This window comes from Enterobacter sp. Tr-810, assembly GCF_011752765.1.
GTDB lineage: Bacteria > Pseudomonadota > Gammaproteobacteria > Enterobacterales > Enterobacteriaceae > Enterobacter > Enterobacter soli.
This window is the reverse complement of the sequence record NZ_VWWW01000001.1, coordinates 687408-802750: the sequence shown is the minus strand read 5'-3', so window position 1 is coordinate 802750 and position 115343 is coordinate 687408. Positions and strand designations below refer to the sequence as shown.

General features: G+C 52.6%; 106 protein-coding genes, 3 tRNA genes and 1 pseudogene (2 of these 110 cut by a window edge). 74 read left to right on the top strand and 36 right to left on the bottom strand.

The features are described 5' to 3' along the window. A protein-coding gene (locus F3J30_RS03860) for an acyltransferase family protein (RefSeq protein WP_166715982.1) crosses the window boundary here: on the bottom strand, positions 1–729 show its start. The gene continues 1101 nt to the left of window position 1, outside the view; only the first 729 of its 1830 coding nucleotides appear in the window; its start codon is at positions 727–729; the stop codon falls past the left edge of the window. A gap of 305 nt (positions 730–1034) precedes the next feature. Here F3J30_RS03860 and yedD point away from each other — a divergent pair, with 305 nt between their 5' ends. After that, on the top strand, positions 1035–1448 hold the full coding sequence (yedD, locus tag F3J30_RS03855; RefSeq protein WP_166715980.1) for a lipoprotein YedD: 414 nt from the start codon (positions 1035–1037) through the stop codon (positions 1446–1448). A gap of 55 nt (positions 1449–1503) precedes the next feature. On the opposite strand, the gene amyA is transcribed toward yedD, so the two are convergent. The 4 genes from amyA to fliD form a co-directional block, all read right to left on the bottom strand. After that, positions 1504–2991, bottom strand: coding sequence for an alpha-amylase (gene amyA, locus F3J30_RS03850; RefSeq protein ID WP_166715977.1), 1488 nt, complete (start codon positions 2989–2991; stop codon positions 1504–1506). Between the two features lie 66 nt (positions 2992–3057). Continuing rightward, positions 3058–3420: a flagella biosynthesis regulatory protein FliT gene (gene fliT / locus F3J30_RS03845; RefSeq protein WP_166715975.1), complete on the bottom strand. Its 363-nt coding sequence runs from the start codon at positions 3418–3420 to the stop codon at positions 3058–3060. Next, complete coding sequence (gene fliS / locus F3J30_RS03840; protein WP_166715973.1) at positions 3420–3830, bottom strand: flagellar export chaperone FliS; 411 nt, start codon at positions 3828–3830, stop codon at positions 3420–3422. The genes fliT and fliS overlap by 1 nt, the downstream gene beginning before the upstream one ends. 9 nt (positions 3831–3839) lie before the next feature. Beyond that, positions 3840–5276 carry a flagellar filament capping protein FliD gene (gene fliD, locus F3J30_RS03835; protein ID WP_166715970.1) on the bottom strand — a complete coding sequence of 479 codons (1437 nt, stop codon included), beginning with the start codon at positions 5274–5276 and terminating at the stop codon, positions 3840–3842. A gap of 336 nt (positions 5277–5612) precedes the next feature. On the opposite strand from fliD, the gene F3J30_RS03830 reads away from it, so the two are divergent. The 7 genes from F3J30_RS03830 (at position 5613) to F3J30_RS03800 (ending at position 14855) form a co-directional block, all read left to right on the top strand. Further along, positions 5613–6485, top strand: a complete 873-nt coding sequence (locus F3J30_RS03830; RefSeq protein WP_014070765.1) for a flagellin — start codon at positions 5613–5615, stop codon at positions 6483–6485. 199 nt (positions 6486–6684) lie between these two features. Next, a complete protein-coding gene (locus F3J30_RS03825) occupies positions 6685–7389 on the top strand; it encodes a WbqC family protein (protein ID WP_166715968.1) in 705 nt (234 codons plus the stop codon). Positions 7390–7565: 176 nt separating this feature from the next. After that, positions 7566–8384, top strand: coding sequence for a hypothetical protein (locus F3J30_RS03820; protein ID WP_211053080.1), 819 nt, complete (start codon positions 7566–7568; stop codon positions 8382–8384). Further along, positions 8372–9658 carry an ATP-grasp domain-containing protein gene (locus F3J30_RS03815; protein WP_166715963.1) on the top strand — a complete coding sequence of 429 codons (1287 nt, stop codon included), beginning with the start codon at positions 8372–8374 and terminating at the stop codon, positions 9656–9658. Before F3J30_RS03820 ends, F3J30_RS03815 begins: the two co-directional genes overlap by 13 nt. Positions 9659–9851: 193 nt before the next feature. After that, positions 9852–13283 (top strand): methyltransferase domain-containing protein, encoded by a 3432-nt coding sequence (locus F3J30_RS03810; RefSeq protein WP_166715961.1) that lies wholly within the window; start codon positions 9852–9854, stop codon positions 13281–13283. Positions 13284–13294: 11 nt separating this feature from the next. Then, positions 13295–14449 carry a DegT/DnrJ/EryC1/StrS family aminotransferase gene (locus tag F3J30_RS03805; protein WP_166715958.1) on the top strand — a complete coding sequence of 385 codons (1155 nt, stop codon included), beginning with the start codon at positions 13295–13297 and terminating at the stop codon, positions 14447–14449. Between the two features lie 13 nt (positions 14450–14462). After that, positions 14463–14855, top strand: coding sequence for an adenylyltransferase/cytidyltransferase family protein (locus F3J30_RS03800; protein ID WP_014070759.1), 393 nt, complete (start codon positions 14463–14465; stop codon positions 14853–14855). Between the two features lie 34 nt (positions 14856–14889). On the opposite strand, the gene F3J30_RS03795 is transcribed toward F3J30_RS03800, so the two are convergent. After that, positions 14890–16086 (bottom strand): sulfatase-like hydrolase/transferase, encoded by a 1197-nt coding sequence (locus F3J30_RS03795; RefSeq protein WP_166715956.1) that lies wholly within the window; start codon positions 16084–16086, stop codon positions 14890–14892. A gap of 268 nt (positions 16087–16354) precedes the next feature. Here F3J30_RS03795 and F3J30_RS03790 point away from each other — a divergent pair, with 268 nt between their 5' ends. The 7 genes from F3J30_RS03790 (at position 16355) to sdiA (ending at position 22045) form a co-directional block, all read left to right on the top strand. Beyond that, positions 16355–17074, top strand: coding sequence for an RNA polymerase sigma factor FliA (locus tag F3J30_RS03790; protein ID WP_014070758.1), 720 nt, complete (start codon positions 16355–16357; stop codon positions 17072–17074). Between the two features lie 54 nt (positions 17075–17128). After that, on the top strand, positions 17129–17680 hold the full coding sequence (fliZ, locus tag F3J30_RS03785) for a flagella biosynthesis regulatory protein FliZ (RefSeq protein ID WP_166715954.1): 552 nt from the start codon (positions 17129–17131) through the stop codon (positions 17678–17680). An 86-nt stretch (positions 17681–17766) separates the two neighbouring features. Beyond that, positions 17767–18567 carry a cystine ABC transporter substrate-binding protein gene (gene tcyJ / locus F3J30_RS03780; RefSeq protein ID WP_014884382.1) on the top strand — a complete coding sequence of 267 codons (801 nt, stop codon included), beginning with the start codon at positions 17767–17769 and terminating at the stop codon, positions 18565–18567. A 107-nt stretch (positions 18568–18674) separates the two neighbouring features. Beyond that, on the top strand, positions 18675–19661 hold the full coding sequence (gene dcyD / locus F3J30_RS03775; RefSeq protein WP_166715951.1) for a D-cysteine desulfhydrase: 987 nt from the start codon (positions 18675–18677) through the stop codon (positions 19659–19661). 21 nt (positions 19662–19682) lie between these two features. Beyond that, positions 19683–20351 carry a cystine ABC transporter permease gene (gene tcyL, locus F3J30_RS03770; protein WP_166715949.1) on the top strand — a complete coding sequence of 223 codons (669 nt, stop codon included), beginning with the start codon at positions 19683–19685 and terminating at the stop codon, positions 20349–20351. Beyond that, complete coding sequence (tcyN, locus tag F3J30_RS03765) at positions 20348–21100, top strand: L-cystine ABC transporter ATP-binding protein TcyN (protein WP_014070753.1); 753 nt, start codon at positions 20348–20350, stop codon at positions 21098–21100. Before tcyL ends, tcyN begins: the two co-directional genes overlap by 4 nt. A 222-nt stretch (positions 21101–21322) precedes the next feature. Continuing rightward, on the top strand, positions 21323–22045 hold the full coding sequence (gene sdiA / locus F3J30_RS03760) for a transcriptional regulator SdiA (RefSeq protein WP_166715946.1): 723 nt from the start codon (positions 21323–21325) through the stop codon (positions 22043–22045). A 66-nt stretch (positions 22046–22111) separates the two neighbouring features. Here the strand turns inward: sdiA and F3J30_RS03755 are convergent, their stop codons facing one another. Continuing rightward, positions 22112–22336 carry a DUF2594 family protein gene (locus F3J30_RS03755; RefSeq protein WP_014070751.1) on the bottom strand — a complete coding sequence of 75 codons (225 nt, stop codon included), beginning with the start codon at positions 22334–22336 and terminating at the stop codon, positions 22112–22114. Positions 22337–22803: 467 nt separating this feature from the next. Here F3J30_RS03755 and uvrY point away from each other — a divergent pair, with 467 nt between their 5' ends. From uvrY to F3J30_RS03725, 6 genes are all read left to right on the top strand, one after another. After that, a complete protein-coding gene (gene uvrY / locus F3J30_RS03750) occupies positions 22804–23460 on the top strand; it encodes a UvrY/SirA/GacA family response regulator transcription factor (RefSeq protein ID WP_014070750.1) in 657 nt (218 codons plus the stop codon). Next, positions 23457–25289 carry an excinuclease ABC subunit UvrC gene (gene uvrC / locus F3J30_RS03745; RefSeq protein WP_166715944.1) on the top strand — a complete coding sequence of 611 codons (1833 nt, stop codon included), beginning with the start codon at positions 23457–23459 and terminating at the stop codon, positions 25287–25289. Before uvrY ends, uvrC begins: the two co-directional genes overlap by 4 nt. 56 nt (positions 25290–25345) lie before the next feature. Beyond that, the gene (pgsA, locus tag F3J30_RS03740; protein ID WP_014070748.1) at positions 25346–25894 is read left to right on the top strand and encodes a CDP-diacylglycerol--glycerol-3-phosphate 3-phosphatidyltransferase; all 549 of its coding nucleotides are present in this window, start codon (positions 25346–25348) and stop codon (positions 25892–25894) included. A 152-nt stretch (positions 25895–26046) separates the two neighbouring features. Continuing rightward, positions 26047–26122: transfer RNA gene (locus F3J30_RS03735), tRNA-Gly, on the top strand. A gap of 51 nt (positions 26123–26173) precedes the next feature. Next, a tRNA-Cys gene (locus F3J30_RS03730) sits at positions 26174–26247 on the top strand. 11 nt (positions 26248–26258) lie between these two features. Further along, a tRNA-Leu gene (locus F3J30_RS03725) sits at positions 26259–26345 on the top strand. Positions 26346–26478: 133 nt separating this feature from the next. On the opposite strand, the pseudogene F3J30_RS03720 reads toward F3J30_RS03725, so the two are convergent. Next, positions 26479–26583: pseudogene (locus tag F3J30_RS03720) on the bottom strand (integrase); the annotation flags it as partial. Between the two features lie 178 nt (positions 26584–26761). Here F3J30_RS03720 and mzaA point away from each other — a divergent pair. The 5 genes from mzaA to mzaE are packed head-to-tail and all read left to right on the top strand — an operon-like array spanning position 26762 to position 35962. Continuing rightward, entirely contained in the window at positions 26762–28813 is a 2052-nt protein-coding gene (mzaA, locus tag F3J30_RS03715; RefSeq protein ID WP_166715942.1) for an MZA anti-phage system associated sigma-70 family RNA polymerase sigma factor MzaA, read from the top strand. Then, a complete protein-coding gene (gene mzaB, locus F3J30_RS03710; RefSeq protein WP_166715940.1) occupies positions 28810–30312 on the top strand; it encodes an MZA anti-phage system associated ATPase MzaB in 1503 nt (500 codons plus the stop codon). The genes mzaA and mzaB overlap by 4 nt, the downstream gene beginning before the upstream one ends. After that, positions 30309–33167: an MZA anti-phage system associated Z1 domain-containing protein MzaC gene (gene mzaC, locus F3J30_RS03705; protein WP_166715938.1), complete on the top strand. Its 2859-nt coding sequence runs from the start codon at positions 30309–30311 to the stop codon at positions 33165–33167. The genes mzaB and mzaC overlap by 4 nt, the downstream gene beginning before the upstream one ends. Continuing rightward, complete coding sequence (mzaD, locus tag F3J30_RS03700; protein WP_166715936.1) at positions 33151–34179, top strand: MZA anti-phage system associated PD-(D/E)XK motif protein MzaD; 1029 nt, start codon at positions 33151–33153, stop codon at positions 34177–34179. The genes mzaC and mzaD overlap by 17 nt, the downstream gene beginning before the upstream one ends. Further along, positions 34166–35962 (top strand): MZA anti-phage system associated AIPR family protein MzaE, encoded by a 1797-nt coding sequence (mzaE, locus tag F3J30_RS03695; protein ID WP_166715934.1) that lies wholly within the window; start codon positions 34166–34168, stop codon positions 35960–35962. Before mzaD ends, mzaE begins: the two co-directional genes overlap by 14 nt. Positions 35963–36427: 465 nt before the next feature. Here mzaE and F3J30_RS03690 read toward each other — a convergent pair whose 3' ends face one another. Beyond that, on the bottom strand, positions 36428–36829 hold the full coding sequence (locus F3J30_RS03690; protein ID WP_166715932.1) for a hypothetical protein: 402 nt from the start codon (positions 36827–36829) through the stop codon (positions 36428–36430). Between the two features lie 75 nt (positions 36830–36904). Between F3J30_RS03690 and F3J30_RS03685 the strand changes: the two genes are divergently transcribed. Beyond that, entirely contained in the window at positions 36905–37372 is a 468-nt protein-coding gene (locus F3J30_RS03685) for a hypothetical protein (protein ID WP_166715929.1), read from the top strand. A gap of 356 nt (positions 37373–37728) precedes the next feature. Here F3J30_RS03685 and F3J30_RS03680 read toward each other — a convergent pair whose 3' ends face one another. The 5 genes from F3J30_RS03680 to F3J30_RS03660 all read right to left on the bottom strand — a co-directional run bounded on the left by F3J30_RS03680 (position 37729) and on the right by F3J30_RS03660 (position 42749). After that, entirely contained in the window at positions 37729–38445 is a 717-nt protein-coding gene (locus F3J30_RS03680; protein WP_166715926.1) for an ABC transporter ATP-binding protein, read from the bottom strand. Continuing rightward, complete coding sequence (locus F3J30_RS03675) at positions 38442–39317, bottom strand: ATP-binding cassette domain-containing protein (RefSeq protein WP_166715924.1); 876 nt, start codon at positions 39315–39317, stop codon at positions 38442–38444. The genes F3J30_RS03680 and F3J30_RS03675 overlap by 4 nt, the downstream gene beginning before the upstream one ends. Further along, a complete protein-coding gene (gene livM, locus F3J30_RS03670) occupies positions 39314–40603 on the bottom strand; it encodes a high-affinity branched-chain amino acid ABC transporter permease LivM (protein ID WP_166715921.1) in 1290 nt (429 codons plus the stop codon). The genes F3J30_RS03675 and livM overlap by 4 nt, the downstream gene beginning before the upstream one ends. 11 nt (positions 40604–40614) lie before the next feature. Continuing rightward, the gene (locus F3J30_RS03665) at positions 40615–41529 is read right to left on the bottom strand and encodes a branched-chain amino acid ABC transporter permease (protein WP_014070742.1); all 915 of its coding nucleotides are present in this window, start codon (positions 41527–41529) and stop codon (positions 40615–40617) included. A gap of 98 nt (positions 41530–41627) precedes the next feature. Beyond that, complete coding sequence (locus F3J30_RS03660; RefSeq protein WP_014070741.1) at positions 41628–42749, bottom strand: branched-chain amino acid ABC transporter substrate-binding protein; 1122 nt, start codon at positions 42747–42749, stop codon at positions 41628–41630. A gap of 418 nt (positions 42750–43167) precedes the next feature. Between F3J30_RS03660 and F3J30_RS03655 the strand changes: the two genes are divergently transcribed. Continuing rightward, positions 43168–43836 (top strand): YecA family protein, encoded by a 669-nt coding sequence (locus F3J30_RS03655; protein ID WP_166715919.1) that lies wholly within the window; start codon positions 43168–43170, stop codon positions 43834–43836. Positions 43837–44231: 395 nt separating this feature from the next. Here the strand turns inward: F3J30_RS03655 and tyrP are convergent, their stop codons facing one another. Continuing rightward, the gene (gene tyrP, locus F3J30_RS03650) at positions 44232–45443 is read right to left on the bottom strand and encodes a tyrosine transporter TyrP (protein ID WP_166715916.1); all 1212 of its coding nucleotides are present in this window, start codon (positions 45441–45443) and stop codon (positions 44232–44234) included. Between the two features lie 248 nt (positions 45444–45691). Here tyrP and F3J30_RS03645 point away from each other — a divergent pair, with 248 nt between their 5' ends. Next, positions 45692–46033: a hypothetical protein gene (locus tag F3J30_RS03645; RefSeq protein ID WP_166715913.1), complete on the top strand. Its 342-nt coding sequence runs from the start codon at positions 45692–45694 to the stop codon at positions 46031–46033. Between the two features lie 71 nt (positions 46034–46104). Beyond that, entirely contained in the window at positions 46105–46341 is a 237-nt protein-coding gene (locus F3J30_RS03640) for a YecH family metal-binding protein (protein WP_166715910.1), read from the top strand. A 37-nt stretch (positions 46342–46378) separates the two neighbouring features. Here F3J30_RS03640 and ftnA read toward each other — a convergent pair whose 3' ends face one another. Together ftnA and yecR are read right to left on the bottom strand one after the other, a co-directional pair. After that, a complete protein-coding gene (gene ftnA / locus F3J30_RS03635; RefSeq protein WP_014070736.1) occupies positions 46379–46876 on the bottom strand; it encodes a non-heme ferritin in 498 nt (165 codons plus the stop codon). A gap of 203 nt (positions 46877–47079) precedes the next feature. Next, positions 47080–47418, bottom strand: a complete 339-nt coding sequence (yecR, locus tag F3J30_RS03630) for a YecR family lipoprotein (protein ID WP_166715907.1) — start codon at positions 47416–47418, stop codon at positions 47080–47082. A 276-nt stretch (positions 47419–47694) separates the two neighbouring features. Between yecR and F3J30_RS03625 the strand changes: the two genes are divergently transcribed. Beyond that, positions 47695–48333 carry an RpiB/LacA/LacB family sugar-phosphate isomerase gene (locus F3J30_RS03625; RefSeq protein WP_014070734.1) on the top strand — a complete coding sequence of 213 codons (639 nt, stop codon included), beginning with the start codon at positions 47695–47697 and terminating at the stop codon, positions 48331–48333. A 72-nt stretch (positions 48334–48405) separates the two neighbouring features. Here F3J30_RS03625 and F3J30_RS03620 read toward each other — a convergent pair whose 3' ends face one another. Continuing rightward, the gene (locus tag F3J30_RS03620; protein WP_166715904.1) at positions 48406–49824 is read right to left on the bottom strand and encodes an MFS transporter; all 1419 of its coding nucleotides are present in this window, start codon (positions 49822–49824) and stop codon (positions 48406–48408) included. 214 nt (positions 49825–50038) lie between these two features. On the opposite strand from F3J30_RS03620, the gene azuC reads away from it, so the two are divergent. Together azuC and F3J30_RS03610 are read left to right on the top strand one after the other, a co-directional pair. After that, positions 50039–50122, top strand: a complete 84-nt coding sequence (gene azuC, locus F3J30_RS03615) for a stress response protein AzuC (RefSeq protein WP_014832437.1) — start codon at positions 50039–50041, stop codon at positions 50120–50122. A 106-nt stretch (positions 50123–50228) separates the two neighbouring features. Next, positions 50229–50480, top strand: a complete 252-nt coding sequence (locus F3J30_RS03610; RefSeq protein ID WP_014070732.1) for a DUF2766 family protein — start codon at positions 50229–50231, stop codon at positions 50478–50480. A 79-nt stretch (positions 50481–50559) separates the two neighbouring features. Here F3J30_RS03610 and F3J30_RS03605 read toward each other — a convergent pair whose 3' ends face one another. Next, a complete protein-coding gene (locus F3J30_RS03605; RefSeq protein ID WP_166715901.1) occupies positions 50560–51903 on the bottom strand; it encodes an anaerobic C4-dicarboxylate transporter in 1344 nt (447 codons plus the stop codon). A gap of 157 nt (positions 51904–52060) precedes the next feature. Next, the gene (locus F3J30_RS03600) at positions 52061–52564 is read right to left on the bottom strand and encodes a non-heme ferritin-like protein (RefSeq protein ID WP_014070730.1); all 504 of its coding nucleotides are present in this window, start codon (positions 52562–52564) and stop codon (positions 52061–52063) included. A gap of 550 nt (positions 52565–53114) precedes the next feature. Here F3J30_RS03600 and F3J30_RS03595 point away from each other — a divergent pair. The 6 genes from F3J30_RS03595 (at position 53115) to otsA (ending at position 59937) form a co-directional block, all read left to right on the top strand. Then, the gene (locus F3J30_RS03595; RefSeq protein ID WP_014070729.1) at positions 53115–53672 is read left to right on the top strand and encodes a DJ-1 family glyoxalase III; all 558 of its coding nucleotides are present in this window, start codon (positions 53115–53117) and stop codon (positions 53670–53672) included. Between the two features lie 316 nt (positions 53673–53988). After that, positions 53989–54981, top strand: coding sequence for an arabinose ABC transporter substrate-binding protein AraF (gene araF, locus F3J30_RS03590; protein WP_166715898.1), 993 nt, complete (start codon positions 53989–53991; stop codon positions 54979–54981). 76 nt (positions 54982–55057) lie between these two features. Continuing rightward, positions 55058–56572 (top strand): L-arabinose ABC transporter ATP-binding protein AraG, encoded by a 1515-nt coding sequence (gene araG, locus F3J30_RS03585; RefSeq protein WP_014070727.1) that lies wholly within the window; start codon positions 55058–55060, stop codon positions 56570–56572. Between the two features lie 14 nt (positions 56573–56586). Continuing rightward, a complete protein-coding gene (araH, locus tag F3J30_RS03580) occupies positions 56587–57567 on the top strand; it encodes an arabinose ABC transporter permease AraH (RefSeq protein ID WP_014070726.1) in 981 nt (326 codons plus the stop codon). A 176-nt stretch (positions 57568–57743) separates the two neighbouring features. Beyond that, a complete protein-coding gene (otsB, locus tag F3J30_RS03575; RefSeq protein WP_166715896.1) occupies positions 57744–58538 on the top strand; it encodes a trehalose-phosphatase in 795 nt (264 codons plus the stop codon). Then, entirely contained in the window at positions 58513–59937 is a 1425-nt protein-coding gene (gene otsA, locus F3J30_RS03570; RefSeq protein WP_166715894.1) for an alpha,alpha-trehalose-phosphate synthase, read from the top strand. Before otsB ends, otsA begins: the two co-directional genes overlap by 26 nt. A gap of 15 nt (positions 59938–59952) precedes the next feature. On the opposite strand, the gene uspC is transcribed toward otsA, so the two are convergent. Then, entirely contained in the window at positions 59953–60381 is a 429-nt protein-coding gene (uspC, locus tag F3J30_RS03565) for a universal stress protein UspC (RefSeq protein WP_014070723.1), read from the bottom strand. Between the two features lie 798 nt (positions 60382–61179). Between uspC and flhD the strand changes: the two genes are divergently transcribed. From flhD to cheW, 6 genes are all read left to right on the top strand, one after another. Continuing rightward, positions 61180–61530, top strand: coding sequence for a flagellar transcriptional regulator FlhD (flhD, locus tag F3J30_RS03560; RefSeq protein ID WP_211053068.1), 351 nt, complete (start codon positions 61180–61182; stop codon positions 61528–61530). A 2-nt stretch (positions 61531–61532) separates the two neighbouring features. Beyond that, a complete protein-coding gene (gene flhC, locus F3J30_RS03555) occupies positions 61533–62114 on the top strand; it encodes a flagellar transcriptional regulator FlhC (protein WP_014070721.1) in 582 nt (193 codons plus the stop codon). 123 nt (positions 62115–62237) lie between these two features. Continuing rightward, entirely contained in the window at positions 62238–63125 is an 888-nt protein-coding gene (motA, locus tag F3J30_RS03550; RefSeq protein WP_094935636.1) for a flagellar motor stator protein MotA, read from the top strand. Beyond that, positions 63122–64051, top strand: a complete 930-nt coding sequence (motB, locus tag F3J30_RS03545) for a flagellar motor protein MotB (protein WP_014070720.1) — start codon at positions 63122–63124, stop codon at positions 64049–64051. The genes motA and motB overlap by 4 nt, the downstream gene beginning before the upstream one ends. Positions 64052–64055: 4 nt before the next feature. Further along, positions 64056–66077, top strand: a complete 2022-nt coding sequence (gene cheA, locus F3J30_RS03540; RefSeq protein ID WP_014070719.1) for a chemotaxis protein CheA — start codon at positions 64056–64058, stop codon at positions 66075–66077. A 19-nt stretch (positions 66078–66096) separates the two neighbouring features. Next, positions 66097–66600 (top strand): chemotaxis protein CheW, encoded by a 504-nt coding sequence (gene cheW / locus F3J30_RS03535; RefSeq protein WP_008500420.1) that lies wholly within the window; start codon positions 66097–66099, stop codon positions 66598–66600. 103 nt (positions 66601–66703) lie between these two features. On the opposite strand, the gene F3J30_RS03530 is transcribed toward cheW, so the two are convergent. Then, a complete protein-coding gene (locus tag F3J30_RS03530; RefSeq protein ID WP_166715889.1) occupies positions 66704–67963 on the bottom strand; it encodes a dicarboxylate/amino acid:cation symporter in 1260 nt (419 codons plus the stop codon). Between the two features lie 430 nt (positions 67964–68393). On the opposite strand from F3J30_RS03530, the gene F3J30_RS03525 reads away from it, so the two are divergent. From F3J30_RS03525 to cheZ, 11 genes are all read left to right on the top strand, one after another. Continuing rightward, positions 68394–68966, top strand: coding sequence for a spore coat protein U domain-containing protein (locus F3J30_RS03525; RefSeq protein ID WP_166715887.1), 573 nt, complete (start codon positions 68394–68396; stop codon positions 68964–68966). Between the two features lie 8 nt (positions 68967–68974). After that, the gene (locus F3J30_RS03520; RefSeq protein ID WP_166715885.1) at positions 68975–69523 is read left to right on the top strand and encodes a spore coat U domain-containing protein; all 549 of its coding nucleotides are present in this window, start codon (positions 68975–68977) and stop codon (positions 69521–69523) included. Positions 69524–69539: 16 nt separating this feature from the next. Next, complete coding sequence (locus F3J30_RS03515; RefSeq protein ID WP_166715882.1) at positions 69540–70301, top strand: molecular chaperone; 762 nt, start codon at positions 69540–69542, stop codon at positions 70299–70301. Next, complete coding sequence (locus F3J30_RS03510; protein ID WP_166715880.1) at positions 70277–72661, top strand: fimbria/pilus outer membrane usher protein; 2385 nt, start codon at positions 70277–70279, stop codon at positions 72659–72661. The genes F3J30_RS03515 and F3J30_RS03510 overlap by 25 nt, the downstream gene beginning before the upstream one ends. After that, positions 72658–73620 (top strand): spore coat U domain-containing protein, encoded by a 963-nt coding sequence (locus F3J30_RS03505; protein WP_014070713.1) that lies wholly within the window; start codon positions 72658–72660, stop codon positions 73618–73620. Before F3J30_RS03510 ends, F3J30_RS03505 begins: the two co-directional genes overlap by 4 nt. 82 nt (positions 73621–73702) lie before the next feature. Continuing rightward, entirely contained in the window at positions 73703–75370 is a 1668-nt protein-coding gene (gene tar / locus F3J30_RS03500; RefSeq protein ID WP_166715878.1) for a methyl-accepting chemotaxis protein II, read from the top strand. 44 nt (positions 75371–75414) lie between these two features. Continuing rightward, positions 75415–77016: a methyl-accepting chemotaxis protein IV gene (tap, locus tag F3J30_RS03495; RefSeq protein WP_166715876.1), complete on the top strand. Its 1602-nt coding sequence runs from the start codon at positions 75415–75417 to the stop codon at positions 77014–77016. A gap of 19 nt (positions 77017–77035) precedes the next feature. Beyond that, entirely contained in the window at positions 77036–77902 is an 867-nt protein-coding gene (gene cheR, locus F3J30_RS03490) for a protein-glutamate O-methyltransferase CheR (RefSeq protein ID WP_166715874.1), read from the top strand. Then, positions 77899–78948 carry a chemotaxis response regulator protein-glutamate methylesterase gene (locus F3J30_RS03485; RefSeq protein ID WP_003859716.1) on the top strand — a complete coding sequence of 350 codons (1050 nt, stop codon included), beginning with the start codon at positions 77899–77901 and terminating at the stop codon, positions 78946–78948. Before cheR ends, F3J30_RS03485 begins: the two co-directional genes overlap by 4 nt. 17 nt (positions 78949–78965) lie before the next feature. Continuing rightward, positions 78966–79355, top strand: a complete 390-nt coding sequence (gene cheY, locus F3J30_RS03480) for a chemotaxis response regulator CheY (protein WP_000763862.1) — start codon at positions 78966–78968, stop codon at positions 79353–79355. Between the two features lie 10 nt (positions 79356–79365). Continuing rightward, on the top strand, positions 79366–80010 hold the full coding sequence (gene cheZ, locus F3J30_RS03475) for a protein phosphatase CheZ (protein WP_014070709.1): 645 nt from the start codon (positions 79366–79368) through the stop codon (positions 80008–80010). A 47-nt stretch (positions 80011–80057) separates the two neighbouring features. Here cheZ and F3J30_RS03470 read toward each other — a convergent pair whose 3' ends face one another. From F3J30_RS03470 to F3J30_RS03455, 4 genes are all read right to left on the bottom strand, one after another. After that, the gene (locus F3J30_RS03470; RefSeq protein WP_166715872.1) at positions 80058–81215 is read right to left on the bottom strand and encodes a fimbrial protein; all 1158 of its coding nucleotides are present in this window, start codon (positions 81213–81215) and stop codon (positions 80058–80060) included. Beyond that, the gene (locus F3J30_RS03465; protein ID WP_247650488.1) at positions 81205–83676 is read right to left on the bottom strand and encodes a fimbria/pilus outer membrane usher protein; all 2472 of its coding nucleotides are present in this window, start codon (positions 83674–83676) and stop codon (positions 81205–81207) included. Before F3J30_RS03465 ends, F3J30_RS03470 begins: the two co-directional genes overlap by 11 nt. Positions 83677–83769: 93 nt before the next feature. Then, positions 83770–84462, bottom strand: coding sequence for a molecular chaperone (locus F3J30_RS03460; RefSeq protein ID WP_166715868.1), 693 nt, complete (start codon positions 84460–84462; stop codon positions 83770–83772). A 129-nt stretch (positions 84463–84591) separates the two neighbouring features. Then, the gene (locus tag F3J30_RS03455) at positions 84592–85167 is read right to left on the bottom strand and encodes a fimbrial protein (protein WP_166715865.1); all 576 of its coding nucleotides are present in this window, start codon (positions 85165–85167) and stop codon (positions 84592–84594) included. Between the two features lie 498 nt (positions 85168–85665). Between F3J30_RS03455 and flhB the strand changes: the two genes are divergently transcribed. From flhB to F3J30_RS03430, 5 genes are all read left to right on the top strand, one after another. Continuing rightward, positions 85666–86814: a flagellar biosynthesis protein FlhB gene (flhB, locus tag F3J30_RS03450; RefSeq protein WP_014070708.1), complete on the top strand. Its 1149-nt coding sequence runs from the start codon at positions 85666–85668 to the stop codon at positions 86812–86814. Next, positions 86807–88885: a flagellar biosynthesis protein FlhA gene (flhA, locus tag F3J30_RS03445; protein ID WP_166715863.1), complete on the top strand. Its 2079-nt coding sequence runs from the start codon at positions 86807–86809 to the stop codon at positions 88883–88885. The genes flhB and flhA overlap by 8 nt, the downstream gene beginning before the upstream one ends. Continuing rightward, entirely contained in the window at positions 88885–89277 is a 393-nt protein-coding gene (locus F3J30_RS03440; protein WP_166715861.1) for a flagellar protein FlhE, read from the top strand. The genes flhA and F3J30_RS03440 overlap by 1 nt, the downstream gene beginning before the upstream one ends. 261 nt (positions 89278–89538) lie before the next feature. Continuing rightward, the gene (locus F3J30_RS03435; RefSeq protein ID WP_014070705.1) at positions 89539–91122 is read left to right on the top strand and encodes an MFS transporter; all 1584 of its coding nucleotides are present in this window, start codon (positions 89539–89541) and stop codon (positions 91120–91122) included. A gap of 4 nt (positions 91123–91126) precedes the next feature. Beyond that, positions 91127–92266: a glycoside hydrolase family 105 protein gene (locus F3J30_RS03430; protein ID WP_166715858.1), complete on the top strand. Its 1140-nt coding sequence runs from the start codon at positions 91127–91129 to the stop codon at positions 92264–92266. Between the two features lie 34 nt (positions 92267–92300). Here the strand turns inward: F3J30_RS03430 and argS are convergent, their stop codons facing one another. Further along, entirely contained in the window at positions 92301–94034 is a 1734-nt protein-coding gene (gene argS / locus F3J30_RS03425; protein WP_166715856.1) for an arginine--tRNA ligase, read from the bottom strand. A gap of 238 nt (positions 94035–94272) precedes the next feature. On the opposite strand from argS, the gene F3J30_RS03420 reads away from it, so the two are divergent. Next, positions 94273–94833, top strand: a complete 561-nt coding sequence (locus F3J30_RS03420) for a VOC family protein (protein WP_166715854.1) — start codon at positions 94273–94275, stop codon at positions 94831–94833. Positions 94834–94918: 85 nt separating this feature from the next. Further along, positions 94919–95662: a copper homeostasis protein CutC gene (gene cutC / locus F3J30_RS03415; RefSeq protein ID WP_166715852.1), complete on the top strand. Its 744-nt coding sequence runs from the start codon at positions 94919–94921 to the stop codon at positions 95660–95662. A 262-nt stretch (positions 95663–95924) separates the two neighbouring features. Here the strand turns inward: cutC and cmoB are convergent, their stop codons facing one another. Genes cmoB through F3J30_RS03390 form a run of 5 tightly spaced genes read right to left on the bottom strand, consistent with a single transcriptional unit; the run spans position 95925 to position 99505 of the window. Further along, positions 95925–96896: a tRNA 5-methoxyuridine(34)/uridine 5-oxyacetic acid(34) synthase CmoB gene (cmoB, locus tag F3J30_RS03410; protein WP_014070700.1), complete on the bottom strand. Its 972-nt coding sequence runs from the start codon at positions 96894–96896 to the stop codon at positions 95925–95927. After that, positions 96893–97636, bottom strand: a complete 744-nt coding sequence (cmoA, locus tag F3J30_RS03405; RefSeq protein WP_014070699.1) for a carboxy-S-adenosyl-L-methionine synthase CmoA — start codon at positions 97634–97636, stop codon at positions 96893–96895. The genes cmoB and cmoA overlap by 4 nt, the downstream gene beginning before the upstream one ends. Positions 97637–97676: 40 nt before the next feature. Further along, a complete protein-coding gene (locus F3J30_RS03400) occupies positions 97677–98072 on the bottom strand; it encodes an MAPEG family protein (protein WP_166715850.1) in 396 nt (131 codons plus the stop codon). Between the two features lie 51 nt (positions 98073–98123). Then, positions 98124–98942: a DUF72 domain-containing protein gene (locus F3J30_RS03395; protein ID WP_166715848.1), complete on the bottom strand. Its 819-nt coding sequence runs from the start codon at positions 98940–98942 to the stop codon at positions 98124–98126. Beyond that, the gene (locus F3J30_RS03390; RefSeq protein ID WP_166715846.1) at positions 98939–99505 is read right to left on the bottom strand and encodes a hydrolase; all 567 of its coding nucleotides are present in this window, start codon (positions 99503–99505) and stop codon (positions 98939–98941) included. Before F3J30_RS03390 ends, F3J30_RS03395 begins: the two co-directional genes overlap by 4 nt. Before the next feature lie 266 nt (positions 99506–99771). Here F3J30_RS03390 and aspS point away from each other — a divergent pair, with 266 nt between their 5' ends. The 6 genes from aspS to ruvB all read left to right on the top strand — a co-directional run bounded on the left by aspS (position 99772) and on the right by ruvB (position 105023). Continuing rightward, a complete protein-coding gene (aspS, locus tag F3J30_RS03385; RefSeq protein WP_166715844.1) occupies positions 99772–101544 on the top strand; it encodes an aspartate--tRNA ligase in 1773 nt (590 codons plus the stop codon). A 1-nt stretch (position 101545) separates the two neighbouring features. Continuing rightward, on the top strand, positions 101546–101989 hold the full coding sequence (gene nudB / locus F3J30_RS03380) for a dihydroneopterin triphosphate diphosphatase (RefSeq protein ID WP_014070694.1): 444 nt from the start codon (positions 101546–101548) through the stop codon (positions 101987–101989). Positions 101990–102016: 27 nt separating this feature from the next. Next, positions 102017–102757, top strand: a complete 741-nt coding sequence (locus tag F3J30_RS03375) for a YebC/PmpR family DNA-binding transcriptional regulator (RefSeq protein WP_014070693.1) — start codon at positions 102017–102019, stop codon at positions 102755–102757. A gap of 34 nt (positions 102758–102791) precedes the next feature. After that, positions 102792–103313, top strand: coding sequence for a crossover junction endodeoxyribonuclease RuvC (gene ruvC, locus F3J30_RS03370; RefSeq protein WP_166715842.1), 522 nt, complete (start codon positions 102792–102794; stop codon positions 103311–103313). A gap of 79 nt (positions 103314–103392) precedes the next feature. Further along, entirely contained in the window at positions 103393–104004 is a 612-nt protein-coding gene (ruvA, locus tag F3J30_RS03365) for a Holliday junction branch migration protein RuvA (protein WP_014070691.1), read from the top strand. A gap of 8 nt (positions 104005–104012) precedes the next feature. After that, positions 104013–105023 carry a Holliday junction branch migration DNA helicase RuvB gene (gene ruvB / locus F3J30_RS03360; protein WP_014070690.1) on the top strand — a complete coding sequence of 337 codons (1011 nt, stop codon included), beginning with the start codon at positions 104013–104015 and terminating at the stop codon, positions 105021–105023. A gap of 75 nt (positions 105024–105098) precedes the next feature. Here the strand turns inward: ruvB and znuB are convergent, their stop codons facing one another. Both znuB and znuC read right to left on the bottom strand, forming a co-directional pair. Next, complete coding sequence (gene znuB / locus F3J30_RS03355) at positions 105099–105884, bottom strand: zinc ABC transporter permease subunit ZnuB (protein WP_166715839.1); 786 nt, start codon at positions 105882–105884, stop codon at positions 105099–105101. Beyond that, positions 105881–106636, bottom strand: coding sequence for a zinc ABC transporter ATP-binding protein ZnuC (gene znuC / locus F3J30_RS03350; RefSeq protein WP_166715837.1), 756 nt, complete (start codon positions 106634–106636; stop codon positions 105881–105883). The genes znuB and znuC overlap by 4 nt, the downstream gene beginning before the upstream one ends. 77 nt (positions 106637–106713) lie before the next feature. Between znuC and znuA the strand changes: the two genes are divergently transcribed. The 3 genes from znuA to lpxM all read left to right on the top strand — a co-directional run bounded on the left by znuA (position 106714) and on the right by lpxM (position 110084). Continuing rightward, positions 106714–107658 carry a zinc ABC transporter substrate-binding protein ZnuA gene (gene znuA / locus F3J30_RS03345; protein WP_041162081.1) on the top strand — a complete coding sequence of 315 codons (945 nt, stop codon included), beginning with the start codon at positions 106714–106716 and terminating at the stop codon, positions 107656–107658. A 15-nt stretch (positions 107659–107673) separates the two neighbouring features. Continuing rightward, a complete protein-coding gene (mepM, locus tag F3J30_RS03340) occupies positions 107674–108993 on the top strand; it encodes a murein DD-endopeptidase MepM (RefSeq protein WP_166715835.1) in 1320 nt (439 codons plus the stop codon). Between the two features lie 119 nt (positions 108994–109112). Beyond that, positions 109113–110084, top strand: coding sequence for a lauroyl-Kdo(2)-lipid IV(A) myristoyltransferase (lpxM, locus tag F3J30_RS03335; RefSeq protein WP_166715833.1), 972 nt, complete (start codon positions 109113–109115; stop codon positions 110082–110084). A gap of 45 nt (positions 110085–110129) precedes the next feature. Here the strand turns inward: lpxM and pyk are convergent, their stop codons facing one another. Continuing rightward, positions 110130–111572, bottom strand: a complete 1443-nt coding sequence (gene pyk / locus F3J30_RS03330) for a pyruvate kinase (protein WP_014070684.1) — start codon at positions 111570–111572, stop codon at positions 110130–110132. A gap of 123 nt (positions 111573–111695) precedes the next feature. Further along, entirely contained in the window at positions 111696–112565 is an 870-nt protein-coding gene (locus tag F3J30_RS03325; RefSeq protein WP_041162241.1) for a MurR/RpiR family transcriptional regulator, read from the bottom strand. A gap of 356 nt (positions 112566–112921) precedes the next feature. Between F3J30_RS03325 and zwf the strand changes: the two genes are divergently transcribed. Both zwf and edd read left to right on the top strand, forming a co-directional pair. Next, the gene (gene zwf / locus F3J30_RS03320) at positions 112922–114397 is read left to right on the top strand and encodes a glucose-6-phosphate dehydrogenase (RefSeq protein WP_014070682.1); all 1476 of its coding nucleotides are present in this window, start codon (positions 112922–112924) and stop codon (positions 114395–114397) included. Between the two features lie 234 nt (positions 114398–114631). Next, positions 114632–115343: the 5' portion of a phosphogluconate dehydratase gene (edd, locus tag F3J30_RS03315; RefSeq protein WP_166715830.1), read on the top strand. The gene runs 1100 nt beyond the window's last position; the window shows 712 of its 1812 coding nt (coding positions 1–712); its start codon is at positions 114632–114634; its stop codon lies off the right edge, out of view.

Here is a 115343-nt window from a genome sequence, read left to right as displayed (position 1 = left end):
CGCCTGCGATCCCTCGGCTGTAAAGAGCGAAAACAGAATAAGTAGCAGGCCGGGAATATTGAGCTTAGACAGGTGCTTGAAGTTCGTAAGTGCACCACGGCTGCTGATGATATATACCAACGCACCCGCCAACATTTCCCAGGCTCGGGTTGGCAGCAGGTAGAAAAGATCCTCTTTCGTCCCTGATAACCCCAGGGCCACATACACGAGAGACAAACAAAATAGTGCCAGAATGGAGAGTGATACCGGAAGCCGGCATTTCTTGATGGCTAAAACAATCAGCGGATAGATCAAATAAAACTGCCATTCAACAGACAATGACCAGGTATGCAACAAGAAATTGAGGTCTGAAGAAGGGTCGAAGTAACTTGAATGAGCAGCGTAATAGTTATTCGAATAGAAGAGCAATGATGCGGTAGCATTTCTGGCGAGCAGCTCGAATTCGCTGGTGCTTAACGAGAAATAGCCAAATATCAGCAACGCTAATATGGTTGCGACCAGTGCAGGAACTATGCGTAAAAAACGAGCAGCGTAGAAATCGAAGATCCCTTTATGGTCAACTTTCTCAAGTACGATACCCGTCATCAGGAAACCGGATATTACGAAAAATACATCAACTCCTGTGAATCCTCCGGAAACGTAGGGAACACCAAAGTGATATAGCACGACACTCAGGACAGCAAATGCGCGCAGCCCATTGATATCGAGCCTGAATTTTTTGTAGCTCATTTTGTAACCATCATTCCGAAAAGCCAAACCTGGCAAAAAATAAGATAAGGATGATAGACGCTTTATCCCGGCCAGTCATCCAACTAATCAATGTTATTAGCAGCATAGCGATTTAGCTCACTGTAATTATCAGACTGTTTGCGATGACGCCAATTTTTGATTAATAGATGGACTGTGGTTCCATACAGTGCCCTGTTGGTTTTTTATCAAAAAAACAATCTTAAGCATGGCGGGAAATTATCTTCCACTGGCAGCCTCAACGCTTTAATGCCACAATCTTTTTTTCTTCGCACGCAGGAAAGATGATGAAAAAAATAGCAATTGCTGGCGCGCTGCTGGCATTGACCGGGTGTGTTCAGGTTGATAACTATCAGGATGTCATTAAGCATCCGGTTCCGCAGCATCTGGCGGGGTACTGGCAGTCGAAAGGGCCGCAAAGCAAAATGGTGAGCCCGGAGGCGATTGCCACGCTGGTGGTCACGGAAGAGGGCGATACGCTGGATTGCCGTCAGTGGCAGCGCGTTTTGGCTGTGCCGGGGAAAATCATGTTGCGTTCAGACAGTTATTACAACGTGACCAGCAAGCTGGATATCTATCCGCTTGAACGCGAAGGTTCAACGCTGGAGTATGATGGCATGGAACTGCAAAAGGTTGACCGTCCTACCGTGGAATGCGCAGATTACCTGAGCAAAAATCCGCTGGCGAGCAAGCTGCCCTAAGCGTTGTTGCCGGGTAGGGGCTTTGCCTACCCGGCCTACACATCACTGCTGAACTTTACAGAACATCTTCCATCACCCACACGCTGACGCTTCCGCCGTTGCAGGTGAAGACCCCTTCGCCGTCCGCTGCCGTTGTGACGGTTTCTTCGCGATTACCCAAAAAATCACGCCAGCTTTTATTCCCGTAGTTCTCGCCCAGACACAGGGTTTTCTCCCCGTCATCACCGTTAGATAACACCACCACACAGCCTGGGTATTCTTCCGTCCCGCTACGGCTAAACGCAATACAGTTTGGATGATCAAAAAACAGCGTCTGAATCCCGTGGGCAAAACGCTGACGCGCCAGAATAAGTTCGTGAAGCTGTTCGATAACCGGCATATCAATATGATAAGTCTCGCCATCACCGCCCACGTCGTCATAGCTTGCGCCGAATAAATCCGGGTAAAACACGCTCGGTACGCCGTTTTCACGCAGCAATATCAGGGCGTAGGCCAGCGGTTTAAACCAGGACTCCACTGGCGCTTCCAGCGCCTGCAAGGGCTGGGTGTCGTGGTTTGCCACCAGGGTGACGGCGTGGAAAGGGTCAGATTCGACCAGCGTGTCGGTAAAAATCTGGCTCATGTCGTAATCACGCCCCTGGCGCGAAGCCTCGTGGAATTTCATTTGCAAAGGCGCATCAAACAGCATGGTTTTGCCGTCAACCTGATTGATGTAGTTCTGCAATTTATCCACTTCATGCGACCAGTATTCCGCCACGATAAAGAGGGGCTGGGTGGCAACCTCCTGAACGTGCTCAATCCACTCTTTGTAAAACCAGGCCGGAATATGTTTTACCGCATCCAGACGAAAACCATTGCACTGGGTTTGTTCCATGACCCAGCGTGCCCAGTATTTTATCTCTTCGGTCACGGCATGATTACGAAAGTCGATGTTCTCGCCCATCAGGTAATCAAAATTCCCCATCTCATCATCAACCTGGTCATTCCAGCCTTCACCGCTGTAGTCATTAACGATCTTAAAGATGCCGTCCAGCTCGGGATTTTCAATATGGTCGATGCCACTGAAACATTTAAAATCCCAGACAAATTGCGAATACTGACCCGCGCGGGCGGGGAAGGTGTAGCGGGTCCAGGCTTCGCAGCTAATGACTTCATCGTCAATTTGCGTGCGGTCCTGCTCGTTTACACGCTGGACATGAATAGATTCTTTCTCATCTGCCCCCATTTTATGATTCACCACCACGTCCAGCAGCACGGCGATATCGTTGCTTTTTAACGCGGCAATGGCTGCCAGAAGTTGGGCCTTATCACCGTATTTGGTGGCGACGCTGCCTTTCTGATCAAACTCACCGAGATCGAACAGGTCGTAAGAGTCATATCCAACGGAATAGCCGCCCGATGCGCCTTTATACGCGGGAGGGAGCCAGACCATATTGATGCCAATTTCATTAAGATTGGGGGCAAGAGCTGTAACTTCTCGCCACAATTCACCGCCAGAAGGGTAATACCAGTGAAAGCATTGCAACAGGGTGGGGTTTTTCATCGTCCGTGCTCCAGAAGCCGTTTGGCTGACTTCTGGAGTATGGATTAAAAACGACGGAGTGGGGGGCTATTGGGTCAGATTGTCCGGGAAGAGCACTTTGCCGGACATGCTGCCGTACGCGGTGGTGACGGAGTGCTGTTTACCGGTGGTATCGATAAGACCACGCAACTCTTCCATTCGTACCTGTAGCAATCCTTTTAATTCCGCTTCGTTGGCGAGTACGCGCTTCAGTAAATCTTTGGCCTGCTCGGTCTGTAGCGTGTTGTTCGGACTAATAGGATTTTGTGCAATGCGTTCGACAAGCTGCACATAATTCACTTCTTGTTCAATCAATTCATCCCATTTGCCTGAATGGGCGAGGTTTAGCATGGAAACGCTGAGAGCATGTAACGCATGCCAGTCAGTCAGTGATGGGATGAAATTTGTCATCAACGCATATCCTGATGGGTAGAAGCCGTTTCGCCAATTTGTTTCCACGCATCGGCGATGTTATTCAGCAGTCCCTCAACTTCAATAATGGTTTCAACGTCGTTATGCATGTTAGCCAGTAACAAGCGGCGCACCATATAGTCGTAGAGCGATGCCAGATTATTGGAAAGGTCACCTTCTGCATTCATATCCAGTCCTGCTTTAAGGCCGCTATCAATAATGCTGATTGCTTTTGACAGCGCCTCGCCTTTAGATACCAGGTCCCCCTGCTCCAGGAACAGTCTCGCTCTGACCAGGGCGCTTAGCGCCCCGTCAAAAAGCATCACAATCAGCTGATGAGGGCTAGCACTCATTACCGCGCTTTCCACGCCCACCTTCTGATATGAAAGTGCACCACTTTGGCTATACATATTAAATCCTTAACTGCTGGACTTACTAAACTGCGACGTCAGGTACGTTGAAGTACTGTTCATCTTGGTTACCAGGCTATCCAGCGCAGTGAATTGCGCTTTGTAGCGAGCCATAGTGGCTTCGATGCTGGCTTCCGTTGCGGTGTAGCGTTTGTCCAGGGTTTTAATCGTGGCATTGATACCGTCCTGCGCACTCTGGATCACCCCTTCGCTACCGGCTGATGTATTCAGCATGTTGGTCAGAGAAGTCCCCATCGTGGTCGCCAGACCGGTTGTTTTACCATCACCGATGAAATAGGCCTGAACGGCTTCAGGATTTTTGGTCAATGCGGCGCTCAGTTTGTCAGTGTCAACTTTCAGGTTGCCGGTTGAACCATCTGAGCCCACTTTAGGATCCTGAGTGATCCCGAACTGCGCCATGATGGCATAAGAACCCGACTGTACCTGCGTCAGTTGGCTGCGCAGCTGTGCCTGCACGCTGCGAACGGTACCGTCACCCATCAGCGCGCCGTTAGAGGTTGACTGACTGTCTGCGCCAGCATCAACGGACACATATTTCGTGACGCTGGCAATGGTAGACTGCAGCGCGTTGTAGGCCGTCACCCAGTCGTTAACTGCTTTTGTCGTTGCGTCTGTTGAACGCGTAACGTCCAGCGATTCATCGGCTGAGCTTTTGGCTTTCAGCGTAAGCGTGACGCCCGTTAATGCATCGTCAATTTTATTGCTGGAACGCTCAATCATAATGCCGTTAATGGAGACGCGGGCATTTTGTGATGACGTCTGTACGCTCATTGCGCTTGAGGTACTGTCATGACCAATCAGTTGCTGGAGCGTGTCATCGCCATCAACGGTGACCGTCATATCCCCATCCGTTCCCGTTGATTTGGAGGTCAGGAACAGACGATATTCACCGTCATCCGCTTTCATGACGGTAGCCGAGACGTTGCCGCCCGCTTTGTTAATCTCGCTGGCGATACTTGTCAGAGAGGTTTGCGAGTCTGACAGCGTAATTTTAAGCGGATCTTTCGTGCCTGGCTGCGTGATGGTTAAAGTTCGCGTGCCGTCAGTAGTCGTCCCGCCCAGCTGTTTAGTACTGCTGTCGATATTACCGGACATCAACACCTGAGCTTTAGCAATCTGGTCCACGTTAACCGTATACGACCCTATCGTGGCATCGGTAGAGGTTGTAGCAGAAAACGCAGTATTAGAACTGGTAACGGAAGTTGCATTCCAGGTTGAAGCTTTACCTAACGCGGTCGTTGCCGTTTGCAGGTTGGTCAGGGCGCTTTGCAGCTTACCGTATGCACTTAACTGAGCGGTATAGGTCGTTTTCTGGTTGGTAATCGCCGTAAGCTTAGTATTTTCAGCCGTTTCAAGGTTGTTATAGAGCGTGGCCAGCGGCAAACCAGAACCCACACCCAAATTACTCAAATCAACAGTAGCCATGTCAGAATTCCTTGCGTCTTTGATTTAACTTGACTCTGTATCGGCATCAATGAGGAAAAGTTTACACACGCAGTGAAAAAATAATCGATAGAAAAGGGCGACCGGTTGGTGGTAAATAAGCCGATTGTCTGGTTGAAACATAACCAACATGGCCAGCTGGCAAACACTTTAGTCAGACTTGAGTAAATTTAAATATAATAAAATCAATGACATGAAAGTTTTTAATGGATTGATTCTAAAGTCCCTTGAAGTTGGGTCGATACCCTTTTTGACGGTGAGAGACGCCGTGAGTGTTAGGCACCGAACCTAAACCCAATTTTTGAAGGAAAGAAAATTATGGCAGTTATCAATACTAACCTGTTGTCCCTGACTACTCAGAACAACCTGAACAAATCTCAGTCTTCTCTGGGCACTGCGATCGAGCGTCTGTCCTCCGGTCTGCGTATCAACAGCGCAAAAGACGATGCTGCTGGTCAGGCGATTTCTAACCGCTTCACCTCTAACATCAAAGGCCTGACTCAGGCTGCGCGTAACGCAAACGACGGTATCTCAATCGCTCAGACTGCTGAAGGTTCTCTGAACGAAATCAACAACAACTTGCAGCGTATCCGTGAACTGTCCGTACAGGCTCAGAACGGTACTAACTCCGGTTCCGATATCGACTCCATCCAGTCTGAAGTTAACCAGCGTCTGGACGAAATCAACCGTGTTGCAAGCCAGAGCCAGTTCAACGGCATCAAAATCCTTGCTTCTTCTAACTCTGACACCACCATCAAAATCCAGGTCGGTGCTAACGATGATGAGAAAATTTCTATCAGCATCACTGGCAACAGCGGCTGGAACAAATACAACGCAACAGGTACTACCGGTGTTACTACTGGTCTGGCAACGGGCGAAAGCCGTAGCGTTACCACCAAAGGCTTCGACGTACTGGCAACCAACGTACTGTCAGCTATCGATGATGCACTGAAAGCTGTAGATACTCAGCGTTCAGACCTGGGTGCGATTCAGAACCGTTTCGAATCTACCATTTCTAACCTGAACAACACGGTCACCAACCTGACCGCTGCACAGTCTCGTATCCAGGATGCTGACTATGCAACTGAAGTATCCAACATGTCTCGCGCGCAGATCCTGCAGCAGGCTGGTACTTCTGTACTGTCTCAGGCAAACCAGGTTCCACAGACCGTTCTGTCTCTGCTGCGTTAATCGGTTTACTCTCCGATATACAGACTACCGCCTTTATGGCGGTAGTTTTTTTGTTATGCGCTTCTATCTTCTGAACAGAAAGCGATTCCTTATTTTCTTCCGCCATTCAGCATCAGCCCGCTTTGCTACGATAACCTCATATCCTGGAAACAAGCCGTGTGGATCTGGGGAACGTCGCGCTATCAGCAGGAGTACCTCCGTGAAAGTATCCATCATGCAGCCCTATATCTTTCCGTGGATTGGTTATTTTCAACTTATATCGCAGTCAGATATTTTTGTGCTCTACGACGACGCGAATTATATCAAGCAGGGGTACATCAACCGTAATAGTCTGCTCTGTAACGGGCAGGTACAGCGATTTACCTTGCAGGTGCCTGGTGCCTCCTCTTTTAAACGGATCGGCGAACTGACGTTTAGCGATCAAATGACAAAAATCGTAAAAACGATCGCTCAGAACTATCGCAAAGCGCCTTATTTCTCATCGGTTATGCCCCTGGTCGAAAAGGTTTTATTACACCCCAATCGCGATATTACGTTTTGCTGCCAATTAGCGATTGAGTCTATTTTTGATTATCTTGGACATAACCTGACGATTTTGCGTTCTTCCTCCCTTTCCTACGATCGCCATGAGAGTGCAGAGAATAAAGTCATTGGCATGTGCCACGATCTCGGTGCCAGCGTGTATGTCAATAATCTTGGCGGGCAGCATTTATACAATGCAAACCACTTCGCACAGCGCGGGATAGCGCTACGTTTTCTGGAGGGGAGGAATATGCCGTATTATCAAGGGATAGACACCTTTGTGCCGAATCTGTCCATTATCGATGTGTTAATGCACTGTGCGCCTGAGCAAGTTAGACGCGCGCTGGAGACGTATTCCTGTTCAACCCCCCTTGTAGAATGAAAAATCAAACCTTTGGCGGTTATCTGCCGTTAGAATTATACGCTAACGATGAAATGTACTATCCCGAGGCATTGCGCTATCGCTCAGCAAGAAATGCCTTGTCCCATCTTCTTTGCATCATTAAACCAGCGAGACTGTGGCTGCCCCGACTTATCTGCAACAGTGTTGTTGATGCAGTGACAGCATCGGACACGGAGATCCGCTGGTATTCCCTGGATGAGCATTTTCTGCCTGAAGATTGCGGATCGTTTAATCAGCAGGACATCTTCCTGTACGTGAATTACTTCGGGCAATGTGACGAGCAGGAGGCGCGGCTGGCCGCGTTCATCCCACCTGAACGCACGCTGTTCGATCATTCTCAGGCGTTTTATTCCCGGCGTGAACGCGCGCTGGGCAATCTCTACTCGCCGCGCAAATTCTTTGGTGTCCCCGATGGTGGGATCCTGGATACCTGCCGCGATCTTCCCTCACCGCACAGCAGCGATAACACGTCACACCTGCGATGCTTGCACCTGCTTTTACAACATGAGCAGGGCACCTCTGCGGGATACGCTGCTTTCTTGCAGGCCGAAGAGACGTTAGATGAATATGTTCCCTTCTCAATGTCCGCGCTGACTGAGAGAATGCTTCGTAGCGTTGATTACCTTCAGGTTAAAGTACAGCGGGAAAGAAATTATGCCCTGATGCACTCCATGCTAAGCGATCTGAATGGGTGGCGATTCTCCCCTCACAGCGCAGAGGGACCCTTCTGTTATCCCTTCTTTATGCCGGGACGACAATTACATCAGGCGCTTATCAATAAAAATGTCTTTGTGGCAACGTACTGGCGTGAGGTGCTGCAACGGGTTGAACCCGACAGCGTAGAGGCTCGCTTTGTGAATAACGTAGTGCCGTTACCTTGCGATCAGCGTTATAGCGAAAACGATATTCGCGAGCTTTGCGCGCGTGTCAGAACGGTTGTGGAAGAGGGAAGGGAACAAGCATGCAAGCAATGAAAAAACTCAACGTACTGGTCTTTCCCTGCGGATCGGAGAATGCGGGGGAAATTGCACAATCGCTTCGCTATTCTCTGCATGTTAATCGGCTGATTGGCGCCTCCAGCTGCGAGGATCATGGTCGCCTCCATTTTGCCGACTACATTGGGGACGTTCCCTATATCTCTGCACCGGAGTTTGATACCTACTTTGCCGCGCTGCTCGAACAGCATCAGGTTGACGTCATTTTTGCCACACATGATTCCGTTTGCGAAAAGCTCGCCAGTCTGGCGCTCCCGGCCGCGTGCTATCTGGTTAACGGGGATAAAACCACCACGCACATTGCCCGCAGAAAAAGTGCAACCTACGCACATTTCGCCGGTGCTGATTGGCTTGCGCACGTTTACCCCGAGGGGGTCGTGCCCGACTGCTGGCCGGTCATTGTGAAGCCTGACTGCGGGCAGGGTGGTAATAGTGTCGGCCTGGCTCACGATCGTGGTGAGCTTGAACACCTGCTTCGAACCGTTGAAGCACCCGTTGTCGTTGAATATCTTCCCGGTGATGAACTGACGGTAGATTGCTTTACCGATCGCCACGGCAGGTTAATCTGGACCGGGCCCCGAACGCGCGAGCGCGTCAGGGCAGGGATTGCAATGCGTTCCCGGTTTACCCCGCTGGAGCAAGAGATAGCGACTATTGCCGAGAGTATAAACGCCCGGCTGGCCTTGCGCGGCCCCTGGTTTTTCCAGATAAAACAATCCCGTACAGGGCAGTGGAAATTGCTGGAAATTTCTTGCCGCATCGCCGGAACGATGGTTGCTCAGCGGGCGAAGGGGATTAACCTCCCTTTGATGGCGCTGCATGACTATATGGGCCGAGACGTCACTCCGCTTCCGACCCCTCATGTTGCGGAGATTGAACGGTCGATAAAGACACGGGCCGTGCCGACACTTGAATATGGCCGCGTTTATGTTGATCTCGACGATACCCTGATTGTTAACGATTGGCCTAACCCGGTGGTGCTTGCCTTTTTATACCAGAGCCGGGCAAGCGGAAAACGCCTCTTTCTCATCACCCGCCACGCCTGTGAGCCGCTTGAAACCTTAAACAAGGCGGCCATTTCGCCTTTGCTGTTTGATGAAATTATTCATCTGAGGGAAGGCGAGCAAAAATCTTCACGCATCACGGGCCCGGCGATGTTTATCGATAATTATTTCCCGGAAAGGGTCGATGTTGCCCGGCTTGAAAACATCCTGGTGCTTGATGTCGATGCCGTCGAGTTTTACCTGCGCTAAGGCGAGGCTGACGGTGAAACCTTACGCCGGTGTTTGGCAAAATTTACGCTGATGCTGTAGGGGGACGCCCTGTAAACTCAGCGTTATCCGATAGAAAGAATTAACTCCATAATTAGCGTTTACTCTACCAATGGTTACTACAGCGCGCTGCTAGGATGAGGAAAATGACTTCAAGATCCTAAAGGATAGCGCTGTGTTCTCATTAGATTTACCGCAAAGTTTTAGTCTCGCTTCCGTCTCATCCGCGATCCCTAAGTCTGATTCGGTGGCTCCCTATCTCTGCGTAAATAGAATTCAGGCCAGCGCCTGGCTTTACGGTGCCGAGGGGGTCGATCCTCATTCGGCGCGCGTGCTCGATCTGGGGTGCGGTGATGCCTCCCACCTCTTACCTTTTGCGCTCTCTTATCCGCAGGCAACGATTATTGGTATTGATTTGTCCCCGGACAAAATCGAGGCGGGCCAGCTACAGATGAGGCTGGCGGGCGTCGACAATATCCAGCTTTTCTGCGCCGATCTGGCGACGATTTTAGGTGGAATCGACCAGACGTTTGATTACATCATCATCCATAACGTATTTTCTCTTCTCGATGCGGAGTCCAGAAAGGCATTGTTTGCTTTTTGCTGCCAGCATCTCAGCGTAAAGGGCGTTATCGCCGCAGAGTGGCTGACGCAGCCGGGCACCGGCCTCGCTCAGATTATCAGGGATGCGATTGCCCTGCATACGCGTGATGCGAGCAATGAAGAGGTGCAGATTGAAAGCGCCAGGGCTGCATTAACCTGGCTCTCGCTGGGAATGAGCAACCATCCGGCCCGCGAAGCCTTAGCCGAGCTGATTAAAGAAGCAGAGGCGATGGAAGATGACATCTTTGCGCTGCGCTATCTGCACGGAATGGAAAATGCGACCTATTTTGTCGACTTCCACCAGTCAGTTGAACAATCGGGTCTGCAATATCTGGGGGATTTGTTCCCCTGGAGAGAGTGTCCCCAGCATTATGGCGAAAATGTCGCGGCGCTTTCAGAAGCCGTCTGCCCCGGCCAGGAGCACCTTTTACAGCAGCAATACCTTGATTTTTCGGTTAACCGCCGCTCGCGCTTTAGCCTTTTGAGCGGGGATACTGAGAATCAGGCGCGTTCAGCTTCTCCTGATTTAACGCGTTTGCGCGATCTTCACTGGGCCGGCAGTTTCCGTCGCGTGGTTGACGGTGAGGGACATGTTCAGAACCGCCTGCGTTCCGAGTCCGGTCATTTTGTGGCAACGGATGATGTGGTCACGCTCTCAGTACTTGACGTGGTGGGTAATGCCTGGCCGCTTAGCCTCAGCTTCGAGCAAATCGTTTTCCATACTCATTCTCCTGAGGACGATCTCCAGGAGCATGAGAATAACGTGCTCCTTTCGTTGGGGGCCTTGTTTATGCAGGATACCGTTGGGCTTCACTTCCAGCGCGTCACCTCAGCGTATAACACCAAACGTTCCACGCACCTTGAAATCATTTTTGGCCGCGCTTTCCACCAGATCAAAGCGGGGTTCAACCTGTGGGGAGAACCGGTTGAACTGACGGCGCAGGAAGTCTCGATTCTGGAGAAAGGTGACCTTATCCATGCTGACGTTAAACGCATTGATGAGCTGCGCCGTAAAGGGATCATGATCGGAAGCCCGGCCTGCTGGCGGGCACATTTCCAGCGCTTAATTACGCAGGTATATCCGCACGAACTTGCCGACAGCTTATTGCCGCTGATCCTCTTCTCTTCGCCACCGCATGCCGGTGGCTTTGAGGATGCGCTCTCAGACAGCGTGAATAAAACGCTGGATAAGAAAGATACTCAGCCGGTCGATCAGAAATTGATTGATCGTATGCATGCCCTCATTGCGCGAGAAGAGTTTGCTAAAGCCCGTGAACTGGCCCGCGAGTTAACGCAAAAATCAGAAAATAATCCTAACGCGTGGCTGGAGCTGTCCCGCGTCTACAGCCGTACGATGGAATATGCTGCCGCGGTCCGGGCGATCGGCCGCACCCTTAGCATTACCTCGATTAACTGGGATATCTATTTTGAGCTTTCAATTGCGCTCTGGAATCTTGAGAAAGGCTGGCTTACGGGGAGGGTGGTCAGAGCCATATTGCGTGCGAATCTGAATAACGGGCTTGCCTGGAACTCGCTGGCACATATGTATGCTGAGTTTAAAATAGTAGATAAGGCAGAAGTCTGTTTTGAAAAAGCGTTGAAAATCATGCCAGAGAACAGCGGCATGCTCTCAAATTATTCGGCGCTCATTTCAGAAAAACTGCGCATGGATGAAGCCATTGCGATGATGCGCAAAGCCATCCGACTGTCACCTTCAGATATGAACCTTTACAGCCGTCTCAATTTTGAGCTCTCCCACAGCGGTGAATGCTCCCCGGCTGAATTGTACGAACAGCATCGGGTGTACGGTCGCCAGGTTGAAAAATGGGCGAAAGGACAGAAAACGGCGTTTACATGGTCTGCGGATAAAAACCCTGAGCGCCGTCTGCGTATTGGTTTTGTTTCGGGCGATCTGTGTCGCCATCCGGTGACCTGGTTCCTGAAACCCTACTGGATCAATATTGACCGTGATCTCTACGAACTCTACGTCTACAACACCTCGCCAATTTATGACGAAGTTAGCGAAACTTTTGCGAAAACAGCGGCGAAGTGGCGCAACGTCTTCTCCGAGAGTTCAGTGGAGCTCGCGCGTATCATCAACGGTGATGAAATTGATATTCTGATCGATCTGTCCGGACATACCGGATATAACCGGCTGCCAACCTTCGCACTGAAACCCGCACCCGTATCAATCGGGTGGATTGGCTATCCATGCACCTCCGGGCTGAAGGAGATGGATTACCATATCTGCGGGACCGGTATGGCCACGCCGGGGGAGCTGGACGATCAATTCTCAGAAAAGCTGATCTTTATGTCGATGCCGGTGCAGTACGAGCCGCCAGCAAATTCTCCGGACATCAACCCTCTGCCGGCGCTGTCATCAGGAGTCTTTACCTTTGGTAGCCTGAACAGACCGAAGAAGATCAGCGATAAAGTTATTGAAGTGTGGGGCCGACTGCTCGCCGCTGCACCACAAACGCGCCTGTTGATTGGCTATATGCCTTCTGAAGATGTTATTCAGACCTTACGGACCAAACTGGAGGCTCATGGGGCAAGGCCAGACCAGCTGACTTTCCGCATGAAGATGCACTTCGATGAATATATGCGCATGCACCACGAAATCGACCTGATGCTCGATACCTTCCCTTATGACGGCGGCACGACCAGCAACAACGCCGTATGGATGGGCGTGCCGATGGTTACCCTCAACGATAAAACGATGGCAGGCCGCCAGGGCAATGAGATTATTAAGGCATACCAGCTAGAACAGTTCCTGGCCGCAGACGAGGACGCTTATTTTGAACAGGCCCTGGCCTGGACCGAGAAACGGGAAGAACTCAACACGATCCGACTGACCATGCGAGAGCGCTTCGAGAAAAAGAGAAATCAGGTTACTGAGCCTGCCCGTACCTTCGAGGCAACCCTCCGCACCGTCTGGGAAAATTACTGCTCAGGCCATAAACCAAAAAGTTTTGTCGTAGACGGCGACGACCATAACGCTTAAGAGAGTTAACCATGCGTGAGAATATTTTTGTCACCAGTCCGTTGTTGCCGCCTTTAGAAGAGTTCATTCCGTATCTTGAACAAATCTGGCAAAGCAAACAGCTCACTAACTCGGGGCCTTTTCATCAGCAGCTGGAAAAGGCACTGGCTGAATATCTTGGGGTGAAGCATTTATCGTTGTTCTCGAACGGTACGCTGGCGTTGCTTACGGCGCTTCAGGCATTAAGAATAAAAGGTGAGGTCATCACCACACCTTATTCATTTGTGGCAACGGCGCATACGATCTTGTGGAATTCGCTGACGCCGGTCTTTGTTGATATTGATCCCGTAACCTGCAACATGGATCCTAAAAAAATCGAAGCGGCGATCACCCCAGAGACGACGGCGATTTTGCCAGTCCATTGCTATGGAATCCCCTGCAATGTACAGGAGATCCAACGCATTGCAGATATGTATGACTTACGCGTGATTTACGATGCGGCACATGCTTTTGGCGTCAAAGAGCAGGGCGAAAGTATCCTCAATCATGGGGATCTCTCGGTGCTGAGTTTCCATGCGACTAAAGTCTTCAACACCGTTGAAGGCGGGGCAATTATCTGTCAAGACGCGAAGATGAAAAAGCGCATTGACGATCTTAAAAACTTTGGTTTTGCAAATGAAACCACGGTTGTTGCCACGGGTATCAATGGCAAAATGAATGAAGTTCAGGCAGCCTTTGGGATGCTACAGCTTCAGCATATTGATGAGGCTTTAGAGAAACGGAAAATTATCTATGATTATTATCGTGAGAGCATCGCAGATATTCCGGGGATCACCCTTCTTGAAAAGCCGACTGGAATTGAGTGGAACTATGCTTATGCGCCTGTTTTTGTTGAACCATCGTCGCCGTGCACGCGTGATGAACTTTATGAAAGCCTGAAGCCGCACGGTATTTTCACCCGGCGTTACTTCTATCCGTTAATTTCTGAGTTTCCAATGTACAGGGGATTGCCAAGTGCGCAACCTGGCATGATGCCGGTCGCTGAAAGTATTTCCGCGAGCGTATTGTGCCTGCCTGTTTTTCCAACCTTAACGCTTGATGAGGTTGAAAGAATTGTTGGGTTAATTCGTGCGCAGATTGAAAGCCATCAGTTTTCAATTGAGCCTCCGCTCTGTAAAACGGCTTGAGCAGGTAAAATAGATGAAGCGAGTTATCACCTTTGGTACGTACGATGTTTTTCATATCGGACATATTAATATTCTTGAGCGTGCCGCGCAGTTGGGGGAGTACCTTATTGTGGGGATCTCCTCTGACAATCTGAGTTATAAAAAAAAGCAGCGCTATCCGCTTTATTCTCAGGATGACAGGATAAAAATAATCAGTTCAATGCGTTGCGTTGATGAAGTCTTTATTGAGGAGTCGCTTGAGGATAAAGCCCGCTATATCCAGGAAAAAAATGCAGACTTACTGGTCATGGGGAATGACTGGGAAGGGCGATTTGACTGGGTAAAGCCCTGGTGCGACGTGGTTTATCTTCCTCGTACACCGTCAATATCGACAACAGAAATTATCGAAATTGCCCGGGCCCGTTAGAAAAAAACCCATCATTATGATGGGTTTTATACATTCAGAGCAGGCTGTCTTTCCTGGCAATATAATCCTGTAGCAGTTTCGACATCTCTTCGTACGCCGTCATGATAATCTCCTCGCAGCCCGGAGATAAAAAGTTCTGAATATGCGGGTGGGCTCCGGCAGAGCGACCAATGCCCAGTCGTTCATAGTCGATCGTCATTTTACCCTTCACGTTTTTCATATAGTCGAGCAGATTGAACTGGTTAGCGCTATCGGCTTGCCAGGCATACATTTTGTACTCGCCCTTAACATACAGCAGATGAAAAAGCTCAGACGTGATGGAATAGCCCTTGCGGAGCGGGGTATGAGGTGAATCACCCGACTGTGCGGCAAAGAGGTTTCGGCTGTAGCAATACTTGCGTTCGCCAGAGAGGGCGGACCAGGTTGTCGGCGTTTTTTCCGTCATGACAGGGATATCCAGCATGTCGAACACCGTTTTCTGTAGATCAATCATGCTCACAAGATGATTAATATCGCGAGCTTTATGGTGGCTATTATAAATGAAGGCAGGCGTGTGGACTAACGATGTATAAGGCTCAATCGCATGGGCAAAGCCACCATTTAAGCCGTGATTCCAGAAATCGTCACCGTGATCGCCAAAAATCACCAGAACGGTGTTTTCCATCTGTTTGTAATTCATCAGCAAACGCAGAATATCGCCGACGGTGCTATCCATACTCTCGTATCCGCGCTGCCAGCGAACAAAACTGTTTTCACCGGCGGACTTATAGCTATCCTGATAGCAGAGGTGGCTGCTGAGGTTCCAGATATAGAGCGCGAAAGGTTGTGAGCGGTCGGAAATGATACTTTCCGCGTTATGCACCATTTCATTAGCCGTTGAGAACCATTTGAATTTATCGCTTTCACTCCAGATCTCATCGAAGTTAGCCCAGTTGATGGGATAACCTAATCCTGCGGTGCGATATCCTGCCTGGCGAAGCTGGTCAAACATGGCGGGTGCTTTACGATTTGGCGTCAATCCCACTTCAAAATTCACATTGTGCTCAAGAACATTATCATCGCCATGCAGCAAGTCACTTACCGCCATGAAAGAAGACGTCGCCGATGAGATGAAATTATTCAGTCGTAATGAATGAGGAACAAGGCTATTGAGGCAGGGAAACCACTGCCGGTGGCTGTAAATTGCCTGATTGAGACTTTCAAGATGAATGAATACAACGTTCTTTTTCATGGATATTCCTTGGCCTGGCTACGATACGATTGACAAAAGACGATGCCGTAGAGGCAGAATGTCGATGACGCTGCCTTGATTTAGCGATGAATAAAGTAGAATGAGCATAAGTAATCAAAAGATCCGTTGCTCCCAAATACAGTATGAAATGATGTTCAGACCACAACAGTTTAAATAACCCCTCATTTCACCCACTATTCACCCAATTAAAACCCCTCCAGAATCGGATAATCATGCCGATAACTCAACTAACGCAGGGCTGTTTATCGTGAATTCACTCTATACCGCTGATGGTGTAATGGATAAACACTCGCTGTGGCAGCGTTATGTTCCGCTGGTGCGTCACGAAGCATTGCGCCTCCAGGTGCGTTTGCCGGCGAGCGTGGAACTGGACGATCTGCTACAGGCGGGCGGTATCGGGTTATTGAATGCAGTTGACCGATACGACGCTCTGCAAGGAACGGCATTTACTACTTACGCAGTACAGCGTATTCGTGGTGCGATGCTGGACGAGCTGCGCAGCCGTGACTGGGTGCCGCGCAGTGTTCGCCGCAACGCACGCGAAGTGGCACATGCGATGGGGCAGCTGGAACAGGAACTGGGACGCAACGCAACGGAAACTGAAGTGGCGGAACGTCTTGGCATTGCTGTTGAAGAGTATCGTCAGATGTTGCTCGATACCAATAATAGCCAACTCTTCTCTTATGATGAGTGGCGTGAAGAGCATGGCGATAGCATCGAGCTGGTAACAGATGAACACCAGCAAGAAAACCCGTTACACCATTTAATGGAAGGTAATTTACGCCATCGCGTAATGGAAGCTATTGAAGCTTTACCAGAACGTGAACAACTGGTGTTGACCCTCTATTACCAGGAAGAGCTCAACCTCAAAGAGATTGGCGCTGTTCTTGAAGTGGGTGAGTCGCGGGTCAGCCAGTTGCACAGCCAGGCCATTAAGCGCTTACGTACTAAGCTGGGTAAGTTATAGGTGATTGATTCACCTGAAAAATGCCGCACAACGTATTGACAACCAGGAGTTATCATGACGGTGCAGCAATCAAAAAGACGGCCTCTAAGCCGCTACCTGAAAGACTTTAAACACAGCCAGACGCATTGCGCCCACTGTAATAAATTACTCGACCGTATCACGCTGGTTCGTCGTGGCGAAATCGTGAATAAAATTGCGATCTCTCGCCTCGACACATTGATGGATGAATCAGCATGGTGTGAAGAGCAAAAAGAGTGGGTGGCGCTTTGCCGTTTCTGTGGCGATTTACACTGCAAAGAGCAAAGCGACTTCTTCGACATTATCGGCTTCAAACAATTCCTGTTTGAACAAACGGAGATGAGTCATGGCACCGTGCGCGAATATGTGGTTCGCCTGCGTCGCCTTGGCCAGCATCTGACCGTGCATAACATTTCTCGCGATCTGCTTAAAACCGGTTATCTGGATGAAAATCTGGAGCCGTGGTTGCCTGCAACCAGCACCAACAACTACCGTATTGCACTGCGCAAGTACGCGCAATATAAGGTACAAATGCCGGGTGTGGTGAAGCAGAAAGTCCACGCAGAGACAACTTCTGATATATATTAAAAAAGAATAAGATGTAGCGCAGCCGCCTTTGACGTTGCAGGCGAATTCACTACACTACTCAAAAATTCCACTATATCGGGGTACTTATGAAATTAGCACTTCTGGGTCGTCAGGCGCTGATGGGTGTAATGGCTGTTGCGCTGGTCGCTGGCATGAGCGTGAAAACGTTCGCGGCGGAAAATCTGCTGAATAAAGTCAAAGAACGCGGCACGCTGCTGGTTGGGCTGGAAGGAACCTATCCTCCGTTCAGCTTCCAGGGCGATGACGGAAAACTGACCGGTTTCGAAGTGGAGTTTGCCGAAGAGCTGGCGAAACATCTTGGCGTAAAAGCCTCGCTCAAACCGACCAAATGGGACGGGATGCTGGCATCACTGGATTCTAAACGTATCGACGTGGTGATTAACCAGGTGACCATTTCTGATGAGCGTAAGAAGAAGTATGACTTCTCTACGCCATACACCGTGTCCGGTATTCAGGCGCTGGTGAAGAAAGGCAACGAAGGCACCATCAAAACCGCTGCTGACCTGAAAGGCAAAAAAGTGGGCGTCGGTCTGGGGACTAACTACGAAGAGTGGTTGCGCCAGAACGTGCAGGGTGTTGACATCCGTACCTATGATGATGACCCAACCAAATACCAGGATCTCCGCGTTGGTCGTATCGATGCCATTCTGGTTGACCGTCTGGCAGCGCTGGATCTGGTGAAGAAAACCAACAACACCCTGGCCGTAGCGGGTGATGCGTTCTCTCGTCAGGAGTCTGGTGTTGCAGTGCGTAAAGGCAACGAAGATCTGGTGAAAGCCATTGATGCGGCCATCGCCGACATGCAAAAAGATGGCAGCCTGAAGGCGCTCTCCGAGAAGTGGTTCGGGGCTGACGTCACGAAGTAAGTCGTTGGCTGTAAAAAAAGGCGCTTTTAAAAGCGCCTTTTTTATTTCTTACGCGTCTGCGTGCATAATAAAAAGTATCTAATAAAGACAGCGTTACCGGAGGATCCATGTCACTGCAAAATTTAACGCGCTTCCCACGCCTCGAGTTTATTGGCGCACCCACGCCGCTGGAGTATTTACCGCGATTTTCTGATTATTTAGGGCGCGATATTTTTATTAAACGTGACGATGTGACGCCAATGGCGATGGGCGGCAATAAGCTGCGCAAGCTGGAGTTTTTGGCCGCAGATGCGTTGCGCGAAGGAGCAGATACGCTGGTGACCGCCGGGGCGATTCAGTCCAACCATGTACGCCAGACGGCAGCCGTAGCGGCAAAGCTGGGCCTGCACTGTGTGGCTCTGCTGGAAAACCCGATTGGCACGCGCGCAGAAAATTACCTGACCAACGGTAACCGCCTGCTGCTGGACTTGTTTAATACTCAGGTCGAAATGTGTGACGCTCTGACCGACCCGACGGCACAGCTTGATGAGTTGGCCACGCGTCTGGAAGCGCAAGGATTTCGTCCGTATGTTATTCCGGTAGGTGGCTCGAATGCGCTGGGTGCGCTGGGCTATGTGGAAAGCGCGCTGGAAATTGCTCAGCAGTGTGAAGGGGCAGTTAATTTATCCTCGGTGGTGGTCGCCTCTGGCAGCGCAGGGACCCACGCCGGGCTGGCAGTAGGTCTGGAGCAACTGATGCCCGAGGCGGAGCTGATTGGCGTGACGGTTTCCCGAAGCGTTGCCGATCAGAAACCGAAAGTGGTGACCTTGCAGCAGGCGGTGGCAGAGCAACTTGAACTTCAGGCGAAGGCCGATATTGTTCTCTGGGATGACTACTTTGCCCCGGGCTATGGCACACCAAATGAAGAGGGCATGGAAGCAGTAAAATTGCTGGCCCGTCTGGAAGGTATCCTGCTTGACCCGGTGTATACCGGCAAGGCGATGGCAGGGCTTATTGATGGTATTGCGCAGAAACGCTTTAAGGATGAAGGCCCGATTTTATTTGTCCACACTGGCGGGGCACCCGCGCTGTTTGCCTACCATCCTCATGTCTAAACATCAGGTAGAAAAATAATAATGCAAGAAAGTATTCAACTGGTTATTGATTCGTTGCCGTTCCTGCTAAAAGGTGCGGTATTTACGTTACAGCTCAGTATCGGCGGGATGTTCTTTGGCCTGGTGCTGGGGTTTGTGCTGGCATTGATGCGGATGTCGCCGGTGCTGCCGGTACGCTGGCTGGCGCGTTGTTATATCTCTGTCTTTCGTGGCACACCGCTTATCGCGCAGCTCTTTATGATCTACTACGGTTTACCGCAGTTTGGTATTGAGCTTGATCCGATCCCGGCGGCGATGATCGGCTTGTCGCTGAATACCGCGGCCTATACCTCGGAAACCCTGCGCGCGGCGATTTCCTCTATTGATAAGGGCCAGTGGGAAGCGGCGGCCAGTATCGGTATGACGCCATGGCAGACGCTGCGCAGGGCAATTCTGCCGCAGGCAGCCCGTGTGGCGCTTCCGCCGCTCAGCAACAGCTTTATCAGCCTGGTGAAAGACACCTCGCTGGCGGCAACGATTCAGGTGCCAGAGTTGTTCCGCCAGGCGCAGCTTATTACCTCGCGTACGCTCGAAGTCTTCACCATGTATCTGGCGGCCTCGCTGATCTACTGGGTGATGGCGACGGTACTGTCTGCGCTGCAAAACTATTTTGAAAACCAGCTTAACCGCCAGGAGCGTGATCCGAAATGAGTGCTATCGACGTCAAAAACCTGGTGAAAAAATTCCACGGACAGACGGTACTGCACGGTATCGATCTTGAAGTTGAGCAAGGAGAAGTGGTGGCGATTATCGGGCCAAGCGGCTCCGGGAAAACCACGCTGCTGCGCAGTATTAATTTGCTGGAGCAACCGGAAGGCGGAACCATTCGCGTGGGTGATATCACCATCGACACCGGGAAGTCTATCAACCAGCAGAAAGGGCTGATCCGCCGTCTGCGTCAGCATGTCGGGTTTGTCTTTCAGAACTTTAATCTTTTCCCGCACCGGACCGTGCTGGAAAACATTATTGAAGGGCCGGTCATCGTAAAAGGCGAGCCTAAAGACGAAGCCACCGCCCGGGCCCGCGAGCTGCTGACGAAAGTGGGGCTTGCCGGTAAAGAGACCAGCTACCCACGGCGTTTGTCTGGCGGCCAACAGCAGCGTGTGGCCATTGCCCGCGCACTGGCTATGCGTCCTGACGTGATCCTGTTCGATGAACCCACCTCTGCGCTTGATCCTGAGCTGGTGGGGGAGGTGTTGAACACTATCCGCCAGCTGGCGCAGGAGAAACGCACAATGGTGATTGTGACGCACGAGATGAGCTTCGCCAGAGATGTCGCCGACCGGGCGATATTCATGGATCAGGGGCGAATTGTAGAGCAGGGGCCGGCAAAAAGCTTATTTGCTAACCCACAACAGCCGCGTACCCGCCAGTTCCTCGAAAAATTCCTTATGCAGTAGCATTTATGCACTAATTTGCTCCAGATTTTTCCCCTGGAGCAAATTATTCTCCCCTGAGCCCTTTCGTATTGTTTTTTTATTCCGCACACTTCGGATTAACCGTATTAAAACTGAAGTTAATAGTCATATAGCCGATATTTTGTATATCTAAATAAGTTTTATGTGTTAGTTTATATTCACCATAATAATGATTATCTTTATCAGAGGCTTCATTCAGTCAGTATGAAGGAAACAGACTTTTTCACATGGCGTCGGGAATGCTTTCTCCGGTTTCAGGAAATGACAACCGCCGACGAGGTTTATCTCGAACTTCAGAGACAAACTCAGCAACTGGAATTTGATTATTTCGCTCTCTGCGTTCGTCATCCAGTACCATTTACACGCCCTAAGATTTCTGTGCATACCACTTACCCCGCACAGTGGTTAGCGCAATATCAGTCAGAGAATTATTTCGCCATCGACCCGGTGCTGAGACCTGAGAATTTTGTTCAGGGGCATTTACCCTGGACTGATGAATTATTCACTGACGCTCAGGCATTATGGGACGGAGCGCGTGACCACGGCTTACGCAAAGGAATAACGCAGTGCCTGATGTTACCCAATCATGCGCTGGGTTTCCTTTCCGTATCGCGTACTAGCCTGGTGGAGAATACCTTCGACGGCGAAGAAATAGAGTTGCGCTTACAAATGCTGGTGCAAATGGCCTTAACGTCTTTACTGCGATTTGAACACGAGACGGTAATGCCGCCTGAAATGAAATTCAGCAAACGTGAGCGGGAAATTCTGAAGTGGACGGCGGAAGGAAAAACCTCAGCAGAAATAGCAATCATTCTCTCAATCTCAGAGAATACGGTTAACTTCCATCAGAAGAATATGCAGAAGAAATTCAACGCACCCAACAAAACGCAGATTGCCTGCTATGCGGCGGCGACGGGGCTTATCTGAAGCAAAAGACGTTCTGCGTGGCAGACGAGGACAACGGCTGAATGCAACGCATCCAGCCGTTTTTTTTTACTGGCGGTAAGCTTGTTTAATTTGCTTAACCGTATTGGCAAATACCGCTGATTCAGCCTGGTCTTCCATTTGCGCGATTTGTTTTTCCATCTTAATGATCACACGACCGGCGTCAGCCTGACCCATTGCCTGCAGCATCAGCGTCAGCAGCGATTTCAGGCAGGATACTTCCTGTGCCAGTTCTTGGTTATTCTCCGCAGTGGCGAATTCAGGTGTGCTCATTTATTTTCCTCATTATAAAACAGCGCTTGAGCGCGACGATGAAAGTTAAGGCCGCGGAGTATACCACAAGCCGTGTCAAAAAATGCAGTGGTTGTTTTTCGTACTTTTACGCTTTTTGTTTATTCGCGTAAACAACAAACGGAGGTAATCTGTACGCCAGTTTATCTGCAATTAATTGTTTAACGTCGGTACTGCCACCGTTAATTATTGTTACAAAAATTTGAGTTCTGTTTTTTCTTAGGTTTTTTTAGGGTTGTTTTGTAACCTTTTGAATACAGATGCTTAAAAATAGCCTCAAAAGCCCTGGCGCCGCTGCGTTTCTTTCCACCAGGTGTACAGGCTAATTTCCAAAAACGAGAGCAAAATCGAATAGCCGGTTTTTTAACGTTTTAATCTTGAGAGGAAAACCGTTAATATAAACCAAATTAGCAGTCAGTAGCGTTATCCCTATTCTGGAGACATTTCCTTTGATCAACGTCCTTCTTGTTGATGACCACGAACTGGTGCGCGCAGGGATACGACGCATTCTTGAAGATATAAAAGGTATCAAAGTTGCCGGTGAAGTCTGCTGTGGTGAAGATGCTGTTAAATGGTGTCGCACTAACTCGGCGGACGTCGTGTTGATGGATATGAACATGCCCGGCATTGGCGGGCTGGAAGCCACACGTAAAATCGCCCGTACCTTCATTGATACAAAAGTCATCATGCTGACAGTGCATACCGAAAACCCACTGCCCGCCAAAGTGATGCAGGCAGGTGCTGCCGGGTATCTCAGCAAGGGCGCTGCCCCGCAGGAAGTGGTTAATGCTATCCGTTCAGTGTTTGCCGGTCAGCGCTATATCGCGTCGGACATCGCTCAACAAATGGCGTTGAGCCAGATTGAACCTGACAAAACAGAATCGCCATTCGCCAGTTTGTCTGAGCGCGAATTGCAGATTATGCTGATGATCACCAAAGGCCAGAAAGTGAATGAGATTTCAGAGCAGCTGAATCTCAGTCCGAAAACGGTGAACAGCTACCGCTATCGTATGTTCAGTAAACTGAACATTCACGGCGATGTCGAACTGACTCACCTGGCGATTCGCCATGGTCTGTGTAATGCGGAAACCTTAACCAGCCAGTGAGTGATGTGTTCGATTCAAAAGCATTTCTGAAAACCGTTACCAGCCAGCCAGGCGTTTATCGGATGTATGACGCTGGCGGTACGGTTATCTATGTAGGGAAGGCGAAAGATCTTAAAAAGCGCCTCTCCAGCTATTTTCGCAGCAATCTTGCTTCCCGTAAGACCGAAGCCCTGGTCGCGCTTATCAACAGCATTGATGTCACCGTGACCCACACTGAGACAGAAGCGCTGCTGCTCGAACATAACTACATCAAGCTTTATCAGCCGCGCTACAACGTGTTGTTGCGTGATGACAAGTCATACCCTTTTATTTTTCTCAGCGGTGATACCCATCCACGCCTGGCCATGCACCGTGGCGCAAAACATGCGAAGGGTGAATATTTTGGCCCGTTCCCGAACGGGTACGCCGTGCGTGAAACCCTGGCACTGCTGCAAAAAATCTTCCCGGTTCGTCAATGCGAGAACAGCGTTTATCGCAACCGCTCACGTCCCTGCCTGCAATACCAGATTGGGCGTTGTCTGGGACCATGCGTTGCCGGCCTGGTGACGGAAGAAGAGTATGCTCAGCAGGTGGAGTATGTGCGCCTGTTTTTAGCCGGAAAAGACGATCAGGTGCTGACGCAGCTGATTGCCCGCATGGAAAAAGCCAGTAGCGCGCTGGAGTTTGAAGAAGCGGCGCGCATTCGCGATCAGATCCAGGCCGTGCGCAGGGTGACCGAGAAGCAGTTTGTTTCTAATACGGGTGACGATCTTGATGTCATCGGCGTTGCCTTTGATGCCGGGCTGGCGTGTGTCCACGTGCTGTTTATTCGCCAGGGCAAAGTGCTCGGTAGCCGTAGCTATTTCCCGAAAGTGCCAGGTGGTACCGAGCTAGGTGAGGTTGTTGAAACTTTTGTGGGACAGTTCTATCTCCAGGGCAGCCAGATGCGCACGCTGCCTTCTGAGATCCTGCTCGATTTCAATCTTGATGATAAAACCCTGCTGGCCGATTCACTTTCTGAGCTGGCGGGGCGGCGCGTCAATGTCCAGACCAAACCGCGCGGCGATCGCGCGCGTTATCTCAAGCTGGCGCGAACTAATGCCGCCACGGCATTGACCACCAAACTTTCGCAGCAGTCGACGGTCAGCCAGCGTTTGACCGCTCTGGCAACGCTTCTGAAATTACCTGAAGTGAAGCGTATGGAGTGTTTTGACATCAGCCATACGATGGGTGAACAGACGGTGGCATCCTGTGTGGTGTTTGATGCCAACGGCCCGCTACGCGCGGAGTATCGGCGCTATAACATCACCGGCATCACGCCAGGCGATGATTACGCGGCCATGAATCAGGTGCTGCGTCGTCGTTATGGCAAAGCGATAGAAGAGAGTAAGATCCCGGATGTGATCCTGATTGACGGCGGCAAAGGGCAGCTTGGTCAGGCGAAAGCTGTTTTTGAATCGCTGGACGTGACCTGGGACAAAGAGCACCCGTTGCTGTTAGGTGTCGCAAAAGGGGCAGATCGTAAAGCGGGGCTGGAAACCTTGTTCTTCGAGCCAGAAGGTGAGGGATTCAGTTTGCCGCCGGATTCCCCTGCGTTGCACGTGATTCAGCACATTCGTGATGAGTCCCACGATCACGCGATCAGCGGACACCGTAAAAAACGGGCAAAAGTGAAGAACACCAGTACACTTGAAACCATTGATGGTGTGGGTCCGAAACGTCGCCAGATGCTGTTGAAGTATATGGGCGGATTGCAAGGATTACTCAATGCGAGCATTGAAGAAATTGCAAAAGTGCCGGGTATTTCGCAAGCACTGGCAGAAAAGATCTACTACTCGTTGAAACATTGAGGGCTCTGTAGCAACATAGAGCTAAATTTTACTGACAACAGACAGTTACCGTCATTATGCGATTTAATATCCCTACGTTGCTCACTCTCTTTCGCGTCGTGCTCATCCCGTTCTTTGTATTGGCGTTTTACCTGCCGGTTGTCTGGTCGCCCTTCGCGTGTGCACTGATTTTCCTTATTGCTGCCGTCACCGACTGGTTCGATGGTTATCTGGCTCGTCGCTGGAACCAAAGCACCCGTTTTGGCGCATTCCTTGATCCGGTTGCCGATAAAGTGATGGTGGCTATCGCCATGGTGTTGGTGGCCGAACACTATCACACCTGGTGGGTGACACTGCCTGCGGCGACGATGATTGGTCGTGAGATTATTATCTCTGCGCTGCGCGAGTGGATGGCGGAACTGGGTAAACGCAGCAGCGTGGCTGTGTCGTGGATCGGTAAAGTCAAAACAACGGCGCAAATGGCGGCGCTGGTGTGGATGCTGTGGCGCCCTAACGCGTGGGTAGAGTGGGCGGGTATTGGCTTATTGTGGGTCGCTGCGGTTCTGACTTTGTGGTCAATGCTGCAATATTTGAACGCTGCACGCGGGGATTTGCTTGAACAGTGATCGTTTCGCCGTAAATTTCAGCAAACGATCCAGGGATGCAAAAAATAACGTTGACTCAAAACGTCATATAAGTAGAATGCAACGCATCGAACGGCGGCACAGTTAGCCAGACGATAATGAAATCAAGTGATTAGATAATTACCTGGTGACATGCGGGAATAGCTCAGTTGGTAGAGCACGACCTTGCCAAGGTCGGGGTCGCGAGTTCGAGTCTCGTTTCCCGCTCCAGATTAAATGCATCGGCAATTGCGGGTGTAAGTCGAAAGACAAAAGATTTAAGGCGCGTTAGCAAAGCGGTTATGTAGCGGATTGCAAATCCGTCTAGTCCGGTTCGACTCCGGAACGCGCCTCCACTTTCTTCCCTGGCCGGATGGTGGAATCGGTAGACACAAGGGATTTAAAATCCCTCGGCGTTCGCGCTGTGTGGGTTCAAGTCCCACTCCGGCTACCATGGGAAACAAAGAATAAAATCAATGATAAGCAGTGTCGTACTAACCACCGAAAGGTGGTTTTTTATTATCTAAATTTCGCCATTCGCCATAGTTTCGCCACTCAACTTCGCCATACGAAGAGGGCATCACTGCCCCCCCGACCACCGGCACTACAGTAATTTTCCGGTTATACCTTGCTGTCTGAGATGCATTTTTATGGCCTGAAATTTCCTGCTTCTCATGAATTGTCCCTTCAAGCAAATGCTTTAACGGGTCCTTCAGCTCAACAAAACTCGATTTTTTCATCAAAGCCCAATTGGCGATGAAGATCACCAAAAATGATATGTTACTTATATATACAGTACCAAATTCGATTTTCTCCCTATAAGATAGATTGCATTTCCGCCGGTGTGGTTTACAAGGAAAGGCTGTCGACATGCATCGCTCTGTTTCTGAGTTTTATCGCATCCCCCCTTTACTTATTCGGGCGCTAAAAAGCGGAGTCTCCTCCGTGGTGGAGTTCCATCTCAGCAGGGGATTGCCGAAAGATTCACGAGATTCTCTGGGAAATAGCCCATTGATGATTGCGGCCCAGAATGGGCATTTCGCTATTTGCGAAATGTTGTTGTGTGCGGGTGTCGATGTTGAACATCAAAACAACCTCGGGTTTTGCGCCAGTGACCTCGCACAGGAGCAAACGTTACGTGATCTGTTGGCTCGTTATCGGCAATCTCCTCCACCTGCCGGGCAGCAACCAACAGGGGGGCTAGATGATGATGCAGACGTTGAGGTTGTAATTGAAGCCGATGTTGAAACAGAACCTCCCGAAATCGAAGACGCAATGGATTTTCTGCAGTGGGATGCTGAAGTCGAATCGGAACCCGCCGAAGATAATCTGACATTACGGCACGCTTCCGCTGAGGCTCAGCAATTATTATCCCGCTATCGCCCGAAAGATAACGCTGCTGAGTGGACCGATATCGAACTCTCGCTTCCTGACCCGCCGACGCCAGTTTCTCACTCTCCGCAAAATTATCCCCATTTATCAACATTGCTCACTGGCGCACTGGATGCCGGTCGTGTCTCTGTGCATGACATCCGGTTTGCCGGGGAAGAGGATTTCGGCATGCCGTGGCCTGAATTCCGGGTCAGCGTAGAGGCATTGATCAAGGACTTACCTTTGATTGTGGATGGTGATGATGCTTTTCCGGAAAGTGATACCTGTGGGGAATTAGCGGCGAGTGATGATCTCGAGCCCTGGTATGACGCTTTCGGTGCATTGCGGCAGTCCGGCATCTTTGAACGTTATCTTATGGACATTCGCCAATGGGATGTCGTCGATAAAACAAAGGAGGAGCGACTCGGGCAGCGCATGGATACGGCGCTTATCAACTTGATGACGATCCTGGCGGGATTACCCGAAGCAGAATATCTTCAGTTGCTACATCCGAATTGCCTTCCGGCGACATCGTCTGAGATTACTGAAGTGGAAGACGACGCGGAAGACGCGGATGAGGACATCTCTTCCGCAGCTGATGACGATGACGCCGTCAGATTTAACGATCTGCTCTTTCTCCTTAGAAGTGGGAAAGCAGAAGAGTACCAGGAAAATCATATCCCCCGCCCGGAGTACGCTGACCTGCAACAGATAGTCGAGCGCGCCCAAACACTCATCCCTGATGAATGCCATAAAATGAGTCTGTATGTCAGTAGTTACAGAGAAGCCTGGGAGGGGTTAATCCACGCCAATTTGCGTCTGGTGGTCGCGATTGCGAAAAAACACTGCGGGCGAGGATTAGATATCGAGGACCTGATCCAGGAAGGCAATCTGGGCTTGATCAAGGCCGTTGAAAAATTTGACTATCGGCGTGGTTTTAAATTCTCCACCTATGCCTCCTGGTGGATCCGCCAGAAGATCACCCGTGCGATTGCCGATCAGACGCAGCTCATCCGTTTACCCGTTCACTTCTATGAGCAATTCAGGCGTTGGCGGAGTAGTCGGGATCAGTTGCTGCATCGTCAGGGGATAACGCCCACCCTCAGACGGTTGCAGGAAATGACCGACCTTCCAGATCGTCAACTTCTTCGGATGGCTAAATATGAAGAACAGACGGCGCTGATTGGTGATTTTCATGATGACGCCCAGGACCGTGAAGCAGCGTTGTCGGGAGACGCGCTGCTGACCAGAAGGGATTTCACCAGTGCTCCCGTTCAATCTCTTGAGCTAAGAGAACATATTTCATCGGTTCTGAATACGCTGTTGCCACGGGAAACACAAATCCTAAAAATGCGTTTTGGCATCGGTATGACGCAAGATTTCACCCTGGAAGAGGTGGGTAAACAGTTTGATGTCACGCGAGAAAGAATACGTCAGATAGAAGCCAAAGCGCTCCGTAAGCTCCGCCATCACAGCCGGGCGTCGAAATTAGGCGGCTTCGTCGAACAGTGGGAAACCGCGTTAAGCGAGATGCAGGAAGAAGAAGAATGACGACCATGCGCCATGCACCACCGAATGCAGCCATTATGATCGAAGCTCTGCGAGGGCTAGGTTACAACACCGCCACCGCACTGGCTGACATCATCGACAACAGCATTAGTGCTGGTGCCCGTAAGGTCGATCTGGCTTTTCACTGGCGTGAATCGGATAGCTATATCGTGGTTCGGGATAATGGTTGCGGCATGTTGGCCGCTGAGCTGGATGTTGCGATGCGGCTGGGGGTCAAAAACCCGCTGACAAAGCGTCATGGACACGATCTGGGCCGCTTCGGCCTTGGACTCAAAACCGCCTCCTTTTCGCAATGCCGCCGCCTGACGGTCTCCTCTAAAAAAGAGGGGATAACGACCATTCTGCGGTGGGATCTGGACATTCTCGCTGCAAGTACGGACGACGGCTGGTATTTGCTTGAAGGTGCTGACCCTGGAAGTCAGGAGGCGTTAGCAAATGCGGAACCTGATTCCCAGGGTACGGTGGTGCTGTGGGAAGTGTTAGACCGAATTGTCACCCCCGGCTACGGTGAGAAAGATTTCCTCAATCTGATGGATAGCGTTGAACAACATCTGGCGATGGTATTTCACCGATTCCTTGAGGGGAACTCTCCACGACTCACTCTCACCCTCAATGGTTGCAAAATTAAAGCTTGGGATCCCTTTCTCAGCGGGCATCCTTCCAAGCCCTGGCATTCGCCTTCGGCAATGGCTCCAGGCGCTCCTGCCGTGAGGGTGGAGTGTCATGTTCTGCCGCATCAGGATCACCTGACGACGCAGGAGTATCAACAGGCTCAAGGACCGGCAGGCTGGACTGCTCAGCAAGGATTTTATGTATACCGGAATGAGCGATTGTTGGTGGCGGGCAACTGGCTTGGACTCGGAAGTCCCCGGGCCTGGACGAAAGATGAAACCCACCGCCTTGCGCGGATCCGTCTGGATATCCCTAATGATGCCGACATAGACTGGAAGATTGATATTCGTAAATCGATGGCGCGCCCGCCGGTTTCGCTGCGTCCTTGGTTAACCCAACTGGCGCAATCAACACGAGATCGTGCGGTAAGGACATTTGCAAAACGCGGGAAAATGAATAAGCGTAAGCCTAGCGAGGAACTCGTCCATCTCTGGCAGGCGCAGAAGACGTCATCAGGTGTTCGTTACCAGATTTCGTTACAACATCCTGTCATCAGCAATGTCCTTTTGCAGGCTGGTGAGTTATCCCCACAAATTCAGGTCATGCTAAGACTGATTGAGGAAACTGTTCCTGTTCAGCAAATCTGGCTTGATACAGCTGAGACAAAAGAGACGCCGCGGACAGGCTTTGAAACAGCACCGTCCGCAGAGGTGTTATCCGTATTGCAGGTCATGTACCAGACTCTGGTTGGTCAGCAGGCGATGTCACCGGCGCTGGCGAAAAAGCATCTGCAAAATATGGAACCTTTCGATAATTATCCCGAATTAATTGCACAACTCCCCGACGATCAACAAGAGAAATCGCTATGAGTTTGAATCCTCTGGATGACACGCAACTGAGTGTATTGCAGATTGTGCAAACGCTCCTGCAAGGCCTTGATAAAAGCTCGATCACGCCTGGCATTCTGCGCCAACATATTGACATGGTTTGTCAGATGAAACCGGAGTGGAGCCGCCTTGATAACCGGGAGATTCTGGTCGAAGAGCTGATCCGGCGTTATAGCATCTGGATGGGAGAAGATACTTCTCTGAGTAATGACGAAGGGCATCAACCCTGGCTGACTGCTGATGCGAAACGCGAGTGGCGCTACTGGCATCGATATCGCCAATGGCTTGGTAAAACGATGCCCTGGGGAGTCCTGGATACCCTGGACCGGTCAACGGACCGTGTTCTGGGATTACTTGAGCAGCCAGGGCGGGAAGGGCGCTGGGACCGGCGTGGGCTGGTGGTCGGCCATGTTCAGTCGGGGAAAACCAGCCATTATACCGGTCTAATCTGTAAAGCCGCGGATGCGGGATATAAGATAATCATTGTGCTTGCTGGTTTGCATAATAACCTTCGGTCGCAGACCCAAATGCGTCTTGATGAAGGATTTCTTGGCTACGAGACGAGTCCACTCAGAGAAAAAGTGACCATCATTGGGGTGGGCGATATTGATAGCGATCCCGTTATCCGTCCCAATTACGTCACCAACAGATCTGAAAAGGGTGACTTCAGTGCCGGAGTGGCTAAGAATCTGGGAATCAGCCCCGAGCAACGGCCCTGGCTGTTCGTGGTAAAGAAAAATAAATCTATTCTGAAACGCCTGCATACCTGGATTGAAAACCATGTAGCCACCAGCGTTGACCCCGTCACCGGAAAGCGCTTTGTTTCGGAATTACCGCTGCTGATGATTGATGATGAAGCGGATAACGCCTCAGTTGATACGGGGGAAATCGTCTACGATGACGATGGGAAACCGGATACTGAACATCAGCCAACGGCAATCAATAGCCTGATTCGTAAGCTGTTGATGCAGTTCAGCCGTAAGGCGTATGTCGGCTATACCGCCACGCCATTTGCCAATATTTTTATTCACGAGAGCAATGAAACGCGTGATGAAGGCCCGGATTTGTTCCCTTCCGCCTTTATCATTAACCTCGGCGCACCTTCTAACTACATCGGCCCGGCGAGGGTATTTGGTCGGGCCACCGCGGAAGGGCGGACCGGTGAGCTGCCTTTGATCAGGCGGGTGAGCGATCATTGCAGCGATGACGGAAAAAGAGGGTGGATGCCGGTTTCTCATAAGAGCTCGCACCATCCCACGCTTAATACACTAACCCATTTCCCGGACTCGTTAAAACACGCCATCGATAGCTTTTTGCTGGCGTGCTGCGTCCGGGAATTACGCGGTCAGGGAGATAAACACAGTTCGATGCTGGTCCATGTGACCCGCTTCAATAAAGTGCAATCGGTCGTTTATGAGCATATTGACGCCTACATTCAGGACGTGAGACAGCGGCTGACGCGAAGGATTGGACACGAGCCTTTTTTACATCAGCTTGAATCACTCTGGCAGGCCGACTTTTTGCCGACTGGTCAGGTGATCCGCGACGTCATGCCGCAGCAGATTCCGGACGACGCCTTTTCGTGGGGGGAGATCGTAGACAAGCTGTATACCGTGATCGAAAACGTGTCGGTACGAATGATAAACGGAACGGCGAAGGATGCACTTGATTATTCTGACAGTGCGACAGGCTTAAAAGTCATTGCGATTGGCGGAGATAAACTGGCTAGGGGCCTAACGCTTGAGGGACTATGCACCAGTTATTTCTTACGCGCCTCACGCATGTATGACACGTTAATGCAGATGGGGCGCTGGTTTGGCTATCGCCAGGGATATCTGGACGTATGTCGGCTGTATACCACTGATGAGCTGATTGAATGGTTTGAGCACATTGCGGATGCATCGGAAGAGCTGAGAGAAGAGTTTGACAATATGGTCGCCAGCGGCGGAACCCCGCGTGATTTCGGGCTAAAAGTGAAATCACACCCCGTGTTAATGGTGACATCCCCCTTAAAAATGCGTAGCGCGCGCTCACTATGGCTCTCTTTCAGTGGCACGGTGGTCGAAACGATTTCGTTGTTTAAAGAATCGGAGTACCACAAGCGTAACTATGCGGCCTTCCAGCATCTGACCGGACGTGTCGGTTCTGGCTCTCCAATACCTGAGACACGGCGCGGAGAGAAGATTGAAAAATGGAAAGGGGTCATTTGGCAAAACGTCTCTCCCGAGCCGATCATTGATTTCTTAACTGAATATGAGACCCACGCTCAGGCCAGGAAAGCCAACAGCAAACTGCTGGCGGATTTCATTACGCGGATGAATCGTGTTGATGAACTCACCCAATGGACGGTGGCGGTGATAGGGGGGGGCGTCGATCGTCATCATGCTGTCTGTGGCTTCCCGGTCCCGCTTATGATGCGTAAAGCGTCTGAGGGGGTCACTGACCGCTACTCCATTGGCCGTTTACTTTCCCCACGCGATGAAGGGATTGACTGCGATGAATCGACCTGGCTTGCTGCACTGGCAGAAACGCAGCGTATTTTTCATGCCGATCCCGGACGCAATGAAGGGCGAGAGGTGCCCGTCATTCCTGGTGGCGTAGTACTGCGTCGAATCAAAGGATTTGGCATAAACGACATCCCGGCACAGCGTCAAAAAGGGCTACTGCTCATTTACTTACTGGACCCACAACAGGTGTTGCCGGCAGCGGAATATCAGGATGATGCCTTGCCTGTGGTGGCTTTTGGCATCAGTTTTCCGGGAAGCCGCAGTGGGATAACGGTGGAGTACAAAGTGAACAACGTACTGTGGGAGCAAGAGTATGGTGCGGCTGAGTAAAGATGATCTGCTGGCGGCCTGGAAAGCCTTAGATCGATCTCAGATAGACGAACAGCCCGGCGCTCAGGGCTGGCGCGGGATTCGGCTTTTCACGCACCAGGGCTGTAGCTTTCATGCCGGGCGTCGTCAGCCTGATAATGAAGAAATGCTTATTGCCGTTTTTCCTCATCCTCTTTCGTCGGGGTCGACGGCGCTTCCGTCCTGTAGAGGATTTCGCGTTGAGATGACCGGAACAGAGGAGGGGCGGCAGAACGGTTTGATGATCCGTCGCCAGCAAACGGGGAATGCGGATGTCTTTACGACGATGATTCTGGATATTCTCCATTCGCTCCTGAAGGTTTCTGAACCGCGTCTGTTTGAAACCCTGCTCCGTCGGATTCATTTATGGCAGGCGTTTATGGAGCGCGATACCCGTCCACTCAGTCACGAAGAAGAAGTGGGGTTAATCGGGGAATTGACATGTCTGGAGCGGTTGATCGAGAGCGGTCTTGCGTCGTCAACGGCAGTCGAAGCATGGGTAGGTCCGCAGCATGGCCTACAGGATTTTGAACTCGATGAACGCGCCATTGAGGTCAAAAGCACCACTGCAGAGCAGGGTTTTTGCGTAACTATCCACGCTCTTGAACAACTGGACTGGCAGCGGTCTTGCTCGCTCATGTTGTGCGGTTTGCGTTTCAGCGAGCATCCCACCGGCGCGACCCTGAATGAACTCATTCACCGTCTTCGTCAGCGGTTTGAGGGAAACGCTTCGGCAGCCTGTCTTTTTGAGGGATCGCTTTGTCACGTCGGATATTTCACTGAACATGCTGAATTCTATACACGTCATTTCTTGCTGACAGAGGCGTTCGCACTCCCCATTGAAGCGGATTTTCCCTCTTTGACGCATGCCAATGTCCCGTTGCCCGTGGTGAGTGCGTGCTATCAACTCGAACTCCAGACACTTATTCCTCAGGCTCATAATTTTAACTATTGCTTGTCAGACTTTGCAGGATTACCGCATGGAACTTATTGATTTTTTGCGTCAAACCCAGAATGAGATTCGCAAGGAATATCAGGATCAAATGGCTCAGCCTGGGGTTGAGTCACCTTTTCCGGAGCTGATTTTTACCGATATTGTTATGCGTCATATGGCCGATATCGGCATGACATTCGACGATGCTGAGACGTGTCACTTTATGGCGAAAGTCAGTGGACACAATGTGCGTCTCAGCAGTTATGCCTTCTCAGAAGATGGCGATCAACTTGACCTTTTTGTCAGCATTTATCACGGTAGCGACGAGCTTTGTCACGTCCCGGATGCTGAGACAAAAGCGATTGCCAGTCACTGCATTCAATTTTTGCAGAAGTGCGTTGACGGTAAATTATCATCCACGCTTGATCAGTCCAATGATGCATGGCAACTGGTGACGACTATCGAACAGTCCTATACGGAACTGGAGCAAATCAGAATTTATGTTCTGACCGATGGTCAGGTGAAAACCCGCTGGTATCAGTCCCGCGACGTGGCCGGTAAAACCATTAAATTAGAGGTTATGGACATTGTCCGTCTGTTTAACCACTGGCAGGAAGGTAAGCCACGCGACGAACTGCAGGTTAATTTTGATGAGGTGGCGGGGGGCGCACTCCCCTGTGTCTGGATCCCGGATGAAATGGGCGAATATGATTATGCGCTGACGGTGGTTCCAGGCGAGACGCTGCGATTTATCTATGAAAAATATGGCAACCGGATTCTGGAAGCGAACGTTCGCTCATTTTTGAGCCAGACGGGGAAAGTCAACAAGGGGATTCGCGACACTTTACGTGAGCAGCCTGAGCGTTTTATGGCTTATAACAACGGCATTGTTATTGTTGCCGATCAGGTCAGGCTTGGTGAAGCGCCGGGAGGCGGCCCAGGTATTGCGTGGATGCAGGGGATGCAGATTGTCAACGGTGGGCAGACGACGGCTTCCATGTTTTTCACCAAAAAGAAATTCCCGGCAACCAATCTGCGTAATGTGCGTGTACCCGCAAAAGTCATTGTGCTGAAACAGACGAATAATGCGCAAGAAGAGATGCTAATTGCGGATATTTCGCGCTTCTCGAATAGCCAGAATAAAGTCAATATTTCCGATCTGTCAGCCAATCGACCGGTGCATGTACAGCTGGAAAAAATGGCAAACACGGTGTATTGCCCGGACGGATATAGTCGTTGGTTTTACGAGCGAGCGAATGGCAGTTATAAGGTTATGCTGGAAAGAGAAGGTAAAACACCAGCTGGAATCAAACGGTTAAAAGACGCGATTCCTCCCTCTCGTCGAATAACGAAAACGGATTTCGCAAAATATCACTGTGCCTGGCTCCAGCATCCGGATTTAGTCAGCCTTGGCGGACAGAAAAACTTTGCCGCATTAATGACGATGATCGACAAGGATACTGAGCGTTATGGGGATGAATTGAACATTGAGAGGTTTAAAAATTACATCGCGCAGGCCATTATTTATAAGAAAGCCTATAAGCTGATTAATTCTCTTTTCCCTGCATTTAAGGCAAATATCGCCGCCTATACCGTGGCCGCCTATTCGCATCTTTATGGCAACCAAACGGATCTGGCAGAGATCTGGAATCAACAAGGCATTGAGGAAACGATGGGCAACCGCCTTGTCAGCTTAGCCCATCGGGTGAATAGTCTTCTGACTGAATCCGCGAACGGCAGGATGATTTCGGAGTGGGCGAAGAAGCCTGAATGCTGGGAGTATGTGCGCAGCAAGATCTATTTCTCCGCACATGAAAAAATGGAAGATCACATGAGTAGTTAAATTGTCCACTGAGTTCATGATCAAAGCCCTGCATGTGTGTTATGGGTTGCTCGCAGCAGGGCTTTGTTGAATAAACCGAACTTTTTCTTAGTTGAAAACTAAGATTACATATTACCTTACAACGCCGGTAGCCCCATGGCGGTTCACATCATCTTTCTTTAAAATATTCTCAGGCAGGAAACTGTTCTTCTGTACTTTTTCTGTACTCAAAGTCATCCAAATCTATCTATTTACTGCCAATTACAGTAAGTGAAAAGACTACTACAGCAAAGTTTCGCATTGCACTGCTATGTAATTCGTTGATCCTGCGTAGAATTTAAAATCCCTCGGCGTTCGCGCTGTGTGGGTTCAAGTCCCACTCCGGCTACCATGGGAAACAAAGAATAAAATCAATGATAAGCAGTGTCGTGAAACCTCCTACGGGTGGTTTTTTTGTATCTGAAATTCATGTTCTGAGCGTGTCTGCTAAGGCACGGTCCCCTCAATAAGCAATCCCGCCTCTTTAAGAGCAAGCACGACATTCATTTGCTGATTGTGGTTGGCTGGCGGCTGGCTACAGTCAGCGATGCTCAGTGCCCACAACGCCTGAGGGGTATAATCTGCATCAGGTTCTGCGAGCAAAAGCTGGGCTGCCCGGATCGTATAATCCTTATTCGGTCCGGCTAATGCCCGCGTGGAAAGGTATTCTCCGGCGGGAACGCCTTTCACCCAGCCAAACTGGCATAACCCCAGAAATGCGGATTTAGGGCAACCTTTCTCTTTTCCTGCTACCGCGCGGCTCCATGCCTCTACAGGCGCGAATCTCTGCCTGATAAGTTCGACTGCATTTAGAGTGATAGCGCCGTAGCTACTTTGACTGGCTTTCATTTTTTATCATGCCTTACATCAGATTGCTGGATCTAACGATGATATCATCTGATCAAAAATGAGGGACTTGAAAAGATGACGGAACCGCAGGTAACTGGACGACGCAAAGCATTATGGGATACCTTCTGCCACAACCAGAAAATAACAGAAAACAGCACTCCTTTGTTCGATACAGACCATGAGTCTATCGTGCGCGTCCGGCAGGTAGGGAAGACACTATCCAGGAGCATTCTCTCGCGAAGTGAATCGATGGAAGCGCGGGTGATTGCTGAAACAAACATTCTGCTGAATGATATTGAGCGCAACAGTGAACAGTATGATGGTCTTATCTATATGATGTTTACACGTCAAAATGATGATGTCATCCCGCTCTATATTGGTAAAGCTGAATCCAAAGGCCGCAGTAACCCTGTGTCTGCCAATATAAAGGATGTGGCTCGCGTGAAAGATAAATTCGCTCGTTGGGGGGATAACTACCAGTACCATATTGGGGATCTGAGTGCATCTGTACTACCAGGCCACGATGCCAGTATGTCACATTAAAATATCAGCATTGGGCGGAAAGCCTGTTTGTTTCATATCCAGCGGAACGGCCACAATTAAAGCAGGATATCTGGTTCTGGTGTAAAGCATGGAACAAAAATAATACAGGTATATGGCCTGAATTTGGCCCAATAAGATTAACGTTTCTGGAATATCTGCTAATTGGTGTGGCAAGTTCGCTCTTCCCTGAGACATTGCTGAACCGTGAAGGGCATAGTCGTAGCTGACTGACTTCAATAAGACAATTCACGACTCTGCATGTTATCGCCCCGAAGAGATAGCCCATTGCATGAACTGCGAAGGGCTATTGACTACATCCGGGGGTAATCTGCAAGACATCACCTGTTAAGGGTTCGCTACGCCCCGCCCAGATACGCCTTCCTGACCTCCTGATTCCCCAGCAGCTCCTCGCCGCTACCGCTCAGCCTGATTTGCCCGTTGACCATCACGTACCCGCGGTCAGACAGCTTCAGCGCGTGATGCGCATTTTGCTCCACCAGGAAAATGGTCATCCCGTTGCGGGCCAGCTCGCGCAGGGTCTGAAAGATCTGTTTCACCACAATAGGCGCCAGACCGAGGCTCGGTTCATCCAGCAGTAACAGCTTTGGCCGGCTCATCAGCGCCCGGGCGATGGCCAGCATTTGTTGCTCCCCGCCGGACATGGTCATCGCGCGCTGCTTGCGGCGCTCCTTCAGGCGCGGGAACAGATCAAACATGCTTTGCATATCCTGCGCGGCATACTGATTGCCAATGGGGATCGTCCCCATCAACAAATTTTCTTCCACCGTCATATCCGGGAAAATACGCCGTCCTTCCGGTGCCTGCGCAATGCCGCCAGAGGCAACAAAGTGCGTTGACTGGTGGCTAATATCATCCCCACAAAACAGGATTTGTCCCTTTCTGATGCGCGGCTGCCCGAATATGGACATCAGCAACGTGGATTTCCCCGCACCGTTAGCGCCAATCAGAGCCACGGTTTCCCCTTGGTTAACCTGCAAGGAGACCTGTTTTAACGCCTGGATCACGCCGTAGAACACATCCACTTCACGAAACTCCAGCATTGCCTCGCTCATATATTGACCTCGCTCTCATCGGTGCCCAGATAAGCGGCAATCACTTTTTCATCGTGCTGAATCTGCTCGGGTTTTCCCTGAGCAATGACATCACCGTGGTCGAGCACAATAATGTCGTCCGAAATCTCCATCACCATCCCCATATCATGTTCAATCAGCAGCACCGTTATCTGGTGATGATCGCGCAGAAAGCGGATGATTTTACTGAGCGTGCGGGTTTCTACCGGGTTTAGCCCGGCGGCAGGTTCGTCCAGGCAAATCATCTCTGGCCCGGTACACATGGCGCGTGCAATTTCCAGCCGACGCTGTTGCCCGTAAGACATCTCGCCCGCCAGCCGGTTGGCGCAATCCACCAGATCCACCACCTCCAGCCAGTAAAAGGCCCGGTCCAGAGCTGCACTTTCCGCCCGGCGATAGGCGGGGGTATTCAGCACCCCGGCTATCAGATTACGGTTTACCTGCATATGCTGCGCCACCAGCAGGTTTTCCACCACCGACATCTCCCGAAATAGCCGAATATTCTGAAAGGTGCGGGCAAGCCCGGCGCGGTTCACCAGATGCGTCCCGCCGAACATTTTGTAAAAAAGACGCTGCCCCAGCTGTGCCGGCTTAATCCAGTCGCCTGGCTGGAATTTTTGCCCCAGCACCTGAATCACATTGGTGGTTTTACTGCGGGTGTTGAACATAATGTTGCCGCCGGATGCCTTATAGAATCCGGTCAGGCAGTTAAAGACCGTGGTTTTCCCCGCACCGTTCGGCCCAATCAGGGCGGTTATCGAACCGCGTTGTACCTCCAGATTGACATCGTTCAACGCCTTGATACCGCCAAAATGCATCATCAGATGTTCAACGCTTAAGATCGTTCCGTTCATGGCGCGACTCCCTTACGCACGGCAAAACCGCTGCGGTTAATACGGATCAGACCGCGCGGTCGCCAGATCATCATGATCACCATCAACATGCCAAACAGCAGAACGCGATACTCCGCAAAGCTGCGCAACAGTTCCGGCGTAACGGTAAGCACAAAGGCGGCAAGCACCACGCCCACGGTCGAGCCCATACCGCCCAGCACCACAATGGCGAGGATCAGTGCCGACTCAAAAAAGGTAAACGATGTGGGATTGACAAAGCCCTGATACGTTGCGAAGAACACCCCGGCAATCCCGGCGGTGGATGCACCCAGAGTAAAGGCCGAGAGCTTCACCAGCACATGATTTAGCCCCATTGAACGGCAGGCAATTTCGTCTTCGCGCAACGCTTCCCATGCCCGGCCGATCGGCATCCGCGTCAGACGATGCTTGATGTACAGCACCAGCAGCACCACCAGGAAGAGGACGGCGTAGATAAAGATAAACTTCAGGTTCGGGTTATAGGTCAGGTGGAAAAATTCATGGAAGGGGACTCCTCCCTCTTTGGCGCGCCGCCCAAATTCCAGACCAAAGAAGGTCGGCGGCGGGGCGGAGATTCCATTCGGGCCGCCGGTGAACGACAGCCAGTTGTTGAGGATCAGGCGAATAATCTCGCCAAAGCCCAGCGTCACAATCGCCAGGTAATCTCCGTGCATTCGCAACACCGGGAAGCCCAGCAAGGCGCCTGCGGCGGCTGCCATCAGCGCGGCAAGCGGCAGCATGGACCAGAAACCCAATCCCAGATACTGATACCCCAGTGCCAGGCCGTAAGCGCCAATGGCATAAAAGGCGACATACCCCAAATCCAGTAGCCCTGCCAGACCCACCACAATGTTCAGCCCAAGACCGAGTAACACGTAAATCAGGCCCAGAATGGCAACCGTTAACACGTACTTAGTGGCGACAAAGGGGAAACACACGGCAAGTGCGATGACCAGCGGGATAATCCAGCGCATCCGGCTTTTATAATCAGCCGGGCGAACATAAACGCCCGCGTTATCTGCTTCAAAACGGGACAAGAAACGCGTCCCGGTATGAGTACCCAAAAAGGCGCTGAGCATAAACCGCCCGATCATGACGATGGCGACAATCCACGCCAGCCGGGCTCCGGCAAAGTTAAAGCTGTAGCCATCCAGAACAACGCCTACAATCGGGCCGAAGATAATGAGTGCAACCATGCCTGAAAAAATCGCGTCCAGGATGCAACGCTTAAGTGAGAAACCGTCAGACGAAACAGCGTGTGATGTCATGCCATTCTCCCTCACACTTTGGCCACAACAGGGCGGCCGAGCAGTCCCTGTGGGCGGAAAATCAGGATAACCACCAGTAACCCAAACGAGAACACGTCTTTATAATCCGAGTTCACCATCCCGGAGAACTGCGCTTCGGCCACGCCGAGAATCAACCCGCCGAGCATGGCGCCCGGTAATGAGCCGATTCCCCCTAGTACCGCAGCGGTAAAAGCCTTAATACCGATCACGAACCCGGCGTAAAAATCAAAAGTGCCGTAGTTCATGGTGATCAACACCCCGGCAAGGCCAGCCATCGCCGCGCCAATCACAAATACCAGGGAGATGATCCTGTCAGTGTTGATCCCGAGGATAGAGGCCATTTTGCGATCCTGCTGAACCGCGCGGCACATGCGCCCTAAGCGGGTATTGCCAATTATCCAGGTCAGCAGCAGCATCCCCAGGAACGAGGCGACGAGGATAAAGACTTTGGTATAGGTTATCTGGACAAAGCCTTCACCCAGATGGAAACGGAGAACGCCATCAAGCATGGTCGGAACCCCTTGCTGGCGTGGCCCCTGGCTGATTTGCGCGTAGTTTTGCAGGATAAGTGACATCCCGATGGCGGAAATCAGCGGTGCTAAACGGGTGGAGTTGCGTAGGGGTTTATACGCAATACGCTCTATCGTCCAGCCATACACGCCCGTCACCACAATGGTAAAGACCAGTGTGCCGAGAATGAGCAGGGGGAATGACTGCAAACCGAAGAACGACAGCAGCGCCAGGCCGATGGCGCAGAGATAGGCAGAGATCATATACACCTCGCCATGAGCGAAGTTAATCATGCCGATAATGCCATAAACCATGGTGTAACCAATGGCGATCAATCCATAGACAGAACCGAGCGTTAAGCCATTGATTAATTGTTGCAGGAAGAATGTACTCATCTTAGCGCGCTCTTTATAACGGCCGCGCGAGCCGCGCAGCCTGATGTTTATTTCGCGCCGGCAGAAGACCTGCCGGCGTTGAGCGTGACTCCGTCCTGTTACTGCACTTCCTTATATTTCCCTTTGTCATCCCACTGATAGACGACGTAGTCAGACACTTTCAGGTCGCCTTTACTGTCCCAGGCTTTTTTGCCCATCACGGTTTCAACCGGATTGGCTTTCAGCCATTCGCTGGCTTTGGCTGAATCCGTACCCCCAGTCGCTTTGAATGCCGCAGCAATGGCCTGCACAGAGGCATACGAGTAAAGGGTGTAACCTTCCGGTTCAAACTTGCCAGCACGGAATTTCTCGATAACGGCTTTGCCATCCGGGATCAGGCGAGGATCTTTACCGAAGGTCATATAAATGCCGTTGGTGTATTGCGGCCCACCTGCGGCGGTCACCATCTCTTCATTGACGATACAGTCGCCAGAGAAGAACTTGGCTTGTACCCCTTGCTCACGCATCTGGCGCACCAGCGGGCCGGCTTCCGGGTGACAGCCGCCGAAGAACACCACATCTGGCTTCTGCGCGCCAATTTTGGTGACCAGGGCGTTAAAGTCTTTCTCACCACGCGATAAGCCTTCATACATCACGTCCTGGACGCCACGTTTCGCCAGCGCGGCTTTGGTGGCATCCGCCAGCCCCTGGCCGTAGGTATCTTTATCGTGAATGATGACGACCCGTTTGGCTTTCAGTTTGTCGATGATGAAATCGCTGGCAACCTGGCCCTGCTGATCATCGCGTCCGCACATGCGGAACATATCGCTCATGCCGCGTTCAGTGATCAGCGGGTTAGTCGAGCCCGGGGTGATGGCGATAATTCCCGCATCGCTATACACCTCTGAGGCGGGCATGGTCGAAGAAGAGCAGAAATGGCCAATAACGGCTTTGACTTTATCCTGATCGACTAAACGGTTAGCAACCGCAACGGCCTGTTTAGGCTCGCAGGCATCATCGCCCTGAACCAGTTTTATTTTCTCACCGTTGATCCCTCCTGCGGCGTTAATGTCTTCTGCTGCCTGTGTGGCACCATGCCAGTACTGATCGCCATACGTGGCATTAGGGCCTGTGAACGGCCCGGCGACACCAATAACAATATCCGCCTGGGCGGAGAATGCGGTCACCAGACAACCTGCCAGCACAAGAGAAAGAGGACTTCTGATAAATTTCAGCGACATTATTATGTTCCTTAGCGAAGAGGTTTTTGCACGAGGTTAAAGCCCGAACGCCCGACGGCGTTGCCAATCCAAAAACAAAAACGAGAACAAAATGCACTAAACCCGACAACATCCTGCTTATTACGGCGAGGGTTCCTTGCGCAAAATTCGCGCGCAAAACAATAAGCAAAATAGTTGCCAGAATTGTTAACCCATTGACCGGGTTGCGACATGTTTGAGTATAGAGTGCCGTTTTACGCCGCCTTGCGGGACGCAATGAAATTACAGCGGAGATCACATCTCGTTAACAAGAATGCCCATAAGTTGTGCAAGGGTCACGATTTGTACTTTTTTGCACCAATAAAGACCTAAACTTGAGATAGGCATGGCGTGCGATATGTGTCAGGATCTTTTCCTTTTTTTATCAGGAGTGTCAGCGATGACGGAAGGCCCATTAAATGAAGGCGAAATGGCGTGGCTGGAAGAGACATTAATCTCTTACGGGCATGAGGATGCGTCAGTTATCGACGTGTCTGAACTGGACGGTATGCTCACCGCAGTCCTTTCTGGCCCTGTTGTGGTTGAACCCGATGCATGGCTGGTGGCGGTCTGGGGTGGGGAAAAATATATTCCGCGCTGGAAAAACGATCGCGAAATGAATCGCTTTATCGACCTTTGCTTCAAGCATATGAACGATATTGCCGAGCGCCTGAGCGAATACCCGGATCAGTTTGAACCGATGTTTGGTTACAACGATGTGGATGGGCAGAGCTACACGGTGGTTGAAGAGTGGTGCTACGGCTATATGCGTGGTGTGGCGCTGACCGACTGGTCATCTTTGCCGGAAGAGCTGAAAGCGGATCTGGATGTGATTGCCCTGCACGGTACCGAAGAGAACAGCGATAAGCTGGATGAACTGACCGAAGAAGAATACACCGCCAGTATTGAAGGTATCCAGCCTGCGGCGCTGCGCCTGTACAACTACTGGGTCGAGAATCCGCAGCAGCCTGTCGCACAAAAACCGGTCGTAAATGGCGCGAAAGTTGGGCGCAACGATCCGTGTCCGTGCGGTAGCGGCAAGAAGTTTAAAAGCTGCTGTCTGCACTGATAAAATGGGGCTACGAGTAGCTAATCAACGTCCGTGCCATTTTCAGACCGCAGAGAAGGTTAAGGGAGCGTGAGTCCGGCTGAAAATCGCCGAAGCGTTTCCTGTAGGCCGGGGCGACGCGCAGGGATGCGCGGCGAGGGCGGATTTACAGGGACGTTGCCTCCGCCCGTCCCCGAAAAGCCGGAAGGAATAAGCTGAGGGCACCGCGAAGCGGCGATTTTCTTAGCCGGGAGACGGGATTGTTAAGGGGGCGCGATAGCCCCCTTAACACGTTCACCGCAGCGGATTATGCAGGTAGCAGGAAAGTCTGAGTGAACGGAACTATGGCACTAAAATAACAGAGTGGCTTAATACCGCTTAACTGACTGGCACTACTACCCGTAGCCCCTTGTTTATTAACCCACTTCCGGCAGCAATCCCGCTGCAATCAAAAACTGCACCAGAATAATCACCACGCCGCAGGCGAACACAATACACAGCAGCGGTTTACCGCCCGCAACCCGGTAGCCTTGTTCAGGATGCTGCTGACGGCTTTTCCATGCCAGCAGGGACGGCAGCAGCAGGGCAAGGACGGACAACGCCACGCCGGCATAACCCAGCGCCATCACAAAACCACGCGGATAAAACAGCGCAAACGCCAGTGGTGGCAGGAAGGTGATCGCCCCCGTCTGTAAACGCCCGGCAGCGGTGTTACGACGCTGAAACAGATCGGCCAGGTAGTCAAACAGGCCAAGCGCCACACCCAGGAACGATGTCGCCAGAGCCAGGTCAGCAAACAAATGCACCGCCAGCTCAACGTGTGAAGAGGTCACCACGTCGCGCAATGTTACCAGGAAACCATTCAGACCCGAATGTTCGGCCATCAGGCCCACAAAGGTTGAAGAATCAATACTGCCCAGCGTAACCAGCTGCCAGAAAATATAGGCAATCAGCGGAATGGCGCTGCCAATCATAAAGACGCGGCGCAGCTTGCGGATATCACCATTCATATAGCTGACGATACTTGGCACGCTACCGTGGAAGCCAAACGAGGTGAAAATCACCGGAATAGCGGAAAGCGCCAGCCCTTTTTCCAGCGGCAGCGTCAGCAGGTTGACCTTGTGAACATGCGGTGCCAGTAAAACCAGCATCACGATCAGAAACAGAATTTTGGCGCTGAACAGAAAACGGTTGAACAGATCGACCAGCGATGTACCCACACAAACAACGCCACCGCCGATAAGCGCAAAACTAATAGCCCCGGTGGCCGGTGTAATGCCGGTGCCGAACCAGTCGTTGACGCTGGAGGCGATAAGCTCTCCGGCACCGCTGATATAGGCCGCGGTCAGGGCATACATCAGGAACATCATGCTAAACCCGGTTATCCACTGGCCGTAGCGCCCCAGGTAGCGTGCCGCAAGTGACCCCAGGCCGGTATCAGCAGGAACGTGCTGGTAGACTTCAAGCAGTAATAACGCGGTGTAGCACATCAATGCCCACAGGCAGACCAGCAATGTCAGCGTAACGCTGAATCCGACACCTGCCGCCGCCAGCGGCATGGCCAGCATTCCTGCGCCAATTGTGGTGCCAGCGACGATAAAAATACTTCCCAGGGTTCTGTTTTTCACGCTTTCCTCTACAACGAACTTACATCGCGACAAAATCTGCGGCGCAGAGTAAGGGAAAAGCGCTATCTCGTCAAATCACCGTTACAAGCAGCGTAATGATTAGTTTACGCTTTGCCCGGTGGGTTTAATCCTGGGCAACTCACTGATCCTTTTTGGGGTTTTGCCTACTTCATAAGGGCAATGTTATCGCGCGAAAATCAGGCGTACCTTAAACAGTAAAGATAAATTATCAAAAAAAGTGAGGGGCAATGGCGGGGGAAAATCCATTCACGGCAGCCTGGAGCCGTGGAGGAAATCTACTGTGTCACGGACACTGGATCATCAGCTGGCAGGATAAAGCGCTGACGCTCCCGGAGTCCCGGCAGGACAAAGACATGGGCACCTGGGCAATCTATTCCATTATTGACCCGGAAGATGAAACCTTTGCTCAGGGACTGATGGAAGACGACTGGATCATCGAAAATGTCGAGTGGCTGACCGATCTCTTCTTCGATGCCGGTGTCCCGCTGGAAACGGCAAATTATCGTTACTTTTACCAGGCGGTTAATCCACATGACTGGCGGTGTACCAGCTGCGCGGGGTGCATGTAAACCTGCGCCAGCGCAAGGCGCATTTTCCCTGGAGCATATAGTCTGCTGACTTCTTTTCAGAGGAGGTGAGAATGTCGATTCACGGACATGAAGTGCTCAATATGATGATTGAGTCTGGCGAACAATACACAGAGCAAAGCCTGGTTGCGGCTATTCAGGCGCGTTTTGGCGCAGAAGAACGTTTTCATACTTGTTCAGCAGAAGAGATGACGGCGGGTGAGCTGGTGGCATTTCTGGCGGCGCGCGGCAAGTTTATTCCGGCTGCGGAAGGGTTTTCAACGCACGAAAGTAAAATTTGCCGCCATTAAAACAGTGCGGAGCTGAATATTCAGCTCCGCATGTTCATTAATTCTGAGTATCGAGAGTGGAAAGCTCTTTATCAATAAAGTAAAGACCTTCACCGGATTTGCCCGCCAGAGATAATTTATCCAGCACGGATTTAAACAGCTTCTCTTCTTCGTGTTGCTCGGCAACATACCATTGCAGGAAATTAAAGGTTGGATAATCCTGGTTGGTCATTGCTGAGTGCGCCAGTTCGTTAATTTTCTGGGTGATCAGCTGCTCGTGTTCGTAGGTAGCGCGGAACAGTTCATCCAGAGAAGCGTACTCAGCGAATGGTGACTCTACGGTGGCAATGCGCGGCAGGCTGCCCGTATCTGTCAGATAATCAAACAGACGCTGCATGTGCGTCATCTCTTCCTGAGCATGACGGCGCAGAAACGCAGCCGCACCTTCAAAGCTGTGATAGCTGCACCAGGCGCTCATCTGTTGATAGAGCAGGGATGAGTACAGTTCAAGGTTCATTTGAGCATTGAGCTTGTCGATCATTTCAGTTTTTAGCATGGTGCAGCTCCGGTTTATTATTTCTGGTTCACGATGAGCGACACTATAATTTGTTATTTAATTATTTGCAAAAAGTAAAATAAATAACTTTTTATTAAAAATACGAATGGGAATAAAACGCATTGACGCTAATTTATATATATTAATGAGAATTATTTTTGTTCTTAATTGAATATACTGCCAGTCAGCGCTGGCAGTAAGGGTTAATACCAGGGATTCGCGCTATTTGGATTAACGGCATAACCCATGCACTTGTACTGGATGGTGACGGTTTCGTTCAGGCACAGTGAACCACTGATCAGGGTACAGGTTTTAATCGGCTGGCCGTAGGCCGAGGCAGTTGCATAACCCATGCTTTGACAGGCTTTTGCCGCGGTGCCGTTGGTGACGTAGTCATCATAATGGGCGTTCTGGAGCATTGCCTGGCCGTAGTCGAGACGGACTATCCCGTTTGGTGCATCCAGGTTACTCACTTCTGCCTTGCGGGTGACGGAACAACCCGCAAGTAACAGGAGCGTAGCGGCAACGAATACTCTTTTCATATATCGCTCTGAATAGATGGAGATACGTTATCCTAACCGCAGATGCCTGGCGCAATGCCAGGAATAGCCAGACAAACTGCCCTTTCTCTTTGCAACGGCGTGCCATAGACCTGCCACAGGCGCGTGTTTCGCGCTGAATCATCACAAATTTGTGAGCGTGCTTCTGTTTTTTAAAACAAGTTTTCACTTAATTTGAAAGCGCGTTTATTTGGTAGTAAGGTGATGTTTTCAGGTATCCACGGCGGGCTACCCCGCAACGCATTCAGGAGAGTAAAGATGAAAATTGCACTGATGATGGAAAACAGCCAGGCAGGTAAAAATGCCATCATCCTTAACGAGTTGAACGCTGTTGCCGATGAGAAAGGCTTCCCGGTGTATAACGTCGGGATGAGTGATGAAAACGATCATCATCTGACCTACATCCACCTGGGGATTATGGCGAGCATTCTGCTGAATTCCAAAGCCGTGGATTTCGTTGTGACCGGCTGCGGCACAGGGCAGGGCGCGTTGATGTCCCTGAACATTCACCCGGGCGTTATCTGCGGGTATTGCATTGACCCGGCTGACGCATTCCTGTTTTCACAGATCAACAACGGTAACGCGCTGTCACTGCCATTTGCCAAAGGTTTTGGCTGGGGTGCCGAACTGAATGTGCGCTTCATCTTCGAAAAAGCCTTTACTGGCCGTAAAGGAGAAGGTTATCCGCCAGAGCGTAAAGAGCCACAGGTGCGTAACGCCGGGATCCTGAACCAGGTGAAAGCGGCGGTGGTGAAAGAAAATTATCTGGATACCCTGCGTGCTATCGATCCTGAGCTGGTGAAAACCGCCGTAACCGGCCAGCGTTTCCAGCAGTGCTTCTTCGAAAACTGCCAGGACAAAGAGATTGAAGCCTTTGTTCGTGGGATTGTTGGCTAATCCCGTGTCGGCCGGATGACCTGGCCGACAAACAGTGTGCATCACAGGCCCGATAAGCAATATCGGGCTTTTTTATTTCTTCACCGACACTGCACTGCCTGCATCTTTGGTCAGGCGTAAAGTATCAAACATTCCCACCAGGCAAATAAGCGCGATAACCACAAACGCCAGCCGGAAGCTGATGCCGGGGATCGCCGCCATCCCGATAGCATCACTGACCTTTTCGCCAATACGGATACCAATTGCGCCAAGCGTAATGCCCAGCCCAACGGCAAGCTGCGTGGCGGTGGAAAACAGCGTGTTGGCATAGCTCATCTGGGCTGACGGAACATCGGCAAAAGCCAGCGTGCTTACGGCGGTAAACTGAATCGAGCGGAACACCCCACCCAGATAGAGGATCAGCATAATCAGCCAGACGGGTGTGTGCGGGGTCAGAAACGCACAGGCCAGAAGCGCCAGTACGTTTAATGCGCCATTGATCAGTAGCAGGTGCTTAAACCCTAAACGGCGGATAAGCGGCGTTGTTGCCGGTTTAATCGTCAGGTTCCCCACAAATACGGCCAGCACCAGCAGGCCGGAATGAAACGCATCCATGCCAAACCCGACCTGGAACATCAGCGGCAACAGGAAAGGGACGGCACTTATTGATGCGCGAAACAGCGAACCCCCGTACATCGTGACCCGAAAGGTCGGCACCTGCATCGCATCGAGGCGGATCATCGGCCACTGCACGCGCTGGAAATGGCGCAGGGCGAAGATCAGAGCGGCGGAGCCGATGGCTAACAGCAGCAGCGTCAGCCCCTCCTGCATATGTTGCCCACCCATGGACTCCATCGCATACACCAGGCTCACCATGGCCACCGTTGTGGCGACAAAACCCGGTAAATCAAAGGGCCGACGGGCATCTTCATGAAGGTCGGGAATGATCTTCAGCGCCAGAATAATGGCCGCGATGCCCAGCGGGACATTAATGAAAAAGATCCAGCGCCAGTCGGCATAGCTGGTGATAAAACCGCCGAGCGGCGGGCCGATAATTGGGGCGACCAGTGCGGGCCAGGTCAGCGTGGCTATAGCGGTAATAAGCTGGTGTTTTGGTGTGGTACGTAATACAGCCAGGCGGCCGACAGGTACCATTAGTGCGCCGCCCATCCCCTGAAGCACACGCATGGCAACGAACTGATCAACAGTCGTCGACAGGCCACAAAATACTGATGCCAGGGTGAAGATGGCCAGTGCAAGGGCGAACACCTTGCGTGCGCCGAAGCGGTCGGCAATCCAGCCGCTGGCGGGGATCAGCACGGCGAGCGTAATCAGATACGCACTGATGCCAATGTTAAGGTCAACCGCCTGCACGCCAAAACTTTTGGCCATGTCCGGCAACGCTGTGGCGATAACCGTACCATCAAGAAACTCCATAAAGAAAGCACCGGCAACCAACAGCGCCGCAGGCGACAAGCCTCGGCTCTCTTTGCCGGTTATGTTTTCACTCATTTTCTTCCTGCCGTATCAAAAAAAATTATAAAAATTTACTGGAATTTATAGGTGCGTAACTTACGGATTTACCGCGATTTTTCTTAACAAACTGGTAGCACTGGTGGATTTATAATCGTGATGAAGGTCACAAAAATATTGATTTTTGTGACGGTGGTCATATTATAAGCGCATTGACAATAACACCTGCATAACAAATTACCGGAGCATCACAATGAAACTGCGCAAAATCCTGAAAAGCATGTGGGCTAACTACTGCAACACATTTAAAGACGTACCACCGGGTGCTATGTTCTGATGGAAAAACCTGCTTCGGCAGGTTTTTTTATGCCTGTAAACGACGAGAGGGAGATGAAAGGGCCCGTGTTTGCTACTATGGCTGCCTTTAAATAAGGAGAAAGCCTATGTCTCAAAACCTGAGCGCCGATCAGGAACTGGTGTCTGACGTCGTTGCATGTCAGTTGGTTATCAAACAAATCCTTGATGTGCTGGACGTGATTGCGCCGGTTGAAGTGCGCGAAAAAATGTCCAGCCAACTGAAAACCATCGATTTCACCAGCCATCCTGCTGCGGCAGACCCGGTTACGCTCCGTGCTATCCAGAAAGCCATTGCGCTAATCGAGTTACGATTCACACCGCAGGGTGAGTCTCACTAAAATAAACCGATGTTTTGAAATTAGAAACACTTTTCTGAAAAACGTCGAAGGGCGACAGAACTGTCGCCCGGAGAGGCTTTTAAAAGAACGTCTGCACCAGCAAATAACTCGCCGCACAGGCACAACTCACACCAATCAGCCCCGGCAGTATGAAGCTGTGGTTAAGGATAAACCGGCCAATACGCGTGGTTCCTGAACGGTCAAATCCGATACAGGCCAGATCGCTTGGATAGGTGGGCAGAACAAAGTATCCGTAAGAGGCCGGGAAGAAAGCGATCAACATTTTAGGATCGATACCCAGCATTAACCCCATCGGTGCCACGGCCGTAAGCGCGGCAGCCTGGCTGTTGACCAGTTTAGAAACCAGAAACAGCACGATGGCATACGTCCAGGGGTGACTTTTCACTACGCCTTCAAGCGCCATTTTTAGCTCATCCAGGTGCGCCTGGAAGAAGGTATCGCTCATCCATGCCACGCCAAATACTGAGAAAATCGCGACCATTCCGGCTTTGAATACGGCACCGTTTGAGATGGTTGCCGCATTGACCTTACAGGCGACCAGCATCACGGCCCCGGCAATCAGCATCATCATCTGGATGACCAGGTTCATGGAAAGGGCGGTCATTTTCCCTTTCACATCGAAGGCTGGCCGCAACTCTGGTAACGCCCCCAGCAGCACGACTACGGCAATCCCGGCAAAGAAGATCCACGTGGACCAGTACGCCTGTTTCGGAAAGCGCTGGTTCATCAGCGTTTCCGTGCCGCCATAAATAAACTCGCGCTGTTTAGGATCGTTGATCCTCTCCTGAAACTCCGCGTCATCGGCCAGGTCTTTGCCGCGCCGCAGGCTCCACAGCGCCGCGATAGCTACGCCAAAGAGAGAGGCGGGAACTGATACTGCCAGGATTTCGAGGATCCCCCAGGCGTGCCCAATTCCATGCTGCGCACCAAGAATAGACACCAGAGAAACCACCGCCACGGACACCGGGGACGCGGTGATTGCCATTTGTGAGGCCACCGAGGCCACCGCCATAGGGCGTTCAGGACGAATGCCTTTTTTCAGCGCGATATCGGCAATGATGGGAAACATGGTGTAAACCACATGCCCGGTCCCGCATAAAAACGTCAGCATCCAGGTGGTAAAAGGAGCCAGGAGCGTGATGTGCTGCGGGTGCTTACGTAAAAGCCGCTCGGCGAATTGCATCATCACATTCAGGCCGCCTGCCGTCTGCAATGTGGCTGCACAGCCAATCACGGCCAGGATCGTCAGCATCACGTCAACCGGGGGTTTACCCGGTTGCAGGCCAAAGACAAAACACAAAATGAACAGGCCGATGCCGCTTATCAGGCCAAGACCCATGCCGCCGAACCGCGTTCCCGCCAGCAGGCAGAGGATAATGACAATAAACTCGATGGTAATCATGAAGCTCCCTCGTCAATGATAATGAAATTACACAAATCATTACATGATGTAGGGATATTCATTGGGAGCGAGATCTGATTTGTTAAATGTCAGAAAAAGCAGGGAGTTGATAAGAAAGAAGGGCGCCTGCACCGGGAAGAAGATGCAGGCTGCCGGATCAGTGGTGCTGATAATTCACAATATCGAGTAAATGGCGGTCAGTCTGTTCCGGGCATAATCCGGCACGTTTCGCATTATGGATCTCAGCCGCGAGGGTTTTCAGCAACACACCATCTTGCTGCTGCTCTTTGCCCATATCCTGCAAGAAATGCAGCGTAGTGCTGTCTTTCTGTGCTTTGGCTTCATCTGCCAGGCGGTTTAGCGTGGTGCAACGCTGTTCATACTCTTCCAGCGTTTTCTGGAAAAGCTCTTCCAGGCAGGAGTAATCGTCTTCCATCATGTCAATGGCTTTAACGATAGGGTTAGCCCCAACATGTTTCATAAAATCAAAGACACGCATCATATGGGTGACATTACTTTGCGCCTGCGAGCGAAAGAAGGTGGCGGTACCGTTGAGACTGTTCTCAGAGCACCAGTCGCTCAAATACAAATGCAGATTAGAGGCGTAAAACTCAAGATTCATCTGGGCATTAAGTTTCTGAATCATCGCTTGGGTAGCCATACTAATATCCTTATTTACTGTGGACACGAATGCCCGCTGCTTAACCTGGCTCGGCAGGTTGTAGATGCTTACCGCACAACGTAATCAGCGCACGATAACGGAGAGCAGAATAGAGATATTCTGCATTTACTGAATGTTCTCGAATATTCACATCCTGTGTTCGATACAAATAAGCATACCCTTGTCAGGTGATTAAGAAAACTCTTAAGACCGTTTGTTTTACGTTACATTACAAATTTTAATATAGTTTAAATACCTAAACAGGAGTACACATTCATTTGTTTATTAACTTATTGAAATTAAACGTTTTAACTATTTATTATATAGGTTGTCACAATGAGAAAATAACAGGCTGATGGATGTGATGTGCAACGCGATAATCAATGGAGAAACAATATATCTTTCCGGAAATATATGATGTTATCGAAAAATTGCGCCAGATCATTTTTCTTCCTTGTGCCCGTTTCTGTGATCTGAACGGAAGTTTGCTCTCGCGCATTATGAAAAAATGAAACATCGTTTTATGTTTTTATTTAATGGCGAGGTGAAAATGGTTAAGGTTGCGGTGCTGCTGGCACCAGGGTTTGAAGAAGCGGAAGCAATTATTACGATTGATATTCTGCGTCGTATGAATATTGAAGTGGAAACGCTTGCCTGTGCGGAGTCTCGTGCTGTGGTGAGCTACCACAATATCCCCATGGTGGCAGACAGCACGTTGCTGGAACGCATTGATACGCTGTATGACGCCATCGTGTTGCCTGGCGGGCCGCAGGGGAGTGTAAATCTGGCGGCCAACCGGGATGTCCTGCGCTTTGTCGCGGCGCATGATGAAAGCGGCAAATTTATCTGCCCGATCTGCTCTGCCGCCGCCCGGGTGCTCGGCGCGAATGGCCTGCTGAAGGGACGTCGTTACGTTTGCTCTGGTGATTTATGGCAGCAGGTCAGTGACGGCGTCTATGTCGATGCACCAGTGGTGGAGGACCAAAATCTTATCAGTGGTAAAGGGCTTGGACACGCCTTTGATTTTGCGCTGACCCTTTCTGCGCGTCTGCTGGGTGATGAAATTCCGGTGCGCGATCACGCCGATCACATCTATTACGCCTGGTAATTTTCTGGCCGGGCGTTATGGCGTCCGGCTTACAGGGATTTCTTAGCTGACCTTATGGATAATTCTGCTTAGCTGCCTTTCATTTGTCCGACAATATCTGCCGTTTTTATGTCATTTTCCGCTGAATTTATGTACGCAATTACTGTAATTCTGCGGTGTGATGGCGCTCTCTTATGGATGATTAATTTCCCGCTAAAACTATCACCAGCACTAACGCTTATGACGAGGTAAGCGCTAATGCCTTGTTTTAAGTCCGATTAAATAAGAAGCACGCAAATATTCCCTACAGAAAAGAATGCTAAAGCTGGAGTTTACCATGCACAAATTTACTAAAGCTCTGGCGGCCGTTGGACTGGCTGCTGTTATGTCACAATCCGCTATCGCAGAAAATTTAAAACTCGGTTTTTTGGTAAAACAACCTGAAGAGCCCTGGTTCCAGACAGAATGGAAATTCGCTGATAAAGCCGGGAAAGATTTAGGTTTTGACGTCATTAAAATTGCGGTGCCGGACGGTGAAAAGACCCTGAATGCCATTGATAGCCTGGCAGCCAGCGGCGCGAAAGGATTCGTCATCTGTACGCCTGATCCAAAACTCGGTTCCGCGATTGCCGCAAAAGCGCGTGGCTATGACATGAAAGTCATCGCCGTTGATGACCAGTTCGTCAATGCCAAAGGCAAACCAATGGACTCCGTGCCGCTGGTAATGATGGCAGCCACCAAAATCGGTGAACGTCAGGGGCAGGAACTCTATAAAGAGATGCAAAAACGCGGCTGGGACGTGAAAGAAACAGGCGTGATGGCCATTACCGCGGATGAGCTGGACACTGCCCGTCGCCGTACTACCGGTTCAATGGACGCCCTGAAAGCGGCCGGTTTCCCTGAAAAACAAATCTACAAAGTGCCGACCAAATCCAACGACATCCCGGGTGCGTTTGATGCGGCTAACTCCATGCTGGTACAGCATCCTGAAGTGAAACACTGGCTGGTGGTCGGTATGAACGACAACACCGTGCTCGGTGGTGTGCGTGCAACAGAAGGCCAGGGCTTCAAAGCACCAGATGTTATCGGTATTGGTATCAACGGCGTTGACGCCGTGAGCGAACTCTCTAAAGCACAGGCGACCGGCTTCTACGGCTCTCTGCTGCCAAGCCCGGACGTACACGGCTATAAATCTAGCGAGATGCTCTACAACTGGGTGACCAAAGGGGCGGAACCGCCGAAATTCACCGAAGTGACCGACGTGGTGCTGATCACCCGCGATAACTTCAAAGAGGAGCTGGCGAAAAAAGGACTGGGCGGTAAGTCATAAGTTATTCGCTGTGATTGAGCCCCTCATGTCGTCGTGAGGGGCCAGACGTACACACTACAGGAATCACGGAGTCGTTATGCAACAGTCCTTACCGTATCTCTCTTTTCGCGGCATAGGTAAAACATTCCCCGGTGTAAACGCGCTGACCGATATCAGCTTCGATTGCTATGCCGGCCAGGTTCACGCCCTGATGGGGGAAAACGGCGCGGGAAAATCCACGCTGTTGAAAATCCTCAGCGGCAACTACACCCCAACCACCGGTACGCTTGCCATTCGCGGCGAAGAGGTGGCATTTGCCGACACCACAGCCGCACTGAATGCGGGTGTGGCCATCATTTATCAGGAGCTGCATCTGATCCCTGAAATGACGGTGGCTGAAAACATCTATTTAGGCCAGCTCCCGCACAAAAGCGGCGTGGTAAATCGTTCGCTACTCAATTATGAAGCGGGGCTGCAATTAAAACACCTTGGGCTGGATGTCGATCCACAAACGCCCCTGAAGTATCTCTCTATTGGCCAGTGGCAGATGGTGGAAATAGCGAAGGCGCTGGCGCGTAATGCCAAGATTATTGCCTTTGATGAACCCACCAGTTCGCTCTCTGCGCGCGAAATTGAAAACTTGTTCCGCGTGATACGCGAGCTGCGTAAAGAAGGCCGCATTATTTTGTACGTTTCGCACCGCATGGAAGAAATTTTCGCCCTTAGCGATGCCATTACTGTGTTCAAAGACGGGCGTTATGTCCGCACCTTTAGCGACATGCAGCAGGTCAATCACGATCAGCTGGTGCAGGCGATGGTCGGGCGCGAGCTGGGGGACATTTATCACTGGAAATCCAGAGAGTATGGCCCTGAACGCCTGCGTCTGGATAACGTCAAAGCACCTGGCGTGCGTACGCCGATTTCATTATCGGTACGCAGCGGTGAAATCGTTGGGCTGTTTGGCCTTGTCGGGGCGGGGCGCAGCGAGTTAATGAAAGGGCTGTTTGGCGGGACGCGTATCACCGAAGGGCAGGTCACTATCGACGGCGAGCAGGTTGATATCCGCAAACCCGCTCACGCCATCAGGGCAGGGATGATGCTTTGTCCGGAAGACCGCAAAGCAGAAGGGATCATTCCTGTGCACTCGGTGCGCGACAACATCAACATTTCAGCAAGACGTAAGTTTATCCGCGCTGGCTGTCTGATTAACGATGGCTGGGAGTCGAGCAACGCCGATCATCACATCCGGTCGTTAAATATCAAAACGCCGGGGGCGGAGCAGTTAATCATGAACCTCTCCGGCGGTAACCAGCAAAAGGCGATCTTAGGCCGCTGGCTGTCGGAAGATATGAAGGTCATTTTGCTGGATGAACCCACCCGCGGGATCGACGTGGGGGCAAAACACGAAATCTATAACGTGATTTATGAACTGGCAAAACGCGGTGTGGCAGTGCTGTTCGCCTCAAGCGATCTGCCTGAGGTGCTGGGGGTTGCCGACCGCATTGTGGTGATGCGTGAAGGTGAAATTGCCGGTGAATTGCTTCATGAACAGGCGAATGAACAACAGGCGTTGAGTCTCGCCATGCCTAAAGTTAGCCAGGCTGTCGCCTGAGTAAGGAGTTAATGATGTCCTCTGTTACTACATCTGGATCACCGAAGTCGGCATTCAGTTTTGGCCGCATCTGGGATCAGTACGGGATGCTGGTGGTTTTTGCTGCCCTGTTCATCGCCTGTTCCCTGTTTGTTCCGAACTTTGCCACCTTCATTAATATGAAGGGGCTGGGGCTGGCGATTTCCATGTCTGGCATGGTGGCCTGTGGGATGCTGTTCTGCCTGGCGTCCGGCGATTTTGATTTGTCTGTTGCCTCTGTGATTGCCTGTGCTGGCGTCACAACGGCGGTGGTCATCAATATGACCGAAAGCCTGTGGATTGGCGTGTTTGCCGGTCTGCTGCTTGGGGTGTTAAGCGGTCTGGTGAACGGTTTCGTGATTGCACGCCTTAAGATTAACGCGCTGATCACCACCCTTGCGACGATGCAAATTGTGCGTGGTCTGGCCTATATCATCTCTGACGGTAAAGCGGTCGGGATTGAAGACGAGCGCTTCTTTACCCTGGGTTATGCCAACTGGTTAGGTCTGCCTGCGCCAATCTGGCTGACGGTGGCCTGTCTTATCCTGTTCGGCTTCCTGCTTAACCGCACCACCTTTGGCCGCAATACGCTGGCTATTGGCGGTAACGAAGAAGCCGCGCGTCTGGCGGGTGTACCGGTGGTGCGCACCAAGATCATCATCTTTGTATTGTCAGGACTGGTGTCGGCAGCGGCGGGGATTATCCTGGCATCGCGTATGACCAGCGGCCAGCCAATGACCTCTATCGGTTATGAGCTGATTGTGATTTCAGCCTGTGTTCTGGGCGGAGTATCCCTGAAAGGCGGCATCGGAAAAATCTCATATGTGGTGGCCGGTATTCTGATTCTGGGGACGGTAGAAAACGCCATGAACCTGCTGAACATCTCTCCGTTCTCGCAGTATGTGGTACGCGGCCTGATCCTGCTGGCAGCGGTAATCTTCGACCGTTACAAGCAAAAAGCGAAGCGTACCGTTTAAGCCATTTCCCACCTTTTTACGACCCAACTTATAACTGTAGTTGACCCTCTAACCCACCGGCCAGTTTCCCTGGCCGGTGGGTTCCTGAATGGCGAGCAACGTCACACTGTCTATACTTACATGGCTAATGATGGGGTAACGGTTTTACCTCACACAACCCTGTAAGGAGGAAGAGGGTGGCTGACCTGTTAACTGCACCGCCTGTACTGCCCGGACACTTTGCATTCTTTTTTGACCTCGACGGCACACTCGCCGAGATAAAACCGCATCCCGACCAGGTGGTCATACCCACTGCGGTTCTCCAGATGTTGGATCAGCTCTCGCAGATGAATGAGGGAGCACTGGCATTGATATCAGGGCGCTCAATGGCCGAGCTGGATATGCTCGCCAGGCCTTATCGCTTTCCGCTGGCGGGTGTCCACGGAGCGGAGCGCCGCGACATCCATGACCAAACCCATATCGTTTCTCTCCCGGATGATTTAATTGCGCTGCTGCACACGCAGCTTACGTCTGAGCTTGCCCGGCTTGCGGGCACGGAGCTTGAAGCCAAAGGCATGGCCTTTGCGCTGCACTATCGCCAGGCGCCGCAGCATGAAGCCGCAGTGCTTGCGCTGGCAAAGACGCTGGTGGATGCACATCCTCAGCTGGCGCTTCAGCCAGGGAAATGTGTGGTCGAGATAAAACCTGCCGGGATCAACAAAGGCGCGGCAATCAGTGCCTTTATGGGAACCGCGCCGTTTAAAGGCCGTACGCCGGTATTTGTGGGGGATGATCTCACGGATGAAGCCGGGTTTGCGGTCGTCAACCGGGCCAACGGCATGTCGGTAAAAGTTGGGCCGGGTGAAACAAACGCCGGATGGCGTCTGGGTAATGTCGGCAGCGTCTGGCAGTGGATAACGGATGTCGCTAATCAGCAAATCGCACAACACAGCGGGAGGAGCCAGTATGGGTCGCTTAGTCGTCATCTCTAACCGGATTGCGCCACCGGACGATAAGAAGTCCGGCGCAGGGGGTCTGGCGGTAGGGGTGTTAGGTGCCTTAAAAGCCGCCGGAGGCCTGTGGTTTGGCTGGAGCGGTGATATCAGCAATGAAGATAAGCCCCTGAAGAAAGTGACACGGGGCAACATCACATGGGCATCCTTCGCCCTCAATGAGAAAGATTACGAAGAGTATTACTCTGAGTTCTCGAATGCCGTGTTATGGCCAGCGTTTCACTATCGTCTGGATCTGGTGAACTTCCAGCGCGGATCCTTTGAGGGCTATATGCGCGTTAATGCGCTGCTGGCGGATAAACTGCTGCCATTAATTGAGCCCGACGACATTTTATGGGTGCACGATTACCATCTGATCCCCTTTGCCAGAGAGCTGCGAAATCGCGGCGTAAATAACAGGATCGGCTTTTTCCTGCATATTCCTTTCCCTACGCCTGAAATATTCAACGCGCTGCCGCCACATGAAGAGCTGCTGGAAGGGTTATGTGACTACGATCTTCTGGGGTTTCAGACCGAAAATGACCGGCTGGCATTCCTCGACAGCGTCTCAGGCAAAACCCGGCTGGTAACCAATGGCAGCAAGTCGCATACCGCGTGGGGCAAACCGTTCCATACCGATGTGTACCCTATCGGCATCGAGCCTGATGAAATTGCCGGGCAGGCCGCGGGACCGTTGCCGCCAAAACTGGCGCAGCTCAAGAATGAACTCAAGCATGTTAAGAATATCTTTTCGGTTGAGCGATTGGATTACTCCAAAGGTTTGCCGGAGCGTTTTCTTGCCTATGAAGCGCTGCTGGAAAAATTCCCTCAGCATCACGGTAAAATTCGCTACACCCAGATAGCGCCTACCTCACGTGGCGAAGTGCAGGCCTATCAGGACATTCGTCATCAGTTAGAAACGGAAGCGGGGCGCATTAACGGTCGTTACGGGCAATTAGGCTGGACGCCACTCTTTTATTTAAACCAGCATTTTGAGCGGAAGATCCTGATGAAAGTTTTCCGCTATGCCGATGTCGGGCTGGTCACACCGCTGCGAGACGGCATGAATCTGGTGGCAAAAGAGTATGTCGCCGCGCAGGATCCTGCCGATCCTGGGGTGTTGGTGTTGTCACAGTTTGCCGGGGCAGCAAACGAATTGACCTCTGCGCTGATCGTGAATCCCTACGATCGCGATGATGTGGCTAATGCGCTCGATCGTGCGCTGAATATGCCGCTTACTGAGCGTATTTCACGTCATGCTGAGATGATGGAAACCATCCATAAAAATGACATCAACCACTGGCAGTCGCATTTTATTCGCGACCTGCGCAGTATCACGCCGCGGGATACGGAGCAACGTTTCCAAAAAAAAGTCGCGACATTCCCTAAGCTGGCATAACACCTTCCGGGGGTATTATTTACCCCCGAGAGGCACTAACAGCACATCAACCTGGCTTGATGCAACAATCGATTTTGCAGAACAGGCCGCTCTGGAAAAGAAACTGTGGTTATGATTACCGCAAATAACCAGGTCAATATTCTGTTTTCGGCACATGCTAAGAATATGTTCGTTTAATTCACCCGTCGCAATGACGGTGTCATAAACAGGATATTGCGCCTTCTCAACCAGCTCCCGCAGAAATTGCTGCGTCTCTTCCTGCAATACGTCACGAATATCTTCGAGCATGGGTGCGGCCAGTTGATTGTACATCTCTGGTTCAGCCGCAAGGGTTATCAGAGTGATCCGGGCATTGGTGGGCCTGGCGATGGAGACCGCACGGGCGACAAGTTGGTGGCTTTCGGGTGAAACAGCAACAGAAACAAGAAGATGGGTGTAGCTCATCACGCACTCCTTTGGCATCTGAAACACAGTGTTTCAATCAGCATTACCGCGATTTTGCCGCTTCTGCAAGAGGTGAATACGACATTAGTGTGAACCTTATCATAATTATTCATTAATTATTCTTATAGGAGGAATAATCAAATAACGTAGCTGAATGATAAAAATTAACAACTTAACGTAAACAAAACAAATATTGTGTTGGGTTGCTAAATCGTTTTAACGCGTTATCAACACAGGCGGGATGATAACGCAGGGAAATTTGTTAAATGCAATATATATATAACTATATGTTTTTAATAGATTATAGGTGCATGTCTCTATCATAGAGATATCACCTGACGCAAACTCGCTAATCATCAGGCCGCTAAGCAATTGTCATACCCAGCCTCTTCATACTTCTGCATGAGTATTCGTCCATTAAGAATATAAAATAGTGCCAACAGGTCAATAAATAATCAATTTACAAGTCGTGCTGATGGATTTCTCGGTAACATTCGCTTAAATTATGTGACGTAGATCACATTTTTTTTAAATTTTGGGTGAGGTCGCATTGTATGTGTCAGAGCTGACGAGTAGAGTTTGCGTCGAATTAGGAAAAATCTTAGTTATTTGTAAGAAATGATAAAACGTGTAACCAACGCCGCTGTGTGTTGGGATATCGCGCGTTTTGCTGCATACAAACCTTAATTCAACTATGCATTTGGCCTTTTCTTTTTTTATACCGGGTGATTTCCCGGCGACATCACGGGGTGCGGTCTTTCCGCATAAAAATAATAGTAGTTATTCGGGATGGGAAAAATGCATACATCCGAGTTGCTAAAACATATCTATGACATCAACTTGTCATATTTACTGCTCGCGCAGCGTTTAATTAGTCAGGACAAAGCGTCCGCGATGTTTCGTTTGGGTGTTAACGAGGAAATGGCAACCATGCTGGGTGGGTTAACCCTTCCACAGATGGTAAAGCTGGCGGAAACGAATCAACTAGTATGTCAGTTCCGTTTTGATAATCCTCAGACTATCACGCGTTTGACTCAGGAATCCCGTGTTGATGATCTGCAACAGATCCACACCGGTATTTTACTTTCTACCCGTTTGCTCAGCGAAATCAGCCAGCCTGATGACGCAGCCCGTAAGAAAAGGGCGTAAAAATGAGCGAAAAAAGCATTGTTCAGGAAGCGCGTGACATACAGCTGGCAATGGAACTGATTACGCTGGGTGCTCGTTTACAAATGCTGGAAAGTGAAACCCAGCTGAGCCGTGGTCGCCTCATCAAACTGTATAAAGAATTACGTGGCAGCCCACCGCCAAAAGGGATGCTGCCGTTCTCAACGGACTGGTTTATGACCTGGGAACAGAACATCCATGCCTCGATGTTCTGCAACGCCTGGCAGTACCTGCTGAAAACAGGTCTGTGCAGCGGCGTTGATGCCGTGATCAAAGCGTATAAACTCTACCTTGAGCAATGCCCACAGCAGAATGACGATGGTCCACTGCTGGCCTTAACCCGCGCCTGGACACTGGTGCGTTTTGTTGAAAGCGGAATGCTTGAACTGTCACGCTGCAACTGCTGTGACGGTAATTTTATTACCCATGCTCATCAGCCTGCTGGCAGCTTTGCCTGTAGTTTGTGCCAGCCTCCATCCCGAGCCGTAAAAAGACGTAAACTTTCCCGGGATGCTGCCGATATTATTCCACAACTGCTGGATGAACAGATCGAACAAGCTGTTTAACCCGAACGTGTGGGCAAGATTCCAGCAGCGGTAAGAAATTACCGCTGCTTTTTTTTACCCCGCATTCCGGTCACACACTCGAAATGAACGTCCTGCCTTAGTCACTAGCGGAAGGATGATGTCGTGCTTATCTTATTAGGTTACCTGGTAGTTCTCGGTACAGTTTTCGGCGGTTACATGATGACCGGCGGGCACCTTGGAGCACTCTATCAACCGGCCGAACTTATTATCATCGGCGGCGCAGGGGTAGGGGCTTTTATCGTTGGTAACAACGGTAAATCGATCAAGGGGACGCTGAAAGCTATTCCACTGCTGTTCCGTCGCTCGAAATACACCAAAAGCATGTATATGGATTTGCTTGCGCTGCTCTATCGCCTGATGGCGAAGTCGCGTCAACAGGGGATGTTCTCGCTGGAGCGAGACATTGAAAATCCAAAAGAGAGCGAAATCTTTGCCAGCTATCCGCGCATTATTGCCGACGCCATGATGCTGGATTTTATCGTTGATTATCTGCGCCTTATCATCAGCGGCAACATGAACACCTTCGAAATCGAAGCGCTGATGGACGAAGAGATCGAAACCCACGAAAGCGAATCCGAAGTGCCGGCAAACAGCCTGGCGCTTGTGGGTGACTCGCTTCCGGCCTTCGGTATCGTGGCAGCGGTCATGGGGGTAGTACACGCCCTGGCATCTGCGGATCGTCCGGCGGCAGAGCTGGGTGCCCTGATTGCGCACGCAATGGTCGGGACCTTCCTCGGTATTTTGCTGGCCTACGGGTTTATTTCTCCGCTGGCAAGCGTGCTGCGTCAGAAGAGCGCGGAAACCACCAAAATGATGCAGTGCGTGAAGATCACGCTGCTCTCTAACCTCAACGGCTACGCGCCGCCGATCGCTGTCGAATTCGGTCGTAAAACGCTCTACTCCAGCGAACGTCCTTCGTTTATCGAGCTGGAAGAACACGTGCGCGCGGTGAAAAACCCAAATCAACAGACGACAACTGAGGACGCATGAAAAACCAGTCCCATCCGATCGTCATCGTAAAAAAGCGCAAGCACAAGGGCGGCGGGCATGGCGCGCACGGCTCCTGGAAAATTGCTTACGCAGACTTTATGACCGCAATGATGGCGTTCTTTCTGGTGATGTGGCTTATCTCCATCTCCAGCCCGAAAGAGCTTATCCAGATTGCTGAATATTTCAGAACCCCGCTGGCGACGGCGGTGACAGGTGGGCAGCGTATCGCGAACAGCGATAGCCCAATTCCTGGCGGCGGTGACGACTACACCCAGCAAAAGGGTGAAGTGAAAAAAGAGCCGAACATTGACGAGCTGAAAAGACGGATGGAACAGGCGCGGCTGAAAAAACTGCGTGGCGATCTGGATCAGTTGATTGAGGCCGATCCGAAACTGCGCGCGTTACGCCCGCACCTGAAGATTGACCTCGTGCAGGAAGGTTTGCGTATTCAGATTATTGATAGTCAGAACCGCCCAATGTTTAAAACCGGCAGCGCCGAAGTTGAACCTTATATGCGCGACATTTTGCGCGCAATTGCACCGGTTCTGAACGGGATCCCAAACCGCGTCAGCCTGTCAGGACACACGGACGATTTCCCGTATGCAACGGGTGAGAAGGGATACAGCAACTGGGAACTTTCTGCCGACCGTGCCAACGCCTCGCGTCGCGAGCTGGTGGCGGGTGGGCTTGATGATGGCAAGGTACTGCGCGTGGTCGGCATGGCCGCAACGATGCGCGTCTCCGACCGCGGGCCAGATGATGCCATCAACCGTCGTATCAGTCTTTTAGTGCTGAACCAGCAGGCGGAGCAGGCCATCCTGCATGAAAACGCCGAAAGTCAGAATGAGTCACTGGACGATTTAAAACAGCCTGGGGCCGTACCTTCGGCTGCCGTTCCAACATCGCCACCAGCCAATCCGAGGTGATAGCGTGAGCATGGATATTAGCGATTTTTATCAGACATTTTTTGATGAAGCCGACGAATTGTTGGCTGATATGGAGCAACACCTTCTGGATCTGGTGCCTGAAGCACCGGATTCAGAGCAGCTCAATGCCATCTTCCGTGCGGCGCATTCTATTAAAGGCGGAGCAGGGACGTTTGGTTTTACCATCTTGCAGGAAACAACCCATTTAATGGAAAACCTGCTCGATGAAGCGCGCCGCGGTGAGATGCAGCTCAATACCGACATTATTAACCTGTTTTTGGAAACCAAAGATATTATGCAGGAACAGCTCGACGCCTATAAAAGCTCGGCAGAGCCTGATGCCGCCAGCTTTGAATACATCTGCAACGCGCTGCGTCAGTTAGCGCTGGAAGCAAAAGGTGAAGCAGCCGCTCCCGCTGTTAGCCCGGCAACCCTGAGCGTTGTCGATACCGCTGAAGAGGCTGCACCTGCCGCTGCGGCCAGTAAGCTGCGCGTTGTGCTGTCTCGCCTGAAAGAGAGCGAAGTCAACCTGCTGGAAGAAGAACTGGGTAATCTGGCCAAATTAAGCAATGTGGTGAAAGGGAAAGACAGCCTTGCCGCAACGCTTGAAGACGGCATTAGCCAGGATGATATCGTGGCGGTGCTGTGCTTCGTCATCGAAGCCGATCAGATTGATTTTGAAACAGAAACGGCTCAAGCCCCTGCACCTGCCGAAGCGGTTGTGGCGGTTGCTGAAGTCGCGGCACCTGCTGTCGTTCCTGCGGCACCTGCGCTGAAAGCGGTGCCAAAAGAACCTGCTGCACCTGGCCGCGGTGAAAAACCGGCGGCTCGCTCCAGTGAATCAACCAGTATTCGCGTGGCGGTCGAGAAAGTTGACCAGCTGATTAACCTGGTAGGCGAACTGGTGATCACCCAGTCTATGCTCGCCCAGCGTTCCAACGAACTGGACCCGGTCACTCACGGCGATCTCATCACCAGCATGGGTCAGTTACAACGTAACGCCCGCGATTTGCAGGAATCGGTGATGTCCATCCGTATGATGCCGATGGAATATGTCTTTAGCCGCTTCCCGCGTCTGGTGCGCGACCTGGCCGGAAAACTGAACAAACAAATCGAACTGACGCTGATGGGCAGCTCTACCGAACTGGATAAGAGCCTGATCGAACGCATCATCGATCCATTAACGCACCTGGTGCGTAATAGCCTTGACCACGGTATCGAACTGCCGGAAAACCGTGTTGCTGCGGGTAAATCACCGGTCGGTAACCTGATTTTGTCTGCGGAACACCAGGGCGGCAATATCTGTATCGAAGTGACCGACGACGGTGCTGGCCTGAACCGCGAGCGTATTCTGGCGAAAGCGATGTCTCAGGGCATGGCGGTTAGCGAAAACATGACCGACGAAGAAGTGGGGATGCTGATCTTTGCACCTGGCTTCTCGACGGCTGAACAGGTGACGGACGTTTCTGGCCGTGGCGTGGGCATGGACGTGGTGAAACGTAATATCCAGGAGATGGGTGGCCACGTTGAAATCCAGTCTAAGCAAGGTTCCGGTACAACCATCCGCATCCTGCTACCGCTGACGCTGGCAATCCTGGATGGTATGTCTGTCAAAGTTGCGGGCGAAGTCTTCATTCTGCCGCTGAATGCGGTAATGGAATCTCTGCAACCGCGTGAAGAAGATCTGCATCCACTGGCAGGTGGCGAGCGCGTACTGGAAGTCCGTGGCGAGTATCTGCCGTTGGTTGAACTGTGGAAAGTATTCGAAGTCGATGGTGCGAAAACCGAAGCGACGCAAGGCATTGTGGTTATTCTGCAAAGCGCAGGCCGCCGCTATGCGCTGCTGGTCGATCAGCTGATTGGTCAGCATCAGGTCGTGGTGAAAAACCTCGAAAGCAACTACCGCAAGGTGCCGGGAATTTCTGCCGCCACCATCCTGGGCGATGGTAGCGTTGCGCTGATCGTTGATGTCTCAGCGCTTCAGGGATTAAATCGTGAACAACGTGTGGCATACACAGCCGCCTGATTAAGAAAAAGGTAATAACATGACCGGTATGAGTAATGTAACGAAACTGGCGGGCGAGCCATCTGGACAGGAGTTCCTGGTCTTCACTTTAGGCGATGAAGAGTACGGAATCGACATCCTTAAAGTGCAGGAGATCCGTGGTTACGATCAGGTTACCCGTATTGCTAACACCCCAGCCTTTATCAAGGGCGTGACGAACCTGCGCGGTGTGATTGTGCCAATCGTTGACCTGCGCGTGAAGTTCAGCCAGGGCGACGTGGATTACAATGACAACACCGTGGTGATTGTCCTGAATCTGGGTCAGCGCGTTGTGGGTATTGTTGTTGATGGCGTGTCTGATGTGCTGTCGCTGACCTCCGACCAAATCCGCCCTGCACCGGAGTTTGCGGTAACGCTGTCTACCGAATATCTGACCGGTCTGGGTGCGCTCGGCGAGCGTATGCTGATTCTGGTGAATATCGAGAAGCTGCTGAACAGCGATGAGATGGCGCTGCTGGATATCGCGGCGAGTCACGTAGCGTAGGTAAATGCAAAACGGCAACTCAGGTTGCCGTTTTTAATGTTTGTTCCCTCTCCCTGTGGGAGAGGGTTAGGGTGAGGGCAACAGGCCTCACCTTTTTTACATCTTAAGCTTCCTGCTCTACCAGCTCAGCTTCCGCTTCCCGCGCACCTTCGTTCTGTGACAGCATCGCCGTCGCAATCCCGTTACCCAGCACGTTAATTGCGGAACGACCCATATCCAGGAAGTGGTCAATCCCCATCAGCAGCAGAATACCCGCCACCGGAATATTAAAGCTTGGAATGGTCGCCGCCAGCACCACCAGGGAAGAACGCGGAACACCCGCAATCCCTTTGGAGGCCAGCATCAGCGTCAGCATCAGCACCGTGACTTCGGAGAAACTCAGATGGATGTTGTACGCCTGGGCGATAAACATCGAGGCGAAAGAGCAATACACCATCGAGCCCACCAGGTTAAAGGAATAACCAATTGGCAGAACGAAAGAGGCGATATTGCGTGAACAGCCAAAGCGCTCCAGCTGCTCCAGCGTTTTTGGATATGCTGCTTCAGAGCTGCTGGTGGTAAACGCGACCAGCACCGGATCTTTCAGCATGCTGACCAGGCGAAACACCTCTTTTTTCAGCACCATGTAACCTACTGCCAGCAGCACCATGCAGGTGAGCAGGATGGCAACATAGTAACCGCCGATAAATGATGCGTAGTTCAGCAGAATGCCCAGACCCTGGGTGGCAATAACGGATGAGATGGCCGCGAAAATGGCCAGTGGCGCAACGTACATCACGTAGCCCGTTACCTTCAGCATGATGTGAGAAACGACATCCAGCGCGGCAACCAGCGGAGCATTGAATTTTTGACCCAGCGACGCACCGCCAATACCGAAGAACATCGAGAACACCACAATTTGCAGGATCTCGTTGTTCGCCATTGCACCCGCAATACTGGTTGGAATGGTGTGGGACAGGAAGGCTTTCAGCGTCATCCCCCCAACGGCCAGACCGGTATCAACCGCTTCGGTCGGGATAGCCAGGTTCAGGCCGCTCCCCGGATGTTCCAGGGTGACAATAAACAGCCCCACCAGAATAGAAAGCACGGAGGAGCTGATAAACCACACCATCGCTTTACCGCCAACGCGGCCAATGGTTGAGGTTTCGCCCAGCTTCATAATACCGACGGTTAACGTACTGAATACCAACGGCGCTATCACCATTTTAATCAGTCGCAGGAAAATATCGGTCAGCAGCGTGATGTTATCCGCCCAGGCGGTAATGACATCTTGTGATGCGTACTCGTGAATGGCTGCCCCTGAAAGAATACCCGCCAGCATGAATATCACGATGAAGAGTGTGAGTTTGTTTGCACTTGCCACGAAAAAAGACCCTCTATGCGCTTAAGATTCATCCCCACGCCGATACATATAGATTTTTTATTACAGCGCAGGAAAATATTCGGCACATAAATTGACGTAAAGCGAGGGGGGATACAACTGCTTTTTAATTTTTATTAATTTTGTTGCTAATACTGCGACGATATATTGTGACGCTTATCACGTTTTTATGGATATATCCTTAGGATGCGACGCGTTTAATTCCTTTCAATCGTGTTAACTGATTGTTTTTTAATTAACTAACTTGTCAATACGGCAAAAGTTGCACGTACCCTGGCAAGGGTGGTTGAAGCGGTAACCATCAACTAAATTCTCAGTAACCCCCTCTCGGGATTGTTCAGTGGGGCTAACATCTTGAACAGTATCAATAAAATATAGCAAGCGAATGGCGACATCTTCTGGAGGGTGGGAAATGAAAAGAAAACGCCTTTTGATATTTGCAGGCACCCTGCTGATCGCAACGACCGCCTGGCAGGCGCAGGCAGTAACCAGTAGCGGCACCATCGGCGCGACGCTGACGCTGACCAACGGTTGTCTGATCAACGGATCCCCCACTCAAAATGGGATTAACTTCGGGACGCTGGATTTCGGGACCCATCCTGCGACCTTTTCCACCCTGACTACCCAGTTGACCGGGGCCAGCGGCGGTAACGCCTTCACGATCCAATGTACCACCGCCAGCTTCACGGTAGCGATAACCGGCAATACCAACTCCACCGCACCGGGTACCGTTGTCGGAACACCGGGAACGCCTGCGCGTTACCTGATCAATACCGCCAATGCGGCACAGGGTGTGGCATACAGCCTGTACAGCGACAGCGGCTTTAACAACATCATCGCCAATAATGCGTCGATACCGGCAGCGTCGACGACGGGCGGGGTGAGCAGTTACACCCTGTACGGACGCATCACCGGAGGCGGCAACAGCGTGACGGTTGTCCCGGGAACCTACACTGACACCATTAACGTCAGCGTAACCTACTAGTTCCAGCCATGAAGGCATTCTGGTTATGTCTGCGCAAAAGCGCAGAGGGTTTCGTGCAACCTTTTTTTGTCCTCGCTGTGGGGCTGATGCTGGCTTCCATCGCCGGGGCGGTGACGTCACAGCCATTTAAGGTCAGTGCGACCATTGTGCCGGGCTGCTCGGTCACCTCCGGAACCGGTGGAATTTTGGGGACGCTGGATTTTGGCACACATACCGGGGTGGAAAGCGCCCCGGTCAGCACCAGCTTTGTGCCCAACGGGGCATTGTCCATTGCCTGTACGCCAGGCGTGGCGCTGAGTATGAGCATCGATAGCGGGCAGAATTACGCTTCTGTGCGGCGAATGAAACGTTCAGGCGGAACCGATGTTGTGGCGTATCGACTCTACAGCAGCAGTTCGCTGGCCGCGAATAGTGAGATTGGGGTCAACCAGGCAGTCGCAGTGACCTATACCAACAGCAACAACATCTCACTGCCGCTCTTCGGTGTGGCGCTCCTGACCGGGTTTAGCCCGGCTGGTGCGTATTCTGATCAACTCGTCGTGACGTTGTCATGGTGATAAAGGGAGAAAATCGATGCAGCCATTATTCAGGCATCTTTGTCTGGTGAGTTTATTGGGGGTTACCGCCGCTGCAACGAGCCAGGCGCAGGCGGCGGCGACCATTCTGTTATGGCCCATCGACCCGTGGCTTTCGGCAGAGACCAAAGCCACAGAATTGTGGATCCAGAATCAGGGCAACAGTGCGACGACCATGCAGGTGCGCATTGTGCGCTGGAAGCAGGAAGAGGGATTTGAACGCTATACCGCACAGCAGGATGTTGTCGCTAGTCCGCCGATTGTCACCATCGGTAAAGGTAGTAAGCAGCTTATCCGTTTGATCAAACAAGGCGCTGTCCCGATGGGCGTCGAACAAGCCTACCGCATTATTGTGGATGAAATTCCCCAGCCAGATGCCAAAGCCGAACCGACCATCGGCCTTAAACTCCAGATGCGCTACTCCATTCCGCTCTTTGTCTACGGGCAAGGGATCCCGACTATAAAAGAGGGCGCGCATCATGCGCTGGTGGAGAGCAAAAATCTGAGCTGGCGGGTGACGCAGGAAGCAGGGCATCCTGCGCTTGAGGTGCGCAATCAGGGGGATGTGCACGTCAGGCTGAGTCAGGTCACTCTGGATCAGGGCGGGCAGAAACGCACGGTTGCCGATGGATTGCTGGGTTACGTGCTGCCAGGCAGTACCCGCAGCTGGCCGATCCCGGCGGGAATTCGCCAGCCAGAGCAGATGAGCGCACAGATTAATGCCAGGGATACGCAATGGCAGTCGACGCCCGTCAACTGAAACCGGCGATGATTATCCTGCTCTGCGTCAGTACCAGCACCTGGGCCGAGCCTGGCGATGACAGTTTGCCACCGCCACCGCAAGCCCAGGCGATAAACGGTGAGGCCGTTTTTCAGCTTGCTCTCGTACTGAACCATTACGACACCGGGCTGGTGGTGCCTGTCACGCAGCGCGATGGCGCTTATTTTATCTCCAGCGCCGATCTGCTGCGCGCCGGGCTTCCCCCTGAACATGTGCCGAATGGGGACGTCAATCTGTCTACGCTTTCACAGGTGCGCGTGGAGTACGACAGCGCTGCCCAGCGGCTGTTGTTAACTGTGCCTCGCGACTGGGTTTCATCCCGCGTCACGCCGTTTAGCGGCATGGCGGCGCAGAGCAAACCCCACTATGGCCGGGGGGCGCTATTTAATTACGATCTCTATACCAACCACACCGACCACATTGGCGGCCAGGCATCTCTCTGGCATGAATTCCGTTACTTCAACGAAAACGGCTCGTTTTCATCTACCGGTTACGCCCGGCAAAATTTCTCCGGGGACAATGGTCAACAGGAAGGTTACGTGCGCTATGACACCACCCTGTTGATGACCAACGAAGACGACGCAACCACCTGGACCGCCGGGGATGTGATAAGCGATGCCCTGAGCTGGAGCAGCAGCGTGCGGATGGGTGGGATAAGCTACGGACGTGATTTCTCCCTGCGACCGGATCTGGTGACCTGGCCGCTGCCGGAGTTCTCGGGGGAAGCGGCCGTGCCCACCTCCGTCGATCTGTTTATCAACGGCTATCGTTCGGGTTCGACTCAGCTCCAGCCGGGGCCGTTCACCCTGACTAACCTGCCTTATATCAACGGTGCAGGGGATGCGGTGCTGGTGACCACTGATGCGCTGGGGCGACAGGTCAGCACAACGCTGCCGTTTTATGTCACCAGTGATGTGCTCAAACAAGGTCTGAGCGACGGTGCGGTGACGCTCGGGAGTCTGCGGCGAAATTACGGAATTAAGAGTTTCGACTATGGCCCGGCGGCAGGCAGCGGATCGTATCGCTATGGTCTTACCGACTGGCTGACGCTGGAAGGACACGCCGAAGCCGCGCAAGAGCTGGCGCTGGGCGGGGCAGGAACGGTAGTGAAGCTCGGGCGTTTTGGCGTGGTGAATACCTCATATACCCGCAGCCAGATGCGCGGGGACGATGGCGGGCAAATCAACTGGGGGTATCAGTACAGCACCAGTGAGTTTAGCCTGGCGACCCAGCATAGCCGGCGCGGCCGCGGCTATGGCAACCTGGCCCTGTATGACCAGCCGACGGTCTATGATGAAAACAACCATCCCATTGCCAGTTTTAGCCGCAATACTGACCAGTATTCTCTGACCTTTAACCTTGGGCAGTACGGCAATATTGGCGCGGCCTGGATTGGTGTTGAGAGTTTTGATAACCAGAAAACGGAGCTGCTGAATCTCTCCTGGAGCCGCAATTTGTGGGGGGCCAGCAGCATCTATCTGGCGGCCAGCCGCGACCAACAGCGGGGTGACTGGACGGTCGCGCTCTCGCTACAGGTGCCGTTGGGTGAACGTGACAGCGCCGCCGTCACCTTTGAAAATACGCCGGATGCAGGCAGCACACAGCGCATCAACTACAACCACTCCATGCCTTCCGACGGTGGGTTTAGCTGGAATATGGCGTGGGCTAATCAGTCGAGGGCGAATAACTATCAGCAAGGCACGCTGGGCTGGCGCAACAATAATATTGAATTGCAGGGCGGCGGTTACGGCGAACAGGACATGATGACCTGGTGGGGCGAGGCGATGGGCTCCATTGTGCTGATGGACGGCGAGTTGTTTGCCGCCAATAAAATCAATGATGCGTTCGTGGTGATCAGCACCGATGGCCACCCGGATGTACCCGTCAGCTATGAGAACCAGCCGGTCGGCAAAACCAATAACAACGGTTATCTGCTGGTGAGCGGCGTGTCGGCCTATTATCCGGCAAGCTACAGTATTGATACCCTGAATCTGCCTGCCGATACCCGGCTGAAAGAGACCGAGCGGCGGGTGGCTATCCGCCGTCACAGTGGCTATCTGGTCGATTTTCCGATGGAGCAGGAGCGGGTGGCAAGCGTGATCCTGCATGATACGCAGGGGCATGATATCCCGGTGGGAAGCCAGGTGCGACGCGCCTCGCGCAGCAATGCGGTGGTGGGGTATGACGGCATTGCCTGGCTGGAGAACCTCAGCGATGTGAATCCGCTGGATATCACCACCCCGGACGGAAAACACTGCACGGCGACGCTGACCATTGGCGCAAACCCGGAACATAAGCTGCAAACCTACGGGCCACTGGTGTGCCGGGAGGGGCCATGAAGCGCCTGCTGCTGGTGATCATGCTGCTCTTTTCCGGCGGCAGCTGGGCGGCCTGTACCATCAGTACGGTGAATGCCGCCTTTGGTAATGTCGGGTCATTTTCCCTCAGCGGAACCGGAGAGGTGGAAACCACCGGCACTCTGGTGGTTTCCTGCGATGCGGTACTCAATCTGTTGACTAACGATTCGGTGACGCTGAGCTACACCTCGGCATCGGTGTCCGGTAACAGCCGCGCCACGATGAAACGCACCGACAACGCAACCATCACCGACGTGATCCCCACGCGGCTGTGTGGTTTATCGGGCTGTGCAAGCAACAGCGAAGTGCAAATCAGCAAAACCTATACCTGGAGTGGTAACACGCTGCTGGGGCTACTGGGGTCGAAGCAGTACAACATCCCGCTCTATTTCCGTACCGTGGCCGGGCAAAACGTCACGGCCGGGCCGTATCAGGTGCTGTTGACCTTCAGCATTAACTACAACGTCTGTTCTGTGGGGATTCTGGGGCTATGTACTACGCCGCAAACCGGGACGGCGACGACAAGTATTTTGCTTAATATGACCGTGACCAACGACTGTAGCGCCATGACCACGCCGGACGTGAACTTCAATAGCGCGCCGCTGGTACAAAATTTCCCTACCATTTCACAAGCCATCGCCGTGACCTGCACCAAGGGCAGCACTTACACCATAGGAATTAACAATGGTGCCAACGCGCTGAACAATGTTCGCCGTATGGTTAACGGCAGTAACTATATGAGTTACGACATCTATAAAGAAGCCACCACCAACCGCTGGGGCGGAAGCGGCACCGAGCGCTGGGCCAGCTCAGCTTCTTCGCAACTGAGCACTGACGGCCTGCTGCGCACCTATAACTACACGGCCAAAGTGCTCACCAACCAGACCACCCCACCTGCCGGAACCTACAGCGACACGCTGATTGTCGATGTGGCGTTTTAACGGCGCTTTTCCCTTTCGCAAATGTAAAGTTCCTGTGGTCAGTGCCGATAACACCGTTAATAAATCTATGAGAAGGTGTTGTATGTTGAACCGTATCCGCGTTGTCACAATGCTTATGATGGTGCTGGTCATTTTCGCGCTTCTTCAGCTCATTTCGGGCGGGCTTTTTTTCTCGTCGTTAAAAAATAATCAGGATAGCTTTGCCGCATCAAACGATCTGCGTTTGCAACAGAGCGAGCTGACATCGACCTGGGATTTGATGCTGCAAACGCGCATTAACCTGAGCCGCTCTTCTGCCCGCATGATGATGGATCCTAATAACCAGCAGAGCACCGCGAAAACGGATCTGCTGAAAAATGCCCGCGCAACGCTTGCCGATGCCGCGAAACACTACGACGCCTTCAAGAAAATTGCCCCGCAGCCTGCCATGGAGCAGGTGAGCAGCAACATTGATGAAAAATACACGGCCTACTTCGCGGGCCTGACGGAGCTGATTCAGTTCCTGGAAAGCGGCAACATGGATGCCTACTTCGCGCAGCCAACCCAGGGAATGCAAAACGCCCTCGGCGCAGCGTTGGGTGAATACGCCAAAGCCAGCAATGATCTGTATCACACCTCCTTTACCGAAAGTCAGAACGACTACCGCTTCGCCAAATGGCAGATGGCTGTTCTGGCGCTGGCGCTGGTGATTGTGCTGGTTGGCGTGTGGTACGGCATTCGCCATATTCTGCTGAATCCGCTGGGCCGCGTGATTGCCCATATCCGTGAAATCGCCAGCGGTGACCTGACCAAAACGCTCACCGTGTCCGGGCGTAATGAAATCACGGAGCTGGCGAACTCCGTTGACCATATGCAGCGCTCGCTGATTGATACTGTGACCAATGTGCGTCAGGGATCGGATGCCATTTATACCGGAACCAGCGAAATTGCGATGGGCAACAACGATCTCTCTTCACGTACCGAACAGCAGGCTTCGGCGCTGGAAGAGACGGCCGCCAGCATGGAAGAGCTAACGGCGACCGTGAAGCAGAATGCGGACAACGCCCGTCAGGCTTCTCAGCTTGCCGAAAGCGCCTCTGACACCGCTCAGCGCGGTGGCCGTGTGGTGGATGGCGTGGTGAAAACCATGCATGAAATCGCCGACAGCTCGAAGAAAATCGCCGACATCATCAGCGTTATCGATGGTATTGCCTTCCAGACCAACATCCTGGCGCTGAACGCCGCGGTTGAAGCCGCTCGCGCTGGTGAACAGGGCCGTGGGTTTGCGGTAGTGGCCGGTGAAGTGCGTAACCTGGCAAGCCGCAGTGCTAACGCGGCGAAAGAGATTAAAGCGCTGATTGAAGATTCCGTTTCCCGTGTGGATACCGGCTCCGTGCTGGTGGAAAGCGCAGGGGAAACCATGAATGACATCGTTAATGCTGTTACCCGCGTAACGGACATCATGGGTGAAATCGCCTCTGCATCGGATGAGCAGAGTCGTGGTATTGACCAGGTCGCCTTGGCGGTATCTGAAATGGATCGCGTGACACAACAAAACGCCGCGCTGGTGCAGGAGTCCGCAACGGCGGCGGCTGCACTGGAAGACCAGGCGAGCCGTCTGAAGATGGCCGTCTCGGCGTTCCGTCTTGCTTCAAAAACGACAAATACGGTCAACGCGCGTGCAATGCACAGTGAGTCAGCGACTGCCCCGGCAGCGGCTCGCACCCGCACCGTGACGACCGGACAAGATGAAAACTGGGAAACATTTTGACTGAACTTTAAACCGCGGCTGCTTGCCGCTTAATGGGAGCGTGGATGTTAAATCGTATTCGTATCTCGACCACACTGTTTTTGATTCTGATCCTTTGCGGTGTGTTGCAGGTTGGCAGTAACGGGTTGTCTTTTTGGGCGTTTCGCGATGGCTATCAGAATTTGCAGGAAGTTGAGGCGAGTAATCAACAGCGCTCCGCACTGGCACAAACGCGTGCCGTGCTGTTGCAGGCAAGCACTGCGCTGAACAAGGCAGGGACCTTAACCGCGTTAAGTTATCCGCCGGATGACATCAAGGCGCTGATGGCAACCGCGCGTGACAGCCTCAAACAGGCTGATGCGCAGTTTAAAGCCTTCGTGTCTCAGGAGGCTGTCAGCGAGAAAGGCAAGGCGCTGAAAGTCGCCATGAAGAAGAACTTTGATCAGTGGCACAGCGATCTGGATCACCAGGCGACCTGGCTTGAGAACAACCAGCTCTCTGATTTTATGACCGCGCCGGTGCAGGAATCGCAGGCGGCCTTTGATGGCAGCTTTAACGCCTGGCAGCAGGACATCAACCAGTTTGTTGAGCGTGCAGGGGCAGACAGCCGCACCAGCTACCACATGTCCGGCGTGATTTTTGCCGTAGTGGTGATTCTGGCGGCCTTGCTGACCGGGGGCGCGCTGTTCTGGTCGCGCAGGATGATTGTGCAGCCGCTGGCGATCATCAGCAGCCATTTCGACAGCATTGCGAAGGGTAACCTGGCGCGCCCGGTGGCGGTTTACGGTAAGAACGAGATTTCGGCTATTTTCGCCAGCCTGAAGGCGATGCAGGGATCACTGCGTGAAACGGTGACCGATGTGCGTCAGGGCAGTTATGCCATGCACACCGGGATATCTGAAATTGCGGCAGGCAATAACGATCTCTCTTCCAGAACCGAGCAGCAGGCGGCCTCGCTGGCACAAACAGCGGCCAGCATGGAGCAACTGACGGCGACGGTAAGCCAGAACGCCGATAACGCGCGTCAGGCATCGGATCTGTCGAAACAGGCCGCGCAAACGGCGAAGAAAGGGGGCGACCAGGCGACTCACGTTGCCAGCACTATGCATGAGATAGCCGCCAGTTCACAGAAAATTGGCGACATTATCAGCGTGATTGACGGTATTGCCTTCCAGACCAACATTCTGGCCCTGAACGCCGCCGTTGAGGCAGCGCGAGCAGGGGAACAGGGGCGCGGATTTGCGGTCGTCGCCGGTGAAGTCCGTAACCTGGCAAGCCGCAGCGCTAACGCGGCAAAAGAAATTAAGGTGCTGATTGAAGAGTCGGTGTCTCGCGTTGAGCAAGGCTCTGCGTTGGTGGATACGGCAGCAAAAACGATGACCGAAATTGTCACCTCAGTGACCCGGGTTAACGACATCATGGGCGAAATCGCCTCCGCATCAGATGAACAACGTCGCGGGATCGAGCAGGTAGCCCAGGCGGTCAGCCAGATGGATCAGGTGACACAGCAGAACGCTTCGCTGGTGGAAGAGGCAGCCGCGGCAACCGATCAGCTGGCGAGCCAGGCCGATCACCTGACCGGGCTGGTCGCGGTATTTAATGTAAAAGAGCACGTTGAAGCAGTAACAGAAGTCGGGCGGTCGCAGGCCGTGCCAGTTGGAACCTGAATGTGATTAAGAAGGCGCTATGACATCACCAATGCCCTCAGGGCAAACGTCATTACTGTTACAGATGACACAGCGCCTCGCGCTGTCCGACGCGCATTTTCGTCGGATATGTCAGTTAATCTACCAGCGTGCGGGGATCGTGCTTGCCGATCATAAGCGAGACATGGTTTACAACCGGCTGGTGCGGCGCTTGCGCACCCTCGGGCTGGATGATTTTGGCCGCTATCTGAGTATGCTCGAAGCGAACCAGAACAGCGCGGAATGGCAGGCATTTATTAATTCGTTAACCACCAACCTGACCGCGTTTTTCCGTGAAGGGCACCATTTCCCGGTGCTGGCGGATCATGCGCGGCGTCGTAGCGGGGAGTATCGCGTCTGGAGTGCGGCAGCCTCAACCGGGGAAGAGCCGTACTCGCTGGCGATCACGCTGGCGGACACGCTGGGGATGGCGCCTGGGCGCTGGAAAGTGTTCGCCAGTGATATCGACACCGAAGTGCTGGAAAAAGCGCGTAACGGGGTCTATCGCCAGGATGAACTGAAGACGCTCTCGCCTCAGCAGCTTCAGCGTTACTTCATGCGCGGTACGGGCCCGCATGAAGGGCTGGTGCGCGTACGCCAGGAGCTGGCGAACTGCGTGGAATTCACCTCTGTAAACCTGCTGGATAAGCAGTACAACGTTCCGGGGCCGTTTGATGCCATTTTTTGCCGTAACGTGATGATTTATTTTGATAAAGCGACGCAACAGGACATTCTGCGTCGCTTTGTTCCGTTGCTCAAGCCTGACGGTTTACTGTTTGCCGGGCACTCGGAAAACTTTAGCAACCTCGTGCGCGAGTTTAGCCTGCGTGGGCAAACGGTATATGCGCTGAGTAAGGAAAAAGCATGAGTAAAATCAGGGTGTTGTCTGTCGATGATTCGGCGCTGATGCGCCAGATCATGACTGAAATTATCAATAGCCACAGCGATATGGAGATGGTGGCAACAGCGCCTGATCCGTTAGTTGCGCGGGATTTAATCAAAAAATATAACCCCGACGTGCTAACGCTGGATGTCGAAATGCCGCGCATGGATGGCATCGATTTTCTGGAAAAATTAATGCGTCTGCGCCCGATGCCGGTGGTGATGGTGTCATCCCTGACCGGGAAAGGGTCTGAAATCACGCTGCGTGCGCTGGAGTTGGGGGCGGTGGATTTTGTCACCAAACCTCAACTGGGTATCCGTGAAGGGATGCTGGCCTACAGCGAGATGATTGCCGAGAAGATCCGCACCGCGTCGCGCGCGAAGCTGGCGGCTCATAAGCCGACCGCCGCGCCGGCAACACTGAAAGCAGGTCCGTTACTCAGCTCGGAAAAACTGCTGGTGATTGGTGCGTCAACCGGGGGAACAGAGGCAATTCGCCATGTACTCCAGCCATTGCCACTTTCAAGCCCAGGTATTCTTATTACGCAGCATATGCCGCCAGGATTCACCCGTTCGTTCGCGGAACGTCTGAACAAACTGTGCCAGATAAGCGTGAAAGAGGCGGAAGACGGCGAACGTGTTCTTCCGGGGCACGCGTATATCGCACCGGGCGACAAGCATATGGAGCTGGCGCGCAGTGGCGCGAACTATCAAATCAAAATTCATGACGGGCCGCCGGTTAACCGGCACCGTCCGTCGGTGGATGTGCTGTTTCATTCGGTGGCGAAACATGCGGGGCGCAACGCCGTTGGGGTGATCCTGACGGGGATGGGCAACGATGGGGCCGCCGGAATGTTAGCGATGCACCAGGCTGGCGCCTGGACGATTGCGCAGAATGAAGCAAGTTGTGTGGTGTTCGGCATGCCGCGCGAGGCCATCAATATGGGTGGCGTGAGCGAAGTGGTCGATCTTAGCCAGGTAAGCCAGCAGATGCTGGCGAAAATCAGTGCCGGACAGGCAATACGTATTTGACTCAGGAGTATTATTTTATGGCGGATAAAGAGCTTAAGTTTTTGGTTGTGGATGACTTTTCCACCATGCGTCGTATCGTGCGCAACCTGCTTAAAGAACTGGGCTTCAACAATGTTGAAGAAGCAGAAGATGGCGTGGACGCTCTGAACAAACTTCAGGCAGGCGGATTTGGTTTTGTGATTTCTGACTGGAACATGCCTAACATGGACGGTCTGGAACTGCTGAAAACCATTCGTGCAGATGCGGGTATGGCCTCTTTGCCGGTTCTGATGGTGACCGCAGAAGCGAAGAAAGAGAACATCATTGCAGCAGCACAGGCGGGCGCAAGCGGCTATGTGGTGAAGCCATTCACCGCTGCAACCCTGGAAGAGAAGCTCGGTAAGATCTTCGAGAAACTCGGCATGTGAGGTGATGGATATGTTGCAACCTGCTATGAAACCCGTTGAAGAACATTCACCGAGCGACATTATTGCCCGCATTGGTAGCCTGACGCGCATGTTGCGTGACAGCCTGCGCGAATTAGGGCTGGATCAGGCCATTGCTGAAGCGGCGGAAGCGATTCCGGATGCGCGCGATCGTCTGGACTATGTTGTGCAGATGACTGCTCAGGCGGCTGAACGTGCGCTGAACAGCGTTGAAGCGTCACAGCCGCATCAGGACGCAATGGAGAAGGGCGCGAAATCCCTGACCAAGCGCTGGGACGAGTGGTTCGAAAACCCAATCGAGCTGGCGGATGCCCGTGAACTGGTGACCGATACCCGTCAGTTCCTGGGGGATGTGCCGGGCCACACCAGTTTCACCAACGCACAATTGCTGGACATCATGATGGCGCAGGATTTCCAGGACCTGACCGGTCAGGTTATCAAGCGCATGATGGATGTGATTCAGGAGATTGAGCGTCAGCTGCTGATGGTCCTGCTGGAAAACATCCCGGAACCGGCTGCGCGTCCGAAACGCGAGAACGAAAGCCTGCTCAATGGCCCACAGCTCGACGCGACCAAAGCGGGCGTTGTGGCAAGCCAGGATCAGGTGGACGATCTGCTGGACAGCCTTGGTTTCTGATAGTGCTGTTCCCCTCAGGTTGTTTGTGCAACCTGAGGGGATGTTGCCTAACGTAAATCCATTTTTACCGTTACGTTACCCTCGAAGCTCCCGGATTCAGGTGTTGCACTGGTGGTGCTGACCGGCGTGGCCTTAACGTGAATCACCCCTTTTCCTTCTTCATCTACCGTGACGGGAAATTCATAACTGCCGTCCAGCGCAATATCCTGGCTCTGTTCATCAAGCACCCTGACGCCAATATCATCCCTGCCGATCATTTTCGCGATAACGGGATTGCTGCTGTCCACGACCCCCTGATCGGCAAGCAGTGTGAGTTTAATCCTGTCATTTTTACCTATAGTGTTAGTGCCGCACTGATACGAAATGTCGACATCTTTAAGCGTAAAGCCTTTGGGCTGTTGCCCCCTGGTGACAAACTGGCTTGAGACCAGGTCGCCAAAATCAACCTCAATGGTGCTTCCCTCGTTTATCGTGCAGCTTAATGGGGCAGTAAGCGAACCGCTCAACCAGATATTTGATACCTGCTCTGCGTTGGTTGGGTCACAGCTGCCGGAGCCGTAGTAGAGACAGGCATAGTTTTGCACCACGATAGTGGGGGGAATGATGGCTTCTCCCAGAATGGTTTTTTTGACCAGAAAGCGCGCCACAATGACATTCCATCTGAACTGCCGTTTCACGGGGGGCGTGCTTTCAGGGCGAGTGCTTTCACTGCAAACGCTGGCGGTGCCCTCGGTTGTTTTTATCTTTTCGATCCATTTATCCATCGACGAGAGTGACGAAGGGTACTCGTTGATATCGAGTTTGGTTAAATTTTCACCATCAGGCGAGTTAATCGCATCGTTGTAGCCAGACACGTGAATATCCAGTGAGTCCGTAAGATAACCATAGCCGCTGGCTCCTGGGCTCAAAGGGCTGCCGGCAAGCGTCAACTCCATGATCGTCGTACTTTCCTCCATATCTTTTGGGCAGCTACAGTTAGCCTCCATTTCGGCACCGCTACCGACAAGGTGCTCGTTATAATTGATCGCATTACCCACAACGTTGTCCGTGGTGGAGAGCTCGCGGCTATAGGAGACCTGATAATCCTGAGGGGCCGTGAAGCAATTATTTAATGCCGTGGCGGCTTGTCCTGTAACGGGGAAGGCGAAGGCGTACAGGACGACCTGAAGCAGCGTCAAAACAGATTTCTGGCGTTTATTGATCATGCGGTTTTTCCTGCTGACATATTACGCGGGCCTGGCGGATCCCTGTGGGGTTGTTTGAATTTTGCAAATCGGTAAGCATGATAGATGCCGTGCAGCGTTGATCGCTGGTGTCTCCCCAGACGATATCGAGCTCAGCATTTTTGCTTATCCCTGCCAGGTAGAGCGTGCCCGTATCGTCGACAATTCCGGTCATACCGGACGTTTTCTCCGTCGCTATCGCACCGAAGGGGACGTTTCTTCCGTCCTGGCGGATAAGCGTGATAAGGGCGCGGTAACCAACATGGGCGTCAAAGCTCGCGGCCACGGCGGCATTGCGCGAAGGCACCACGGTGATGGAGGTATCGCTGGTATCGACATCTCGCGGCAGGCTGGTGGTATCGATGCGAATGCGGTTTTCCTGATAAGGCGTGAGTGAGGGGATCACGGCATTTCCCTGCCAGTCGGTTCGAACTCCCCGCTGATTCTTAAAGCGAACTCCCGCCGCCCCGGACGCACTGACGATGGCAAACTGATCGCCTAATGGCTGAGCAAGCGTGATCCCATTTGGATGGGCCACGATCGCGCCGCTGGCACCGTAACTGAGTTGTTGGCTGTTATCCGAGGAGTAGTAATACCCCGCATTGAGATTGGCGTACTGCGAACGATAACTACCGTAGAGGCTACTGCTATCCTCCGCGTCGTGGTTGGCATGGCTCTGTTGCAACGAATAGCTCAGCCGTTCATCATCCAGCAGGGTTCCGCTGATACCCAGGTTTTGTCGCGTGTAACCCTTTTTACTGTTGCTTAAAGAGTAACTGCTCCACGCTCGCGGCAGCCATTTGCTGAGCGGAACGCTGAAGCCGAAGGAGAACATGCGGTCGCTGCTATCGTTGCTGGCTTTACTGTAGGTATACGCCATGTGCAGACTGACCCCGTCTACGACGGTGTTTACGCCAGCGGAAAGATTGCGCTCTTTACGCGAGCTTCCCCAGTAATCCTGTTGGTAGCCATTCAGGTAAACACTGCTGCCAAACAGGCTCTGGCTGATACTGGCCTGGAGACGGCTGCGCTTGTTGTACTGATACAGCCAGTCGTTTTCATTACCCGCATACTGCTGGTTGGCGTCAGCAAAACTGTAATAGCCCGCCGTGGAGTAGCGATAACTGCCGAGCGTGAAGTTGGTCTCTGTGGCATCGACTTTCCCCGTGTAGAGCAGGCGGTAAGATTGCCCGGTGCTTTCTTCGTTATTATCCAGCCGGGTTTTGGCCACCGTCACGTCCGCTGAAAGTGAACCCAGTGCGCCTAGCGCAATACCCGCGCCACTGTTAACCGCCTGATAGTCCTCAGACGCGGTGACGCCGCCAAACAAGGTCATGATATTGTTCAGACCATAGATGGCACTGCCCTGCACAAATGTGGGTTCTTTTTGACCGCTACCACTGTCGGCCCGGTAGCGTGCAGCGGTCACTTCATACTTCAGATGGCCAGGGCGCTGCATCACGGCGATGCTGGAGTAGGGCTGGGTAAAGTGGTGCTCACTGCCGTCGGCTTCTTTCACCGTGACCTCAAGATCACCGCTGTTGGTCGTCGAGTAGAGGTCGTGTATCTCAAATGCCCCCGGCGCGACGCTCTGTTGGTAGATGAGATAGCCGTTCTGGCGAACGGACACCTCGGCACTGGAACTGGCTATTCCACGAATGATGGGGGCATAACCTCGCAGGCTATAGGGCAGCATCTCTTCGTCAGAGGCAATATTCACCCCGCTATACTGGAGGCTGTCAAATACTTCTCCCCGGGTACTGTTTTCACCGGCGGTGAATTGTGCTTTCAGGGCATCAATATCATGCTGAATATAGGTGTTAATGGTGCTCCAGTGAGCGGCGTCCTGCGTTTTGCTCCAGGTCGAGTAGTTACGTAGTCGCCAGCCACCAAGATTGGCACCGCTGCGCAGATTGAGGTACTGACTGGTGGTCGTTTTCTGCGCGTCGTCATTATGCCGGGTACCCGAAAAGGCATAATCCGAGAATATGACCGGCACACCGTCGTTCCACCTTGATGGATCAATATAATCCTCGGCATTGCTGACCAGGCCCGCCTGCGGAAAGCTAAGGTTCAACGTCATTTTGCTGAAATCAAGCGCGGAGGAGGCGAAGGGAATAAAATCGCCAAGAGGCTTATCGAGCGGAGTCCGGGCACCATAGCTTGCAAGTTTCGGGTACATATCGACATTCACCCCCCACTGACGCAGCATATCCGGCGTGATCTCTGCGATCAGCTCGCCTGTTGGGCTATTCACATAATGTATGTCGGCATCGCGCATCCGCGTTTTATTGATGACAATATGGGATGAATAATGTCCAGGGGGCTGAGCGTTGGGTTTCGAGAACAGCGACAGATCGATGTCCTGCTGCGCCAGCGCACTTCCCTCCAGAGAAGAGGGCGAAAAATGGTATTCCCGTGCGAGAAGGGGCGTGGAGGCCATCAGTAAAACGCCGCTAAAACACTGTATCAGCGAGGCGAATGTGTTTTTCCGTTTGCCAGGTAACTGACATAGTCCATTCGTCATTTTGTTGATTTATCCCTGAATCATTGTGGATGTGTATTTTTCCGATGCATTTCCGTAATCAGTAATACAACGCCAGCTAATCTGAGTGCCTGAAGCCTTCGCCGGAAGAGGGACCGCAATGCGAGAAAAAGGCGCAACCATATCGGCCTTCGGTAGCGGGGTATTTCCGAACTGTAGGCTGTCAAAAACGCTGTAAAATGCGCCATCGTTTATGACTATCACGTCACTTATTTCCTGACGGAAATGCAGATTTTTACAGGTGTCACCGGGTGTCCCTTTAAGCCCTGAAGGGCGCCAGAACAACTTCAGGCGGGTCTTATAAATAAGACGCAGCATGTTTTTATCGCTGTCCTCTTTGGCGGTGGCAGGGATGGTGCGGATGTTCATATAAAACAACGACTCGCGGTCTTCAGGGAGCGAAGAACCATTCCAGGCGATACGAAGGCTTTGCTCTTTTTGTGCATCCAGGCGGAAAAGCGGAGGGGTGACAATAAAGGGGCCACGCGTTGTCTCGTCACCGGTGTCCGTCCAGGACTGGATGAGCCAGGGAAGGGCGTTATCTTTATTGACGAGCGGAAGGGCTATCTCTTTTTTTTCGGCATTGTAAATAATACGTGTGCGGCCAATCTGGACACCAGCTGCATGGCTCAACGTGGGCATTATTAGCGAGAGATAGATAAATGCTTGCGACAATTTACGCATGGTCAGCCTGCTGTTCGTGGTTTTAAAATAAAATAGAATAATCCGGGGTTATCCGGACTATTCTATTTAGTCTTCTCAGGGGGTGCTTTTTAGTTAAAAATTGAATTGATGAATGTTTGATACACCCTGTTAACGGTAAAGAATATTGATTGTCATATCGGCATCGGCCGGGCCTGGTTCGACATTAGCAGCAAAGGATTTATAACGCGCATTGAAATCAGCATGAACCTGATCTCCTTTTATCGTAGGGAGCGTAATGCGCGCCTGATTTTCGCTACCATCGAAGGCAATATAGTCGAGATTGTCATTAGTCGGGCTCACGGCAATACCAATGCCAGTCGCGGCAGTTTCACCATCTGTAGTGATTTTACTGACGTCCAGCAAGATCGTTGAACCTGTGACGGTAGTGCTACCGTTAAACGTTAGTTGTACTGCTGGCAGACCATCACTTTTGACCGGGCAGTCTGAGAGTGTGATACTAAAAGGGATCAATTCGCTTTCTTTACCCACCTCAGTAAATAATGAGTTTGGATACGTCCCCAACGGTACAGTGCTGTCTGTGCCATTATCACCTTCAATCGTGCAACTTGGTTCAATAATTTGCCCGGTAAAGTGAATTGTCCCTGCATTCATTTCAGCAGCAATGGCGCTAACAGAAACGAAGCTAAGAATAAAACTGGCTACCATTGTTTTGGTAAGTTTCATCAATAGTGTCCTTTAATAAATAATACATCTCTTCGTTGAATATTAGAAAGTTTGGTAATGGTGGCATTGATTCCATGGGGAGTATACACCCTTATTTTGCGCTGAAAAGACAGGCAAAATTAAAACAACCTTGAAAAAAACAAGGTATATCTTTGGTGAATTTTTTTGTTTAATTGATCAAAATGATCTTTGTCTTTGATTATATAAAATTAAGGAATGTAATTCTGTCATGTAACGGATATTTCTGCGAGCTGCGGCGATTGCCGTAAATTTCTTGTTTATGAGTTGTAGTAATGAGTTTTGAAACGCGTAAGGATTTAACAAATGTTGTTAACGAATAATACATTTGGGCATTTTTCTGAAAAATGAAGCGGCGTTGAAAAAGCCTTGTGGAAAGTAAACCAGGTAAAAACGGTGAGTTATAGAGCCTTTTCCAGCCATTGATTGCCCTGAGCTCTGGCATGATACCCGTGACTTAATGGGCTGCGAGCACGTACAGTGTCAGAAGAAAACGACGACAAAACGGAAGCCCCCACACCCCACCGACTTGAAAAAGCACGTGAGGAAGGGCAGATCCCCCGCTCCAGAGAACTGACATCCCTGCTTATTTTAGTGGTGGGTGTTTGTATTATCTGGCTGGGAGGGGAGTCGCTCGCCCGAAGACTGGCTGGAATGCTCTCTACCGGATTACGTTTTGACCACAGCATGGTCAACGATCCGAACCTTATTCTCAGCCAAATCATTCTGCTCATCAAAGGCGCGATGATTGCCTTGCTACCGCTGATAACCGGCGTGGTACTGGTGGCTATCGTCTCGCCCGTTATGCTGGGTGGCCTGGTGTTCAGCGCCAAATCGCTGCAACCTAAATTTTCCAAGCTTAATCCGCTGCCGGGCATCGCCCGTCTGTTTTCTGCCCAGACCGGCGCAGAGCTGGTGAAAGCGATTCTGAAATCCACGCTGATGGGTAGCGCGGCGGGTTTTTATCTTTTGCACAACTGGCCGGAAATGATGCGCCTTATCAGCGAATCGCCGCTCACCGCCATGAGCAACGCCATGAACCTGGTTGGGCTTTGTACGCTGCTGGTGGTGCTGAGCATTATCCCGATGGTGGGCTTCGACGTAATCTTCCAGTTGTACAGCCACTTCAAGAAACTGCGCATGTCACGTCAGGATATTCGTGATGAATACAAGCAGATGGAAGGTGACCCGCATGTGAAGGGGCGTATTCGCCAGATGCAGCGCGCTGCCGCCCGCCGTCGCATGATGGAAGACGTGCCAAAAGCCGATGTCATTGTCACCAACCCTACACACTACTCGGTGGCGTTGCAGTACGACGAAAACAAAATGAGCGCGCCAAAAGTGGTGGCGAAAGGGGCCGGGCTGATTGCGCTGCGTATTCGTGAGATCGGCACGGAGAACCGCGTTCCCATTCTTGAAGCACCGCCGCTGGCGCGTGCCCTATACCGCCATGCGGAAATCGGACAACAAATCCCGGGGCAGCTTTACGCCGCAGTGGCAGAAGTGCTGGCCTGGGTATGGCAATTGAAACGCTGGCGTTTAGCAGGCGGTCAACGACCTGTGAAACCTGAAAACCTTCCAGTGCCAGAAGCGCTGGATTTTATGAACGAGAAGGACACTGATGGCTAATCTGGTGGCAATGTTGCGCCTGCCGAGCAACATGAAATCGACGCAATGGCAGATTCTGGCCGGGCCGATTCTCATCCTGCTGATTTTGTCGATGATGGTACTGCCGCTCCCGGCATTCATCCTCGATCTGCTTTTCACATTCAACATTGCACTGTCCATCATGGTGCTGCTGGTGGCGATGTTTACCCAGCGCACGCTGGAATTTGCTGCGTTCCCGACCATTCTGCTGTTTACCACCTTGCTGCGTCTGGCGCTGAACGTGGCCTCCACTCGTATCATCCTGATGGAAGGGCACACCGGTGCGGCGGCAGCGGGTAAAGTGGTTGAAGCCTTCGGTCACTTCCTGGTGGGCGGTAACTTTGCCATCGGTATCGTGGTGTTTGTGATCCTCGTTATCATCAACTTTATGGTTATCACCAAAGGTGCAGGGCGTATCGCGGAAGTCGGCGCGCGCTTCGTGCTGGATGGGATGCCTGGTAAGCAGATGGCGATCGACGCCGACCTTAACGCGGGTCTTATCGCTGAAGATGAAGCCAAAAAGCGCCGTGCGGAAGTGACCCAGGAAGCTGACTTCTACGGTTCAATGGACGGTGCGAGTAAGTTTGTGCGCGGGGATGCTATCGCGGGCATCCTGATTATGGTGATCAACGTGGTGGGCGGCCTGCTGGTCGGTGTACTGCAACACGGCATGGACCTGGGCCACGCGGCGGAAAGCTATACGCTGCTGACCATCGGTGACGGCCTGGTTGCACAGATCCCGGCGCTGGTTATCTCTACCGCTGCGGGTGTTATCGTTACCCGCGTCAGCACAGACCAGGACGTTGGCGAGCAGATGGTTGGCCAGCTGTTCAGCAACCCGCGCGTGATGCTGCTGGCTGCGGCGGTGCTGGGGCTGCTCGGTCTGGTTCCGGGGATGCCAAACCTGGTATTCCTGCTGTTTACCGGCGCTCTGCTTGGCCTTGCCTGGTGGATGCGCGGGCGTGAAGCCAAACCCGCGGCCGAGCCTGCGCCTGTTAAAGTACAGGAGAATACGCAGGCGGTCGAAGCCACCTGGAACGATGTTCAGTTGGAAGATTCTCTGGGGATGGAAGTGGGCTATCGCCTGATCCCGATGGTGGATTTCCAGCAGGATGGCGAGCTGCTTGGGCGTATTCGCAGTATTCGTAAGAAATTCGCGCAGGAGATGGGCTTTTTGCCTCCGGTTGTGCATATCCGCGACAACATGGATTTACCGCCGGCGCGCTACCGCATTCTGATGAAAGGTGTGGAAATTGGCAGCGGTGATGCTTATCCGGGACGCTGGCTGGCTATCAACCCGGGCACGGCTGCCGGGACTCTGCCGGGCGAGCAAACCATCGATCCGGCCTTTGGTCTGGCCGCTATCTGGATCGAGAGCGCGCTGAAAGAGCAGGCGCAGATCCAGGGTTATACCGTGGTGGAAGCCAGTACCGTCGTGGCAACCCATCTTAACCATCTGATTGGCCAATTCTCGGCGGAACTGTTTGGTCGCCAGGAAGCGCAGCAGCTTCTGGACCGCGTGACGCAAGAGATGCCGAAACTGACCGAAGATCTGGTACCGGGCGTAGTGACGTTAACCACGCTGCACAAAGTACTGCAAAATCTGCTCGACGAGAAAGTGCCTATCCGTGATATGCGCACTATTCTGGAAACCCTGGCGGAACATGCGCCGCTGCAAAGCGATCCGCATGAGCTGACGGCGGTGGTTCGCGTGGCGCTGGGACGAGCTATTACCCAACAGTGGTTCCCGGGAACAGGCGAAGTACAGGTTATAGGCCTTGATACTCCGCTGGAGCGCTTGCTGCTTCAGGCCTTGCAGGGGGGCGGCGGTCTGGAACCGGGTCTGGCAGACCGGCTGCTGGCACAAACTCAGGAAGCGCTGGCGCGTCAGGAGATGCTGGGTGCGCCACCGGTTCTGCTGGTGAACCATGCCCTGCGTCCGCTGTTGTCACGCTTCCTGCGTCGCAGCCTGACGCAGCTGGTGGTGCTGTCGAACATGGAGCTGTCGGATAACCGCCATATCCGCATGACGGCGACCATTGGAGGTAAATAATGCATAAGTGGCTATGGATACTGTTCTTCCCGCTGGCGGCGCAGGCCGCAGGCGAGGGGGCATGGCAGGCCAGCAGCATGGGGATTACGCTCAATCATCGTGGTGAGGCGATGTCTTCACGTCCGCTATCTCCTTCTGAATCTGCCACCGGCCTGATGACGCTGGTGGCCTGGAATTACAAGCTGATTGGCCCAACACCCGCAGGGTTGCGCGTGCGCCTGTGTACGCAGACCCGCTGTGCCGAAATAGAAGGTGAAAATGGTACCACTCAGGCGTTTAACGGCGTGTCTGCCATCGAGCCGCTGCGCTTTATCTGGGAAGTTCCTGGCGGCGGACGTTTGATCCCGGCGCTGAAAGTCCAGAGCAACTCCGTCATCGTTAACTATCGCTAACCGCCTGCCTTTTAACCAGCCATCAGGCAATTCTGATGGCTGGCTCGCAAAATTGACCTTGCCTTTTGAAGCAATAGAAACGCTGTTTTATAAATCAGTGACACGCGTAATGACACTCTTTGCATTTTTGCCATCCGCCACTTTGTTATGGCAGAAACAGAAAGGTATCAATAAGTCGATAATTCTACTGTAGCCGTGTAAAAACTCCCGGACGAGGTTTGCTTACAGGGAGTCTCCCAAAACTGATTAGGGTTGACGGCAATGAAAACACGTAAAATTGGACTCGCAAATTATCTTGCTTATGGATCAGGCGATTTTCTCGGGGCGGGTACAACCGCCCTGACGGCCGCCTGGCTTTTATATTTTTATACGACCTTTTGTGGACTTACTCCGATTGAGGCAACCTTCATCTTTGCGGCTGCAAGGGTACTGGATGCTGTTGTTAGCCCGTTGATGGGCTTTATGACCGATAACTTCGGTACGACCTGGCTCGGTAAGCGCTTTGGTCGTCGTAAGTTCTTTATCCTGCTGGGTATTCCTTGCGTGTTCAGCTACTCACTGATGTGGGTCGGGGACATGAGCTTCTGGTACTACCTGCTGACCTATCTGGTGTTTGATATCGTCTACACCATGATTCTGGTGCCATACGAAACGCTGGTACCGGAGATGACCGATGACTTCAAACAGAAAACCAAATTCTCCGGCGCACGTATTTCGATGGCGCAGATGTCGGCGATCCTTGCTTCATTCCTGCCGGGTATTTTGTTAACCCATTTCGGCAAAGACAACGCCGTTTCCTTTTTCTACGCAAGCCTGGTCTTCTCCGTACTGTGTGCGATGATGCTGACCTTCGTCTGGTTCTTTACCTGGGAGCGCCCGCGTGAAGAGTGGACTGAAGCGGCGTTGCGCGCTGAAGAAGAGAAGAAAAAACTGACGCTGGGGCAGAGCCTGAACCGTCTGTTTGTTGAATTAAGCTCGACACTGCGCATTAAAATTTTCCGTCAGCATCTTGGCATGTACCTCGGCGGTTATATTGCGCAGGACGTCTTCAATGCCGTGTTCACCTACTACGTGGTATTCGTGCTGATGCAGGAAGCCTCAATGGCCTCGAACCTGCTGGGCACGATGGCTATCTTCCAGTTCCTTGCCGTTATCGCCATGATCCCGCTGTGCATTCGCTTCGGGCCGGCACCGTCTTACCGCATGGTGGTCGTGCTATTTGGTCTGGCGTCTATCTCTTATGCCGTGCTCTATTACGCGGGGCTGAGCGATGTCTACGCCTTGCTGCTGCTGGTGTCTGCTGTTGCCGGTTTGGGTCGCGGTGGTATCAACTATGTCCCATGGAATACCTACACCTACATTGCAGATGTGGATGAAGTGATCACCGGTCAGCGCCGCGAAGGGATCTTTGCCGGCATCATGACCCTGACCCGCAAAGCCTCTCAGGCGGGGGCGGTGATGCTGGTGGGCATCGTGATGCAGATGTCCGGTTTTGTCAGCGGCCAGAAAGTTCAGCCTGCTGAAGTCAGCCACACCATTCTGATGATCCTGAGTGTGGGTACCATTCTGGTGCTGTTCTGCGGCTTCCTGGTGTCCCTGCGTTTCAAACTCAATTTGCAGACCCACAGCACGCTGCGCGAAGAAACGGCCAAAATGCGTGAGTCTGGCCATGCGGTGGCGGAAACCGCAACGCCGCAAGCCCGTGCCACCGTCGAGATGCTGGCCGGTATGCCGTACGACTCTCTGTGGGGCAATAACAACATTGGTTATCTGAACCGCAATAAACCCGCTGCGCCTTCGCTGAAGGATCGTACGGTACTGAATTCGACATACAACAGAGGTTAAGATTATGAAAGTTTGGCCTGTCAAACAGAGTCCGTTACTGCGTCAGCCTGAGCGTTTTATCGCCAGAGATGAACTGAAATCACTGATTCAGAAAGTGACGCATAATCTGGTGAACATTCACGATAAAACGGGCGAATTTTTGCTGCGACTGGACGACGGGCGCGTGATCGACACCAAAGGCTGGGCGGGATGGGAGTGGACGCATGGCGTTGGTTTGTACGGTATCTGGCAGTACTACTGCCAGACCGGCGACGACGCGATGCGTGACATTATTGATAGCTGGTTTACCGACCGCTTCGCGGAAGGGGCGACCACCAAAAACGTCAATACCATGTCACCGTTTTTGACACTGGCTTATCGCTACGAAGAGACGAAAAATCCGGCCTGGCTGCCGTGGCTGGAAAGCTGGGCGGAATGGGCGATGAACGAGATGCCGCGTACCGATCACGGCGGGATGCAACACATCACACTGGCTGAAGAGAACCATCAGCAGATGTGGGATGACACGCTGATGATGACGGTTCTGCCGCTGGCGAAAATCGGCAAGTTGCTGAACAAGCCTGAATACGTTGAAGAAGCGGTGTATCAGTTCCTGCTACACGTGCAGAACCTGATGGACCGGGAAACCGGGCTGTGGTTCCACGGCTGGAACTACGAAGGAAACCATAACTTTGCCAATGCCCGTTGGGCGCGCGGCAACAGCTGGCTGACTATTGTCATCCCGGATTTCCTCGAGCTTGTGGATCTGCCGGAAAACAACGCCGTACGCCGCTACCTGGTCCAGGTGCTGAATGCGCAGATTGCGGCCCTGGCGAAGTGTCAGGATGACAGCGGTCTGTGGCACACGCTGCTTGACGATCCTGACTCTTATCTGGAGGCATCAGCAACCGCGGGATTTGCTTACGGTATTCTGAAAGCCGTGCGTAAGCGTTATGTCGGGGCGGAGTATGCAGAGGTCGCCGATAAAGCAATTCGCGGCATTGTGAAAAACATCTCGCCGGAGGGAGAGCTGCTGCAAACATCGTTTGGTACGGGGATGGGCAGCGACCTGGAGTTTTATCGCCAGATCCCGCTGACGTCGATGCCGTACGGACAGGCGATGGCCATTTTGTGTTTAACGGAATATTTGCGGAAGTACTTCTGATAATAAAAAACCCGGCGCTTGCCGGGTTTCTTTTTTACATACGCTCTACGGTTTCGATACCCAGGGTATCCAGACCCAGTTTCAGGGTCTTCGCCGTCAACTGCGCCAGCTTCAGGCGGCTGTTGCGCACCGCTTCGTTTTCTGCCGACAGGATAGGGCAGTGTTCGTAGAAGCCAGAGAACAGACCCGCCAGGTCGTACAGATACGCACACATCACGTGCGGGGTACCGTCACGAGCAACGACTGACAGCGTCTCTTCAAATTGCAGCAGGCGAGCAGCCAGCTGGGCTTCACGATCTTCGCTAATCTGAACCGCGGCATTGGCCAGTACGCTTTCGTCGATATTCGCTTTACGGAACACAGACAACACGCGGGTGTAGGCATACTGCATGTACGGCGCAGTGTTGCCTTCGAATGCCAGCATGTTATCCCAGTCGAACACGTAGTCAGTGGTACGGTTCTTGGACAGATCCGCGTATTTCACGGCACCAATACCGACCGCGTTAGCCAGTTTTTCCAGTTCATCGGCTGGCATATCCGGGTTCTTCTCTGCCACCAGACGACGGGCGCGTTCCAGAGCTTCATCCAGCAGGTCAGCCAGTTTTACCGTGCCGCCAGCGCGGGTTTTGAACGGTTTACCGTCTTTACCGAGCATCATCCCGAACATGTGGTGTTCCAGCGGAACAGAATCAGGCACGTAGCCCGCTTTGCGCACAATCGTCCACGCCTGCATCAGGTGCTGGTGCTGACGGGAATCGATGTAGTACAGCACGCGATCGGCATGAAGGGTTTCGTAACGGTATTTCGCGCAGGCAATATCGGTGGTGGTGTACAGATAGCCGCCATCCTTTTTCTGGATGATCACGCCCATCGGTTCGCCTTCCTTGTTTTTGTACTCATCAAGGAACACAACCGTTGCGCCTTCGCTCTCTACTGCCAGACCTTTAGCTTTAAGATCGGCCACAATTCCTGGCAGCATTGGGTTATACAGGCTTTCACCCATCACATCATCACGGGTCAGGGTCACGTTCAGACGGTTATAGGTTAACTGGTTCTGGGACATGGTGATGTCTACCAGCTTGCGCCACATCTCGAGGAAGTACGCGTCGCCGCCCTGTAATTTCACCACGTAGCTACGCGCACGCTCGGCGAAGACTTCATCTTCGTCGTAGTGCTTTTTCGCTTCGCGGTAGAAACCTTCCAGGTCCGCCAACGCCATTTCGCCTGCATTTTCCTGCTGCTGTTTTTCCAGGTAAGCAATCAGCATCCCGAACTGCGTACCCCAGTCACCCACGTGGTTCGCACGGATAACGTTGTGGCCGAGGAACTCCAGCGTGCGCACGGACGCATCACCAATGATGGTGGAGCGTAGGTGACCGACGTGCATCTCTTTCGCCACGTTTGGCGCAGAGTAGTCAATCACGATGGTCTGTGCTTCTGGCTGGGTTACGCCCAGGCGGTCGGACTTCAGCGCCGCGTCAACGTTGCTTGCCAGGAATGCCGGGTCAAGGAAGATATTGATAAAGCCCGGGCCAGCGATTTCCGTTTTGCTGGCAATACCAGCGAGATCCAGATGAGTCAGCACCTGCTCAGCGAGTTGTCGCGGCGGCATTCCCAGTTTTTTAGCCACTGCCATCACGCCATTAGCCTGATAGTCGCCAAACTGTACTTTTGCTGACTGACGAACCTGCGGTTCGCAATCCGCAGGTGCGCCTGCGGCAATCAGTGCCTGACTGACTTTTTCTGAGAGAAGAGCCTGAATATTCACCTGGATACCTTACATTTTTGATGCGGACTCAACACATCCGCGCCAGTTTAAGAATTTAGGGCGGGAGTATACTGCAAATGCCTTCTGGCGTCAGCATTGCGGGGGCCTTTGATTGTACAGAATCCAGGCTAAGACAGTGTGCATAATCATGCAGTCGTAAAAACCGCATCGCTGCGGTTGGTAGAAACGCGCCAACAGAGTAAATTAGCGGCTTTGCGACACATTGAGAGACGATTTTATGGCGAACTGGCAATCCATTGACGAACTGCATGATATTTCAGCAGATCTCCCGCGTTTCACCCAGGCGTTCACAGAACTTGCCACCCGTCTTGGTCTGGATATTGCGCCGCTTGAGGCCGATCACATTTCACTGCGCTGCCACCAGAATGCCACCGCCGAGCGCTGGCGTCGTGGGTTTGAGCAGTGCGGGGAACTGCTGTCAGAAAACATCATTAACGGACGTCCAATTTGCCTGTTTAAGCTGCATGAACCGGTTTGCGTTGCCCACTGGCAATTCAGCGTGGTTGAGCTGCCGTGGCCGGGTGAAAAACGCTATCCGCATGAAGGCTGGGAACACATCGAAATTGTGCTGCCGGGCGAGCCTGAAACCCTTAACGCGCGCGCGCTGGCCCTGTTGTCTGATGAAGGGTTAAGCAAGCCGGGTATCTTCGTGAAAACCAGCTCCCCCAAAGGGGAGCGCGAGCGTCTGCCAAACCCTACGCTTGCTGTGACGGACGGGCAGGTTACGGTGAAGTTTCATCCGTGGACAATTGAGCAGATTGTTGCCAGCGAAGCCTGAATGTAAGACTTGTGAGCTCACGCCAGGACCCACAGCGGCAGGCGTGTCATGATGGTGTGTTTCGTGGATTTTTAAGGAGGATTGAATGGCGCTGCTGGAGATTTGTTGTTACAGCGTGGAGTGTGCCGTGACCGCACAACAACAGGGAGCCGATCGCATTGAACTGTGCGCGGCACCGAAAGAAGGGGGGTTAACACCCTCTTATGGGGTGCTGAAATCGGCTCGTCAGGCGGTTTCCATTCCCGTTCATCCGATCATTCGTCCGCGTGGCGGTGATTTTTGTTACACGGAGGGTGAATTCAGTGCCATGCTGGAAGATATCGCCCTCGTTCGCGACCTGGGATTCCCGGGGCTGGTTATCGGCCTGCTTGATGAAGACGGCAATGTCGATATGCCGCGGATGCGGCAGGTCATGGATGTAGCAAAAGGGCTGGCAGTCACTTTTCATCGTGCGTTTGACATGTGCAAGAACCCGATGCAAGCCTTTGATAATCTGGCCGAACTGGGTGTTGCGCGTATCCTGACATCGGGTCAGCAGTCGTCCGCAGAAAAAGGACTGCAATTAATTACGGAACTAAAAGCACATTCCGGTGTTCTAAAAATAATGGCAGGCGCAGGAGTTCGCGCCAGCAATCTGAATCTGTTTTTAAACGCAGGGGTAGAAGAGCTTCATAGCTCAGCAGGCAAGTGGATGCCTTCACCTATGCGTTATCGCAATACAGGGTTGTCAATGTCGACGGATGCTGAAGCGGATGAGTATTCACGCTACGGTGTAGATGGAGAGTCGGTTGCGGTAATGAAATCGCTGATTGAACGTCATCACGTGTAGCAACGTACCGATTTTTACCGCGCATCATGTCGCCCAATATGATGCTTGCTTGTACCAGGCCCCTGCCAATTAAACAGGGGCCTTTTTTTCTCCTTCATATTTCAAGCCGCAGCCGCGTTGGCTGCCTCGCTCACCCCGGTCACTTACTGATGTAAGCTCCCGGGGATTCGCTGCGTTGCCGGCTTGCTGCAACTTGAACTATTTTGGAGAAAACGTGCGACGCGTAGGTCGGGTAAGGCGCAGCCGCCACCCGGCAAAAAGACTACGGCTTAGTCGCAATCAGCACCGCACGCATCGGTGCCGGATAGCCTTCAATCGTTTTACTGTGGTCTGCCGGGTCGAGGAACTGCTCCAGCGATTCGGTGATCATCCAGTCTGTACGGCGCTGCTCCTCGATTGAAGTCACGCTCACATCGGCAATACGCACATCGACAAAACCGCACTTCTCAAGCCAGTTTTTCAGCGCCAGCGCGGAAGGAATAAAGTACACGTTGCGCATCTGGGCATAGCGGTCGCCAGGCACCAGAACGGCATTCTCATCACCTTCGATAACCAGCGTTTCCAGTACCAGCTCACCGCCGCTGACCAGCTGATCTTTCAGCTGCCACAGATGCTCAAGCGGGGAACGACGGTGATAAAGCACGCCCATGGAGAACACAGTATCAAAGGCTTTCAGCGCTGGTAATTGCTCGATACCCAGCGGCAGCAGATGCGCACGCTGATCATTGCCAAGTAATTTACGCACGGCTTCAAACTGACACAGGAACAGCTGCATAGGATCGATACCGACCGCCAGATGTGCGCCTGCGCCAATCATACGCCACATGTGATAACCACTGCCGCAGCCCACATCCAGAATGGTGCGCCCGCTGAGGTCAGACAGATGCGGCAGAACGCGATCCCATTTCCAGTCTGAACGCCATTCCGTGTTGATGTTCACGCCGTAAAGTGAAAACGGCCCTTTGCGCCACGGCATCAGGTTACGCATCAGCGTTTCAATGCGGTTCGTCTGGCCAGCGGAGAGTGGCTCTGCGCTCTCGGCCGTGACGCTGTGCAGCAAATCAAGACGATGAGGCGTCAGTTCTGGCAAAAACTCCACCGCATTCGACCACTGCTTTAACAGACCGTGCTGCTGATCGCGCTGCCAGGTGGCGATTTGCGCAGGCAGTGTTTCCAGCCAGTGGGAAAGGTGATTTTTGGCAATCAACTGATAGAAATTACCGAACTCGATCATGCCGCGTCCCCGGCTTTAAGCGCCACCAGAGAGCCAAAGTTGAAGCACTGGAACCACAGTTCGCTGTGCTCAAACCCGGCTTTGCGCAGACGCGCTTTGTGGGTTTCAACGGAATCCGTCAGCATGACGTTTTCAAGCATACTGCGCTTCTGGCTGATCTCCAGCTCGCTATAGCCGTTTGCCCGTTTAAAGTCGTGGTGCATGTTAAACAGCAGTTCGCCCACATCGGCATCCTCGAAACTGAATTTCTCGGATAACACCAGCGCACCGCCCGGGTTCAGGCCCTTATAAATCTTGTCCAGCAGCAGCTGGCGATCTTCCGGCACCAGGAACTGAAGGGTGAAATTCAGGACCACCATTGAGGCGTTCTGAATGTCGATATCGCGGATATCGCCTTCTACAACCTCCACCGGCGTTGGGGCTTTATACGCGTCAATATGGCGACGGCAGCGTTCGACCATGGCCGGAGAATTATCAACAGCGATGATTTTACACCCTTCCTGACGAACGTTACGACGAACCGACAGCGTTGATGCGCCAAGCGAACACCCCAGATCATAGACCTGCGTGCCGGGTTGAACAAAACGTTCAGCCAGCATCCCGATCATGGAGACAATATTGGAGTAACCAGGTACAGAGCGCTGGATCATGTCAGGGAAGACTTCGGCTACCCGTTCATCAAAGGTCCAGTCGCCCAGACTGGCGATAGGCGCGGAAAAAAGCGTGTCGCGATCAGACATAACGTAAAAATCCGGGAAAAATAAAGTGGCGTATTGTGCGCTAATGGAAGGAGAAAACCAACTCCCACGGCATATACCAAAGGTTAGCCAGCACCATCAGCAAAAGCGAACACCAGGTTGCGCTCATACCGGAACGACGCCAGCGGAACAAGCGGTGGTGAAAGCCGTAATAATGCATTAACCGGCCTGCAATCAGCAGCAAGCCACAGATGTGGACCATCCAGGTTTGTGCGCCGTTCATCTCCATAAACAGCAGCAATATCAGCGCAACGGGGATGTATTCAACCGCATTACCGTGGATGCGGATCGCGCTTTGCAGCTCGGAAAAACCACCGTCGCCATAGGACACGCGGTACTGCATTCTGAGGCGCACAACATCAAACGAAAACTTAATCAGCAGTAATGCACCTAAGACCGCATAAAGCGCGCTGACCATACAAACTCCCTGTTTTTGGCAGATGGCACGTCTATATGATAGGGGGTGATATCAGAAAAGAGAAGATTGTTGTGGGATAGAGGGCGCGTCGCCTACGGACGGAACCGCATTCTGCAAGGCCTGCCAGAGTGCATCGACCAGTTCAGGAGCCTGGGCGATATCAGGCGTATGCAAAAACAGGAACGGGGTTGTGGTCTGTTCCCATTTCGGCAGGGTTTGCAGCCAGACGGCGAACATGTCCTGATTTTGCTGCATGTTATCGCTGCCGATAAAGCGAACCATCGGATTGCTGGCCGTCACCACGGCATGAACGGGCACTTTCGGTTTCTTACGCTGCGCGTCAATAATGGCATCGTTATGCGCAATGGCGCTATGCACCGGGCGGCTGTCGAGGATAACGCGGTTAACCGTGCGTTCATGCAGACCGCGATTGAGGGCTTTTTCAGCCTCGCCTTTGGCGAAAAAATCGGTATGGCGCACTTCAACGCCGTAGGTAAATTCCCGGGGCAGGGCATCGAGAAATTGCCACAGGGCAGGCATGTCGCGCGGGCCAAATGCCGCAGGAAGCTGGAGCCAGTACTGGCCGATACGATTTGCCAGCGGCGACATTCGGTCAAAAAATTCAGTGGTTAAATCACCACAGTTACGCAATGCCGCGGTATGGCTGATGGTTGCAGGAAACTTAAAGCAGAAGCGGAAATCATCGCTCGTTTGCTCTCGCCAGCGCTCGACGATCTCTGCTCTGGGAAGGGCATACAGGGTGGTATTGCCCTCCACGCAGTTAAAGTGCCGGGCATACTCTTCGAGGCTGGTTATCCCAAGGCGCACCCATTTCGGGTGCGACCACTGGGGCAGGCCCACATACATCATAGGGCGCTTAACACCTCATCGGTGCTGCGCACACGGCCGATACGCGGGAAGATGTTGGTCATGCTTCCCTGGTGTTGTTCCGCAGAGCCTGCGCTGCACGCATCTTCCACGATGACCAGGTTAAAGCCCAGCTCCCATGCGTTACGGGCGGTGGATTCCACGCCAATATTGGTGGAAATCCCGCACAGAATGATGGTGTCGATACCGCGGCGACGCAGCTGTAATTCCAGGTCGGTGCCATAGAATGCGCCCCACTGGCGTTTAGTGACTTCGATATCGCTGTCGCGTTTGCCGAGTGATACCGGATATGTCCACCAGTTTTCCGGCAGCGCATGTCCTGCGGCCTGGGCATCGACTGGCTGTTTTAACGCTTCGGCGAAATCCTCAGACCAGCCGACACGCACCATGACAACAGGTGCGCCACTGGCGCGGCATTTTTCTGCCAGACGGGCGGCACGGCTGACCACGTCGTCAGCGGTGTGCGGGCCACCGGCAAATGGCAGGATCCCTTCCTGTAAATCAATCACCACAAGGGCGGTTTTGGCGGCATCGAGTGTAAACATAGTAACTCCAGTCAAATTAATCGCTTCGGCTACACCTTACGATGTTCCGGCCTGTTACCGGGCGGATAATTTTGTTAATTTTTGTGAGAATGCGCAATAAGAGTGCAGCAAACGTGCCTCAGGCCGTGCTTCTCTCTTATCGTCGGGCGGAATTTCCAGTATAATAGCCGCCTTTTTTCATCCAGTTGTGACATACAGTTAAAGCTGCGACAACGTAGCCTGATTTAAAGGCGACAAACAGCCTGCGGCTAATTAAGGGATATCTCATGCGTACAGAATATTGCGGGCAGCTGCGTCAGTCCCACGTCGGGCAGCAGGTTACCCTGTGTGGTTGGGTCAACCGTCGTCGTGATCTTGGTAGCCTTATCTTCATCGATATGCGCGACCGCGAAGGTATCGTTCAGGTGTTCTTCGATCCAGATCGCGCCGAGGCGTTGAAACTGGCTTCTGAGCTGCGTAATGAGTTCTGCATTCAGGTCACCGGCACCGTTCGTGCGCGTGACGAGAAAAATATCAACGCAGACATGGCGACCGGCGCAATCGAAGTGCTGGCGTCTGACCTGGTTATCATCAACCGTGCAGAAGCGCTGCCGCTGGACTCCAACCACGTCAACACCGAAGAAGCACGTCTGAAGTACCGCTATCTTGATCTGCGTCGCCCGGAAATGGCTCAGCGCCTGAAAACGCGCGCGAAGATCACAAGCCTGGTGCGCCGCTTTATGGACGACCACGGTTTCCTCGATATCGAAACCCCGATGCTGACCAAAGCCACGCCAGAAGGCGCGCGCGATTATCTGGTCCCGTCCCGCGTTCATAAAGGCAAATTCTACGCGCTGCCGCAGTCACCACAGCTGTTCAAACAGCTGCTGATGATGTCCGGCTTCGACCGTTACTACCAGATTGTTAAGTGCTTCCGTGACGAAGACCTGCGTGCTGACCGTCAGCCAGAATTTACCCAGATCGACGTAGAAACCTCCTTCATGACCGCCGAGCAGGTGCGTGAAGTGATGGAAGCGCTGGTACGTAGCCTGTGGAACGATGTGAAAGGCGTTGAATTGGGCGATTTCCCAATCATGACCTTCGCCGAAGCCGAGCGTCGCTACGGTTCTGATAAACCAGACCTGCGTAACCCGATGGAGCTGGTGGACGTGGCAGATCTGGTGAAAGCCGTTGAGTTTGCGGTGTTCTCTGGCCCGGCTAACGATCCGAAAGGCCGCGTTGCCGCCCTGCGTGTACCAGGTGGCGCAAGCCTGAGCCGTAAGCAGATTGACGATTACGGCAACTTCATCAAGATCTACGGTGCGAAAGGTCTGGCCTATATTAAGGTTACCGAGCGTGCAAAAGGTCTGGAAGGCATCACCAGCCCGGTCGCTAAATTCCTGAACGCAGAGATCGTGGAAGCCATCCTTGAGCGCACTGGCGCACAGGACGGCGACATGATCTTCTTCGGTGCAGACAACAAAAAAGTCGTTGCCGATGCGATGGGCGCGCTGCGTCTGAAGCTGGGCAAAGACCTGAACCTGACCGACGAAACCAAATGGGCACCGCTCTGGGTTATCGACTTCCCGATGTTTGAAGACGACGGTGAAGGCGGCCTGACGGCGATGCACCACCCGTTCACCTCGCCAAAAGACATGAGCGCGGCAGAGCTGAAAGCAGCACCGGAAGATGCTGTGGCGAACGCCTACGACATGGTGATCAACGGCTACGAAGTGGGCGGCGGTTCCGTACGTATTCACAGCGGCGAAATGCAGCAGACCGTATTCGGTATTCTGGGCATTAACGAGCAAGAGCAGCGCGAGAAGTTCGGCTTCCTGCTGGATGCCCTGAAATACGGCACGCCTCCGCACGCGGGTCTGGCATTCGGTCTTGACCGTCTGACCATGCTGCTGACCGGTACCGACAACATCCGTGATGTTATCGCCTTCCCGAAAACGACTGCCGCGGCGTGTCTGATGACGGAAGCACCAAGCTTTGCCAACCCGGCCTCTCTGGCTGAACTGGGCATTGACGTGGTGAAAAAGGAAGAGAAAAACTGATATGACATATAAGCTCCCCGTTTCTGTCTTAGTTGTCATTTATGCCCAGGACACGAAGCGGGTGCTGATGTTGCAGCGGCGCGACGATCCTGATTTCTGGCAGTCGGTTACCGGCAGCCTGGAAGAGGGTGAAACTGCGCCGCAGGCCGCCGCGCGCGAAGTAAAGGAAGAGGTCGCCATTGATGTTGCTTGCGAGCAACTGACCCTGAAGGACTGTCAGCGCACGGTGGAGTTTGAAATTTTTAGCCATTTACGTCATCGCTATGCTCCGGATATCGAGCGCAATACGGAATCGTGGTTCTGTCTCGCGCTCCCCCATGAACGGGAGATCGTGTTCACTGAGCACCTGAGCTACCGCTGGGTGGATGCGGTGGATGCCGCCGCACTGACCAAGTCGTGGAGCAACCGGCAGGCGATTGAAGAATTTGTAATTAACGCTGCCTGAGAAGGCGCGATTTTCGAGGATATTTCTATGGCAGGTCATAGTAAGTGGGCCAACACCAAACACCGCAAAGCGGCACAGGATGCTAAACGCGGTAAGATCTTTACCAAAATCATTCGTGAGCTGGTAACAGCAGCACGTCTGGGCGGCGGCGATGCGGGTTCTAACCCACGTCTGCGTGCGGCGATTGATAAAGCACTGTCTAACAACATGACGCGTGACACCCTGAACCGTGCAATCGCGCGTGGCGTGGGCGGTGATGACGACGCGAACATGGAAACCATCATTTATGAAGGTTACGGCCCTGGCGGTACTGCGGTCATGGTTGAGTGTCTGTCTGACAACCGTAACCGTACCGTTGCCGAAGTGCGCCACGCGTTCACCAAAACCGGTGGCAACCTGGGTACTGATGGCTCCGTCGCTTACCTGTTCAGCAAAAAAGGCGTGATTTCTTTCGAGAAAGGCGACGAAGATGTGATCATGGAAGCGGCGCTGGAAGCCGGTGCTGAAGACGTTGTGACCTTCGATGACGGTGCTATCGACGTGTACACCGCGTGGGAAGAGATGGGTGCGGTGCGTGATGCGCTGGAAGCGGCGGGTCTGAAAGCAGACAATGCTGAAGTGTCTATGATCCCGTCAACCAAAGCGGACATGGACGCAGAAACTGCGCCTAAACTGCTGCGTCTGATCGACATGCTCGAAGACTGCGACGATGTGCAGGAAGTGTACCACAACGGTGAAATCTCTGATGAGGTTGCAGCGACTCTCTGATGAGAGCGTTTAAACCGTTTACAGGAGGCGCGTGATGTCGATTATCCTCGGGATTGACCCCGGCTCACGCGTCACCGGTTATGGCGTTATCCGCCAGGTTGGACGCCAGTTAACCTACCTGGGCAGTGGCTGTATTCGCACCAAAGTAGACGATCTACCGTCACGTCTTAAGTTAATCTACGCAGGCGTGTCAGAGATTATCACCCAGTTTGAGCCTGACTATTTCGCTATCGAGCAGGTCTTTATGGCGAAAAACGCCGATTCGGCGCTGAAGCTTGGCCAGGCGCGCGGCGTGGCGATTGTTGCGGCCGTAAACCAGGATCTTCCGGTGTTCGAATACGCAGCAAGACAGGTTAAGCAGACGGTGGTAGGGAATGGTGGCGCGGAGAAAAGCCAGGTGCAGCACATGGTGCGTACGTTGTTGAAGCTCCCCGCAAACCCACAGGCCGATGCCGCCGATGCGCTGGCAATCGCCATAACCCACTGTCATGTCAGCCAGAACGCGATGCAAGTGAGCGATTCGCGGCTCAATCTGGCGCGAGGCAGGTTACGATAATGACAAATGAGGCTGGATGTTTATCCAGCCTTTTTTTATTATACCCGCAGTTAACTCTTCCAGAACGCAGGAGCGTCACGTGATAGGCAGACTCAGAGGCATCATCATTGAAAAACAACCCCCGTTAGTGCTGCTCGAAGCGGGAGGCGTAGGCTATGAAGTCCATATGCCAATGACCTGTTTCTATGAACTTCCTGACGCGGGTAAAGAAGCTATTGTTTTCACCCAGTTCGTTGTGCGTGAAGATGCGCAGCTGCTGTACGGTTTTAATAACAAGCAGGAACGCACCCTGTTCCGCGAGCTGATTAAAACCAACGGCGTCGGGCCAAAACTGGCACTGGCGATTTTATCCGGCATGTCTGCACAGCAGTTTGTGAATGCCGTCGAGCGCGAAGATCCGGTCGCGCTGATTAAACTGCCTGGCATCGGCAAGAAGACCGCAGAGCGCCTGATTGTGGAAATGAAAGACCGCTTTAAAGGCCTGCACGGCGATCTGTTTACGCCAGCGGCAGACCTGGTGTTGACATCGCCGGGTGCGCCAACGGCTGATGATGCTGAGCAGGAAGCGGTTGCTGCTCTGGTAGCGCTGGGCTATAAACCTCAGGAGGCCAGCCGTATGGTGAGCAAAATCGCCAAACCGGATGCCAGCAGTGAAACCCTGATTCGTGAAGCGCTGCGCGCTGCATTGTGAGGTAAAGGATGATTGAAGCAGACCGCCTGGTATCGGCAGGCACTATTCAGGCAGATGATGTGGTGGATCGCGCGATCCGCCCGAAGCTGCTTGATGAGTACATTGGCCAGCCGCAGGTACGTTCTCAGATGGAGATCTTCATCCAGGCGGCAAAACTGCGTGGCGATGCCCTCGATCATCTGCTGATTTTTGGCCCGCCGGGGCTAGGTAAAACCACGCTGGCAAATATCGTTGCCAATGAAATGGGCGTAAACCTGCGCACCACTTCCGGTCCGGTGCTGGAGAAAGCTGGCGACCTGGCGGCGATGCTGACCAACCTTGAACCGCATGATGTGCTGTTCATTGATGAGATTCACCGTCTGTCCCCGGTAGTGGAAGAGGTGCTCTACCCGGCGATGGAAGACTACCAGCTGGATATCATGATTGGTGAAGGTCCGGCTGCGCGCTCCATCAAAATCGACCTGCCGCCGTTTACGTTGATTGGCGCCACAACCCGCGCCGGTTCGTTAACATCACCACTGCGTGACCGCTTCGGCATCGTGCAGCGTCTTGAGTTTTATCAGGTGCCTGATCTTCAGCATATTGTCAGCCGTAGTGCACGTTACATGGGGCTGGAGATGAGCGAGGAAGGAGCATTTGAAGTGGCAAAACGCTCTCGGGGCACACCGCGTATCGCCAACCGCCTGCTGCGCCGCGTGCGTGACTTCGCTGAGGTGAAGCATGATGGCAGCATCTCGGCAGACATTGCCGCACAGGCACTGGACATGCTGAACGTGGATGCCGAAGGCTTCGACTATATGGACCGTAAACTACTGCTGGCGGTGCTGGATAAATTCTTTGGCGGGCCGGTAGGGCTGGATAACCTGGCGGCGGCGATTGGTGAAGAGCGCGAAACCATCGAAGATGTGCTGGAGCCGTATCTTATCCAGCAGGGCTTTTTACAGCGCACCCCGCGTGGACGCATGGCGACGGTGCGGGCGTGGAATCATTTTGGGATCACCCCACCAGAGATGCCTTGATGTTTTTCCCTCTTCTGGCGGGAGAGGGCGTTATCTATTGTAGGCCCGGTAAGCGAAGCGCCACCGGGCAACACATCAACTCGCGGCTTTCTTCGTCATACTGAGGATAAACAGCACAGCCGCGCACAGCACCACTGACGGCCCCGCAGGCGTGTCGTAGAACGCCGAGAAGGTCAACCCACCTGTTACCGCAATCATCCCTACAATAACGGCCACGCCGGCCATTTGCTCTGGCGTACGGGCAAAACGACGGGCGGTTGCTGCCGGGATGATCAGCAGGGACGTAATAATCAACGCCCCGACGAACTTCATCGCCACACCAATGGTCAAGGCAGTCACCAGCATCAGAAGAAGCTTCACGCGCTGAAGCTTAACGCCATCGACGAATGCCAGATCCGGGCTAACGGTCATCGCCAGCAGGTTGCGCCACTGCCATAACAGAATCGCCAGTACTACCACCACTCCAATGGCGATAGAGATCAGGTCCTCCGGCGTCACGGCCAGCAGATCCCCAAACAGGTAGGCCATCAGGTCAACGCGAATATTCGACATCAGGCTTACGACGACCAGACCCAGTGACAACGCGCTGTGCGCCATAATGCCGAGCAGTGTATCAATGGCGAGGTGAGGGCGCTTTTCCAGCCACACCAGACCGGCGGCCAGCATCAGCGTTACCACGATCACCGCATAAAACGGGTTTACATTCAGCAGCAGACCAAAGGCAACGCCAAGCAGTGAAGCGTGCGCCAGCGTATCGCCGAAATAGGACATTCTGCGCCACACAACAAAAGATCCCAGCGGCCCTGCGGCGCAGGCAAGCATAATCCCGGCCAGCCAGCCGGGCAGTAACAGTTCAATCATGAGTGTCCATTTCCCCGACGCAGTACAATCCGTCCCTGCAAATCATGGCGATGATTGTGGTGATGGCGATAGATGCCAAGCTGTTCGGCTCCACGAGGGCCAAACATAGAGATAAATTCCGGGTGCATCGACACCACTTCCGGCGTACCGGAGCAGCAGATGTGGTGGTTCAGACACAGCACTTCGTCGGTTTTTGCCATCACCAGATGCAGGTCGTGAGAAACCATCAGCACCGCGCAGTCAAGCTCATGGCGAAGCTGATCAATCAAATCGTACAGCGCAACCTGGCCATTCACGTCAACACCCTGAGTCGGTTCATCGAGGACCAGCAGTTGCGGGCTACTCAGTAATGCGCGAGCCAGCAGAACACGCTGCGTTTCACCGCCAGAGAGCTTCTGTAAAGGGGCGTCGATCAGATGTCCGGCCTGCACGCGTTTCAGCGCCGGAAGGATATCGTCTTTACGCGTGCCCGGACGCAGCCGCAGGAAACGGCTCACCGTCAGTGGAAGGGTGGCGTCCAGGTGTAATTTTTGCGGCACATAGCCAATACGCAGTTTGGTATCACGTTTGATAACACCTTCATCGGGTGCTACCAGACCCAGAACCACGCGCACCAGGGTGGATTTCCCGGCACCATTAGGGCCGAGCAGTGTCAGTATTTTACCGGGTTTCAGTTCCAGCGAAACATCAGAAAGGACGCGGCGCTGACCGAATGACACCGAAATATTTTCGAGAGAAACCAAAGTCGTCATGTCAATTTAAGCTTGCAGAAGTCATCGAATGTTATAATATCACATTCCCCGAACTTATTACGATGAATAGTCGCATTATGTTACATAAAAATACGCTTCTTTTCGCAGCATTATCCGCTGCCCTTTGGGGTACAACAGCACAAGATGTTAACGCTGCCGTTGTCGCTTCGCTTAAACCCCTTGGCTTCATCGCCTCTGCCATTGCAGATGGCGTAACAGAGACCCAGGTTTTGCTCCCTGACGGTGCTTCTGAGCATGATTATTCCCTGCGCCCGTCTGATGTAAAACGCTTACAAAACGCGGACTTAGTCGTCTGGATTGGCCCGGAGATGGAAGCGTTCATGCAGAAGTCTGCCCAGCAGGTTCCGGCGCAAAAGCAGGTCACCATTGCGGACCTTGCAGGCGTGAAACCGTTACTCATGAAAGGGGCTGACGACGACGAGCACGAAAGTGAGCACAACCACGCTGAAGGTGAAAAAGGTGACGACCATCACCATCACGGCGAGTACAACATGCATCTTTGGCTTTCGCCAGAGATAGCGCGGCTTTCGGCGGTTGCAATCCATGACAAATTAGTGGAACTTATGCCGCAAAGTCGAGCCAAATTAGACGCCAACCTGAAGGATTTTGAGGCAAGTTTAGCCGCAACCGATAAACAGGTGGGTAACGAGCTCGCACCGCTGAAAGGCAAAGGGTATTTCGTTTTCCATGACGCTTATGGCTACTACGAAAAACACTACGGTTTGACCCCGCTCGGGCACTTTACCGTCAACCCTGAAATTCAGCCTGGTGCGCAGCGTTTACATGAAATCAGAACACAGTTGGTTGAGCAGAAAGCGACATGCGTTTTTGCTGAGCCACAGTTCAGGCCAGCGGTCGTAGAAGCCGTGGCCAGGGGAACATCCGTGCGCATGGGAACCCTTGACCCGCTAGGAACGAATATCCAGTTGAGCAAAGCGAGCTATTCGCAGTTCCTCAGCCAACTGGCGAACCAGTATGCGAGCTGCCTGAAAGGAGATTAACGAGGAAGTGAATACGTGCAACAGATAGCCCGCTCTGTCGCCCTGGCATTTAACAATCTGCCCCGGCCCCATCGCGTTATGCTGGGGTCGCTTACAGTTCTCACTCTGGCGGTCGCCGTATGGCGGCCCTATGTTTACCATCCGAGTTCTGCGCCCGTCATCAAAACCATCGAGCTTGAGAAGAGCGAAATCCGTTCTCTGTTGCCTGAGGCCAGCGAGCCTATCGATCAGGCGGCTCAGGAAGACGAAGCGATTCCTCAGGATGAACTGGACGACAAAACCGATACCGAAGCGGGTAACCACGAATACGTGGTATCCACCGGCGATACGCTCAGTAGCGTACTGAACCAGTATGGCATTGAACTGGGGGATATCAGCCAGCTCGCCGCCGCCGATAAAGACTTACGTAACCTCAAAATCGGCCAACAACTCTCCTGGACCCTAACCGCAGAAGGCGATTTAAAACGCCTGACATGGGAAGTTTCTCGCCGTGAAACCCGTACTTACGATCGCACTGCAAACGGTTTCAAAATGAGCAGTGAAATGCAGCAGGGCGACTGGGTTAACAGCGTGCTGAAAGGCACGGTAGGAGCGAGTTTCGTCGGCAGCGCGCGTGATGCGGGCCTGACCAGCGCGGAAATCAGCTCGGTGATCAAGGCGATGCAGTGGCAGATGGACTTCCGTAAGCTGAAGAAAGGCGATGAGTTCTCGGTGCTGATGTCCCGCGAGATGCTGGATGGAAAGCGCGAGCAAAGCCAGCTGGTGGGCGTGCGTCTGCGTTCTGATGGTAAAGATTACTACGCCATCCGTGCTGAAGACGGCAAGTTCTATGACCGTAACGGTACGGGTCTTGCGAAAGGCTTCCTGCGCTTCCCGACCGCGAAGCAGTTCCGTGTCTCCTCGAACTTTAACCCGCGCCGTCTGAACCCGGTTACCGGCCGCGTTGCGCCGCACCGTGGTGTTGACTTCGCCATGCCGCAGGGCACACCTGTGCTGGCGGTGGGTGATGGTGAAGTGGTGATGGCGAAACGCAGTGGTGCCGCAGGTTATTATGTTGCCGTGCGTCATGGTCGTACCTACACCACTCGTTACATGCACCTGCGTAAACTGCTGGTTCAGCCGGGGCAGAAGGTGAAACGTGGTGACCGTATCGCGCTTTCCGGTAATACCGGGCGTTCAACCGGGCCGCACCTGCACTATGAAGTGTGGATCAACCAGCAGGCGGTGAACCCGCTGACGGCGAAACTGCCGCGCACCGAAGGCCTGACCGGTAAAGATCGTACCGATTATCTGGCGCAGGTGAAAGAGGTGATGCCGCAACTGCGTTTTGATTAACCTCGTGTTTTGTAAAGCCGGTGCCTTCGCGCGCCGGCTTTTTCTTTTGTGCGTAAGCGCCAGCCTCGCTACACTATCCGCATTGTTCTTTATTTCGCGTCACCTTCCCTGGAATCAGCATGGAAACAAAAAAAAATAACATTGAGTACATTCCTGAGTTTGAGCCGTCGTTTCGCCATCCGTCCAACTGGGGTGCCTGGCTGGGTGTTTATGCGTTTGCCGGTATTGCACTGCTGCCGGCCTCTGTCCGCGATCCTATTCTCGGCAAGATAGGCCGCCTTGCCGGGCGGATGGGTAAAAGCGCCCGTCGGCGCGCGCAAATTAACCTCTACTATTGCTTCCCTGAGAAAAGCGACGCCGAGCGCGAAGCCATCATTGATGCGATGTACACCACGGCACCGCAGGCAATGGCGATGATGGCAGAACTGGCGCTGCGTGGGCCGGAGAAGCTGCTCAGCCGTGTTGACTGGAAAGGACTGGAAATCATTGAAGAGATGCGCCGCAATGACGAGAAGGTGATCTTCCTCGTTCCTCACGGCTGGGGCGTTGATATCCCGGCCATGCTTATGGCATCGCAAGGGCAGAAGATGGCTGCCATGTTCCATAATCAGGGGAATAAGATCTTTGATTATGTGTGGAACACCGTCCGCCGCCGTTTTGGTGGCCGCCTGCACGCGCGTAACGACGGTATCAAACCTTTTATTCAGTCTGTGCGTCAGGGCTACTGGGGATACTATCTGCCAGATCAGGACCACGGGCCTGAGCACAGCGAGTTTGTCGATTTCTTTGCCACTTACAAAGCTACGCTGCCGGCGATTGGCCGTCTGATGAAAGTCTGTCGCGCCCGCGTTATTCCGCTGTTCCCGGTTTATGACGGCAACACGCACCGTCTGAGCATTGAGGTGCGCCCGCCAATGGATGACCTGCTGACGGCAGACGATCACACCATTGCACGCCGGATGAATGAAGAGGTTGAGCTGCTGGTGGGGCCACATACGGAACAGTACACGTGGATACTCAAGCTGCTTAAAACGCGTAAGCCGGGCGAAAAAGAGCCCTATAAACGCAAAGAGCTTTTCCCGAAGAAATAAAAAAAGCCCCCTCCTTACGGAGGGGGCTTTTTAATAACACCGGGATTATTCGACGGTCATTACACGGGTGGTGTTGGTTGAACCCACGGTGCTCATCACGTCACCCTGAGTCACGATCACGATATCGCCGGAGACCAGGTAGCCTTTGTCGCGCAGCAGGTTAACGGCATCGTTCGCTGCGGCAACGCCATCGCTGGTGCTGTCGAAGTAAACCGGCGTCACACCACGATACAGCGCAGTCAGGTTCAGGGTGCGCTCATGACGGGACATAGCAAAGATTGGCAGCCCAGAGCTGATACGGGACGTCATCAGTGCGGTACGGCCAGATTCGGTCATGGTGATGATGGCGGTAACACCTTTCAGGTGGTTTGCCGCGTACATTGCGGACATCGCAATGGCTTCTTCTACGTTGTCGAACTGCACGTCCAGACGGTGTTTAGAAACGTTGATGCTTGGGATCTTCTCAGCGCCCAGGCACACGCGTGCCATGGCAGCAACGGTTTCAGCCGGGTACTGGCCTGCTGCGGTTTCAGCAGACAGCATGACCGCATCGGTACCATCCAGCACGGCGTTTGCCACGTCCATGACTTCTGCACGGGTTGGCATTGGGTTGGTGATCATTGACTCCATCATCTGGGTCGCAGTGATCACGGCGCGGTTCAGCTGACGCGCACGGCGGATCAGCGCTTTCTGGATACCGACCAGTTCCGGGTCGCCGATTTCAACGCCCAGGTCGCCACGGGCAACCATCACCACGTCGGAGGCCAGGATAACGTCATCCATAGCATCCTGATCGCAAACGGCTTCTGCACGCTCAACTTTAGCAACGATTTTCGCATCGCAGCCTGCATCACGCGCCAGACGGCGAGCGTAGTTCAGGTCTTCACCACAGCGTGGGAAGGAGACCGCCAGGTAATCCACACCAATCTGCGCGGCAGTAACGATGTCGGCTTTGTCTTTATCGGTCAGCGCTTCCGCAGAGAGGCCACCACCGAGTTTGTTAATGCCTTTGTTGTTCGACAGCGGGCCGCCCACGGTCACTTCGGTGAACACTTTCATGCCCTGGACTTCCAGCACTTTCAGCTGAACACGGCCATCGTCGAGCAGCAGAATGTCGCCAGGTACCACGTCAGCAGGCAGACCTTTATAGTCGATGCCCACTTTCTCTTTATCGCCTTCACCTTTGCTCAGGTTGGCATCCAGCAGGAACTTATCGCCAACATTGAGGAAAACTTTGCCTTCTTTAAAGGTTGATACACGGATTTTCGGCCCTTGCAGGTCACCGAGGATAGCAACATGGCGGCCCAGTTTAGCCGCGATCTCACGCACTTTATCTGCACGCAGTTTATGGTCTTCTGGCGTACCGTGAGAGAAGTTCATACGTACCACGTTGGCGCCTGCGGCGATAATTTTCTCGAGGTTATTATCGCGATCGGTAGCCGGGCCTAAGGTGGTTACGATCTTGGTTCTGCGAAGCCTTCTGGACATGTAATACTCCGTTGACTGAAACAATTTTGGTGTTGCGTGAACATTGAATCGGCGTTCTGCCTGCTGCAAGGCAACAGTGAACTGACCGAGTGCCGTAAATCGTTAAAACATCATTATTAACTATTAGGGAACATCGCTCTTTATGAGCAATTCTTTATCAAAACGCGATTCCTTGAGCGCTTCCTTGACCCGCTTCAAGTTATCTCTGAATTTTGCCCCACGACGTAAGGTAAAACCGGTCGCCAGTACGTCAATCACGGTGAGTTGCGCAAGACGTGACACCATTGGCATATACATGTCGGTGTCTTCCGGCACATCCAGAGTGATGGCGAGTGTCGCTTCTCGTGCCAGCGGCGTGCCTGCGGTTGTAAGCGCTATCACCATAGCATCATTATCTCGCGCCAGTTGGGCAAGTTCTACCTGGCTTTTGGTGCGTCCGGTATGCGAGATAAGAACCACCACATCATCTTCGCTACAATTCATACAGCTCATGCGTTGCAGCACAATGTCATCGGAATAAATGACCGGGACATTAAAGCGGAAGAATTTGTTCATGGCATCGTGAGCAACGGCTGCGGACGAGCCCAGACCGAAGAAGGCTATTTTCTTTGCCTGGGTCAGTAAATCGACCGCGCGATTAACAGACGTCATATCCAGCGACTGACGGACATGATCGAGCGTTGCCATAGCGGATTCAAATATTTTCGCGGTATAGGCATCAACGCTGTCGTCTTCATCCACATTGCGATTAACATACGGCGTACCGTTTGCCAGACTTTGTGCCAGATGCAGTTTAAAATCGGGGAAGCCACGCGTTTCAAGGCTTCGACAGAACCGGTTAACCGTCGGTTCGCTAACGCCCGATTCCTGTGCCAGAGCGGCGATGCTTGAATGAATCGCCTGAGCGGGGGAGGCGAGAATAACTTCAGCCACTTTTCGCTCGGATTTGCTAAGGTGTTCCAGTTGAAACTGGATTTTTTCCAGCATGTTCATCGTTAACCAGGCGCTCATGGGTGGAAACGATTTCATTGATTGATGAAATCATGATTCGATTTAGTCGATATTACCCCTCGGGCTTCCTTAAAGGGTAATGTACGACAAGAAATGTTGTTGTTTTTTTTCATTACTTGATCGCTGTCGGGTTTTGCAGTGACCGGGCAGTACAAAGATTCAACGGATCCAGCGTTTTTGCCGCGCCACAGGCGTTTGACGGGCGAAAAATCACGGTATCGCACGTGACGTTAAGCGCTAATGGTTTCGGGAATGACGTAAAAGCAGTACAGTGCATTGTAATAAAATTACAACGATACCTGGCAGAAGTACCAGGTTATCCAACTGAGGAGAATGACATGGCGGTAACGCAAACAGCCCAGGCATGTGACCTGGTCATTTTCGGCGCGAAAGGCGATCTTGCACGCCGGAAATTGCTGCCTTCCCTGTATCAACTGGAAAAAGCGGGCCAACTTCATCCGGATACCCGTATCCTGGGTGTCGGGCGCGCCGAATGGGACAAGGACGCTTATACCAAAGTCGTGCGTGAAGCACTCGAAACTTTCATGAAAGAGAAAATCGATGAAAGTTTGTGGGATACGCTGAGTGGACGCCTCGATTTCTGTAACCTGGATGTGAACGACGTTAGCGCGTTTTCCCGCCTGGGCAAGATGCTGGATCAGAAAAACCGCGTCACCATCAACTATTTCGCGATGCCGCCAAGCACCTTCGGTGCCATCTGCAAAGGTCTGGGCGAAGCAAAACTGAACGCTAAACCTGCACGCGTGGTGATGGAAAAACCGCTGGGGACATCCCTTGCGACCTCCCGCGAAATCAACGATCAGGTGGGTGAGTTCTTTGAAGAGTGCCAGGTTTACCGTATCGACCACTATCTCGGTAAAGAGACGGTACTGAATCTGCTGGCACTGCGTTTTGCTAACTCCCTGTTTGTGAACAACTGGGACAACCGTACTATCGATCACGTGGAAATTACCGTGGCCGAAGAGGTGGGCATCGAAGGGCGCTGGGGTTACTTTGACCAGGCCGGCCAGATGCGCGACATGATCCAGAACCACCTGCTGCAAATTCTGTGCATGATCGCCATGTCGCCTCCGTCTGACCTGACGGCTGACAGCATCCGCGATGCTAAAGTGAAAGTGCTGAAGTCTCTGCGCCGCATTGACCGTTCAAATGTGCGTGAGAAAACCGTTCGCGGCCAGTACACCGCAGGCTTTGCCCAGGGCAAAAAAGTGCCGGGCTATCTGGAAGAAGAGGGCGCGAACAAGGCCAGCAACACCGAGACCTTCGTGGCGATCCGCGTGGATATCGATGACTGGCGCTGGGCGGGTGTTCCATTCTACCTGCGCACCGGTAAACGTCTGCCAGCCAAATGCTCTGAAGTGGTGGTGTACTTTAAAAACCCTGAGCTGAACCTGTTCAAAGAGTCCTGGCAGGAGCTGCCGCAGAACAAGCTGACCATCCGTCTGCAACCGGACGAAGGTGTGGATATCCAGATCCTGAACAAAGTGCCAGGCCTGGATCACAAACACAACCTGCAAACCACCAAGCTAGATCTGAGCTACTCCGAAACCTTCAACGAAACGCACCTGGCGGATGCTTACGAGCGTCTGCTGCTGGAAACCATGCGTGGTATTCAGGCGCTGTTTGTACGTCGTGATGAAGTGGAAGAGGCGTGGAAATGGGTCGATTCCATTACCGAAGCCTGGGCTGCCGATCAGGACGCGCCAAAACCGTATCAGGCGGGCACCTGGGGACCTGTCGCCTCTGTGGCGATGATCACCCGTGATGGCCGCTCCTGGAACGAGTTTGAGTAGGATAATCCTCTAGCCCGAAGGTGTTATTTTACCGGTAACATGATCTAACACAGTTAGTGGCACAATTTTTAATCTTTTAAGCTCCGCGTGGATTTCCCCGCGGAGCTTTTTTTATTACACTGCCGGAAGCGATTTTGCCCCTGAGCTCCGGACACCAAGCGTTTCAGCGTTGTTAACAACTGCCAGAGACTTTGTAAACTCCCGAGCCCGGACAGATAAATTAGAGGAGCTTTTATGAATCCGACATTGTTACGCGTAACACAACGCATTATCGAGCGCTCAAAAGAGACGCGTTCTGCCTACCTCGCCCGTATTGAACAGGCCAAAAGCGACACCGTACATCGTTCACAACTGGCTTGCGGTAACCTGGCCCACGGCTTTGCTGCCTGCCAGCCGGGTGACAAAGACTCGCTGAAAAGCATGTTGCGTAACAATATCGCCATCATTACCTCCTACAACGATATGCTCTCGGCGCACCAGCCGTATGAGGTCTACCCGAATATCATTCGTCAAGCGCTGCACAGCGTTAATGCGGTGGGGCAGGTTGCGGGTGGCGTACCGGCCATGTGTGACGGTGTGACCCAGGGCCAGGATGGGATGGAGTTGTCCCTGCTGAGTCGTGAAGTGATTGCTATGTCTGCGGCGGTGGGGTTATCGCACAATATGTTCGATGGTGCGCTTTATCTGGGCGTGTGCGACAAAATTGTCCCGGGCCTGGTGATGGCGGCGCTCTCATTTGGTCATCTGCCTGCGATTTTTGTGCCGTCAGGCCCAATGGCAAGCGGCCTGCCAAACAAAGAAAAAGTGCGTATCCGCCAGCTGTATGCTGAAGGCAAAGCGGATCGCCAGGCGCTGCTGGAAGCGGAAGCCGCCTCCTATCATGCTCCGGGTACCTGTACCTTCTACGGCACGGCCAACACTAACCAGATGGTAGTGGAATTTATGG

Excerpts from the sequence above, each read along its gene's own strand:
- yedD (WP_166715980.1), top strand. The coding sequence starts at position 1,035 with ATGAAAAAAATAGCAATTGCTGGCGCGCTGCTGGCATTGACCGGGTGT.
- amyA (WP_166715977.1), bottom strand. The coding sequence starts at position 2,991 with ATGAAAAACCCCACCCTGTTGCAATGCTTTCACTGGTATTACCCTTCT.
- fliT (WP_166715975.1), bottom strand. The coding sequence starts at position 3,420 with ATGACAAATTTCATCCCATCACTGACTGACTGGCATGCGTTACATGCT.
- fliS (WP_166715973.1), bottom strand. The coding sequence starts at position 3,830 with ATGTATAGCCAAAGTGGTGCACTTTCATATCAGAAGGTGGGCGTGGAA.
- fliD (WP_166715970.1), bottom strand. The coding sequence starts at position 5,276 with ATGGCTACTGTTGATTTGAGTAATTTGGGTGTGGGTTCTGGTTTGCCG.
- F3J30_RS03830 (WP_014070765.1), top strand. The coding sequence starts at position 5,613 with ATGGCAGTTATCAATACTAACCTGTTGTCCCTGACTACTCAGAACAAC.
- F3J30_RS03815 (WP_166715963.1), top strand. The coding sequence starts at position 8,372 with ATGCAAGCAATGAAAAAACTCAACGTACTGGTCTTTCCCTGCGGATCG.
- F3J30_RS03805 (WP_166715958.1), top strand. The coding sequence starts at position 13,295 with ATGCGTGAGAATATTTTTGTCACCAGTCCGTTGTTGCCGCCTTTAGAA.
- F3J30_RS03800 (WP_014070759.1), top strand. The coding sequence starts at position 14,463 with ATGAAGCGAGTTATCACCTTTGGTACGTACGATGTTTTTCATATCGGA.
- F3J30_RS03795 (WP_166715956.1), bottom strand. The coding sequence starts at position 16,086 with ATGAAAAAGAACGTTGTATTCATTCATCTTGAAAGTCTCAATCAGGCA.
- fliZ (WP_166715954.1), top strand. The coding sequence starts at position 17,129 with ATGACGGTGCAGCAATCAAAAAGACGGCCTCTAAGCCGCTACCTGAAA.
- tcyJ (WP_014884382.1), top strand. The coding sequence starts at position 17,767 with ATGAAATTAGCACTTCTGGGTCGTCAGGCGCTGATGGGTGTAATGGCT.
- dcyD (WP_166715951.1), top strand. The coding sequence starts at position 18,675 with ATGTCACTGCAAAATTTAACGCGCTTCCCACGCCTCGAGTTTATTGGC.
- tcyL (WP_166715949.1), top strand. The coding sequence starts at position 19,683 with ATGCAAGAAAGTATTCAACTGGTTATTGATTCGTTGCCGTTCCTGCTA.
- tcyN (WP_014070753.1), top strand. The coding sequence starts at position 20,348 with ATGAGTGCTATCGACGTCAAAAACCTGGTGAAAAAATTCCACGGACAG.
- sdiA (WP_166715946.1), top strand. The coding sequence starts at position 21,323 with ATGAAGGAAACAGACTTTTTCACATGGCGTCGGGAATGCTTTCTCCGG.
- F3J30_RS03755 (WP_014070751.1), bottom strand. The coding sequence starts at position 22,336 with ATGAGCACACCTGAATTCGCCACTGCGGAGAATAACCAAGAACTGGCA.
- pgsA (WP_014070748.1), top strand. The coding sequence starts at position 25,346 with ATGCGATTTAATATCCCTACGTTGCTCACTCTCTTTCGCGTCGTGCTC.
- mzaA (WP_166715942.1), top strand. The coding sequence starts at position 26,762 with ATGCATCGCTCTGTTTCTGAGTTTTATCGCATCCCCCCTTTACTTATT.
- mzaB (WP_166715940.1), top strand. The coding sequence starts at position 28,810 with ATGACGACCATGCGCCATGCACCACCGAATGCAGCCATTATGATCGAA.
- mzaC (WP_166715938.1), top strand. The coding sequence starts at position 30,309 with ATGAGTTTGAATCCTCTGGATGACACGCAACTGAGTGTATTGCAGATT.
- mzaD (WP_166715936.1), top strand. The coding sequence starts at position 33,151 with ATGGTGCGGCTGAGTAAAGATGATCTGCTGGCGGCCTGGAAAGCCTTA.
- mzaE (WP_166715934.1), top strand. The coding sequence starts at position 34,166 with ATGGAACTTATTGATTTTTTGCGTCAAACCCAGAATGAGATTCGCAAG.
- F3J30_RS03690 (WP_166715932.1), bottom strand. The coding sequence starts at position 36,829 with ATGAAAGCCAGTCAAAGTAGCTACGGCGCTATCACTCTAAATGCAGTC.
- F3J30_RS03685 (WP_166715929.1), top strand. The coding sequence starts at position 36,905 with ATGACGGAACCGCAGGTAACTGGACGACGCAAAGCATTATGGGATACC.
- F3J30_RS03680 (WP_166715926.1), bottom strand. The coding sequence starts at position 38,445 with ATGAGCGAGGCAATGCTGGAGTTTCGTGAAGTGGATGTGTTCTACGGC.
- F3J30_RS03675 (WP_166715924.1), bottom strand. The coding sequence starts at position 39,317 with ATGAACGGAACGATCTTAAGCGTTGAACATCTGATGATGCATTTTGGC.
- livM (WP_166715921.1), bottom strand. The coding sequence starts at position 40,603 with ATGACATCACACGCTGTTTCGTCTGACGGTTTCTCACTTAAGCGTTGC.
- F3J30_RS03665 (WP_014070742.1), bottom strand. The coding sequence starts at position 41,529 with ATGAGTACATTCTTCCTGCAACAATTAATCAATGGCTTAACGCTCGGT.
- F3J30_RS03660 (WP_014070741.1), bottom strand. The coding sequence starts at position 42,749 with ATGTCGCTGAAATTTATCAGAAGTCCTCTTTCTCTTGTGCTGGCAGGT.
- F3J30_RS03655 (WP_166715919.1), top strand. The coding sequence starts at position 43,168 with ATGACGGAAGGCCCATTAAATGAAGGCGAAATGGCGTGGCTGGAAGAG.
- F3J30_RS03645 (WP_166715913.1), top strand. The coding sequence starts at position 45,692 with ATGGCGGGGGAAAATCCATTCACGGCAGCCTGGAGCCGTGGAGGAAAT.
- F3J30_RS03640 (WP_166715910.1), top strand. The coding sequence starts at position 46,105 with ATGTCGATTCACGGACATGAAGTGCTCAATATGATGATTGAGTCTGGC.
- ftnA (WP_014070736.1), bottom strand. The coding sequence starts at position 46,876 with ATGCTAAAAACTGAAATGATCGACAAGCTCAATGCTCAAATGAACCTT.
- yecR (WP_166715907.1), bottom strand. The coding sequence starts at position 47,418 with ATGAAAAGAGTATTCGTTGCCGCTACGCTCCTGTTACTTGCGGGTTGT.
- F3J30_RS03625 (WP_014070734.1), top strand. The coding sequence starts at position 47,695 with ATGAAAATTGCACTGATGATGGAAAACAGCCAGGCAGGTAAAAATGCC.
- F3J30_RS03620 (WP_166715904.1), bottom strand. The coding sequence starts at position 49,824 with ATGAGTGAAAACATAACCGGCAAAGAGAGCCGAGGCTTGTCGCCTGCG.
- azuC (WP_014832437.1), top strand. The coding sequence starts at position 50,039 with ATGAAACTGCGCAAAATCCTGAAAAGCATGTGGGCTAACTACTGCAAC.
- F3J30_RS03610 (WP_014070732.1), top strand. The coding sequence starts at position 50,229 with ATGTCTCAAAACCTGAGCGCCGATCAGGAACTGGTGTCTGACGTCGTT.
- F3J30_RS03605 (WP_166715901.1), bottom strand. The coding sequence starts at position 51,903 with ATGATTACCATCGAGTTTATTGTCATTATCCTCTGCCTGCTGGCGGGA.
- F3J30_RS03600 (WP_014070730.1), bottom strand. The coding sequence starts at position 52,564 with ATGGCTACCCAAGCGATGATTCAGAAACTTAATGCCCAGATGAATCTT.
- F3J30_RS03595 (WP_014070729.1), top strand. The coding sequence starts at position 53,115 with ATGGTTAAGGTTGCGGTGCTGCTGGCACCAGGGTTTGAAGAAGCGGAA.
- araF (WP_166715898.1), top strand. The coding sequence starts at position 53,989 with ATGCACAAATTTACTAAAGCTCTGGCGGCCGTTGGACTGGCTGCTGTT.
- araG (WP_014070727.1), top strand. The coding sequence starts at position 55,058 with ATGCAACAGTCCTTACCGTATCTCTCTTTTCGCGGCATAGGTAAAACA.
- araH (WP_014070726.1), top strand. The coding sequence starts at position 56,587 with ATGTCCTCTGTTACTACATCTGGATCACCGAAGTCGGCATTCAGTTTT.
- otsA (WP_166715894.1), top strand. The coding sequence starts at position 58,513 with ATGGGTCGCTTAGTCGTCATCTCTAACCGGATTGCGCCACCGGACGAT.
- uspC (WP_014070723.1), bottom strand. The coding sequence starts at position 60,381 with ATGAGCTACACCCATCTTCTTGTTTCTGTTGCTGTTTCACCCGAAAGC.
- flhD (WP_211053068.1), top strand. The coding sequence starts at position 61,180 with ATGCATACATCCGAGTTGCTAAAACATATCTATGACATCAACTTGTCA.
- flhC (WP_014070721.1), top strand. The coding sequence starts at position 61,533 with ATGAGCGAAAAAAGCATTGTTCAGGAAGCGCGTGACATACAGCTGGCA.
- motB (WP_014070720.1), top strand. The coding sequence starts at position 63,122 with ATGAAAAACCAGTCCCATCCGATCGTCATCGTAAAAAAGCGCAAGCAC.
- cheW (WP_008500420.1), top strand. The coding sequence starts at position 66,097 with ATGACCGGTATGAGTAATGTAACGAAACTGGCGGGCGAGCCATCTGGA.
- F3J30_RS03525 (WP_166715887.1), top strand. The coding sequence starts at position 68,394 with ATGAAAAGAAAACGCCTTTTGATATTTGCAGGCACCCTGCTGATCGCA.
- F3J30_RS03520 (WP_166715885.1), top strand. The coding sequence starts at position 68,975 with ATGAAGGCATTCTGGTTATGTCTGCGCAAAAGCGCAGAGGGTTTCGTG.
- F3J30_RS03515 (WP_166715882.1), top strand. The coding sequence starts at position 69,540 with ATGCAGCCATTATTCAGGCATCTTTGTCTGGTGAGTTTATTGGGGGTT.
- F3J30_RS03510 (WP_166715880.1), top strand. The coding sequence starts at position 70,277 with ATGGCAGTCGACGCCCGTCAACTGAAACCGGCGATGATTATCCTGCTC.
- F3J30_RS03505 (WP_014070713.1), top strand. The coding sequence starts at position 72,658 with ATGAAGCGCCTGCTGCTGGTGATCATGCTGCTCTTTTCCGGCGGCAGC.
- tar (WP_166715878.1), top strand. The coding sequence starts at position 73,703 with ATGTTGAACCGTATCCGCGTTGTCACAATGCTTATGATGGTGCTGGTC.
- tap (WP_166715876.1), top strand. The coding sequence starts at position 75,415 with ATGTTAAATCGTATTCGTATCTCGACCACACTGTTTTTGATTCTGATC.
- cheR (WP_166715874.1), top strand. The coding sequence starts at position 77,036 with ATGACATCACCAATGCCCTCAGGGCAAACGTCATTACTGTTACAGATG.
- F3J30_RS03485 (WP_003859716.1), top strand. The coding sequence starts at position 77,899 with ATGAGTAAAATCAGGGTGTTGTCTGTCGATGATTCGGCGCTGATGCGC.
- cheY (WP_000763862.1), top strand. The coding sequence starts at position 78,966 with ATGGCGGATAAAGAGCTTAAGTTTTTGGTTGTGGATGACTTTTCCACC.
- cheZ (WP_014070709.1), top strand. The coding sequence starts at position 79,366 with ATGTTGCAACCTGCTATGAAACCCGTTGAAGAACATTCACCGAGCGAC.
- F3J30_RS03470 (WP_166715872.1), bottom strand. The coding sequence starts at position 81,215 with ATGATCAATAAACGCCAGAAATCTGTTTTGACGCTGCTTCAGGTCGTC.
- F3J30_RS03465 (WP_247650488.1), bottom strand. The coding sequence starts at position 83,676 with ATGGCCTCCACGCCCCTTCTCGCACGGGAATACCATTTTTCGCCCTCT.
- F3J30_RS03460 (WP_166715868.1), bottom strand. The coding sequence starts at position 84,462 with ATGCGTAAATTGTCGCAAGCATTTATCTATCTCTCGCTAATAATGCCC.
- F3J30_RS03455 (WP_166715865.1), bottom strand. The coding sequence starts at position 85,167 with ATGAAACTTACCAAAACAATGGTAGCCAGTTTTATTCTTAGCTTCGTT.
- flhA (WP_166715863.1), top strand. The coding sequence starts at position 86,807 with ATGGCTAATCTGGTGGCAATGTTGCGCCTGCCGAGCAACATGAAATCG.
- F3J30_RS03440 (WP_166715861.1), top strand. The coding sequence starts at position 88,885 with ATGCATAAGTGGCTATGGATACTGTTCTTCCCGCTGGCGGCGCAGGCC.
- F3J30_RS03435 (WP_014070705.1), top strand. The coding sequence starts at position 89,539 with ATGAAAACACGTAAAATTGGACTCGCAAATTATCTTGCTTATGGATCA.
- F3J30_RS03430 (WP_166715858.1), top strand. The coding sequence starts at position 91,127 with ATGAAAGTTTGGCCTGTCAAACAGAGTCCGTTACTGCGTCAGCCTGAG.
- F3J30_RS03420 (WP_166715854.1), top strand. The coding sequence starts at position 94,273 with ATGGCGAACTGGCAATCCATTGACGAACTGCATGATATTTCAGCAGAT.
- cutC (WP_166715852.1), top strand. The coding sequence starts at position 94,919 with ATGGCGCTGCTGGAGATTTGTTGTTACAGCGTGGAGTGTGCCGTGACC.
- cmoB (WP_014070700.1), bottom strand. The coding sequence starts at position 96,896 with ATGATCGAGTTCGGTAATTTCTATCAGTTGATTGCCAAAAATCACCTT.
- cmoA (WP_014070699.1), bottom strand. The coding sequence starts at position 97,636 with ATGTCTGATCGCGACACGCTTTTTTCCGCGCCTATCGCCAGTCTGGGC.
- F3J30_RS03400 (WP_166715850.1), bottom strand. The coding sequence starts at position 98,072 with ATGGTCAGCGCGCTTTATGCGGTCTTAGGTGCATTACTGCTGATTAAG.
- F3J30_RS03395 (WP_166715848.1), bottom strand. The coding sequence starts at position 98,942 with ATGATGTATGTGGGCCTGCCCCAGTGGTCGCACCCGAAATGGGTGCGC.
- F3J30_RS03390 (WP_166715846.1), bottom strand. The coding sequence starts at position 99,505 with ATGTTTACACTCGATGCCGCCAAAACCGCCCTTGTGGTGATTGATTTA.
- aspS (WP_166715844.1), top strand. The coding sequence starts at position 99,772 with ATGCGTACAGAATATTGCGGGCAGCTGCGTCAGTCCCACGTCGGGCAG.
- nudB (WP_014070694.1), top strand. The coding sequence starts at position 101,546 with ATGACATATAAGCTCCCCGTTTCTGTCTTAGTTGTCATTTATGCCCAG.
- F3J30_RS03375 (WP_014070693.1), top strand. The coding sequence starts at position 102,017 with ATGGCAGGTCATAGTAAGTGGGCCAACACCAAACACCGCAAAGCGGCA.
- ruvC (WP_166715842.1), top strand. The coding sequence starts at position 102,792 with ATGTCGATTATCCTCGGGATTGACCCCGGCTCACGCGTCACCGGTTAT.
- ruvB (WP_014070690.1), top strand. The coding sequence starts at position 104,013 with ATGATTGAAGCAGACCGCCTGGTATCGGCAGGCACTATTCAGGCAGAT.
- znuB (WP_166715839.1), bottom strand. The coding sequence starts at position 105,884 with ATGATTGAACTGTTACTGCCCGGCTGGCTGGCCGGGATTATGCTTGCC.
- znuC (WP_166715837.1), bottom strand. The coding sequence starts at position 106,636 with ATGACGACTTTGGTTTCTCTCGAAAATATTTCGGTGTCATTCGGTCAG.
- znuA (WP_041162081.1), top strand. The coding sequence starts at position 106,714 with ATGTTACATAAAAATACGCTTCTTTTCGCAGCATTATCCGCTGCCCTT.
- lpxM (WP_166715833.1), top strand. The coding sequence starts at position 109,113 with ATGGAAACAAAAAAAAATAACATTGAGTACATTCCTGAGTTTGAGCCG.
- pyk (WP_014070684.1), bottom strand. The coding sequence starts at position 111,572 with ATGTCCAGAAGGCTTCGCAGAACCAAGATCGTAACCACCTTAGGCCCG.
- F3J30_RS03325 (WP_041162241.1), bottom strand. The coding sequence starts at position 112,565 with ATGAACATGCTGGAAAAAATCCAGTTTCAACTGGAACACCTTAGCAAA.
- zwf (WP_014070682.1), top strand. The coding sequence starts at position 112,922 with ATGGCGGTAACGCAAACAGCCCAGGCATGTGACCTGGTCATTTTCGGC.